Raw genomic sequence first — 111,919 nt, 5'->3', positions numbered from 1 at the left:
TCGCCGATCAGATCTCCGACGCGATCGTCGACCTGTTCCTGTCCAAGGATCCGGAAGCACGCATCGCCTGCGAGACGCTGACCACCACGCAGCTGGTCGTGCTGGCGGGCGAGATCCGCTGCAAGGGCGTGTACGAAAATGGCGAGTGGGTGCCGGGCGCCAAGGAAGAGATCGAGGCAACGGTCCGCAACACGGTGAAGCGCATCGGCTATGAGCAGGAGGGCTTCCACTGGGAGAGCTTCCGCTTCCAGAACAACCTGCACGGTCAGTCGGTGCAGATCGCGCAGGGTGTCGATGCGAGCGCGAGCAAGGACGAAGGCGCCGGCGACCAGGGCATCATGTTCGGCTTCGCCTGCGACGAGACGCCGGATCTCATGCCCGCGACGCTCTACTACAGCCACCGCATCCTGCAGCGCATGGCCGACGACCGTCACTCGGGCGCGGCACCGTTCCTGGAGCCGGACGCCAAGAGCCAGGTCACGCTGCGCTTCGAGGATGGCAAGCCCGTGGCCTGCACCGCGATCGTCGTGTCGACGCAGCATGCCGCCGGCTATGACAAGGGCGAGCAGGAAGCCGAGCTTCACGCTTATGTGAAGAAGGTGGTGGCCGATGTGCTGCCGGCAGAGCTGCTGTCCGACGCCACCGTCTATCACATCAACCCGACGGGCAGCTTCGAGATCGGCGGGCCGGATGGCGACGCTGGCCTTACCGGCCGCAAGATCATTGTCGATACGTACGGCGGCGCGAGCCCGCACGGCGGCGGCGCGTTCAGCGGCAAGGATCCGACCAAGGTCGATCGCTCGGCGGCGTACATCACCCGCTATCTGGCCAAGAACATCGTCGCGGCCGGCCTTGCCAAGCGCTGCACGATCCAGCTCGCCTATGCCATCGGTGTCGCCAAGCCGCTGTCGCTCTATGTCGACACGCATGGCACCGGCACGGTGGGCGACGACAAGATCGAGGCGGCGATCGCGGGCATCGGGAAGCTGGGCGACCTGACGCCGCGCGGCATTCGCACGCACCTCGGCCTCAACAAGCCGATCTATGAGCGCAGCGCGGCCTATGGCCACTTCGGTCGTCAGGCCGAGGGTGACTTTTTCCCGTGGGAGAAGCTGGACCTGGTCGATGATCTGAAGGCGGCACTCGCCTGACGACATGATGAAGGGGCTGCCGGAAACGGCGGCCCCTTTCTTCTAACCGGCGGGATATCGCGGGTCAGCTCGGATGCGCCTCCGCTTCGGCGAGCGCGCCCGCATCTTCCTTGTTCTGCCGCCGGCGCTCGATCGCGCGTTCGCCCGCGTCGATCGCCAGGCCAGCGATCTTGTCGGCGACCCAGCCGATCCCGGCGCCCACCGCGACATCGCTGGGATAATGCGCGCCGCGCGGCAACTGCACCGCCGCGACGAACGCCGCGCCACCGCGCGCCGGCGCGGCATAGGTCGGAGCGGTGCGCGCGATCGCCTCCGCCACGCTGACCGCGCCCGCGGTGTGGCCGGATGGGAAGGAATTGAGCTCGGTATCGTCGCTGCCTCTGCCGGCGCGCGCCTCATGCTCTCCATCCTTCAGCGCGCGGCGCGGGCGCGAGCGGTCGATCGCGCGTTTCAGCACCGTCTTGCCGGCGGTGGCGAGCGCATGGGCGAGCAGCATGCGCGTGCCGGTGCGAGTCACATCGCGCCGGCGCAGCATCAGGCCGACGCCGATCGTCGCGAGCGACAGGGCGACGAGCGGCGGCTGATCGGCGATCTCGCTCGCCTTGCCGGCCAGCGCGACGGGCGGGTGGTCGGCGGCCTTTGCCGCGGCGCCGATTGCGTCATGCTCTGCCTTGGCGAGATCGCGCGCCTTCTTGTGCTTCTTTCCCATAGCGGGCGGAAAACGATGCGCGGGCCGCTTTGCTCCCGCCGCTCAGGACGCTATCGCGCCGGCCGATGAACGATCCCGCTACGATCCGTCGGCTTTATGGGCGCGCCCAGGGCCACAAGCTGCGCAAGGGCCAGGCCGCGCTGGTCGAGGAATTGCTGCCGCGCGTTGCCGTGCCGGAGACGGGGCCGCTCGATGCGATGCGCCTGTTCGGCGACAATCGCCCGCTGCGGCTGGAGATCGGCTTTGGCGCGGGCGAGCATCTGGCCGGGCAGGCCGCGGCGGCGCCGGATACCGGCTTCATCGGCTGCGAGCCGTTCCTGAACGGGGTGGTGGGCGCGCTCGGCCATATCCGCGATAGCGCGCTGGAGAATGTGCGGCTGCACATGGGTGATGCGCTGGACGTCGTTGAGCGACTGCCGGACCAGTCGCTCGACACCGTTTACCTGCTCCATCCCGATCCGTGGCGGAAGGCGCGCCATGCCAAGCGGCGGATGATGAACCACGGGCCGTTGGACCTGATCGCGTCCAAGCTGAAGCCGGGGGCTGAGTTCCGCCTCGGCACCGATGATCCGACCTATTGCCGCTGGTCGATGATGATCATGGCACAGCGGACGGACTTCACCTGGCTGGCGCACCGGCCGGCGGATTTCCTGGAGCGCCCGGCGGACTGGCCCGAGACCCGCTATGAACGCAAGGCCCGGCGGCAGGGCCATGAGGTCTGGTACTTCCGCTACCGCCGCGCGGATTAACGCGAGGCGTGTGCGCTGCTGCCGGCTCCCGCCCCAGGCACATAGGCGTCGATCAGCGCGCCGACGTAATCGGGGTTCTGCGCGGTGAGATGTTCGTGCGGGCGCCCAGGCGCGTAGATGAAGCCGTGCACCGTATAGATCGTGCCGCCTAGGCCGTTCGAATCGCGGTACCAGACCTTCACCCGGCTCCAGTCATTCGCCTCACTGACGTCGAATACGGTGACATCCTGTTCGGCGTGGCCGCGCGTACCGTCGATGCGTGACCAATTGGCGTGGGTCAGCATCAGCACACGATCCTCGACGATCCGGCTGACCACGGCGACATGGCCGAGCGGAAGACGCGACTGACGCGCGAAGGCAATGACCGAGCCGACCTTCGGCTGATCGCCGCGCTTGTACCGACCGTGTGCCTGATTCCACCAGGTCCAGGCATCGCCATAGATCTGGATGCCTGACGCCTGGCGCGCGAAGGGCACGCATTGGCCATTATAGTCCAGCAGCGATCGCGCATGCGCGGGGGAGCCGAGGGCACAAACGAACGCTGCGACGAGAGCGAGGGGGGAGCGCTTCATCACGGGGCAAAAACTAACCGCCGTTTCTATGCGAGAGGTTGCGCAACATGGTTAACCAATGCCTTCCGGCCTCTCGTGCGCGGTGTTGCGAAGGTGTAACGATCACGCATTTTGTTCGCTGTCGCGAGCGCTAGAGGATGAAGGCGTCGCGACTCAGCCAATCGACCCCTTCGATGAGGATGGTGAAGTCCGCGCGGCCATCCCCGTCCACATCGCCCGACAGGATCGCGCCCGCGGCGCTGGAGTCGTAGCGCAGCTCGCCGGCCTGACCCGAAAATGCGTCCGTGCCCAGGAAGCGGAACGGATCGTCGGTCGCCGTGCTGATGTCCGCATCGATCGGCGACAGGCCGATCCGATCACCCTGACGCTGTGAGAAGTCGGCGATCGTGTCCTGGTCGCCCAGAGTGTCGGCGCGGAACAGGAACATGTCCGGCCCGCTGCCGCCAGTGAGGACGTCGTTGCCGCTGCCGCCGTCCAGCGTGTCGCGCCCCGTGCCGCCAAGCAGACGGTCACCCCCCGCGCCGCCGATCAGGAGATCGTCGCCCGAGCCGCCCTCGATCCGGTCGGCACCGTCGCCGCCGTGCAGCGTGTCGTTGCCATTGTCGCCATGAAGGTGGTCGTCACCGGCGCCACCCTGGATCAGGTCATGCCCAGCGCCTCCGTACAGCCGGTCCTGCTCGTCGGAGCCGATCATGCGATTGTCGAGTACATTGCCGTGGACGGTAAGGTCCCCCGCGGTGAGCCGTACGGTCTCTATATGCGCGGCCAGGGTGTAATCGACCGACGTCCAGACCGTGTCGTTGCCGCCGCCGGCGCGCTCGATCACCCGATCGCGCGACGAGGCGACGATATAGGTGTCGTCACCATTCCCGCCGTCCATCCGTGTCTGGCCCGCACCGCCGGTCAGGTGATCGTCTCCATCGCCGCCCAGGAGGATGCTGTCCCCCTTGGCCGCCGCCACTAGTCGATCGGCACCCGGCGTCCCCTCGATCGTGGTGACCGGGCCGGCGGGCGGCCGGGGGCCCGTTAGGTCGAGGAGGTCGGCGAGTCCTTCCGCCAGCACCGGCGATTCGGCCGCCATCGTGACCCAGTCGCCATGGCTGGCGAGCCAGGCGCCGATCAGCCCGGCTCCCTTGTCGAGGGCGGGCAAGGTCGCCTGATTGCCGGCCGGCGGCCATTTGGTGATGCCGTCGATGATATAGACCTGTGCCACATTCCCCACGATTCGATCCACGTCGGACACACGAATCCAGGACGGCTGATCGAGATACCCCGCCACGACATTGTCGGTGAGCGACAGGCCGTCGGCGCGTTCCACATAGATGCCGTTGAACATCCCGCCGAGCACCAGATTGTCGGCGATGGTGACGTCGACATAGGGCCTGGCGCCATTCTCATCGCCCATGAAGATGCCCTGCACGGCCGCACCCGCCCCGCGAAGGATGACATTGTCGGTGATGGTGATCGCGCTGGCGCTGTTCGGCTGGTTCAGCGTCCAGAACTGGATGGCGTCGGGGTGATCGCCGAATGCCGGGCGGAAGTTGGTGAAAAGATTATCGGCGACCACGATGTCCGATACGCCGCCGCCGCGCACCCCGTCCGAGCGCAGGTCGTGGAAGTAGTTGCCGCGCACCGTCACCCCGACGCTGTCGAGCATGTTGATGCCATGCCGCAGGTGAGTGAACTCCGACTGGGTAATCGAGATGTCGATGCTGTCGCGGATGATGAAGGCGTTGGTGTCGTAACCGCGCTCCCCCGGCGGGCCGTGGACGAGAATCTGGTCGAACGCCACCTGCGCGGCCTGCCTCACCTCGAAACCGAACAGCCCGCCCGGCTCATGATCGGCCAGCACTAGATTGCGAAAGGTGATGTTCTCGACCCCGAACGCCTTCAGCCCCGTAAGCTGGGCGGGTCGCGCGGGATCGGCCGAGGTGATGATGACTTCACCGTCAAAGCGCAGATCGCGCAGGGCGACGCGATCGTAGCTGCCGGGGGCCAGCGCGATCACGTCTCCCGCACGTGCCGCGCCCGCGAGGCTCATCAACTCGGCGGCAGTGGATGCCATCAGGGTGGCCATGATGATCCTCTCGTTCATGCGTGCACGGACCCGGCGGGCTACTTTCCAGGCACGTCGCCAAGGCTAAGGGACGCGATCCGACTGCGTCGTGCGGCTTGCCATGCCGTGTATATCCGGCGCCGCCGCTCAGTCAGTGCGGCGAGGCATAAAGCAAATGGCGCGCGGGCATGAATGGAGCCTCTGTTCTGGACCAGTAACCGGGGCAATTGATCCAGAACGGAGCGAGTAGTCCTGCGGAGGTGTTGAGCAACCGCTCCCTGGCTGTACCACGGTCGACACGCGCTGTTCTTCTGTTCGCTTGTCAGGGATGGTGGTCGATCAGGCGGCGCAGAAGCGGATGGCGATCAACGGCAGGATTCATCCGGCCGGGCAGGAGCGGGCGGCATGCAGACGATGCGACGTTGGATCATGGCGACAGCCTTGGCTGGGGCCACGCTGTGCTCGCTGGCGCCGTCGTCGGTGGCGGCTCAGGCGAGGAATGACGCCGCGGCCGGCACGCGGGAGGGGACGACGTCGCCGGTGGGGGCTGCTCCCGCCGCGACGGGCTACCTCCTTGGCACGGGCGACGTGATCGAGACGGCGGTGCTGGGCCGCAGCGACTTTACCGCGCGGGTCCAGGTGCAGGAGGATGGCACGGTCCAGCTGCCCTTCGTGAACAGCGTTCCGGCGGCTGGGCGCAGTGTGCTGGAGCTGCGCGATGATCTGCGCGCCCGGCTGCAGCAGGGCGGTTTTCTGGAGAACCCGGCGGTCAGCGTGATGGTGGCCAGCTACGGCAGCCGATATGTCACGGTGCTGGGGCAGGTGAACCAGCCGGGGGTGGTGCCGATCGACCGCGCCTATCGCCTGACGGAGATAGTCGCGCGGGCCGGCGGGCCCAGCGACAAGGCGGCGGACGCAGTAACGCTGACCCGCCCGGACGGTTCGTCCCGTGCGCTGTCGCTGCGGACGCTCGCGACCAGCGCGGTCAGCGATGATCCGACGGTGGAATCGGGCGACAAGGTGTTCGTCGCCGCGCCTGCCACCTTCTTCATCTACGGGCAGGTCAATGCGCCCGGCAGCTACCCGATCGATCGGCCGCTGACTGTGGAAATGGCGTTGGCGCGGAGCGGCGGCCTTACGCCGCTTGGCTCGGTGCGGCGGGTGAAGCTGGTTCGCGGGGGCAGTGAGACGAAGGTGGCGTTGAGCGAGAATTTGCGTCCCGACGATGTGCTGGTCGTCGGCGAGCGGTTTTTCTGAGGCCCCTATGCGACCGCAACAGATCCTTCGCATGCTTCAGGCGCGCTACTGGTTGATCGTGCTGCTCGCCGTGATCGGTGCGGTGGCCGGGCTGATCGCCGCGCGGCAGATTCCCAAACGCTACGAGGCGCGGTCCCGCGTGGTCGTCGACCTGCTGCGCGCCGACCCGGTGACCGGGCAGGCGCTTCCGCCCAAGACGATGGAGGCCTTTCTGGCCGCGCAGGTCGAATTGATCCGTGACCCCCGGGTTACGCGGCGGGTGGCGGACCAGTTCGGGTGGACGCAATCGCCCGAGCTGCGCGCGAAACATGCCGCGGCGCAAGCCGCGGGGTCCCGGGCGGGGCTGCGCGACTGGCTGGCGGAACAGGCGTCGGCCAGCACCAGTGCCGAGCTGATCCGCGGTAGTCCGATCCTCGAGATCGCCTATGTGTCCGCCGTGCCCGGGACCGCGCGGCGCGGCGCGGACGCGGTGCGCGAGGCGTTTCTGGCAGAGGCGCTCGACAGCAAGCGGCGTGACGCGGCGCAGAACGCCGGCTGGTTCGCGCGGCAGGCGGCGTCGCTCAAGGCGCGCCTGGCCGCTGCCGAGGAGCGCAAGGCCGCGTTCGAGCGGGCGAACAACATCGTGCTGCAGGATGACAATATCGACGCAGAGTCGTCCAAGCTGCGCGCACTGGCCAGCAGCGCCCCGGCGGCGGTCGCAGCCATCGCTACGGGACCTGTGGTGGCGCCGTCGGCCGGGCAATTGGCGCAGGTCGATGCCCAGCTTGCGGCGGCGCGCCAGACGTTGGGCGTGAACCATCCGGAGATGGTGGCGCTCCAGCGGCAACGCGGCGCGCTTGCTGCTGCGGTCGCGCGAGAAATGGGCAGCATGCGTGGCGGGTCGGGATCATCGGGCAATCGTCAGGCGGCGGAGTTCGGCGCCCAGACGCAGAAGGTGCTGGCGCAGCGCGGACTGGTGGATGCGGCACGGCGGCTCGCCGGTGATGTTGTCGTGCTTCGCGAGCAAGTGGCCAAGACGATGCAGCGCGCGGCCGATTTCGAGCTCCAGGCGCAATCGACCGATGCCGGGTTCAGCCGGCTTGGGGCTGCGGCGACCCCCCGCTCGCCGATCAATCCGCCGCGCTGGATGCTGGTGCTGGCCGGCAGCATCGCAGGGATGATCCTGGGCGCAGTTCTGGCGATTGCCGCCGAATTGTTCGCCCGGCGGGTGCGCGGGGCGGAGGATCTGCAGCAGATCGACGGGTTGCCCCTGATCGGGATGCTGGATCTGCCGCGCCCGACGGCGACCGCCGGATGGCGCGGCCTGTTTGCACGGCCGCAGCGCGCATGGTGACCGCCGCCGCCTCGGGCGCTCCCCCCGCTGCTCGCCAAGGCATGAAGGCAGTCACGCACGGCGAAGAGCGCGCGGAGATTTCTCCGGGCGGGGCGCGATAGGGCGGAGCGCCGGAATGACCAAGGGCGATCGTTCGGCTCATCGGCGCGACGCCGAAGGCGATGGGGGAAGAAGCGACATGGACGCTCAAACGATGACGGTGCCGGCAGCCAACGGAATGGACCACCGCCCTTCGGCACAGGCGCTTGCGAGCGAGGCGACTGCGCTGAACGTCGCTGATCACCGAGTGGCGGGACGGGAGGAGGCTGGCGTCCGCGGGGAGGCGGGCGGCGGACAGGACCATGAAGTGGAGGGCGACCGTCCCTTGGCGCAATCGGCCGTCTCCACCTCTGCTTCAGTGCCCGCTGCTGCTGCTACCGCGATGGGCCCGACGGAGGACGGCAGGGCCGATGCCGAGGCCAGGGGGGGCGAGCACGAGAAGGTGTCTGCTGACGATGCTTCGGAGCCGCCAGTCCGGGGCACGTTTGACTACAGCTTTTCCCGACGCATCGCTTGCCTTTCCGAGCCCGCCGGCGTGGCGGCACGGGGATATCGCGCCCTCCAGACGCATCTGCTCGCCGGCCATGTGCGCGATGGACGGCGGGGATTGGCGGTATGTGCGCCCACGCCGGCCTGCGGCTGCACCAGCGTGGCGGTGAACCTCGCGGTGGCCTTTGCCCAGGCCGGGATCAACACGCTGCTGATCGACGCCAATCTGCACCGCCCGGCAGTGCAGGACTTCATCCGCCCGGAGCAGCCCGCACGCGGTCTGGTGCAGATGCTGTCCGTTGGGGCCGAGCAGCGATCCGACGAGATCCGGCGAGAGGTGCGCCCCAACCTGTCGGTGCTCTATGCCGGTGGCGCATCACCGCGCGCGCACGATCTGATCGCCAGCCGCCTTTTCAAGCAGATCATCGATGACTGCATGCGCGCCTATGAGTTCACCATCGTCGACACCCCCGCAACCGACGGCAGCAGCGACGCGCGGCAGATCGCGATGGGCGTTCGCTACGGCCTGATCGTTGCGCGGCGCGACATGACATTGCTCACCGACGTCCATCGCACGGTGGCCGAACTCTCGAGCGATCGCGTGCGACTGGTCGGGAGCTTTCTCGCCGCGTTTTGACCAAGTGCGGGTTCGGGAGCAGCGGCTACCGGATTGGTGACCGTCAGAAGATGCGGCAGACCAGCACCGTACGGTGCGACCAAACGAAGCGACATTGGTCATAGATCAGGAAGCGTCAGAACGATGTTGGCGAGTGGCAAAGCTTAAGCAAGCGGTTGGCTGCCGCACGTAGCAGGGTCAGCACATGTCAGGCCGCGTTGCGCCGATTATGATGATGAGGCGTTAAACTCAACCCTCTATTCGCTGGGCCAAAGAATCAGAAAATCTGGAATCATAAGATTAGGCCTTTCGCACAAGCAAAAGCCACTAGGACAAGAGTCGGAAGGCGGATGCGCCATATCGCGAGAGCTATCAGTGCTTTCCAATGATGACCCGAAGCGGTGAAGAGTCTTACCGTTTCAACCTTCGCGGAGCGGCGGGACCGGCCAGCTATCAGACTATGGTATTGCCACATGCTTCACTTATGCAGCCAATGTGGAGCCCCGACCAAGCGGGGAGTGTATAACAGACTCTACATATAGCCTTGGTGACGCCCCGCGATGACTATGGGTGCGGAACTCGACGAGGCTTCTCAGCGCAGCGATCTACGGCCCTTTGTCATCATTCGCGAAAGCACGGGAGCGATTCGATGACCCCGTTCAATGACTCTGATCGCACGCGCTGGCAGCGATGCGCAGCTGCGATCTGCCAAAAATAGACTGAGCGGCGTGTCGAGCTTCACCTGACCCGAGAGAAGGTCGCCAACGTTCTTTGCTTCCCCAAACGGTGGCTGTCGCAGCCTCTCCCGCAGCTTCGGCGGCTTTGCCAGAATGCAAGCAGAGACATCGCTGCCTCGCGCGCTGTCGTGACGCTCCGTCCGGCTGAAAGCCGAAGGTTTCGGTTAGAGCAGCCGCTCAAAATCGTGACCGCCTCGTGACTTTGATGTCGAGGCATCATGGTGAAGCAGACAAACGGCGCGGTCGACCGCGTTGGCGGCAGGCGTGCCTCAGGACGCGGTTGGGGATCAATTGTGACCAGCACCGAAGCGATCAGCGGGGTTTGGTAATACTGCGGTCAGCAGGCAGGACCGATCACGTCGCTCTGCTTATAGTTCGAGACAACAGATAAACCTGCGCCCGCACATACGTCCGTGGCCAAGACCGTGGCACGAGCCAGAAGGCTCGGCGGAGCGACGGCGTTTTCAGCTCCGATCCCGGTTGAGCGCTCTTATCGGCTGACGAGACAACGCTCCCGCTGCGCAAGTACCCGGCATCTTTCCGTGAAAGCGTCCGATGTGCGGGGCGACGCACGACCCGGCGCAACATTCAGCCGGGCGCAACCAAGGCGACCTCGGGGACACGCCGTCGGAGCGTATCCGCGGAGATGAGCGCGATCGCGTACCAGTGCCCGCTTCCTCAAACGGCGCTTCGAGGAGAAATCGTTCCCAGCCGGGTACTCGTCCATCCGGCAGGCGACGCGAGGTGGGCCTGACCGTTCCTGTCCCGCCCGGTCGTCCGCTCACCGCGGCTTGACGAACTTCAGCGTGAAGCGGTCGCTCTCACCGATCCTGGCGTATTTGGCGCGATCGACGTCCTTCAGCGCGAACGTCGGCGGGAGGGTCCACACACCATTGGGATGATCGTGCGTGTCTTTGGGATTGGCGTTGATCTCGCTTTCGCCGGCCAGCTTGAACCCGGCCCGTTCGGCAAGCTGCACCACCGTCGATCGCTTGATGTAGCCGCTTTTCTTTTCCAGCGCGGTGTCCATCGTTTCGGGTAGGCGGTGGTCAGTGATGCCCAGCACGCCGCCCGGCTTCAGCATCGTGAAGAATGCCTTGAACGTGCGCGCGGCCACTGCGGGATCGTCGTTCATCAGCAGATTGTGCACGTTGCGGAAGGTGAGCACCACGTCGGCGCTACCGGCCGGAACGGTGCTGGTGCCGGTGGCGGGATCGATCGTGGCGACCGTCGCCGGGCCGAACCACGCCTGCTTCGCCGTCAGCATCTTCTGAGCGCTGTCGACGCCGCGCTGGTTGACCAGCGCGACATAGCGGCCCTTGCCCTTGGTCATGGGCGCGAGGATTTCGGTGTACCATCCGCCGCCAGGGCTGAATTCGACGATCGTGTCGGTCGGCTTCACGCCAAAGAAGGCGAGCGTTTCGGCGGGGTGACGATATTGGTCGCGTTGCCGGTTGGCGGCGCTGCGTTGCGCATCATTGACGGCGCTGCTGATGGCGCCTGAGGGTTGCGGTGCGGTGGGCCGTGCCGTCTGGGCGGAAACCGCCGCGGCGCTGGCAAGCAGGACGGTCGCAATGGCGATGGTGCGCATTATCTTTATCTCTCCCGGCAAGACGCTGGTGGGGTGTGGAGGCAAGTGAATGTCAACGCAAGCGATGCTGTACGGGGTGGCGGCATCATGCGCAGCGGCGGCCGCGGGCGCGGCCTGGGGCGATCGGCGCCGGACGCAGCGGCACGATCCCGATGCCGTGGGCGTGATCGACTGGCGAACGGTGCAGCTGATCGCGATCGTCGCCGGGCTGGTGGTGGCTGCATTCGCCGTGCGCAGTTGATGATGCCGCCACCAATGGTCTACCGAAATTAGGTCCATTTCCGACCGGCTGGAGCGGCATCTCCGTTCCGGCGCGGTATGCCACCTCGCGTGTTGGCGGTTGAGGGCAAGTGATGCGGCGATTGGTGGGACGCGCGATCGAAAAGGCGCGTTTATGGCGCTGGCAACGCGATCCGCTGCATAGCCTGGCGCTGCGTCGCTGGTTACGGGAACGCTACGGGGTTGACGTCGGGCTCTACACGTACGGCTGCTTCGATCCGTGGCGGATGCCAGGCCCGCTGGTGATCGGGCGGTACTGTTCGATCGCCAGGACGGTCCATTCGGCGCCGATCAACCATCCCATTGCCGCGATCTCGACCCACCCGGTGCTGTACGAGCGGCAGTTCGGCGTGGTGGACGCCGACCTGCATTATGATTCACCGCAGGTCATCGAGGACGACGTGTGGATCGGCCACAATGCGGTGATCCTGCCTGGATGCCGACGGATCGGCCGGGGCAGCATCATCGGGGCGGGGGCGGTCGTGACCCGCGACGTACCGCGCTATGCGATTGTCGCCGGCAACCCCGCGCGCGTGCTGCGCCAGCGCTTCACGCCGGAGGTTCAGGCCGTGCTGGAGCGAAGCCAATGGTGGCAGATGGATCTGGCGCAGCTGCGTGACTTGGTCCTGCGCAACCCCGAGTTCGTGTTTGATCCGGCGGGGCGCGCACACGTCGCCACGGCGGCGGGGCTGGCGAGCGCCGCATGAGCACGATGATGGAGGTCAGCGTGATCATCCCGCATCATGATGATCTGGCGGGGCTTGATCGCTGCCTGGATGCGTTGTCGCGGCAGACCATGGCGCGCGACCGGTTCGAGATTATCGTGGCCGATAACATGAGCATGTGCGGGGAGGACGCCGTGCGTGCGCTGGTGGCAGGGCGAGCGCGCGTGGTGTTGGCGCGGGAGCGCGGGGCCGGGCCGGCGCGCAACGTCGCCGTCGCGCATTCGCGCGGCGCGGTGCTTGCCTTCACCGATGCGGATTGCGTGCCGGCCCCCGGCTGGCTCGAGGCGGGATTGGCGGCGCTATGGGATCATGACTTTGTCGGCGGGCAGGTCGATGTGCTGATCGACAATGACGGGGAGAAGACCGGGTCGGAGGCGTATGAGGCGGTCTTCGCCTTTCGCAACCGGCGCTATGTCGAGCAGCAGGGTTTCTCCGTCACGGCCAATTTGTTCTGTCGCCGGACGGTCTTCGCCGCTTCTGGTCCGTTTCTCGCCGGCACGTCGGAGGATCGCGACTGGTGCGTCCGGGCGCGGGCGCTGGGATTTCGAATCGGCTACGCTCCGGCAGCGGTGGTGGGGCACCCCGCGCGCGGCGACTGGCCGGCGTTGCTGTGCAAATGGCGCCGGCTCAACGCGGAGATGTTCGCCTTTGCCCGCGAGCGCCGGGGCGGGCGGTTGCGGTGGTTCGTGGCAAGCGCGGCGATGCCGGTGTCGATTCTGGTGCATGGGCTGCGCATCCTGACCAGCCCCGCGCTGACCAACTGGCGGGAGCGTCGGCGTGGTCTCGCGACGCTCGCGCGGCTGCGATTGTGGCGCTGTGCCGATGGCATGTTGCGGCTGGTGGGCGCACGCCCGTGATCGAGGTCGCAGTGTGTATCGTGTCGTTCCGTGATCCGGCGCTGGTCGTACAATGCCTCACGGCACTGGCCCGTTCGACGTTCACCGACTTCGCGGTGGTAATCTGCGAGAATGGCGGGGCAGCGGCGCGGCGTGCGTTGCAGGACCGGTTGCCCGCGACGCTGCCCGGCGGGCAGCCGGTCACGGTCGTCCCCCAGTCCGACAATCTGGGCTATGCCGGCGGGGTGAATGCCTGCATCGCCGCGCGGCGCGACGCCGCGGCCTGGTGGGTGCTCAATCCGGACACGACGCCGGAACCCGGTGCGCTCACCGCACTGGTGACGCGATTGGGGCAGGGGGGTTGCGACGCGGTGGGCGGCGTCCTGTACCACCCGGGCGGCCGGGTGCAGGCCTATGGTGGGCGCTGGTACCCGGTGTTGGCGCGGGCAACCTCGATCGGGGTCGGTGCTTCGATCGATGCGCCGCCCGATGCGGCCCGGGTCGAGCGGGACATGAACTATCTGCTGGGGGCGTGCATGCTGGTCAGCCGTGCCTTTGTGCAGACCGCCGGGCCGATGCGGGACGATTATTTCCTCTACGCTGAAGAGATCGAATGGTGCCTTCGCGCGCAGCAGCAGGGCCTGCGGCTGGGCTTCGCCCCAGGGGCCCGTGTCTGTCATGGACAGGGTGGCACCACCGGCTCCGCCGCGGCCATTCGGCAGCGGCCGCGGCTGCCGATCTTCCTTGATGAGCGCAACAAGCTGCACGTGGTGCGCGATACGACGCCGGCGCATCTGCCGCTCGCGGCGGTGTCGGCGCTGGTACTGGGTGCGGCACGCTTCGCCCGGCGCGGCGCGGTGCGGCAATGGCGCGACGCGCTGGCGGGATGGTGGGCGGGCATCCGCAATCATCGTGGCGCGCCCGAGTGGATCGCCTGACGAGCATCAGTCTCGTCGCGCAGTAGGTCGGACACTTCCCGACCAGCAGTTGATTCAAAACATACCGATCGGTATGAATGGTTGTTGACCGGCACTGGCAGCGTCTCTATACCAACCGGTACACAACAGCTGCTCCCGTATCATCGGCCATGATGCGGGAACGGCGCCGAGGATGCCTGGCGACCGACGCCGGGAAGATCAACTGTTCAGATTGCCACCGCCCGCCCGTCGCTCGCGCGACGGTGCCCGGTCGCGCGCCCAACAGGGCAGAAGGGAAGCATCATGGCCTATCTCGCCTTCAACACTATCGACGCTGCGCTTCCGCTGGCGCCGATCGCCGATCCGATCCCCGCCAGCACTGCGCGGGACGATCGCTATGCCGATGATGCCCGCTTCGGCGCGTTGGAATGGTCTGTCATTGCGTTGGCGCGCAATGATCGGCTGTCATCCTTGCGCGAGCCAGGTCGCTTGTCGGTCGCGCTACGGGCGGTGATGCGGCAGAACAATCCCCGTCTTGCCGACGAGCGGCTTGAGGCGTTGCGGCGGATGGCGGTGCTCGCCTGGCACCAGAGCTTCCAGGTCGCGGCAAGCGAGCTTCGCGCCTTCTTCGACGCCGGCTTCACCCATGGTCAGTATGAAACCATGATGGCGAGCATTGCGGCGGCGCGCACGCAGCGCCGCCGTCGCCGCTGAGTGCATCCGCCGGCGCGCTCGTGCGTTGGCTGCGAGGGTGATCGATGCGAGGAGTATCACGCCGACGGGTCCATCAGTCTTGATGTAGTCGTGGCATGTTCGAAGCTGCGGACGATGCGATGTGGGTCAGTATCGTGACCAGATGAGATATGATCTGCATCAATATAGAAGGTGATCGACGTTGCATCTGATATGCGCGACGACAGGATGCGATCTGCGCTTCTTCTTTAATCTTTCGGGGCTGGTCGGGCAAGTTTTTGATTTCATCGGATTGTGTCGGGAACGGGCCCGCTGTTGCACTCGTTAAGGCCGCATTCCTCAGGAGGATGCAATGGCCGACACGATCGACCCGGCGCGTGCCGACGACGCGCCGCTTTCCACATCGAAACACCGCGGTGCTGCCGTGGAGGCAGCGGGCAATGCGACGCTGCCGCATCCGGCGGACGGCAATGCCGATACGCTGATCGGGCGCACCGTGACGATCCGGCGCCCGCGCGCCGAACTATTCGCCTTCTGGCGAGACTTCACCAACCTTCCCCACGTGCTCGAGAATGTCGAGCGGATTGAGGTGCTGGACGACCGCCGCTCGCACTGGACGGTGACCGCACCGGGCGGGAACACCGTCGAATGGGTGGCGGCAATCACCGACGAAAAGGAGGGCGAGTATATCGCCTGGGCGTCGGAGGAGGGTGCGGACGTGTCCAACAGCGGGCGCATCGATTTCCGCGACGCACAGGGCGATCGCGGCACGATCGTCACCGCGACGATCCTTTATGATCCGCCCGCCGGGCTGATCGGCAAGGTCATCGCCAAGATGTTCCAGCGCGAACCCGCCATCCAGGCGCGGCGCGACCTGCGTCGGTTCAAGCAACTGATGGAAACCGGCGAAATCGCCACCGGCGCGCGCAACCGCCGCCTTCTGGACGAGGGGAAGAACTGATGCGAGCATTGGCCTGGCACGGCAAGCATGACGTGCGCGTCGACACCGTCGACGATCCGGAAATCCTCAACCCGCGTGATGCAATCATCAAGATCACCTCGACGGCGATCTGCGGGTCCGACCTTCACCTATACGACGGCTATATCCCCACGATGCAGTCGGGCGACATCCTGGGCCATGAGTTCATGGGCGAGGTGGTCGAGACCGGCCCGAAATCGACGTTGAAGAAGGGCCAGCGCGTGGTGGTGCCATTCACCATCTCGTGCGGCGCCTGCTACCATTGCAGCAAGCACCAATATTCCGCCTGCGACAACGGCCTGCCCGCCGACAACCAGGATCTGGGGCAGGAGATGTATGGTCAGCCCATGGCGGGCCTGTTCGGCTACAGTCACCTGACCGGCGGCTATTCGGGCGGCCAGGCGGAATATGTCCGCATCCCATTCAGCGACGTCGGCCCCATCGTGGTGCCGGACGGCGTCCCCGATGAGAAGGTGCTGTTCCTGTCGGACATCCTGCCCACCGGCTGGATGGCGGCGGAAAATGCCGAGATCGAACCGGGCGACACGGTGGCCGTGTGGGGCTGCGGGCCGGTCGGCCTGTTCGCGGTACAGTCCGCGTTCCTGATGGGCGCGGCGCGGGTGATCGCGATCGATCACTTTCCCCGCCGGCTGGAACTGGCGAAGAAGTTCGGCGCCGAGACGATCAACTTCGAGGAAACCGCCACTTATGAGGCGCTGATGGAGATGACCGGCGGCATCGGGCCGGATGCGTGCATCGATTCCGTCGGCCTGGAGGCGCACGGCCTGTTCGTCGACAATGTCATCGATCAGATAAAGGCGTCGACCTTCCTCGGCACCGATCGCCCGCACTCGATCCGCCAGGCGATCCTCGCCTGTCGCAAGGGCGGGCGGGTGTCGATGCCGGCGGTCTATGGCGGCTTCGTCGACAAATTCCCGCTCGGCGCGTTCATGGAAAAGGGGCTGACGCTCAAGACCGGTCAGACCCACGTCCAGCATTATATGCCGGGGCTGCTAAACGCGATCATGGAGGAGAAGATCGATACGACCTTCCTGATCAGCCACACGCTGCCGCTGGAAAATGCCCCGGACGGCTACCGCATCTTCCACGACAAGCAGAATGAAGTGACCAAGGTGGTGTTGAAGCCGGGTCTTGAGCGGATCGAAATCGACCTTTGAGGAGAGGTGCCATGGCCAATAAGCTCGCCCTTGTTACCGGCGCCTCGACCGGCATCGGCTTCGAACTTGCCACCATCGCGGCCCGGGAAGGTCATGACCTGATCGTGGTCGCCGATGAGGAACTGATCCATGCCGCCGCGCGCGACTTCGAACAGTTCGGCACCAATGTCGTGGCCGTAGAGGCGGACCTTTCCACGCTGGAAGGCGTGGACGCCGCGCTTGCCGCGGCGGCCGGGCGCCAGATCGACCTGGTCTGCGCCAACGCCGGGATCAGCAAGGGCGGGCCCTTCCTCGACGAAAGTATCGAGGATTGGCGCCATTCGATCGACACCAACGTCACCGGCACCGTCTATCTGCTGCAGAAGAGCCTGCGCGACATGGTGGCGCGCGGATCGGGCAAGATCCTGGTGACGGGATCGATCGCCGGCTACATCCCCGGCAGCTTCAACGCGATCTACAATGCGACCAAGGCGTTCATCGACAATTTCACAGAGGCGCTTCGCAACGAGATCAAGGATGTGGACGGCGTGACGCTCACCACGTTGATGCCCGGGCCGGTGGACACCGAATTCTTCGCCCGCGCCGACATGCTCGACACCTCCGTCGGGCAGAGCGAGAACAAGTCCGATCCTGCCGACGTGGCGAAGGACGGCTGGGACGCGTTGATGGCCGGCAAGGGGCACATCGTGTCGGGCCTGAAGAACAAGATCCAGGTGTTGGGCTCCGGTGTCGTGCCGCAGTCGGTGCTGGCGGAGCGGCATCGTGCGATGGCCGAGCCGGGATCGGGCAAGGAATGATCGCCGGTGGCTAGAGCGCCGCGATCCTGGCCTGGAGACGAGCCACGATCGCGGCCACCAGCGCAGGATCGACCGCCGCCCATCCGCCGAAATCCAGCGCGACCCGCCGCGCCGTGGTGAACGCGGAGAAACTGGACAGCAGCAGCAATGCCTCAAGCCGGTCCTCCTGCGCCGGTTCCGCGCGGCCGCCGATCGCCGCCACCAGCCCGGCGACCAGCGTCAGCCCCGGCTCCCACAGGTCGCGGTATAAAAGGTCATGCGCCATCCCCTTGTGGTTCATCTCGCGCATCATGAACGTAGCCCAGCTGTCGTCCTCCGCAACGTCGAGCAGCATCCCTGCGAGCAGCGACACCACTTCCTGCAACGCCGCGCGCGCTACATCCGGTGGCATGGGCATCCCCGCCTGGATCGCCGAAACACCGGTCAGCATGCGCGCGCGATAGCGCTCCACCACATGTTCGGCACAGGCGCGGTACAGGCCTTCCTTGCCCCCGAAATGGTAGGTGATCGCCGGCAGCGCGACGCCAGTGCTCGCGGCGATCTCGCGCGTGCTCGTCCCCTCGAACCCGTGTTTGCTGAACAGCGCCAGCGCCGCGCCGATCAGGCGCTGCCGCGTCTCCGCGCTGCTGCGATACGGCCCGCGCGGCGCGCGCGGGCGAGGGGGAACGGCGCTGGTCACGCCACCCTCCATACGGCCCACCGGGGTTGCGTGACAGCCCATTGCAGCATATCAAATCCTATCGAACGATCGGAATTGGATATGTCAGTCGGACATCAGGGCTATCAGGTGGATTATGCGAACCCGGTGGGGGAGGCGTCGCTCGTCCCGCCGACGTCGCCGCAATGGCGCGTGTTCAAGAACCCGGTGGCGATCGCGGTCGGCGGGGTGGCGGCGGTGCTGCTGGAGTTCGCCGACGCGCGGATACGCTCGGGCGTGTGGGACCACTCCACCTACGAGGTTGATCCGATCGGCCGGTCCAAGCGGACCGGCGTTGCCGCCATGGCGGGCGTATTCGGGCCGGCGAGCACGGCGCGGCGGATCATCGGCGGCGTCAATCGCATGCACCGCAAGGTGACCGGCGAGACGCCCGGCGGCGAAGCCTATCGCGCGCTTGATCCCGAGTTGCTCGACTGGGTCAGCGCCACCGCGGCCTATGGCTTCCTGGAGGCCTATCATCGCTTCGTCGCACCGCTCAGCGAGGCGGAGCGAAGCGCCTATTACCGCGACGGCGAACCCGTGGTGCGCCTGTACGGCGTGGAGAACCCGCTCACCAGCGACGAGGATTTCTTCGCCATGCTGGATCGCTTGCTGCCCCGGTTCGAGGCGCACCCGATCAACCTAGAATTCCTGGCGATCATCCAGTCGGGGAAGGCCGCGCCGGCCGTGCCGCGCTTCCTTCACCAGGCGCTCGCCCGTGCGGCGGTGTCGCTGCTGCCGCCGGCGGTGCGCCAGCGACTGGAGCTGGGCGCCGAATATGATCTGCGGCGCACCGACCGGTTGATGCTGCTCGCAGCCGGCACTCTCGCAGACCGGGTGCGCGACCCGCGTTCGCCCGCGTGGCAGGCGGCACGGCGGCTCGGCCTGCCGGGCGATTTCGCTTGGCGCTCGCCGAGCGCGCAGGCGCGGATGCTGGGCCACGCCGGGATCGGCACACAGGCCGCGCCCGCCACCTGACACAGGTGTCAGGCGCTGCGCCCGGCGGCGCTGCTAGTAGAACAGGATGAAGACGCCCGAAAAGGGCGCTTGAGCTTTGATCGGGGAGAGGATCGATGACCGCAATGGGCCGTACGCGCCGGGCGATGTATTTGGGCGCCAGCATCTTGGCGGTGATGGCAGGCGCCGCGCAGGCGCAGGACGCGGCGGCGGGCGCGCCCGATGCCACCGCGCCGGCGCAGGAGGAAGCGCCGGCAACGACCAGTCAGCAGACACGGCCAAGTGACGCCGCGCTCGGCGACATCGTCGTTACGGCGCAGCGGCGCGCGGAATCGATCAACCGGGTCGGCATTTCGGTGCAGGCGCTGGAGTCCGAGACGCTGCAGGAATTGCGCGTCCAGAACGTGCGTGACCTGACCGCGGTCGTCCCCAGCTTCACCGTCGCGCAAAGCTACCAGGGCGTGCCCACCTACACGCTGCGCGGCATCGGCTTCAATTCGATCAACCTGTCGGCCCAGTCGACCGTCGGCACCTATGTCGACGAGGTCGCCTATGCCTATCCGATCATGAACACCGGCCCGCTGATCGATATCGAGCGGGTCGAGGTGCTGAAGGGGCCGCAGGGTACGCTCTACGGCCGCAACACCACCGCCGGCCTCATCAACTTCGTCACCGGCAAGCCGAGCGAGGATGCGTCGGGTGCGATGTCGGTCGATGTCGGCAACTACCAGACCTTCAATGTCGGCGGCTATGTCACTGGCCCGATCGCCGAAGGTATCCAGGGCCGCATCGGCTATCGCGTCGATCTCAGCAACGAGGGCTGGCAGATCAGCAACAGCCGCCCCAACGAGCGGCTTGGCCGCGTGAAGCGGTACGGCGTGCGCGGCTCGCTGGCGGCGCAGCCGGGTCCGTTCGAAATCGACGTGTCGGCGACCTACTGGGTCAACAAGTCGGACACCGTCGTGGGTCAGGCGATCGGCTTCACCCCCGCCACGACGCCCGGCAGTGGGGGCGCGGCAAGCAACTTCAACGCGCCGGGCGCGGCCGCCTATATCGCTGCCAACCGCCCGACCAGCGGCAGCCAGGCGGACTGGGCGCCCTATGCCCGCCGCTCCGCCGACATCGGTCGCGGTGCTGGCCTGAAGGGGCCGCTGGCCGAGGACAATTACTTCATCGGGCTGAAGGCGCGCGTCCAGCTCGACATTTCGGACAATGTCCGCGCGGTCTCGCTGACCGGCTATAACGAGTTCGATCGCAAGGCGACGTTCGACTGGTCCGGCATCCCCAACGAGGTGCTGATCCAGGAGGCGGACGGCAACATCAAGAGCTTCGCGCAGGAGCTTCGCGTCGAGGGCGATGGCCCCGGCTTCAACTGGCTGGTCGGGGGCTATTACGCCAAGGACAAGATCAGCGACACCAACCGTACCTTGCTGGGCGAGAACGCCAATTCCGCGCTGCTCCGCTTCGCGACGTCGCAGCTGATCAACTCGCCGATCAACACCTTTGGCTATACGCTGGCCGATGCGGCCACGACGTTCCGCACCTACCGCGACGAAGGCGCGTTCGACACGACGACGTGGAGCATCTTCGCCAATGGCGATTATGCCTTCTCCGATCTCGTGAAGCTCACGCTGGGCGCGCGCTACACCCAGGATCTGCAGAAATTCACCGGATGCTCGCGCGATTTCAACGGCAGCATGCAGACCAACATCAACCTGTTCAACCGCGGCCTCTATCAGCAGCTGTTCAACCCGACGCTGCCGCTCGCGGCGCCGATCGGCCGCAACGAATGCAACACCTTCAATCCGGCGACCAACAGCTTCGGCATCGTCAACTCGCGGCTGGACGAGGACAATTTCGCGTGGCGCGCAGCGCTCGACTTCACGCCCAACGCGACGACCTTGTTCTACGCCTCGATCTCGCGCGGGTATAAGTCGGGCACCTCGCCGATCAACGCGGCCAGCAACGCGGCGCAGAACCTGCCGGCCAAGCAGGAGCGGCTGACCGCCTACGAAATCGGTGCGAAGCTGGGCTTCCTCGATCGCCGCGTGCAGCTGAACGTCGCCGGCTTCTATTACGACTATAAGGACAAGCAGATCAGCGCCTATTTCGCTGATCCGATCTACACCGCGCTCGCCCGGCTGGATAACATCCCGAAGTCGGAGGCTTACGGCATCGAGGGCGAACTGACGGTCCGTCCCGCCCGCCCGCTGACGCTGATGGCGAACGCCTTGTGGCTGAAGACGCGGATCAACGGCTATGTCGGCACCAACGCCGCCGGCCGCCCGCAGGATTTCGACGGTGCGCGCTTCATCTACAGCCCGGAATGGACGCTGTCGGGCACCGCGCTGTTCGACCAGCCGGTCAATGACGACGTCAGCTTCACCGCCAACGCGAACGTACGCTGGCAGTCCCGCCAGACGACGATCTTCGAATTCAATCCGCTGTACGACATCAAGCCGTACGCGGTGGTCAACGCCGGCTTCGGCGTGAAGGCGGCGGACGAAAGCTGGGCGGTGAACGTCTGGGGTCGCAACCTCTTCGACGAATATTACTGGAACGCGGTCGCCAGCAACGCCAACATCGTCGTGCGCTTCCCGGGCCAGGTCCGCACATACGGTGCCACCGCGACCTTCCGGTTCTGAGGCGTGGAGAGAGGAGCGGGAGAGGCATGACGAACTTGCCGCCGACATTCGGTGAGGCACTGGCGCGGCACGCGGCGGAACGGCCGCAGCAGGTGGCGCTTCGGTTCGAGGACCGGGTGACCGATTATGCGACCTTCGATGCCCATGCGTCGCAGATCGCCAACGGTCTACTGGCGATGGGGCTGAAGCACGGTGATCGCGTCGCCTATGTCGGTAAGAACAGCGACTGGGCGGTCGAACTGGCGCTCGGCACTGCCCGCGCTGGCATGGTGCTGGTGCCGATCATCTGGCGGCTGGCCCCCGCTGAAGTGGACGGCATCCTGGGCGATTCCGGTGCGCAGACGCTGTTTGTCGAGCCTGCCTTCGCCCGCGACTTTCCGGCCGCGCAGGTGGTGGTCATGGACGACGGCTTCGCCCGCTGGCGCGACGCGCAGAGCAGCACGCCGCCGCCGGTGACCGTCACCGAGGACGACGTGGTGCTCCAGCTTTACACCTCGGGCACCACCGGCGCGCCCAAGGGGGTGATGCTGAGCCACGCCAATGGCATTCAGCAGCGGCAGAAGCAGATCGACGCGCGGATTGACTGGCTGCTCGCTGATCCGGGTGACACCACGATCATCGCCATGCCGTACGGCCATATCGGCGGCGTCGGCGTCGCGCTTGGCGCCGTCAACAGCGGGCAGGAACTCATCATCCACGCCGAATATGAGGCGGGCGCGGTGATGGACGCGATTGCCGAGCATCGCGTCCGCCGGCTGTTCCTGGTTCCGGCCGCGATCGGCCTGATGCTGCAGCATCCCAAGGCGGCGACGGCCGATTTCTCCTCGATCGAGACCCTGTCCTACGGCGCCAGCCCGATCCCGCTGCCGCTGTTGCAGCAGGCGGTGGAGCGGATCGGCTGCGGCTTCGTCCAGGTCTATGGCATGACGGAGACGTGGGGTTCGATCGTCGCCCTCCCGCCAGAGGATCACCTGCCCGGGCGCGAGCACAAGATGACCGCCGCCGGAAAGGCGCTGCCTGGCGTCGAGCTGAAGATCATCGACGAGGATGGCAACACGCTGCCGCCCGGCGAGATCGGCGAGGTCGCGATCCGCAGCCCAAACAACACGCGCGGCTATTGGAACAAGCCGGAGGAAAGCGCCAAGGCGCTGATCGGCGATGGATGGCTGCGCACCGGCGACGCGGGGATCCTTGATGAAGAGGGCTATCTCTATATCCAGGACCGCATCAAGGACATGATCATCACCGGCGCGGAGAACGTCTATCCCGCGGAGGTGGAAAGCGCGATCTACGGCCATCCCGCCGTGGCGGACGTCGCGGTGATCGGCGTCCCCGACCCCAAATGGGGTGAGGCGGTGAAGGCGATGGTGGTGTTGAAGCCCGGCGCCGAATGCGACGGCGATGCGATCATCACCCATGCCCGCGAGCGGATCGCCGGGTTCAAATGCCCAAAGAGCGTCGAGTTCATCGAGGCGCTGCCGCGCAACCCGTCGGGCAAGATCCTGCGGCGCACGCTGCGCGAGCCTTTCTGGTCCGGCCACGAACGGAGAGTGAATTGACGAGCTTCGCACGCACCGACGAACAGCGGATGCTGGCCGAGACGCTGGACGTTGCCCTTTCCAACGGGGCTGACTGGCAGGCGGCCGTGGTGGACACCGGGCTCGGCCAATTGGGCGTGTCGGCGGACGAGGAGGGGCTTGGCACCGACCTGCGCGATGCGGCGGTCGTTGCGGCTGCCTTCGGGCGCGCGAACGCTGCCTTGCCCTGGGCGGAACATTGGGTTGCGACCCGGTTGGGTGCGCGGGGGGAGAATGGCCCGCGTGCGGATGCCGACGTCGCGGCGCTCGCGCGTGCAAGGGAGCCGCGCGAGCGCCAATGGGCCGAGGACGCGCTGACCGTGCTGCATTGCGCGGAGATCGTCGGCCTGTGCCGAACGATGCTGCGCGACGCCGCGACCTTCTCCAAGGAGCGCCGCCAGTTCGGGGTCGCGATCGCCAGCTTCCAGGCGCTGCGCCATCGCATGGCGGACATGGCGATGATCCTTGAGCAGGCTGAGGCGATCACCGGCGCGGCGATCGCTGCGTTCGATGGCGATGAGACCGGCCGTGCGCGGGCGGTGTCCGCCGCGCGCGTCGTGTGCGACGACGCCGCTCGCCTAATCGGGGAGGGCGCGGTGCAGATCCACGGCGCGATGGGGCTGACCGCGGAGTTGCGGCTTGGCGGCTATTTCCGCCGCGCGCGCACGCTGGCGCAAGGCGACGGCACCGCCCGCCATCACCTGCGACGCTACGCCGCCTGACGAACCCCCTGATCCGGTCTTAACGGGCGTCCGGCCGTCGCGCGGACGTCCACCAGGTCCAGCCGGTTACGCCGCCGCTCGCTGCGCCGAGGCCAGCGAGCCAGTAGCCATCGCGCACGTCGATCACGAAGACGAGCAGCGCGGCAAATGCTGCGCCGGCGACAAGGCCGCCCGCACTATAGGCCAGCGCGCTTTCGCGATCATGGCGGGCCAGCCACGCCGTGAACGGCAGACCGATCAGCAGCGTACCGCCCGCCACGATCGGCGCCGCCACCAGAAGTGGCGCAATCGCCAGCAGCAGCGAGGCCGGAATGTCGGTGGCCTGCTCGACCCGGGTAAGGCCGAGCAGCGCGAAGAAGGTGGAAAAGAGCAGATAGGGCGCCGCCCCGACGAGCGCGCCGGCGAGTACCGATTTGGCAAAAGCCCGTATCATGCCCCATCACAACAGGTGCGCGGCCAAACGGCAACATGCCTCGGCGCGGGCGACAATTTCCGAGGGATGGGCACACCGGTCACCATGTGCGGGTTATCCGGAGGAGGGCTGAAATGCCAGTCGAGGCGCTAGACCATGTTCAACTTGCCATGCCGCCCGGCAGCGAGGATGCGGCACACCGCTCCTACGCCGGATTGCGGGTATTCCGAAGTCCCGAGCCGCCCATCTCGCCGGACGCGGCGGCTGCTGATTCGTCCTCACCTTGAGCCATCAGGGGCAGACGGATCGATGATCCCGTCACCGTTCTCGCCGCCGCCCGCCCCGTGAACTGTGGAAGGCGACGGTTTCCCGCTCAGGCCGCCTGATCCACCACGACTCGCGCGATCAGGTCGCGCTGGATCTCGTTCGATCCGGCGTAGATGCTGGCCGCGCGATTGTTCAGATATTTGGGCATGGCGATTGCGATTGCGTCGGGCGCGTCCTCGAGGTCGCCCTCCCAGTCGGCAGCGATCTCCAGCGCGAGCAGGTCGATCCGCTGCGATGCTTCGGTGCCCAGCACCTTCAGCATCGACGGCCGCACTGCGTCGGCAGGCCCGCCGCCTTCCAGTCCCGCCAGTTCGATGGCGCGCAAGGCATCAACCGCGATCGCCTCGCGGGCCAGCCGCTCGCGATTGCCCTCGTGGCTCAGCCAGCCGGTGGCCTCCGCCGCCTCGCGCACCATGTCGAGGAACGCGGCAAGGCCCGGGGCGTAGCGGCCCGACCGTTCGAAGGTCAGGAGGTGCTTCGCCACGGTCCAGCCGTCATTCTCCTCGCCCAGCCGCCCGCTGACGGGGACGCGCACGTCGTCGAAGAACACCTGGTTGAATTCATGCTCGCCGGCCAGCGTGTGGATCGGCGACACGGTGATGCCCGGCGTGTTCATCTCCAGCAGCAGGAAGGTGATTCCGGTCTGCGGCCGCCCCTCGGTGCTGGTGCGCACCAGGCAGAACATGCGGTTGGCGAAATGCGCATGCGTGGTCCAGATCTTTGAGCCGTTCAGCACGTAATCATCGCCATCCCGCACGGCGCGCAGTTTCAGCGAGGCGAGGTCGGATCCGGAGCCGGGCTCCGAATATCCCTGGCACCAGCGATCCTCGCCCGACAGGATGGGCGGCAGCAGCGTCGCCTTCTGTTCGGGCGACCCGTAGTGCATGATGACCGGCGCCACCATCTTCAGCCCCATCGGTGACAGGCCGGGCGCGTGCGCGCGGGCATATTCCTCCGCCCAGATATAGCGCTGGATCTCGTTCCAGCCGGTCCCGCCATATTCGACCGGCCAGTCGGGCGCGGCCCAGCCCTGCGCGTGAAGGATACGCTGCCACGCGTCGGCGACATCGGGGTGCAGGAACACGCTCGTCCCACGCCGGGCGCCGCGGCGCAACTCGGGCGTCAGCTTCTCGGACAGGAAGGTGCGCACCTCATCACGAAAGGCGCGCGCGTCTGCGCTGTTCAGGCTCTCCATGCCGCCACCGTGCGCGCGGCGCGCCCGCCATGCACCTGACGCTCTTGTCAGGGAGCACGCTTGTCAGGGAGCAGGCTTGTCAGGCGTGCGGGCCGAGGAATCCGTGGCCGGTGGCGATCTGGATCATCCGCGCGCGCGTGGTCGCGCCCAGCTTCTCCGCCGCATTGCGCAGGTGGAAGCGGACGGTGGACACCGACAGCGACAGGATCGTGCCGATCTCGGCATTGGTCTTTCCGGCCGCGGCCCAGCGCACGCATTGCGCCTCGCGCGCGGACAATTGCCCCGGCGGCGTGCGCACGCGCCGCATCGTCAGCTCGGTATGAGCGGCGAGCAGGCGATAGGCGAGCGCGAACAGCGGCTCCGCCCATTCGGCAAAGATCGCCGGCATGTCGACCGGCTGGGTCGCGACCCACAGCACCGTGCCTACCTGGCCTCCGGCCAGATGCACCGGCGCGATCAGCGCGCCCGTAAAGCCGAATTCCTCCGTCACCCGCGAACAATCGATCGCCTCGAGCAGCCCCGTCGCGCGCCACGATCCCAGCCGCCCGTCGGCATACCAGATCGGCTCGGCAAAGATCCGCGCGGCGTGAAGGAAGCTGGATCGCAGCGCCAGGCTGCGGTTGCGCCAATAGGTGTCGTTGGCGCACACCCACGGCATCCGCTCGGCATAGGCGCGGCCGTCGCGATCGGCCATCGGCACCGGATCGCCGAGGTCGCTCTGCGCCGCCACATAGGGGAGGCCGACGCGTGCGCCATAGGCGACTACCTCGGCCGCCAGTGCGTCCACATCCTCCCACGACAAGGCTGCCGATCGATCCGACTGCATCTGTGCTCCCGCTCCCTGCCGCTGCGCTAGCCGCCCGCAATGGTGGCGACAAGGGCAGGTCTTGCGCTCGTCCGCGGATCACGCGATGGAGGGGCGTAACTATAGTTATGGTACGGAGGGGAAAGCCATGAGCCAGGATTATTCCGGCAAGCACGTGTTCGTCGCGGGCGCATCGAGCGGCATCAATCTGGAGATCGCGCACAGCTTCGCGCGGGCCGGCGCAAAGGTGACGGTGCTGAGCCGCAGCGCCGACAAGATCGAGGCTGCCGCGCAGGGCATCCGCGATGCCGGTGGCGAGGCACTCGGCATCGCCTGCGACGTGCGCGACTATGACGGGCTGGAGGCCGCCTATGCGCAGGCGACGGCCAAGTTCGGTGCGATCGACGTGCTGATTTCGGGTGCGGCGGGCAATTTCCTTGCGCCTGCGGTGAAGCTGTCGGCCAATGCCTTCAAGACCGTGGTCGACATCGACCTGCTTGGCACGTTCAACGTGTTCCGCGCCAGCTACGATCACCTGACCAAGCCGGGCGCATCACTGATCGCGATCACCGCGGGGCAGGCGGTGCATCCGTCCGCGTTCCAGATCCACGCCTGCGCCGCCAAGGCCGGCGTCAACATGGTCACCAAGTGCCTGGCGCTGGAATGGGGACCGGCCGGGATCCGCGTCAACGGCATCTCGCCCGGCCCGATCGGCGATACCGAGGGGATGAAGCGTCTTGGCGGTGATCCCGCGCGCGAGGCGCAGATCAAGGGCCGCCTCGCGCTGCGCGATTACGGCACCAAGTCGGATGTGGCCGAGGCGGCGCTGTGGCTGTCCAGCCCGGCGGCAAAATATGTCACCGGCGCGATCCTCAACGTCGACGGCGGCAGCGATCTGGGCGACGCCAGCGCCAACGCACTCGGCTGATCCACCAACGGCACGCCACCCTTGTCTGTGGGTGGCGTGTCGATCAGTCGCGGCGGGCGGAAATGCCCAGGTCCGCTGGGCCAAAGGCGTCGGGCAGCAACTCCGAAAGGCGATAGCTGGTCAGCGCGTCGCCCTCGGCGCCCGCGCAATGCACGCGGATGTCGCGCCCGCCGATCTGCGCCGCCTCGTTGATCACCTGTCGGCAGCGGCCGCACGGGCGCACCACGTCGGCGCCGACGATCGCGCCATCGCGGATCATGCCGCCCACGACGCCGATCGCCACCACATCGGCCAGCCGCCCCTGTGCGTTGACCGTGGCGATCGCCACCGTTTCCGCACAAAGCGACAGGCCGTAGCTGGCGTTCTCGAAATTCGCCCCGCTCACCACCTGGCCGTCGCTCAGCAGCACCGCCGCGCCGACGCCGAAGTTGGAATAGGGCGCATGGGCATTGCGCGCCGCGGCACGGGCTTGGTCGATCAGGGTAGTCGCTTCGTCGTTCATGATGCTGCCACGTTCCAGTTCACGGGACCGTCGATGCCGTCGATCCGCCGTATGTCGCTCGCCCGCCACATGCGCCACGGCCGGGCGGCATAATCGGGCTTGAAGAAGAAACCGCTCGCCCACACCGGGCGGGGGAGGGCGCTCGCCAAGTCATAATCGCGCTCGAACGCGCGCGATACGCGCAGCAGCACGGGCTTGCCGGTATGCGCCTCGATCAGCGCCGCGGCGCTGCGCACATCCTCGATCAGCGTCGCGGCGTCGGGGCGGTTGGCGCAATCCTCGGCAAAGTCGAAATCGATCGCCGCGGGCAGCGCCTCCTCATCACGCGGGACCATGGTGTTGAAGGCATTTGCCTGGTCGATCGCCGGGTCGCACAAGGACCAGCGGTGCACCGCCCCTCGTCGCATCCCGGCGCCGGCGATTCCCTCCCAATTCTCCTCGAACCGCTGGTCGCGCCGCCGCGCCCCATGCGTCGCGGTGGCATAAGCGAAATCGGCTCCGCCCCCGGCGACGACCTTCCACTCCACTGCGCCATTGGCATCGCTCACGTCGACGCCCTGCACCGCATAGTCCGCCACCGCCGGATGCCATTGCACCGCCGCACGCCAGGCAAACAGCGCGCCAACGACAAGCACGCCGACGAGCAGCAGGAAACGCCTCAACCGAAACAAGACAAATCAACCCTTGATGTGAAGCACGCAGATCAGCGTGAACAGCCGGCGCGCGGTATCGAAATCGAGCTCTATCTTGCCCGCCAGTCGATCCTTCAGCAACTCCGCCGCTTCATTGTGAATCCCGCGACGGGCCATATCGATCGTCTCGATCTGCTGCGGCGTGGATTGCCGGATCGCCTGGTAATAGCTGTCGCAGATCGCGAAATAATCGCGGATCGGGCGGCGGAACCGCCCCATGCCCAGGATGTGCGCCTCCAGCGGGCTGCCATCCTCGCGTTTGATCTGCAGGATCAGCCGTCCTTCCTCGACCGACAGTGCCAGTCGGTAGGGCCCGGCATAGCCATCGGGATGCTGTTTCTGCGGGGCGAAGTAATTGCCCTCGATCAGGTCGAAGATCGCAATCCGCCGTTCCTGCTCGATATCGGCCGAACGCCACAGGATCGTGCGCTCGTCCAGTTCGATATCGATGATCCGGGGATCGGCCATCACGACCCGATACTGGCCAACGGCGGGCGCGGCAATGAGGGGTGCGGCAATCTCATCCACAGCTTTCAACGTCCTGCCGGTTCACGCAACGCGCGATCGGGGGTAGATGCGGTCGTCTGATGGCTACTCTGGCATTTCCCCAACCGGCTCCGGCCGAACCCGTTCAGCTGCCCCGCAACGTCGAGGCGGAGGCCGCGCTGCTCGGCGCGATGATGATCGACAATCGGCTGGCCGACGATATCGCCGACCGGCTCGACCCGGCCCATTTCTATGAGCCCGTCCACGGCCGCATCTTCGCCGCGATCAAGACGCTGCGCTCGAACGACATGTTGGCGACCCCGGTCACGCTACGCCCGATGTTCGAGGCGGACGAGGGGATGCGCGAACTTGGCGGCCCGGCCTATCTCGCACAGCTCACCGGCTCGGGCGCGGGCCTGATCGGCGCACGCCAGTTCGCGCAGCAGATCTACGACCTCGCCATGCTCCGCTCGCTGGTGACGGTCGGGCGCACGTTGGTCGAGCGCGCGATGGACACGTCGGAGGAGGTGAACCCGCGCGCCCAGATCGAACTCGCCGAGGAGGAACTGTTCAAGGTCGCCGCCGACGGCACGACCGAGAATGCGATCAAGAGCTTCGCGCAGGCGACCAAGGTCGCGCTGAAGATGGCGGAGACGGCGCTGAACTCCGGCGGCAAGGTCTCGGGTATCACCACCGGGTTCGACACCGTCAACGCCCGCATCGGCGGCATGCACCGGTCGGACTTGATGATCCTCGCCGGCCGTCCGGGCATGGGCAAGACCTCGCTCGCCACCAACATCGCGTTCAACGCCGCGCAGCGCTGGATGATGGACATGAAGGCCGGCATTGCCCCCAGCGAATCGATCGGCGCAAAGGTCGCTTTCTTCAGCCTCGAAATGTCCGCCGATCAGCTGGCGACGCGTATCCTTGCCGAGCAATCGCGCATCACGTCGGAAAAGCTGCGTCGAGGTGACATCAGTCGCGCCGAATTTCACCAGCTCGCCGCGGCGGCGGCTGATCTCGAAAGCCTGCCGCTGTTCATCGACGACACCGGCGGCCTGTCGATCAGCGCGCTTCACACCCGCGTCCGCCGGCTGCAGCGGCGCCACAATAACGAGATTGGCCTCGTCATCGTCGATTACCTTCAGCTGCTCTCGGGCAGCGGCAAGGCGAGCGACGGCAACCGCGTGCAGGAAATTTCGGAAATCAGCCGTGGCCTGAAAACGCTGGCAAAGGATCTGCACGTCCCGGTGCTCGCGCTCTCACAGCTCAGCCGTGCGGTGGAGCAGCGCGAGGACAAGCGCCCGCAGCTGTCCGACCTTCGCGAATCCGGCTCGATCGAGCAGGACGCCGACATGGTCTGGTTCGTGTTCCGCGAGGATTATTACGTCGCCGCCAAGGAGCCCAAGCGCCCGACCGAAGGCGACGCGGCGAAGATCTTCGAGGATCACGCGCAATGGGCCAGCGACATGGAGCGCGTGTATGGCCTTGCCGAGCTGATCATCGCCAAGCAGCGTCACGGCGCGACCGGCAAGGTGACGATGAAGTTCGACCCCAGCGTGACGCGTTTCAGCGACTACGCCGGCTATTGATCGCGCGGCGGGGCCGGGCGGCGACGGTCGCCCGCCCCGCGACGCAAAGGGTCAGAAGGCGGGTTCTTCACCCGGCTTCTCGGGCACGTGGATGCCGCATTCAACCTTGTCCCAGCCGCGCCAGCGGCCGGCGCGCGGATCCTCGCCCGGCTGCACCTTGGACGTGCACGGCTTGCATCCGATCGAAGGATAGCCGTTCGCCTCCAGCGGATGGCGCGGCAGCTCGTGCTCGTCGAAATAGGCCTCCAGCCGCGCGCGGTCCCAGTCGGCCAGCGGGTTCAGCTTCAGCCGCCCGTCGTCCACCTCGAACCGCGGCAGCGCAGCGCGCGTCGCCGACTGGAAGCCCTTGCGCCCCGAGATCCAGGCGTCGAACGGCAGCAGCGCCCGGCGCAGCGGCTCCACCTTGCGCAGGTCGCAGCAGCCGTCGGGATCGTAGGACCAGCGCAGCCCGTTTGCGTCCTTCGCCGCCAGCAGTCGCGGATCGGGGCGAAAGACGCGCAGGTCGGTGAGGCCCAGGCGCTCCGACAGCTCGTCACGATATTCCAGCGTCTCGCCGAACATCTTCTGCGTGTTGGTGAAGATGACCGGCACGTCCTGGTCGACCTGCGCCACCATGTGCAGCAACACGGCCGATTCCGTCCCGAATGACGAAACCGCCGCGATGCGGCCCTTCAGCTCGCCGCCGAGCAGATCGCGCAGCATGTCCTGCGTGGACACGCCGGCAAAGCGCGCCTCCATCGCCGCCGCATCCGCGGCGGTGAAGGCGGGCGCGACATCGATCATGTCGAGGCAACGAGCAGCACTAGCCATGGCGTAGCTTCCAAACGGGCACCGCCGGATCGGCCGCGCGCTGATAGGGATGGTCGTAGCGGTTGAGGCTGCGCTTCAGCGTCTCGGCATCGACCGGCGCTTCGGGCGCGAAGCTGTCGAAGCCGCAGCGGCGCATATGCGGGATCTGGTCGACCAGCACGTCGCCCGCGGCGCGCAGCTCGCCGGTGTAACCCGCCTCGCGCAGGATCCGCGCCGCGGAATAGCCGCGCCCATCGCGAAAGCTGGGGAAGCTCACCTCGACCAGCGCCAGCTGGCCGAGCAGCGGCAGCAGCGCGCGCGCGTCGTCACCCGCTTCCAGCCGCACCGCGCCGGCATTGGTCTGGCCGTCGAGGAAGGAATCCAGCGTGATCGCCGGCTCGTCATGCGCCTCGTCGTCGCGGAAGCGGAGCAGATTATCCATAGATCGCCTCCTTGAACGTCTCGAAGCCAACACGGCGATAGGTGTCGAGGAAGCGTTCGCCCGGCTCGCGCACCTGAACGAAACGGTCGGTCACGCGCTCGATCGCGTCGACCACGCCATCCTCGTCGAAACCGGGTCCGGTAATCTTGGCGAGGCTCACGTCCTCCGCCCCCGATCCGCCGAGCGAGAGCTGGTAGTTTTCCTTGCCCTTCTTATCGACGCCCAGGATGCCGATGTGCCCAGCATGGTGGTGGCCGCAGGCGTTGATGCAGCCCGAGATCTTGAGCTTCAGCTCGCCCAGGTCGCGCTGGCGATCGAGATCGCTGAAGCGCTGCGCGATCTTCTGCGCCAGCGGGATCGACCGCGCATTGGCGAGGCTACAATAATCCAGGCCGGGGCAGGCGATGATGTCGCTGATGAGGTCGAGGTTCGCCTCGGCCAGCCCCGCCTCGGTCAGCTTCTGCCACACCGCATACAGGTCCGCCTTGCGCACATGCGGCAGGACGATGTTCTGCGCATGGGTGACGCGCAGCTCGTCGAACGAGTAACGCTCGCCGAGGTCCGCCATCACGTCGATCTGGTCGGCGGAGGCGTCGCCGGGGATGCCACCGACCGGCTTCAGTGAGACGTTCACGATCGCATAGCCCGGCTGCTTGTGCGGCTTCACATTCTGATCCAGCCAGACGGCGAAATCGGGATCGCTGCGATCCACCTCATCCGACAGGCCGCTTTCGAACGACGGCGGCGCAAAGAAGGCGCTGATCCGCTCCAGCTCCGCCACCGGAGGGTCGATGCCCAGCGTCTTCACATGGGCGAATTCCTCCTCGACCTGGCGGCGATATTCGTCCGGGCCCAGTTCGTGCAGCAGGATCTTGATCCGCGCCTTGTAGATATTGTCGCGCCGGCCGTAGCGATTGTACACGCGCAGGCACGCCTCGAGGTAGCTCAGCAGCTCGTCGGCGGTGACAAAATCGCGGATTTCGTGTGCGATCATCGGGGTGCGGCCCATGCCGCCGCCCACGAAGATCTTGGCGCCCAGCACGCCGTCCTTCTTCAGCAGCTCGATCCCGATATCGTGCAGCCGCATCGCCGCGCGATCCTCGGCCGCGGCGATCACCGCGATCTTGAACTTGCGCGGCAGGTACGTGAATTCCGGGTGGAACGTCGACCATTGCCGCAGCAGCTCGGCCCAGGGGCGCGGGTCGGTCACTTCGTCGGCGGCCGCGCCGGCGAACTGGTCCGAACTGATGTTGCGGATGCAATTGCCGCTGGTCTGGATGGCGTGCATCTCCACCGTTGCCAGCTCGGCGAGGATATCGGGCGCATCCTCCAGCTTGATCCAGTTGAACTGAATGTTCTGGCGCGTCGTGAAATGGCCATAGCCGCGGTCATACTTGCGCGCGACATGCCCCAGCATCCGCATCTGCCGGCTGCTCAGCGTGCCATAGGGCACCGCCACGCGCAGCATATAGGCGTGCAACTGCAGGTACAGGCCGTTCATCAGCCGCAGCGGCTTGAACTGGTCCTCGGTCATCTGACCCGCGAGGCGCCGCTTCACCTGGTCGCGGAATTCCTCCACCCGGGCGTCGACGATCGACTGGTCATACTGGTCATACTGATACATCGTGTCTTCCTGGTCCCCGCCGCTCGCCGGCGGGATCGCGGGTCAAATTACCCAGCTGCCCGCATCGGGATCAGCCGGCTTCAGCGTCAGGTCCGGGCGGACGGTGGGCCCCAGCGCGCGGATGCGGTCCTTGATATGCGCCGGCCGCGGCCCCTCGGGCGTCGCCACCGCGTCGATCACATAGGGCACGTTGACCCGGCGCGCGCCTTCCTCCGCCTTGGCGATCGCCTCGCCGCGATCGCCCACATCGACGGCATCCTCGACATGGCGCGACCAGCCTTCGCCGGTCCACCATGTGACGTCGCCGGTCACCAGATCATTCCCCGTCAGCAATTTCATCCGTTCATGCTCTCCGCAGCACGTGCCCAGGCTACCAATTTGTCCTCCGCATCCGACAGTTCGACCACTTCGCCCACGACGATGATCGCCGGGCTCGCCACTTTCTCCCGCGTCACCATCGCGCCCAGATCCGCCAGCAGCGTCTTCAGCGCGCGGTGGCCGGGGCAGGTGCCCTTTTCCAGCACCGCGACGGGCATGTCCGGCGCGACGCCATCGGCGATCAATTTGTCCGCGATCGCATCCGCGGTGGCGACGCCCATGTAGATCACCAGCGTGCGTCCCTGGCCGGCGAGGCCCGACCAATCCTGTTCGGTCAACCCCTTGCACTGGCCGGCGACGAAGCTGACCGCGCTGGAATGGTCGCGGTGCGTCAGCGGCAGCATCGCCTCCGCCGCGCAGCCGAGCGCAGCCGAGACGCCGGGGATCACTTCGACGGGCAGACCGGCGGCACGCACCGCCTCCACTTCCTCGCCGCCGCGCCCGAAGATGAACGGGTCGCCGCCCTTCAGCCGCACGACCTGGCTGCCGGCGCGCACATGCGCCACGATCAGCGCGTTGATTGCCTCCTGCGGCAATGTGTGGCGCGCGCGCCGCTTCGCCACCGAGATGCGGTGCGCATCGGCCGGCGCAATGTCGAGCACGCGCGGGTCGATCAACCCGTCGTGCACCACCACGTCCGCGGCTTTCAGCGCCTCCACGGCGCGAACGGTCAGCAGGCCCGGATCGCCCGGGCCGGCACCAACAAGGATCACGCGTCCGCGTGCATCAGGATCAAGAAGGCTGGCCATCGTTGCGTGAACATGGTCCTGCCGTGACAGCGCAGCAACCGAGCGATAATTGCCGAGCCCCTAGGTCAGCTATTGCCGCGAGCTGCCCGCCGAGATCAGGCGCAGCCTTCGACATAGGCCAGCACCGGCATCGTCCCGACATGGATCAGGCTGACCTTGCCGTCCTGCCCGATCTCGAACCGCACCGCGGGGTCGCCGCTCGCGGCATTGGGCGCGGTCAGATACTTCGCCGGGCGATCCTCATATTTGTGCGGCTCGGCGCGAAAGCCGCGGAACCATTGCTGCACGGCCTGTTCGCTCGATCCGACGCGGATCCCCTCGACCAGCTTCACGTCGGATCGCTGGCCCACGGTGATTCGGCGCACTTTGCCCTCGGTCACGATCGCATAGACGCCGGGGAAGGCGGGCGAGCTGACCGTGCGGCAGCCCTCATCGATCTGCGCGCCGCGCTCGGCCCAGCCGCTGCCGCGCGGCACCGCCTCGCCAATGCGCAACGCGCCCAACCCCTCGAGGGCCAGCGTCTTGCCCGGCGCTGGGGTTTCGGCGGGTGTCGGCGCCGCAGTCGGGCTGGCGACCGGTGTCGGGCTGCTGAGCGGCGTGGGGGTGGCTGCCGGCACGGTGGCTCCCTCCGTCGCTTCGGTCGTTGCATCGACCGGCGCTGCGCTGTTGGGGCTCTCGGGCTCGGACGAGCAGGCGGCAAGCGCGACCGCCAGGATCAGCGCCGGGGAAAGGTTTCGCATCCGTGCTGAACGGCCGACCAGCCGTCGGGTTGCGCCCGGATCAGGCGTCGCGCAGCCCGATGCCGATCGACGCACGCGCCGCATCCGCCTCGTTCGACACCACCGGATAGGCGCAATAATCGGCCGCATAATAAGCGCTCGGCCGGTGATTGCCCGACCAGCCGATGCCGCCGAACGGCGCGGCGGAGGAGGCGCCGTTGGTCGGCCGGTTCCAGTTGACGATGCCCGCCCGCGCGCCGGACCAGAAACGATCGTACAGCCCCGGTGTCTGGCTGATCAGCGAGGCGGACAGGCCGTAGCGGGTGTTGTTCGCCTCCGCGATCGCTTCGTCGAACGTCTCGGTCCGCACCACCTGAAGGATCGGGCCGAACAATTCCATGTCGGGCCGCTCGCTCGCCTCGGTCATGTCGATCACGCCAGGCAGCAGGAACGGGCGATCGGGCTGCGTGCGCTGGAGATGCCGGATCGGCCGCCCGCCGCGCATCAGCAGCGCGAGGAAACTCTCGCTCAGCTGGTCGGCCACCTCATTGTCGATCACAGGGCCCATGTACGGTGCCGGGTCATCATGCGGCGCGCCGACGATCAGCCGCGAGATCAGCTTGTCGAGCTGCTCCATCAGCGGATCGAACAATTTCTGGTCAACGATCAGCCGCCGCGCCGCGGTGCACCGCTGGCCGGCGGTGGTGAAGGCCGACTGGATGATGATGATCGACGCGGCATACAGGTCGGGGGTGTCCCACACGATGATCGGATTGTTGCCGCCCATCTCCAGCGCCAGGATCTTCTCCGGCTTCTCGGCGAACGCACGGTTGAGCGCCAGGCCGGTGCGCGCCGATCCGGTGAACAGCAACCCGTCGATCCCGTCATGCCCGGCCAATGCGCGGCCCTCTTCCGGCCCGCCAATGACCAACCGGATGCATTCCTCCGGCACGCCTGCCGCGCGATAGCAATCGACCAGGAAGGCGCCCGACGCCGGCGTCTTTTCCGATGGCTTGAACACCACGGCATTGCCCGCGATCAGCGCGGGAACGATGTGGCCGTTGGGCAGATGCGCGGGGAAGTTGTACGGCCCCAGCACCGCCAGCACGCCATGCGGCTTGTGCCGCACCGCCATGCGCGACCCCATCGGCGCGTCCAGCCGGCGCTGCGCCGTCCGGTCGGCATAAGCGGACACCGAGATATCCACCTTGGCCATCACCGTGTCGACCTCGGTGCGCGCCTCCCAAAGCGGCTTGCCCGTCTCGCGCGCGATCACGTCGGCGAACGCCTCGTGCCGCGATCGCACGACATTGGCGAAGCGGCGCAGCGTCTCGATGCGATAGGTCAGCGGGCGAGCCGCCCAGGTGGCCCAGCCCGATCGCGCCGCCGCGACCTCCGCGTCGACGTCTCCCACCGCCGCGCGCCACAATTCGGCGCCGGTCGCTGGTTCGAAGGAGATGATCTCGCTCACGGATGGCCCTTTGACGTCACGTCGCTTGCTTTAGGATAGGAACCGGCGGTGTCACAAGGTCAGCGAAGTGCCTCGCCCATAACCCTGATCGCGGCGACCTTGGCATGGAATGGTGCCCAGTCGTCGCGCTCGGCGATCGGCTGCCAGATGGCTTCCACTTCCTCGATCAGCATCGAACAGGGCTCACCCTGCCAATAGGAATGTGATCGGTCGGCGCGCAGCGGCGCGGCGTCGAGCAGTGCGCGCACCTCCGTCCATGGCTCACCATAAGTGGGCGGCAGCGGTTGGGCGAAGGCGTCGAAGAAGAAACGGTCGATCCCCGTCGCCGTTTCGCGCAACGCGCGCTCGGTGGCCTGCACCAGCGCCCGGTCGGCGTCGCTCCCGCTCGGCCGGCGTCCCATCCGCCACAGGAAAGCATCGACCACCGCGCGCTGATATTCCGGCGCGAACCGCTCCAGCGCGGCGATCAGCGGCTCCGCCTCGGACAGCAGCCGCAGCGACGCGGCAAGCTGCATCACGTCCCAATGGATCGCCTCGGGCTGCCGGCCAAAGGCGTACAGCCCGGCATGGTCGAAATAGGCGGCGGTAAAGCCCGGCTCCCACGTCGGCGCGAACCGCCACGGGCCATAATCGAAGCTTTCGGCCGTGACGTTGATATTGTCCGAATTGAGCACGCCATGGACGAACCCCGCCGCCATGTAGCTCGCCGCCAGCTGCGCCGTGCCGTCGACCACCAGGCTCAGCAGCCTGACCGGATCATCGCTGTCCTCGCCATAAAGGTTGGTCAGGACATAGCGAACCAGCCGGCGCATCGATTCCTCGTCGCGCTCATAGGCGAGCCGCTGGAACGATCCGATGCGCACATGGCCGTGGCTCAGCCGCACCAGCACCGCGGCGCGGGTGGGGGAGGGCTCATCGTTGCGCTCCAGCGCTTCGCCCGTCTCGATCAGCGAAAAGGTCCGCGACGTGCGCACGCCCAGCGCCTCCAGCATTTCGGTCGCCAGCACTTCGCGCACGCCGCCCTTCAGCGTCAGCCTGCCATCGCCGGCGCGGCTCCACGGCGTCTGGCCCGATCCCTTGGTGCCAAGGTCCATCAGCCGCCCGTTGCGGTCGCGCAGCTGGGCAAAGGTGAAGCCGCGCCCGTCGCCCAGATCGGGATTGTACACGCGGAACTGATGGCCGTGATACCGCAAGGCCAGCGGTTGCGGCAGCGTGGCCGGAAGCGGCCGGAAGCGGCCGAAATGTTCCAGCCACGCGCCATCGTCGAGCGTATCGAGGCCGACCTCGGCCGCCGCGCGATCATTGCGGAACCGCAGTGTGGTCTCGGGAAAATCGGCCGCCGCTACCGGATCGTAGAAGGCGTCGCCAAGCGACAGGATCAGCGTCTCTGGTTGATAGGCGTGCGGGGCAGCTTGTGGTTCTGGGGCCATGCGTGGATATGGGGCGCGCGCGACGAAAGGTGCAAGGATGGCCGCCTGGCAGGACATATTTTGGTCATCGGACGACGGGTTGCGGCTTCACGCCCGCGACTATCCCGGTGACGATGCCGCGCTGCCGGTGGTCTGCCTCCCGGGCCTGACGCGCAATGCGCGCGACTATGACGCGCTCGCCCGGCGGATCGCGGGAGAGCGGCGGGTCTTCGCGCTCGACCTGCGCGGCCGCGGCGAAAGCGCCCACGCCAGGGATCCGATGAGCTACGTGCCGACCACCTATGCCCGTGACGTGGCGGCATTTCTGTCGGAACATCGGATCAACCGGTTCATCGCCATCGGGACCGCGCTGGGCGGCATCGTGACCATGTTGCTCGCCGGGCTGGTGCCGGGCCGCATTGCCGGGGCGCTGCTAAACGATGTGGGGCCAGAGATCGAACCGGCCGGGCTCGCGCGCATCCGTGGCTATGTCGGGCGGTCCAGCACCTGGCCGACCTGGATGCACGCCGCGCGCGCCACGCGGGAGGCGAATGCCGATGCCTATCCCGATTTCGGGATCGAGGATTGGCTGGCGATGGCCAAGCGTCTGTACCGGCTGACCAGCAATGGCCGCATCGTGCTCGACTACGACCTGCGCATTGCCGAGCCGTTTCGCGTGCCGGGCAACGAAACGGGCCCTGACATGTGGGGCGCGCTTCATGCGCTGGCGACGGTGCCGGTGCTGATCGTTCGCGGCGGCCGATCGGACGTGCTCAGCGCCAGCGTGGCGGAACGCATGGTCGCCAGCCTGCCGCTCGCTGAACTGGTGACGGTGCCGGGCGTGGGGCACGCGCCGCTGCTCACCGAACCGGCGGTGCAGGGGCCGATCGACCGATGGCTCGCGCGCGCTGCCGTGGAACCCGCAAGCGCCTGAAACGTCGGAACTGCTCCCGCGAACAGGAGCTTTCATGGCCGACATTTCCGATGCGCATACCGCGACGACGCCGATTGCCGGGCGGCGCGTATTGATCACCGGCGGTACCACCGGGATCGGCCGCGCGACCGCGGTGCTGCTGGCGAGCGAGGGCGCAAAAGTGTTCGTCTGCGGCCGCGACGAAACCCATCTCGCCGACGCGCTGAAGCGCATCCGGGAGGTGGGCGAGGGCGACGGCATGAGCATTGACCTCGCCGAGGAAGATAATGTCGCCCGGCTGTTCGATGCCGCAAGCGCCTATCTCGGTGGCGTGGACGTCGCGGTGATCAACGCCGCACGCGGCGCCGAGGGGCTGACCGACATGAGCGAGGCGGAGCTTCGCTACACGATCGGCAGCAATTTCACCGCCTATCTCCTGTCGGCGCAGGCTGCGGCGAAGGCGATGGGCGCGCACGGCGAGGATGCGAAGGGCAGCGGCGACATCGTCCTGATCGGCTCGATGAGCGCCTATGTTCTTGGCAAGGGCTCGACCGTCTATGCCGGGATCAAATACGGTATTCAGGGTTTCGCCATTGCTCTGCGGCGCGAGCTTGGGCGCAAGGGCGTGCGCGTCTCGCTGGTAGAGCCCGGGCTGACCGGCAGCGACATGGTCGGCGGCACGCCCGAGGAACAGGCGGAGCGGATCGCCAAGGAAGAGATGCTGCGCGCGGAGGATATCGCCGTCGGCGTCCATTACCTGCTGACCCAGCCGCGCCGCTCGGTCGTCCAGCAACTGACCATATCTCCCCGGATGCAGGACGAAGAATGACCTTCCCGCTCGACCATCTGGTATTCACCCCGCACGACGTCGACCTGTCGCGCTCCCCGCTCGCCGGGCACATCGACGAGGAAACCTATGTCCTGGGCGCATTCAACCCGGGCATGACGCGGCTGCCCAATGGCAATCTGCTGATGATGGTCCGGGTGGCGGAGGCGCTGCGCACGCCGATCCGCGAGGGTCATGTCCGCGCCATCCGCTGGCACGACGGGCGTTATCACCTCGACAATTGGCCGCTGCAGCTCGTCGACACCGCCGATCCGCGCAAGTTCATGATGCGCGGCGGCGGGTGGAAGGTGATGGCGCTGACCTCGCTGTCCTGGCTGCTTCCGGTCGAGCTCGACGCGAGCGGCCGGCGGGTCGAGGCGGTGCATTACGACCAGGCGATCGCGCCGCGCGCCAGCTACCAGAATTACGGTGTCGAGGATGCGCGCATCAGTCGTGTTGACGGCCGCTATCTGATGACCACCTGCTCGGTCAGCCCCGAGCGTCATTCCACCACGCTCTACACCAGCGATGACGCGCGCGACTGGCAGCTCGAAGGGATTGTCCTCGATCACCAGAACAAGGACATGCTGATTTTCGAAGGGCGGATCGGCGGCAAGTTCTGGTCGCAGACGCGGCCGCTGGGCGACCTTTATTTCGCCTATCCGCCCGACAGCGAATGGCGCGCCGGCCCGTCGATCAACCTCGCCTCCTCGCCCGACGCGCTGCATTGGAAGCCGAGCGACCATCCCGGCATCCGCCCCCATGCCGCGACCGTCGCCACCGCGCGGATGGGCGGCGGCGCGCAGCCGGTGCTGACCGACGACGGCTGGCTCACGCTCTGGCACGGCGTCGAGCCGTCGGGCGTGGTCGGCATCTACCGCACCTATTGGACATTGCTCGACCGTGACGAGCCATGGCGCACCGTCGCCACCCAGCACCAGCCGCTGCTGGAGCCCAACCCGGCGCTGACCGAGCCGCTGAAGGACCTCATGTACCTCGACAATGTGGTCTTCACGACCGGCATCGTCGACGCTGGCGATCATTGGATCGTGGCGAGCGGCGAGGCTGATCTCGCCTGCCGCATCACCCACATTCCCAAGACGGCGATCGCGCCCGGCTGAGGCGCGACCGCCGCGCGTGCTCACGCCACCATCGGCGGCCCGAACACCGACCAGCCGGTCCGGTCGGCGAACATCTCCAGCGCGCGCACGCCCAGCATCGAATTGCCGTTCTGGTCGAGGTTGGGGGACCAGACCGCGATCGCGCCCTGTTCCGGCGCCACCGCCAGGATGCCGCCACCGACGCCGCTCTTGGCGGGCAGGCCGACCCGCATCGCGAAGTCGCCCGAGCCATCATAATGGCCGCACGTCATCATCAGCGCGAGCAGCTTGCGCATCCGCACTGCTACGGCATCGGCATCCTCATCGTCGGGATTGCGCCGGGTATGCGCCAGGAACAGCCCCGTCCGTGCCAGTCCGCGGCAATCGAGCATGATCGCGCATTGCTTGACATAGGCTTCCATCACCTCGTCCGGGTCGCTGTTGAGGTTGCCGTGGTGGCGCATGAAGCTCATCATCGCGCGGTTCAGGTCGCCGCCCTTGTGCTCGGAATCGAGCACGTCCTGGTTCAGCGCCACGTCGTCGACGCACGCATGATGGCGCACGAAATCCACCACCGCGCTGGCCTGTTCGTCGTCGTCCAGCTGCTCGACCAGGATGTCGACCACGGCCAGCGCGCCGGCGTTGATGAAGGGGTTGCGTGGGATGCCGCCGGTCCGCTCCAGGTCGATGATCGAGTTGAACGGGTCGCCCGACGGCTCGCGCCCGACGCGCTTGAACACGTCGTCGCCCAGCGCGCACAGCGCCAGCTCCAGTGCAAAGACCTTGGCAATGCTTTGCAGCGGGAAGGGGGTGTCCGCCGCCCCGCCGGTGATCACTTCCTCGTCCATCGTCACCACGGCCATGCCGAAATTGCCCGGCGCCTTGCCCTCTTCCTTAGCATCCGCCGCGGCCTCGATTTCTACCGCATCAGCCTTGATCTCGCGGGCAATGTCCTGAACGATCTCGTGCAACGCCTGATCCATGTTGTTCTCCGCTTGTCTCAGCGGTCTAACTGGCGGGAGCCGGCATGGGTCCGCGTCGGCAAGAAGGCGCATCGCGGCAATGGCTCAACATTCGCCCTGATCACCGCTAAAGCGACGCGCGATGCCACAGCCGATCAACATCCTGCACCTCCACTCCACCTTTGACCTGGGCGGCAAGGAGGCGCGGGCGGTGCGGCTGATGAACGCCTTTGGCGATCGTGCGCGACACACAATCGTGTCGGGCATGGAGGGGCGCTATGGCGCGCGCGAGCGGATCGCCAAGGGCATCCGTTACGAAATCGCACAGAACCCGCCGCCGCTGCAGGGTAAGCCCTCCGTTGGCCGTTACGATGCGATCGCCCGCTACATGCGCCGCTTCGATCTGGTGCTGACCTACAATTGGGGCGCCATCGACGGCGTCATGGCGCGCCGGGTGTTCGGGCGCGGCGTGCCCCCGGTGGTGCACCATGAGGATGGCTTCAACGAGGATGAGGCCGGCGGGCTGAAGCGGGAACGCAACCTCTACCGCCGGCTCGCGCTGTCGGCCGCGCACGGTCTTGCGGTGCCCTCCACCACGCTGGAGCGGATCGCGCTCGAAACCTGGAAACAGCCGCGCGCGAAAGTTCACCGCATCGTCAACGGCATCGCGACCGAGCTGTATGCCAAGCGCCCCGAGCCAAAGGCGATCCCCGGCTTCGTGCGCAAGCCCAAGGAGGTGGTGATCGGCACCGTCGCTGGCCTTCGCGCGGTGAAGGATCTGCCGGCGCTGGTCCGCGCCGCGGGAGGATTGTCGCACCGCTTCCGGCTGGTGATCGTTGGCGAGGGGCCGGAACGCGCCGCGATCGAACAGGCGGCGCTGGCGATGGGGATCGAGGACGAGCTGGTCCTTCCCGGCTTCCTCGACCGGCCGTATCGTTTCATGGGGCATTTCGACATGCTGGCGCTGTCCTCACGGTCCGAGCAATTTCCCATTGCGGTGGTCGAGGCGATGGCCGCCGGGCTGCCGATCGTCGCCCCGCCGGTCGGCGACGTGCCGTTCATGGTGGCGCCGGAAAACGCGCCCTTCATCACCGATTATCCGGGCGAGGTCAGGCTGCGCGACGCGATGCAGGCGCTGATCGCCGACCCTGAATTGCGACGCACCGTCGGTAACGCCAACCGCCGCAAGGCACAGGCGGAATATGACGAGCGGCAGATGATCGCACGGTACGCCGCGCTGTATGAATCAGCGCTCGGACGGCCGGGCGCACTGACAAGGGCGTAAATTGCTCGCGCCGTGCAACCTTTCTCGCTAGGGCGCCTTATTGGATTTTCGAGAGGTGATTTAAGGCCGTGGCGACTGCCGTGTTTAAGGGGCTCAAGCCCATCGTCTACAATGGCCGTGAGGTTTGGCCGCTGGTGGAAGGCGGCAAGGGTGTTGCGGCTACCAATCATGCGTCGGCCGGCGCATGGGCGGCCGCGGGCGGCATCGGCACGGTCAGCGCCGTCAACGCCGACAGCTACGATCCCGAAGGCAAGATCATTCCGCAGGTCTATCACGCGCTGACGCGCCGTGATCGGCATGAGGAACTGATCGAATACGCCATCGAAGGCGCCGTGCAGCAGGTGCAGCGCGCCTGGGAGATCGCCGGTGGCAAGGGCGCGATCAACATCAATGTCCTGTGGGAAATGGGCGGTGCGCAGCGCGTGCTGCAAGGCGTGCTGGAACGGACCCGCGGCATGGTCGCCGGTGTCACCTGCGGCGCCGGCATGCCGTACAAGCTGAGCGAGATCGCCGCTTCCTACAACGTCAATTACCTGCCGATCGTCTCCTCGGGCCGTGCCTTCCGCGCGCTGTGGAAGCGCGCTTATTCCAAGGTGTCGGAGCTGCTGGCCGCGGTGGTCTATGAGGATCCCTGGCTCGCCGGTGGCCACAATGGCCTCTCCAATGCCGAAGACCCGCTGAAGCCGGAGGATCCCTATCCCCGCGTGAAGGCGCTGCGCGAAACGATGCGCGAGGGTGGCATTCCTGATACCACCCCGATCATCATGGCCGGCGGCGTCTGGTACCTGCGCGACTGGAACGACTGGATCGACAATCCGGAACTCGGCACCATCGCCTTCCAGTATGGCACCCGCCCGCTGCTGACGCAGGAAAGCCCGATTCCGCAGCAGTGGAAGGAACGGCTGATGACGATCGAGGAGGGTGACGTCCTCCTGCATCGCTTCTCGCCGACCGGCTTCTATTCGTCGGCCGTCCGCAATCCTTTCCTGCGTAGCCTTGAGGCGCGCTCGGAACGCCAGATCGCTTTCTCGACGAAGGAGGCTGGAGACCACATCTTCCAGCTGGACGTGGGCGTGAAGGGCAAGAACTTCTGGGTCACCAAGGGTGATCTGCTGCGCGCGCGCGAGTGGTTCGGCCACGGCTTCACCGATGCATTGAAGACGCCGGACAATACGCTCGTGTTCGTGACGCCGCAGGAAAAGGCGGAGATCCGCAAGGATCAGGCGGATTGCATGGGCTGCCTCAGCCAGTGCCTGTTCTCGAGCTGGGCGGATACCGAGACGAACTCGACCGGCCGTCTCGCCGACCCGCGCAGCTTCTGCATCCAGAAGACGCTGCAGGATATCGCGCACGGCGGCGATACGGAGGCGAACCTGATGTTCGCCGGCCATGCAGCCTATAATTTCAAGCGTGATCCCTTCTACTCGAACGGCTTCGTGCCGACGGTGAAGCAGCTGGTCGACCGGATCCTGACGGGCGACTGATCCTGTCTGGCCGGGGTCCGCGCTCCGGCCTTCAACCCCTCCACCGTCATCCTGCCTGGCGCCATTGCGCCAGAAGGATGACGGCCAGGGAGGGCGCATCAATTGTCGATGGTGCCGATCACCGCGCCGGCGGTACCGCCCACCGCCGCGCCCTTTTCCACGCTGCCACCAGTGGCCGCTGCTACGCCAGCGCCACCTGCACCGCCAATTGCCGCGCCGCGCAGCGTCGAGCAGGCCGAGGTAGTCACGGCGGTGGCGCCAAGCATCAACAGAAGAAACGTCTTCTTCATCGCACATTCTCCGATCGAATTAACAACCGGACAATGCGCCCAACATAGGTTGCGTTCCGGCAGGACACGCAACTTTACAGTTCTCGGGTACTCAGACCCAGCCTTCCAGCACCTGGTCGGGCGGCCGATGACCATCGGCCCACATGCGAATATTGGTCATCACCTTTTCGCCGGTGGCCAGCCGCCCTTCGAACGTGGCCGATCCCATATGCGGCGTCATCACGACATTGGGCAGCGCCAGCAACCGCGGGTCGATCGCCGGTTCGTGCTTCCATACGTCCAGCCCCGCGCCCGCCAGCCGGCCCGCCTCCAGCGCGTCGATCAGCGCATCCTCGTCGACGATCCCGCCGCGGCTGGCGTTGATCAGATAGACGTGTGGGCGCAGCAGCGCGATCCGCTCGGCGCTGATCAGGTTTTCGCTGTCGGCGTTGCGCGGCGTGTGGATCGTCAGGATGTCGATATTGGCCAGCATCTCGTCCAGATTGGGATGCCATTGCGCCTGCAATTCGGCCTCCACCACCTTCGGCAGCCGGTGGCGATTGTGATAATGGATCGACAGGCCGAACGCGCGCGCGCGGCGCGCCACCGCCTGGCCGATGCGGCCCATACCGACGATGCCCAGCGCCTTGCCGCCGATGCGATGGCCGAGCATCCCGCCCGGGCTCCAACCCTTCCACTCGCCCGACCGCACCAGCTTCTCGCCCTCGGCCAGCCGGCGGGGGACGGAAACGATCAGCGCCATCGTCATGTCGGCGGTATCTTCGGTCAGCACACCGGGCGTGTTGGTGACGATGATGCCGCGCCGGCGCGCCGCCTTCAGGTCGATATGGTTCACGCCCGCGCCGAAATTGGCGATCAGCTTCAGCCGCTCGCCGGCACCCTCGATCAGTTCTGCGTCGATCGTGTCCACCACCGTCGGCACCAGCACGTCGCAATTGGACATGGCAGCGGCCAGCTCCTCGCGGGTCATCGCCTTGTCACCGCGGTTGTTGACCGTGTCGAACAGGGCCTCCAGCCGGTCCATGGTGATGTCGGGCAATTCGCGCGTCACGATCACGCGGGGATTGGCGCAGCGGCGAGTATCGACCATGGCATTGGATTGGCGAAGCGCGGCGCGGGCGTCAACGATCGGTTGATGCGGCAGCCGTGCGGGCGCTACAGGAACGGCTTGGTCGACGGGGGTGTATCGATGCGGCGATGGACGGCGGGATGGGTGGCGCTTGCCGTGCTGTTCGGGCTGGTGGCCAATGAAGTCGCCGCGCAGGCCAAGGACAGGCCGAAACCACCCTATTTCGCCTCCATTTCGGCCGGGAAGGCCCGGATGCGCTCCGGCCCCGGACGCAGTTATCCGGCGACCTGGCTCTACGTCCGCGCCGACCTGCCGGTCCGCGTCGTCGACGTGTTCAAGGAATGGCGCAAGGTGGAGGATCCCGGCGGTACCCAGGGGTGGATGCTCGGCTCGCTGATCAGCAGCACGCGCACCGCGATGATCAAGGAGTCGATCGCCGAACTGCGTGACCGGCCCGCCTATGGCGCGCGCATCCTGTGGCGCGCCGAACCGGGCGTGATCGGCCGGGTCAGCCAATGCGCGCGCGGCTGGTGCCGCCTCGATATTCGCGGCCAGGCGGGCTTCGTGGAAATCAGCCGCCTCTGGGGCGTGGAACAAGAGGAAGTGCTGCCGTGATCGCTGGCTTTGACATGGACGCCTTTGTCAGCGCGACGCTTGCCGAGGATCTCGGCGGCGGCCGCGACGTCACGTCCGAGGCGGTGATCCCGGCCGACGCCCGGTTTGAGGGGGTGATGGCCACGCGCGACGCGATTGCCGTCGCCGGGCTGCCGATTGCCGCTGCCTTCTTTCGCCGGCTCGATCCTGATGCCTCGGTCGACCTTCTGGCCAGCGATGGCGATCGCGTCGCGGCCGGCACGCCGGTCATGCGGCTGGCCGGCCGCGCGCGGGCGCTGCTGACGGCGGAGCGGTCGGCGCTCAATACCGTCCAGCACCTGTCGGGCATCGCAACCCTGACCGCCGCCTATGCCGATCGTATCCGCGGCACCGGGGCCATCCTGCTCGACACGCGAAAGACCATCCCGGGCCTTCGCCTCCTGGAGAAATATGCCACCCGCATGGGCGGTGCGCAGAACCACCGCATGGGGCTGTGGGATGCGGCGATGATCAAGGACAATCACGTCGCGGTCGCCGGCAGCGTCGAGGAAGCGGTGCGCCGCGCGCGTGACGCGGGCGTCGCCGACATCATCGTCGAGGTCGACCGGGTGGAGCAGATCGAGCCAGCGCTCGCCGCCGGCGCAACGCGGCTGCTGCTCGACAACATGCCGCCGCAGATCCTGCGCGGTGCGGTGACGCTCGTCGGTGGACGGGTGCCGACCGAGGCATCCGGTGGCGTCACACTGGATACGATCCGCGCCATTGCGGAAACCGGCGTCACCTATGTCAGCGTCGGGCGTCTCACCCAGTCCGCGCCTGCCGCGGATATCGGCCTCGACTTCGCTCTCGCCTGAGGAACCTCGCCGTTGATCCGTCCCCTGTCGATCAGGCGCTTTGAGCGCCTGTACCTTTTGGCGCTCGCGCTCGGCCTGCTCAGCACCATGCTCGACTGGCCTCAGCGTGTCGCAAGCTTCGCCAGCAATCCTGCGCTGGCGGAGATGGGCTGGCTGCTGCCGACATCGGTGGTCTTCAACATCACGCTGCGATTGCTGCTGTGGTATTTCACCGCCCGCCAGCCGAGCATCGCGGCCAAATGGTTCGTGGTGGTGCTTGCGGCGATCGCCTTCGTGATCCTGTTGTTCGGCCTGGTCGCGCTGATCGTCGGTGCCACGCCGTCGCTGGCGGCATCACTCGCCGGCCTTGCGTCGGGCGCGCTGTACGTCGTTTCGGCGGCCTATCTGTTTCGCCCCGATGCCAGGCTATGGTTCGGCGAACATGCCGTTGAAGAACAGGAGTTTACCGAATGATTCGTGGCTTTGCTCTGGCGCTGGCGCTGATGCCGGGCGTGGCCGCCGCCCAGGCATATCAATGCTCGGTGCCGGCCGGCACGGACCTGCGGGTGCGTCCCGACCTGCCAAGCAAGAGCGAGCCACAGCGCCTGCTGCCAATCGGAAGTTATACGCTGGCGATCAGCTGGTCGCCGCAGCACTGCCGCACCCCCGATCGCGCCGCCCGCTCCACGTTCCAGTGCGGCAGCGGCAACCGCTTCGGCTTCGTCCTGCACGGCCTCTGGCCCGACGGGTTCGGCAAGGAGTGGCCGCAATATTGCAAGGCGACGCCGCTGATTTCGCAACGCACGGTGCGGGCAAACCTGTGCGCGACCCCGTCGGCGCAGCTGCTGCAGCATGAATGGGCCAAGCACGGCACCTGCATGCCCAGCGAAACGCCCGACAGCTATTTCGGCAAGGCGACCTCGCTCTTCAACGAGGTCCGCTATCCCGACATGAACGCCCTCGCGCGCCAGAGCCTGACCGCCGGCAAGCTCGCCACCGCAATCGCGCGGGTCAATCGCGGCATGCGCGCCGACATGATGCGCGTCACGACCGACCGCATGGGCTGGCTGAACGAGGTCTGGATCTGCATGGACAGGAAGTTCCGCTACACCCGCTGCCCGGCGCACCAGGGCGGCGTGAAGCCGAACGCCCGCGTCCGCATTTGGACCGGCAAGCGCTGAACGATCGCTCGCCCGCCCCGCGACGAACGGGGGCAGGGCGGGCGGATCAGCGCAAGGTCACCGCTTGCGCGTGAGTTCCCGCATCGCATCGTCCAGCCCGGCGAGCGTCAGCGGGTACATGCGGTCGTTCATCAGTTCGCGAATGATCTTCACCGATTGCGAATAGCCCCATTGCGCCTGCGCGACCGGGTTCAGCCAGACGGCGGCCGGGTAAGTAGTCGTCAGGCGGTTCATCCACACCGCGCCCGATTCTTCGTTGAAATGTTCCACCGAGCCGCCCGGATGGGTGATCTCATATGGGCTCATCGAGGCGTCACCGACGAACACCAGCTTGTAGTCGTGCGGGAATTTGTGAAGCACGTCCCACATCGGCGTCCGCTCGGAAAAGCGGCGCTTGTTGTCCTTCCACACCCCTTCGTAAGGGCAGTTGTGGAAGTAGAAGAACTCCAGGTTCTTGAACTCGCTGGTGGCGGCCGAGAACAGTTCCTCGCACAGCTTGACGAACGGGTCCATCGATCCGCCCACGTCGAGGAACAACAGCAATTTCACCGCATTGCGCCGTTCCGCGCGCATGCGAATGTCGAGCCAGCCCTGCCGCGCAGTTCCGTCGATCGTGCCGTCGATGTCCAGTTCGTCCTGCGCGCCCTCACGAGCGAACTTGCGCAGCCGGCGTAGCGCGATCTTGATGTTGCGGGTGCCCAGCTCCTTGGTGTTGTCGAGGTTCTTGAACTCGCGCTGGTCCCACACCTTCAATGCGCGCTTCTGCTTCGATTCGCCGCCGACGCGAACGCCCTCGGGATTGTAGCCGGAGTTTCCGAACGGGCTGGTCCCGCCGGTGCCGATCCACTTGTTGCCGCCCTGGTGGCGCTTCTGCTGTTCCTCGAGCCGCTTCTTCAGCGTCTCCATGATCTCTTCCCAGGAGCCGAGCGACTTGATCGCTTCCATCTCCTCGGGCGTCAGGAACTTCTCGGAGACCGCCTTCAGCCAGTCTTCCGGAATCTGCGCGCCTTCCTGGATGAAGCTGTTCTCGATCCCCTTGAAGACCTTGGCGAACACCTGATCGAACTTGTCGAGCAGGCCCTCGTCCTTCACGTAGACCGCACGAGACAGGTAATAGAAATCCTCCGGCGTGCGGTCGATCACTTCGGCGTCGAGCGCTTCGAGCAGGAGCAGATGCTCCTTCAGACTCGCGGGAATGCCCGCGACGCGCAGCTCATCGAGGAAGTTGAGGAACATCGGCCATCCGCCCCATCATTTAATCTGCTCTTTTGCCGCTGATGACAGACTTGGCGGGATGGCGCCAGCATCGGACGCTGACGAACGCGGGCGCGCACGCTAGAGCGTCGGCCATGAGCCCAGTTGCGTCGCTTCCCCCGCCGCCGCCCCTTCGTGCGAGCGGCCATTGTCTCCTTCTCGATTTCGACGGCACTTTGGTCGATCTGGTGGATCGGCCCGACGCGATCGTGGTCGATACCGGGCTAATTGATCTTCTTCACCAGCTCGCTGGAACCTTTGCCGGCCGTTTCGCCTTAGTCAGTGGACGATCAGTGGCGCAGATCGAGGGGTTCCTGGGTGATGCTGCCGCGGAAATCGCGGTGGTGGGCAGTCATGGCGCCGAACTGCGGCTGGGAGGCCGGAACATCGCGCCGGATCGTCCGCCCGCGCTGGTCGAGGCCGAGCGGGCATTCTCCGCGGCGTTCGCGGGCGAAGAGGGGGTTGTGGTCGAGGTGAAATCGCTGGGCGTTGCCGTTCATTATCGCATGGCACCGGAGCATGGCGTAGCCGCGCGGCGGCTCGCCGAACAATATGCTGATCGGGACGGGCTGGTTTTGCAGACCGGCAAGATGATGGTCGAACTGCGCGTCGGCGGCCACGACAAGGGCACCGGAATAGATGCGCTGCTGCGGCATGAGCCGTTTGCCGGGCACATGCCAGTGTTCGCGGGTGATGACGTGACCGACGAATCCGGCTTGGCGCTCGTCGCCGAGCGCGGCGGTGTCGGCGTGCTGGTCGGCGCTCCGCGTGAGACGGCGGCGCAGTTCCGCCTGGATGATGTGGCCGCCGTGCGCGCCTGGTTGGAGAAGGCGGCATGACCGCGACGATGGATCTGTGGCCGATCGGCAATTGCCAGGTATCCGCGCTGGTGGACCGCGCCGGCCGCTTCGTGTGGGGCTGCACCCCGCGCGTCGATGGCGACCCGGCTTTCTGCTCGCTGCTTGATGACAATCCCAAGGCCGGTGACGATGCGTTCGGCTTTTGGGAGATCGACATCGATCGCTGCCGCACGACGACGCAATCCTATCTGCGCAACACGCCCATTCTGGTCACGCGGCACGAGGATGAGGACGGCAATGCGATCGAGGTGATCGATTTCTGCCCGCGCTTCACCCGTAATGGCAGGCGCTACCGCCCGGTGGCGTTCGCCCGCATTGTGCGGCCCGTCGCGGGCAGCCCGCGCATCCGCGTTCGCTTGCGCCCCGCCGTGACCTGGGGCTCCGTGCGGGCCACGACGACGCGTGGGTCCAACCATATCCGCTACCTGCTGGACGACAGCGTGCTTCGCCTGTCGACCACGGCGCCGGTCGGCTGGATCGAGGATGAGCGGATGTTTCGCGTGGAGCGTCCGCTGCACTTCTTCCTCGGCCCGGACGAAAGCTTTTCCGACGATCTTCACGCCGCGCTCGACAATATGCTCGAGCGAACGATCGAGGAATGGCGGCATTGGGTACGCGGGCTCGCGACGCCCTATGAATGGCAGGAGGCGGTGATCCGCTCCGCCATCACGCTGAAGCTGTGCCAGCATGAGGAAACCGGCGCGATCGTCGCCGCGCTGACCACGTCGATCCCCGAACATGCAGATTCCCAGCGGAACTGGGACTATCGCTACTGCTGGGTCCGCGACGCTTACTATACCGTCCAGGCGCTCAACCGGCTGGGGGCGCTCGATGTGCTCGAAGGGTATCTCGAATATCTGCGCAACATCGTCGACAACGCCAAGGATGGCCACATCCAGCCGCTCTACGGCGTCGGCGGGGAGGCGACCCTGATCGAGTGGGAGGCGCCGGCGCTGTCGGGCTATCGCGGCATGGGGCCGGTGCGCGTCGGCAACCAGGCCTATGAGCAGATCCAGCATGATGCCTATGGCCAGATCGTCCTTTCTAACGCGCAAGCCTTCTTCGATCATCGCCTGTTGCGCGTCGCCGGGCGCGAGGATTTCGAGGCGCTGGAGCCGATCGGCGAGCGTGCCTGGCAGAAGTTCGATCAGCCTGACGCGGGCCTGTGGGAATTGCGCACCAAGAGCCATGTGCACACCTATTCGGCGGCGATGTGCTGGGCGGCATGCGACCGGCTCGCCAATGCCGCAGAGGCGCTGAAGCTCGACGACCGCGCCGATTTCTGGCGCGAGCGGGCAGAGACGATGCGCGCGCGGATCGAGGAAGCGGCCTGGCGCCCCGACACGCAGCGCATGTCGGCGACCTTCGGCGGCGACGACCTCGATGCCAGCCTGCTGCAGCTGCTCGACCTCCGCTTCCTCTCGCCCGACGACCCCCGTTTCCGGACGACGCTGGAGGCGGTGGAGGGAGGCTTGCGCCGCGGATCGTACATGCTGCGCTACGCGACGGAGGATGATTTCGGCCTGCCGCACACCGCGTTCAACGTCTGCACCTTCTGGCTGATCGAGGCGCTTCATTTCACCGGCCGTGACGCGGATGCGCGTGAATTGTTTGAAGAAATGCTGGCGCGGTGCACCCCCGCCGGTCTGTTGTCGGAGGATATCGACCCGAATACCGGTGAATTGTGGGGCAATTATCCCCAGACCTACTCGCTCGTCGGCGTGATCAATTGCGCCGTCCTGCTCAGTAAACCCTGGAGTGCCATACGTTGAGCCGTCTGATCGTCATCTCCAACCGCGTTTCTGCACCAACCCCGCAACAGCCAAGCGCACAAGGAGGATTGGCGGTCGCCCTGACCGCCGCGCTGCGCGAGGCGGACGGCATATGGTTCGGTTGGTCGGGGGAGACGGGCGAGACGGGTGAGCTGAAGTTCGAGACGTTCGATGGGGTGACCTCCGCCACGATCGATCTGCCGGAACAGGACGTGGAGGAATATTACGACGGCTATGCGAACCGCACGCTCTGGCCACTGTTCCACTATCGCCTCGGCCTGACCGAGTTCGAACGCGATTTCCAAGGCGGCTACGAACGGGTGAACCGGCTGTTCGCCGAAGTGATCAGCCCACATATCGAGCCCGATGACCTGATCTGGGTTCACGATTACCACATGATCCCGCTCGGCTGGCTGCTGCGCCAGCAGGGCATCACCAATCGCCTAGGTTTCTTTCTGCACATCCCCTGGCCGCCGACCGACCTGCTGCATGCCCTGCCCGAGCATCGGCGGTTGGTGGAGGCGCTGTTCGCCTATGACCTGGTCGGCTTCCACACGCGCGAATGGCTGGAGACGTTCCACGATTATGTCGTCCGGGAGATGGGCGGCACGATCGAGGATGATGACCGCGTCACCGTCGGCGGCCGCACGATCCGGGCGATCGCCTGTCCGATCGGCATCGACGCGCGCGAATTCATCGCCAGCGCGCAGAGCAATGAGGCGGTGACGACCCAGAACCGCGTCGTCGAAAGCCTGAGCGGCCGTCGCCTGATCGTCGGCGTCGACCGGCTGGATTATTCCAAGGGGCTGGAGGAACGGTTCAACGGTTATCTTCGCTTCCTCGATACCCGCCCCGACGCCCATGCCCAGGTCACGATGCTCCAGATCGCGCCTCCGTCGCGTGCCAGCGTGCAGAGCTATCAGGACATTCGCGCAACACTCGACGCGCTGTCCGGCCGCATCAACGGGGCGCATGCGGAAATCGACTGGGTGCCGTTGCGCTACGTCAACCGCGGGCTGCCGCGCGGCGTGCTCGCGGGTGTCTATCGCGCCGCCAAGATCGGGCTGGTCACCCCGCTTCGCGACGGCATGAACCTTGTCGCGAAGGAGTTTGTGGCGGCGCAGGATCCCGAGGATCCCGGCGTGCTGATCCTGTCCCGCTTCGCTGGCGCCGCGGCGCAGCTTACCGGGGCATTGCTGATCAACCCCTACAGCCCCGACGAGATGGCGGACGCAATCGAGCATGCGCTGAACATGCCGCGTGACGAGCGGATCGCGCGCTGGCGTCCGATGTTCGACAATGTCGTCGACGAGGACGTGATCTGGTGGCGCAAGCGCTTCACCGAGGTGCTGGCGTCGACGGAGCGGGTGGCAGAGGTGGCGCTGGAGCTCTGACCGCGCTTGCGCCGCTTGCACGAAGGGGGCGTGGCAACCCATAGGCGGCGCATGACCTCTCGCGCCAGCGCTGCCCTCGTCCTGATCCTATTGCCCACTGCGGCCCACGCCCAGGCGGGTCCCGACATCGTCGTCACTGGCCGCGGGCTCGACGACCGTCCCGGCGACCGTACCGCAGACGTAGTCACGATCGACGCGCAGCGGATCAGCGCCAATGCCAGCGATCGGCTGGAAAGCGTTCTCGCTGATGTCGCGGGGCTGCAGCAGTTTCGCCGCTCGGACTCGCGCTCGGCCAATCCGACCAGCCAGGGCATTTCGCTGCGCGGGATCGGCGGCAACGCGTCCAGCCGCGCGTTGCTGGTGCTCGATGGCGTGCCGCAGGCAGATCCGTTCGGCGGATGGGTGCCATTTCCGGCCTATGCCACCGATCGGATCGGCCGCATCCGTGTCACCCGCGGCGGGGGGAGCGGCTATTTCGGCCCCGGCGCGCTTGCTGGCACGGTCGAACTGGAAAGCGCTGACCCGCGCGATCGCCCGACGCTGCTCGGCAGCCTTGCCTATGGCAGTCGCGATTCGCTCGATGCACAGGCGTCGGGCACGTTTCTGTCGGGACCGGGCTTTGCCACCGTCTCGGCCGCCTATGCGCGTGGCGACGGCTTCATCCCGGTGGTCGCGGCAGATGGCGGTCCGGCCGACCGGCCCGCGCCTTACGAACAAGCATCGGCGGCGCTGCGCGGGGTCATCCGCGTGGCGCCCGATACCGAGCTTCAGGCCAATGTCAGCGGCTTCACCGATCATCGCGAACGCGGCACCGCCTTCACTGCCAATCGCAGCGAGGGGGCTGACGCCAGCCTGCGCATCGTCGGGCGCGGGGCGTGGGGCTATTCGGCGCTGGCCTATCTCCAGACCCGCTCCTTCGCGTCGCAATTCGCCAGTGTCTCCGCAGGCCGGGTCAGCGCCAGCCAGACGCTCGACCAGTATAACACCCCTGCCACCGGTATCGGCGCGCGGTTCGAGATCGTGCCGCCCGTCGGTGCGGGCCGCGACCTGCGCCTGGGCATCGACGTGCGCGACGTGACCGGGCGCACCCAGGAAAATTACACCTATGTCGGCGGTGCGCCCACGCGGCGGCGCATCGCCGGCGGCAGCAGCAGGACGACCGGCATCTTCGCCGACGGCAGCGTGGAGGCAGGACGCTGGACGCTCACCCTGGGCGGGCGCCTCGATCGCTGGCGCATCGCCGACGGGCAGCTTGACGAATATACGCTGGCGACCGGCGTGCCCTTGACGGCCAGCCGCTTTCCGGAGCGCGACGGCACCGAATGGACCGGTCGCGCCGGTCTCGCCTTCGCGCCGGTGGAGGCCGTCATTTTGCGGGTGAGCGGCTATCGCGGCTGGCGCTTGCCGACGCTCAACGAATTGTACCGCCCGTTCCGGGTCGGCGCCGATGCCACCGCCGCCAACCCGGATCTCGCGCCCGAGCGGCTGAGCGGCGTCGACGGCGGCGTGACGCTGGCGCCCCTGGCCAATCTGACGCTGTCCGCCACCGTGTTCTGGAACCGGCTGGACAATGCCATCGCCAATGTGACCGCGGGGCAGGGGCCGGGCACCTTCCCGGGCGTCGGCTTCGTCAACGGCGCCTATCGCGTGCGGCAGAACCTGGACGCGATCCGCTCCAAGGGGCTTGAGCTGGACGCGCGCTGGCAGGCGGGGCCGGTGTTCGCCATCGCCTCGTGGAGCCATGTCGATCCGCGGGTGGAAGCATCAGGTGCCGCCGCGCCGCTCGACGGCCTGCGCCCGGCGCAGACGCCGCGCGATCAGTTGTCGGGCACGCTCGGCTGGCGTCAGGGCGCTTGGACCGCGTCGGCGACGCTGCGCCACATGTCCGGCCAGTTCGAGGACGATCAGAACGCCCGCGTGCTTGCCCCCGCAACGACGCTCGACGCGTATCTGTCGGTGCCGGTGACGCGAGGGCTTGCGATCGAGGCGCGGGGCGAAAACCTGTTCGATGCGCTGGTCGAAGCGGGCGTCAGCGGCGCCGATGTGATTGAACGTGCGACGCCGCGCACCTTGTGGATCGGCGTGCGCTTCAGCGGCTAGGCGCGCCCGTCACGAAAGGGCGGCTTCGGCGCTGGCGTCCGTTTCGCTGGCGCCCGCGTCGTGCTGCAGTCCGTCGATGGCCGCGTTGATGCACGTCATCAACGCGCGGATCACGTCCGGGCTGGGCTGATCCTGCTCGGTCACGCGTCGCTGGAAAACGCCGGCAGCAATCGTCTGGATCATTTCCGCCACCTGGATGAACCGGCTCGACGACACCGATGCCGGCACAAGCAGGCACAAGGCAGACGTCAGCTCGCTGCGCATCCGCTCCCGCACCGCGCGAACGATTTCGGCAATCCGCTCGTTGCGCGATGCCTCGGCCATGATCTCCGCCACGAGTCGTCCCCCCTCGGGGTTCTCGCACGCAACGAACTGACCGATCCACGCGCGCACCACGGCGGGATCACCCGTGGCGCCCGCGGCGCACAAGCCACGTTCCGACAGAAAGTCTTCCAGATCGCGCGCGACGATCTCCGCCACGATCGCTTCCTTGTTGGCGAAATCGCAGTAGATCTGCCCGACGGCAATTCCCGACGTCTGCGCGATCTGCGCCATGCCCGTGCCGTGGAACCCGGTCGCCGCAAAGGCTTCACGTGCCGCCTGGATCAATTTCTCGCGCCGTGCGTTTGCCCGCCCGATGCGCAAGCCGGGGAGGGCTGCGCCACATTGTTCGATGACCTCTCTCCTCGACTTGACGCGTTTTCCAGTTCGCAGTAGCAGCAAACGTGAGTGAACGATCACTCACTTTATTTCAGAGAACGATATGGCATTCAAGAGGGTCGCGCTATCAGCCCTGCTGCTGGCGTCGGTGTCCGCCTGTGGTGGGCAGAACGATCAGGGTCAGCAGCAACAGCAGGCGGGACCCCCTCAGGTATCGGTCATCACCGTCCAGCCGCAGGCTGTGACGCTGACAACGACCTTGCCGGGCCGCACGGCCGCGTTTGAAACCTCCGAAGTGCGCCCGCAGGTTAATGGCCTGATCGTTGAGCGCCTGTTCACGGAGGGCGATTCGGTTCGTCGCGGCCAGCCGCTCTTCCGCATCGATCAGCAGCCCTATCTCGCCGCGGTCGCCAGCGCGCGGGCGTCGCTCGCGCGAGCCCGCGCCGCCATCGCCTCCAGCGCGGCGCTGCAGCGTCGCTATGGCGAACTGGTGAAGATCAACGCGATCTCGCGCCAGGAATATGACAATGCGATCACGTCTGCACAGCAGGCGCAGGCCGACGTCGCGGCGCAGCAGGCGGCCTTGCGCTCCGCACAGATCGATCTTGAGCGCACCACGGTCCGCGCGCCGATCTCCGGCCGGATCGGTCGCGCGCAGTCGACCACCGGCGCGTTGGTGACCTCGGGCCAGACCAATCCGTTGACCACCATCCAGCGCCTCGATCCGATCTATGTCGATGTGCCGCAATCGAGCGCCGACCTCCTGCGCCTGCGTCAGTCGATCGCGGCTGGCGAGCTGTCCCGCGGCGGCGGCGCCGCGCGCGTTCGCTTGCGGCTCGAGGATGGCTCGCTTTACCCGATCGAGGGCAAGCTGCAGTTTACCGACGTCACCGTCGATCCGACCACCGGAACGCAGACGATCCGAGCGATCTTCCAGAACCCGCGCGGCCTGCTGCTGCCGGGCATGTACGTCCGCGCCGAACTGGTCGAGGGGACGGAGCGCAACGGCATCCTGGTGCCGCAGCGCGCCGTGCAGCGCAACGAAAGCGGCCAGGCCACTGCGATGGTGGTCGGACGGGACAACAAGGTCGAACCGCGGATCCTCACCACCGATCGCACGATTGGCGAGGACTGGCTGGTAACCGCCGGGCTGAAGCCTGGGGATCGTGTCATCGTGGAAGGTGGCGGCGGCATGCTGCGTCCGGGCATGCCCGTCTCGCCCAAGCCGTGGAACCCGAATGCGGCGCCCGCTGGCACGGGTGCCCCTGGCGCGCCCGGTCAGCCGCAAGGCAAGGGGCAACCACAAGGGCAGCCGCAGGGGCAGGGGCAGGGGCAGGGACAACCGGCCCAGGCTGGCCAACCCCAGGCGCAGCCCAACGGCCAGGCTCAGGCGAAGTAACCCTACATGGCACGCTATTTCATCGATCGACCCATCTTCGCATGGGTGATCGCGATCGTCCTGATGCTGGCTGGCGTCATCGCCATCCGCAGCCTTCCCGTCGCGCAGTTCCCGGAGATCGCGCCACCCACGGTGTCGATTACCGCGACCTATCCGGGCGCGGATGCGACCACGCTGGAACGCACGACCACGCAGATTATCGAGCAGCAGCTGCGCGGCATCGATAACCTGCGCTATTTTTCGTCCTCGTCCTCCTCATCGGGCGTGCTCACGATCACGCTGACGTTCGAACAGGGCACCGATCCTGACATCGCGCAGGTGCAGGTTCAGAACAAATTGCAGGCGGCGACCCCGCTGCTGCCTCAGGAAGTGCAGCAACAGGGCATTCAGGTTCAGAAGTCCGCCGCCAGCTTCCTCGTCATCGTCGGCCTGTATTCGGAAGACGGCTCGCACTCGATCACTGACCTGTCGGACATGGTCGTGTCGCGGCTGCAGGACCCGGTCAGCCGCGTGAACGGCGTGGGCGAGCTTCAGATCTTCGGCTCGCAATATGCGATGCGCATCTGGATCGATCCGCTGAAGCTGAACAACTATCAGCTCACCATCGCCGATGTGACCAATGCCGTGCGGGCGCAGAATGCCCAGGTCTCGGCCGGCCAGATCGGTGCTCAGCCCGCTCCCAAGGAGCAGATGCTGAACGCGACCGTCTCGGTCCAGTCACGCCTCCAGACGCCGGAGCAATTCGGTCAGATCCGCCTGAAGACGACGGAAAATGGCGCGGTTGTTCGGTTGGCCGACGTGGCTCGGGTTGAGCTTGGCGCCGAGAATTACGGCTTCGATACCAAGTTCAACGGCAAGCCCGCCTCGGGCTTCGGCGTCCGTCTTGCCGCGGGTGCCAACGCGCTCGACACCGTCGACGCGGTGAAGGCCGAAGTGGAATCGATCGCCAAGGGTTTCCCGGCCGACGTCAAGGTCGTCTACCCGTTCGATACCACGCCGTTCGTCCGCCTGTCGGTGGAACAGGTCATCCACACGCTGGTCGAGGCAGTGGTCCTCGTCTTCCTGGTGATGTTCCTGTTCCTGCAGAACTGGCGCGCCACGCTGATCCCGACGATCGCGGTGCCGGTCGTGCTGCTCGGCACGTTCGCGATCATGCAGGTGGCGGGCTTCACCATCAATACGCTGACCTTGTTCGGCATGGTGCTGGCCATCGGGCTATTGGTCGACGACGCCATCGTCGTGGTCGAGAACGTCGAGCGTCTGATCGTCGACGAGGGGCTCAGCCCGAAGGACGCCGCGCGCAAGTCGATGGACGAAATCTCGGGCGCGCTGATCGGCATCGGCATGGTGCTGTCGGCGGTGTTCCTGCCGATGGCGTTCTTCGGCGGTTCCACGGGCGTCATCTATCGCCAGTTCTCGATCACCATCGTCTCGGCGATGATCCTATCGGTGCTGGTCGCGTTGATCCTGACACCGGCACTGTGCGCCACCATCCTGAAGCCGCACGATCCGACCAAGCACGAAGGCAACGGGATCTTCGCCCGCTTCTTCCGCTGGTTCAACCGCACCTTCGAGAAGGGGACGGTCAAGTACGAGCGGGGCGTGAAGAAGACCGCGCGCAGCTGGAAGCGGTCGATGCTCGTCTATCTGCTGATCGTCGGTGGCATGGTGCTGCTGTTCGCCCGGCTGCCCAGCGCCTTCTTGCCCGATGAGGATCAGGGCACGGTCATCGCGCTGGTGCAGGGGCCCGCGGGCGCCACGACCGCGCGCACCGACAAGGGTCTCGACCTCGTTCGGAATTATTTCCTCGAGCAGCCGGGTGTGCAGTCCGTCTTCACCATCAACGGCTTCAGCTTCGCAGGGCAGGGGCAGAATGCGGGTCTCGCCTTCATCAGCCTGAAGCCGTGGGATGAACGGCCGGGGATCGACAACAAGGCGCAGACCATCGCCGCCAAGTCCATGGGTGTATTCTCGAAGTACGAGGACGGCATGATCTTCGCGCTGGTGCCGCCCGCGGTGCAGGAGCTGGGCAATGCCACCGGCTTCGACCTCCAGCTCGTCGACACGGGTGGGATCGGCCATGAAAAGCTGACTCAGCTGCGCAACATGGTGCTGGGCATGGCGATGCAGGACAAGCTGATCGCACAGGTTCGCCCGCTCAGCCTGGAGGACGCGCCCCAGCTGAAGGTCGATATCGATCAGGACAAGGCGCGCGCGCTGGGGCTCGATCTGGCGACGGTCAATTCGACGCTGGCGACGGCGTGGGGCGGCTCCTACGTCAACGACTTCATCGACCGCGGCCGCGTGAAGCGCGTCTACGTCCAGGCGGACACGCCCTATCGCGTCCGGCCGGAGGATATTGCCGACTTCTACGTCCGCAACGACCAGGGCCAGATGGTGCCGTTCACCTCCTTCTCGACGGTGAGCTGGACCAACGCGCCGGTGTCGCTGACTCGCTACAATGGCCAGCCCGCGATGCAGTTGCAGGGTTCGCCGGCGCCGGGCGTCAGCACCGGTGCCGCGATGGAGGCAATGGAGGAAATTCAGGCCAAGCTCCCACCCGGCACCGCGCTGGAGTGGACCGGGCTGTCGTTCGAGGAACGGCTGTCTGGTGGCCAGGCACCGGCACTCTATGCCTTGTCGCTGCTGATCGTCTTCCTGTGCCTCGCGGCATTGTACGAAAGCTGGTCGGTGCCGATCGCGGTGATGCTGGTGGTCCCCTTGGGCGTGATCGGTGCGCTCCTGGCGGCGACGCTGACCGGGCTGAACAACGACATCTACCTTCAGGTCGGCCTCATCACCACGATTGGTGTGGCGGCGAAAAACGCGATCCTGATCGTGGAGTTCGCGGAGGAACGTATCGCGGAAGGGATGAAGCCGTTCGACGCGGCGGTGGAGGCTGCGCGACTACGCCTGCGTCCGATCCTGATGACCAGCCTGGCCTTCATCTTCGGCGTGCTGCCGCTGGCGATCTCGACCGGCGCGGGTGCCGGTGGTCAGAATGCAATTGGCCGGTCGGTGGTGGGCGGCATGTTCTCCGCGACGGTGCTGGCGATCTTCCTGGTTCCGACCTTCTTCGTGGTCGTCTCGCGGCTGTTCGGCCACGGCAAGGACGATGAGGGGGATCAGAACGTCAACAACTACGAACCGTTGCGTGACGACGGGGACGATGGCGACGCAGGGCGCGATCGTGGCCCGACGCCGCAGGGAGCATGATCCAGATGAAGTCCCGTTCCCTCCTGGCGGCGCTCGCCGTCGCCACCACCCTGTCGGGCTGCAACCTCGCGCCCAAATATGTCCGCCCGGTCGGCGCCGCCCCGGAAACCCTGCCGCAAGGCGGGATCTATCCACGCGCCGCGACCGATGCGCCGGACATCACCCAGGTGGGCTGGCGCGATTTCTTCCTCGATCCGCGGCTTCGGCAAGTGATCGATACCGGCCTTGCCAACAATCGTGACCTGCGGATTGCCGCCGGCAACGTGTTGCAGGCGCGGGCGCAATATCGCGTCCAGCGTGCCAGCCAGGTGCCGAACACCACCATTTCCGGTTCGGGCACCTACACCAACAACGTCTTCGGCGCGGCCGGCGGCGGGCTCGGCGCTGGCGGAATGGCCGGCGGCGGCACGGGCACTGGCACGGGCACTGGCACCGGGTCTGGCACCGGCACCGGCGGTGTTGGCGGCGGCACGGGTGTTGGCGCCGGGGCAGGGGCTGGCGCGGTTGGCGGCGGGATCGGCTCGGCCTCGTCGAACCTTGAGTTCTACTCGGTCAACGCCGGCTTCTCGCAGTTCGAGCTCGATCTCTTCGGTCGCGTCCGCAACCTCTCGCGCGCCGCGCTGGAGCAATATTTCGCTTCCGAAGAGGCGCAGCGCACCGCGCGGATCAGCCTCATCGCCGAAATCGCCAATGCCTGGCTGACCATGGCGGCGGACCAGGAACAGCTGCGCATCAGCCGCGAGACGCTGAAGGCGTTCGAACAATCGCTGGAGCTCACCCGCGCGCAGTTCCGTATCGGCGTCGCGTCCGAGCTGGAGGCGCGGCAGGCGGAGACCAATTACCAGGCCGCGCGCAATGACATTGCGGCGCTGCAGACTCAGGTTGCCCGCGATCAGAATGCGCTGAACCTCCTCGTCGGCGCCACCGTGCCCGCGGACCAGCTGCCGACCGAACTCGGCAACGCACCGGTGACCCGCGATGCGCTGCCCGGCAATCTGTCCTCGGAAGTGCTGCTGCGCCGTCCTGACGTGCTCCAGGCGGAGCATCAGCTGATTGCCGAGAACGCCAACATTGGCGCGGCGCGCGCGGCATTCTTCCCGCGTATCTCGCTCACCGCGACGATCGGGACGATCTCTACCGCGCTGTCGGGTTTGTTCGGCGGCGGCAGCTTCACCTACAATGCCGCGCCGTCGGTCGCACTGCCGCTGTTCGACGGCGGTCGCAACGCCGCCAATCTCGACTATGCCAAGGCGTCGCAGCAGGTGGCGGTCGCCACCTACGAACGCGCAATCCAGACCGCGTTCCGCGAAGTGTCCGATGCGCTCGCGCAGCGCGGCACGATCGAGGAGCAGGTCGCCGCGCAGACGGCGCGGGCGGAGGCAGCCTCGGTGGCGGCCCGCCTGTCCGACGCGCGCTACCGGGCAGGCGTGGATTCCTTCCTCGTGGCGCTCGACGCACAGCGCACCGCTTATGCTGCACAACAGCAATTGGTGACGACGCGTCTGGCGCGCGGAAGCAATCTTGTGGAACTCTACCGGTCGCTGGGTGGTGGATTAAACTAACCGCCTTGCCTCTCGGAACGTTTTTGTTACTCTCCCGTACTTAGGAAGAGGAGAGAGCCAATGACGCCACAAGAGCGCGCGGGCGAAGAATCCCTGGTGATCCTGCAAAGCCTGCTTTGCTTGCTCCGGGAGAAAAACGTGCTGACCCGCGCGGATATCGAAACGCTGACCGATCGGGTGGCGATGCGCGCGAGCCAGGCAGAGCGCGATCCGATCCCCTGTTGCGCCGAGGCCGCGCGCAGCGCCGCGCAGGAGATGGCGAAGATCGCCAGCTATATCGGCCCGCATTACGGCGGGAAGCACCGACGCAGCTGACCTGCGACACGCTAGGCGCTTGCCCGCGAACCGAATCGCGGGCAGCGCGTTGGCATGTCGATGAAGCTTTTCCACGTAAGCGATGTGCACTTCGGTGCTGAGGATCCCGCTGCGCTCGACTGGTTCGCGCAATGCGTTGCCGACGAGTCGCCCGATGCGGTGATCATGACGGGCGACCTGACCATGCGCGCCCGCACCCGCGAATTCGACGCCGGTGGAAAGTGGCTGATGTCGCTCGGCGTCCCGGTGACGATCGAGGTCGGCAACCATGATTTGCCCTATTATTGGGATCCGTTGCGCCGGCTGTTCAGTCCGTACAAGCGCTATGGTGCGGCGGAACGCATGATCGAAAAGACCCTCGACCTGCCCGGCATCACGATCGTGCCGCTCAAGACGACGGCCCGCGCGCAATTGCGGCTCAACTGGTCAAAGGGGCATGTCAGCCGCGACGCGCTGAACAATACGCTGGACCTGATCGCCGCGGCGCCGCGAGGCAACCTCATCTTCGTCGCTGGTCACCATCCCCTGATCGAAGGAGGGACGCGCGGCACCGCCAAGACACGCAATGGTGACGAGGCACTGAAGGCGCTGGCGGAGGCCGGCACCCATGCCGTCCTGTCGGGCCATGTGCATGATCCCTTCGACAAGCCAGTGACATTTGGCGACTGGACGGTACGGATGATCGGCGCGGGAACATTGTCAAAACGGCTGCGCTCGTCACCGCCGGCGTTCAACGAGATCAGGATCGCCGATGGCCGGTTTGAGACCCTGGCCCGGACCCTCTCGCCAGAACCCAAGCACCCGATCAGCGTCACCGCCAAAAGCGGCGCCCTGCGCTAGAGGGCGGCCCACCGCCGGGCAGCGGCCATGAAAAAGGCCGCCGGCGCCATCTCAGCGCCAGCGGCCCTTTGATCATCTGCGGAGGGGCTTGGCCCCCCGAGTGGATCAGTTCGCGGTCAGCACCGACACCGCACCGCCCTGCGGCGCGCGGAAAGCGACCGGCGTGCCGCCGACGTTGCCACGGACCTTCTCGCCCTCGACGACCAGGCGGAAACGGTCACCGCCGACGCGACGGCCGGTGATCACGGTCGCGCCTTCGCGGCCTTCGCTGGTCTTGTAGACGTAGGTCTGATTTTCGTGCTGGAAGCTCTTCTCGTCCTGCGCCTGCGCAGCAAACGGCGCCATTGCAGTGAGGAAAGCGGCGGTCATGATGAGCTTGCGCATGGTAGGATTCCTCGGTTTGAAACCAAATCTTTTCGCAAGTGCACAATATATGCTGCGCCGCACCAACCAAAGCGCAAAAGTCGAAAATACAGTTGCAGCGGATGCAATCGCTGGCGGATTTGTCGCGCTCGTCGCATTGGTCTATCGCGCGCGTCTTCACGAACACGATTGGTTGCCATGACGCTCTATTCCCGTTTCGCCGCTTACGTTGACGCTGCCCTCGATGCGCTCGAGGCAGCTGGCGACCTGCCGTCGGGGATCGAGCGCCGCGCGGTGACGGTGGAGCCGCCGCGTGACCCCGCCCATGGTGATCTCGCCACCAATGCGGCGATGGTGCTGGCCAAGGCGGCAAAGACGAACCCGCGCGCACTGGCTGAGAAGATCGGCGCTGCATTGCAGCAGCTCGATGAGGTTGCCGCGGTCGAGATCGCCGGCCCCGGCTTCATCAACCTCCGACTGGTCGATGACAGCTGGCGGGCGGAACTTGCCGCGATCCATGATCGTGGCGCTGACTATGGTCGTTCCACCGCCGGGCAAGGCACGACCGTCAACATCGAATATGTCTCGGCGAACCCGACCGGCCCGATGCACATGGGCCACTGCCGCGGCGCCGTGGTAGGGGACGCCCTGGCGTCGCTGTTGGAGTTTGCCGGCAACCGCGTGATCCGCGAATATTATGTCAACGATGCCGGCGGCCAGGTCGACGTGCTCGCCCGTTCCGCACACCTGCGTTACCGTGAGGCGCTGGGCGAGGATGTTGGCGCGATTCCCGAAGGCCTTTACCCTGGCGACTATCTGGTCCCCGTGGGCCAGCAGCTCGCCCAGGAATTCGGTGATCGCTACGCGACTGCGCCCGCGGCTGACTGGCTGCCCCTGTTCCGCACCCGCGCGGTCGACGCCATGCTGGTGCTGATCAAGGCCGATCTGGCGCTGCTCGGGATCCACCACGACGTATTCTCGTCGGAGGCTGAGCTTCAGGCGCAAGGCAAGCCTGAGGCGGCCGAGGCGTGGCTGCGCGCCCGCGACCTCGTCTACGACGGCACGCTGGAAGCGCCCAAGGGAGAGACACCTGAGGATTGGGAGCCGGTCGAGCTGCCGCTGTTCCGCTCCACGCTGTTCGGCGACGATCAGGACCGCCCGATCAAGAAGTCGAACGGCCAGTGGACCTATTTCGGCGCCGACCTCGCCTATCACTTCCAAAAGGCGCAGACGGCGGATGCGCTGATCGACATCTGGGGCGCGGACCACGCCGGTACCGTGAAGCGCATCCAGGCAGCGGTCGCGGCGCTGACCGAGGGGCGCACCCGCTTCGACGTGAAGCTGGTGCAGATGGTGCGCCTGCTGCGCGGCGGCGAGCCGGTGAAGATGTCCAAGCGCGCCGGCAACTTCGTCACGCTGGCGGACGTGGTGCGCGAAGTCGGCAAGGACGTCGTCCGCTTCACCATGCTGACTCGCCGCTCCGACGCGCAGATGGACTTTGACTTTGCCAAGGTGGTGGAGGCGTCGAAGGATAATCCTGTCTTCTATGTCCAATACGCCCATGCGCGCGTCGCCTCGCTGCGGCGTCGTGCAGCCGAAGCGGGGCTCGACCTGTCCCATCCCGACGTGTCCCGGCTTGATACGGAGGAACTGGCGCTGGTGCAGCTGGCGGCGCAATTCCCGCGCGCGGTGGAAACGGCCGCTGCGGCACGTGAGCCGCATCGAATTGCCTTCTACCTGTATGACTTGGCAGCGGCATTTCACGCGCTATGGAATGTCGGCAACGATCGGCCCGACCGCCGCTTCCTGCTGCCCGACGACCCGGCGATGACGGCGGCGCGTCTGTTCTTGGCGGAAGGCGTCGGACAAATTATCCGCAACGGTCTCTCCATCATGGGCGTGGAGGCAGTCTCGGAGATGTGATTCATGGCGACCGAGGAATTCGATCTCAGGGATGAAGACCGGCTTCCGTGGCTTGAGACGGTGGAGCCGGACGAGCCGGAAGGGCCGGGCGTGCTGCGCGTCCTGCTGTTGGTCGCCGTCGGCCTCGTGCTTCTCGCCGCCATCGTCTTTGCCGTATTCAGCTTCCAGACCCGCGCGCCGGACGGCCAGGGTGAACTGATCGCCGCGCAGCCGGGCGACTATAAGGTGAAGCCGGATGATCCCGGCGGGCTGAAGGTCGACGGGGAAGGGGATTCGGCGATCGCCGCCAGCGCGGGGGCAAGCGCCACCGCCGCGATCGATCTGAAGGCCGTGCCAGAGGCGCCGATCGCCGGCCGCCGCGCCGACGCGCCGGCACCGGCCACCGACGGCAGCGCACGCACCGTCGCTGAGGTTCCCGGCTCGGGCGGACGGCTGGTCGCCGCCGCACCGATGGCCGCACCGAAGAAGCAGATCCCGGGTGCCAACTCGGGCGGGTCGCTGGTCCAGCTCGGCGCCTTCCCGAGCGAGGCGGCGGCGAACACCGCGTGGAGCGCGGTGGCCAAGCGCTTCTCCTATGTCGCGACCCTGGGCAAAACCGTCCAGCCCGCCGAGGTCAACGGCCGCAAGGTCTATCGCCTGAAGGTGAATGCCGGCAGCGCGGACGCCGCGAGTGATCTGTGTGGCCGCCTGACCGTCGCCGGCGAGAAGTGCTTCGTCACCAGCTGACGCGGCGGGACGCTCGCGCGCTGGGGTGGAAACCCCCGGCGGACCCGCTAATACCGGGCCATGAAGCCAGTGATCTTTGGCCTGTCCGGGCCGACGCTTACCTCCGACGAACGCGCATTCTTCGCCGAGGCGCGTCCGGCGGGGTACATCCTGTTCAAGCGCAATTGCCTCGATCGTCAGCAGCTCCGCGCGTTGACCGACGAGCTGCGTACGCTGGAGGGTCGCTCGGACGTCGCGATCCTGGTCGATCAGGAGGGCGGTCGCGTCGCCCGCCTCGGTCCACCAGAATGGCCCGCCTTTCCGGCCGGTCCCGATTTCGATCGCCTGTATGACATCGCGCCTATGTCCGCGATCGAGGCAGCGCGCGCCAATGCGCAGGCGCTCGGGCTGATGATGGCGGAGGTCGGGATTACCGTCGATTGCCACCCGATCCTCGACGTGATCGGCCCCGGCACCACCGAGGCAATCTCGATCCGCGCTTTCGGCAGCGAGCCAAAGCGTGTCGCCGCGCTCGGCCGCGCGACGCTCGAAGGGCTGGCGGCCGGCGGCGTCGTCGGCGTGGTCAAGCACATGCCGGGCCACGGCCGGGCCAAGGTAGATTCGCACCATCTGCTCCCCACCGTCACGGCGACCGCGGCGGAGCTGGAGGATGATCTCGCGCCGTTCCGCGCGCTGGCCCATGCGCCGATGGGCATGACCAGTCACATCGTGTTCGAGGCGTGGGATGCTGAGCGCCCCGCCACCATGTCTCCGACCATCATCAACGATGTGATCCGCGGCAAGATCGGCTTTGATGGCCTGCTGATGACCGATGATATCGACATGAAGGCACTGTCCGGCACGCCGGCGGACAAGGCATCGGGGGCGATCGCCGCTGGCTGCGACATCGTGCTCGACTGCTGGGCGCGGCTCGATGAAATGGTCGCGATTGCCGATCGGCTGGACGATATCGCCCAGCCATCGCGCGACCGGCTCGTCCGAGCGATGGCGACGCTGCGGCCAGCCGAGGGCGTGTTCGCGGATTTGGTCGCCAAGCGCGACAAATTGCTCGCGATCGGCGCGTGAGTGGGGAGCAGCTGACGCTTGATCTCGACGGGTGGGAAGGCCCGCTCGACCTGCTGCTCAATCTTGCCCGCTCGCAGAAAGTCGACCTGAAGCAGATTTCGATCCTCTCGCTGGTCGAACAATATTTGGCTTATGTCGAACGCGCCCGCACGCTGCAGCTGGAACTGGCCGCCGACTATCTCGTCATGGCGGCGTGGCTGGCCTATCTCAAATCGGCGCTCCTCTTGCCGCGCGACCCTGAGGTGGAGCCCGACCCCGAGGAACTGGCGCTGCGGCTGCAATTGCGGCTCGAGCGGCTCGCCGCCATGCGGGAGGCGGGGGCGCGGCTGATGGCGCGTGATCGGCTGGGCCGCGACGTGTTCCGCCGCCCCGCGCCCGACGGGCTTCGCACGATCCGCAAGGCGCGCTGGTCCGCGGAAATCTACGATCTCATCTCGGCCTATGGCCGGATCAGCGCGCGCACCCGCCCGGTCATGCATGTCGTGCAGGATCGACAGGTGATGACGCTAGAGGCGGCGATCGCGCGCATTTCTGCCCTGCTCGGCACGGCGATCGACTGGTCGATGTTGCACCGCTTCCTGCCCGACGGCGCGGACGGTGCCTTTCGCCGCTCCGCGCTCGCCTCCAGCTTTCTCGCCGCGCTTGAACTGGCGCGGCAGGGCAGGGTGGAACTGCGGCAGGACGGCACCTTTGCGCCATTGTACCTGAGGCTGCCCGCGTGACCCCGCCCAATGACGTGGTGCGGGCAGTGGAGGCGGTTCTGTTCGCGGCAGCTGATCCGATGACGATCGATTCGATCCGCGCCTATGTCGGGGGCGGCGACGTGCGCGCCGCGGTGGAGCAACTGGCCCGCGACTATGCCGGGCGCGGCATCAATCTTGTGCAGCGCGGCGACGCCTGGCATTTCCAGACCGCGGCCGACATGGCGCATGTGCTGCGCCGTGACCGGGAGGAAGTTCGCCGCCTCAGCCGCGCCGGGATCGAGACGCTGGCCATCATCGCCTATCACGAACCGGTGACCCGCGCCGAGATCGAGGCGATTCGCGGCGTCCAGATCTCCAAGGGCACGCTTGACGTGTTGATGGAGGCGGGCTGGGTCCGCCCGGCTGGCCGGCGCGAGGTGCCGGGCCGGCCGCTCACCTTCGTCACGACACCGGCGTTCCTCTCGCATTTCGGCCTGCAATCGCGCCGCGACTTGCCCGGGATCGAGGATCTGCGCGCCGCCGGCCTGCTCGATCCGGTCGATCTGGCCGTCGAACAACTCGCGGTGGAAAAGAACGACGATGAGCACTAGATGGTCGGGACTTCAGGAGAATCCCCATGGGTAGCTTCAGCCTCCCGCACATCCTTATTCTCGCGATCGTTGCCATCCTTCTGCTGGGTGGCGGCCGCTTCTCGAGCATGATGGGTGACGTCGCCAAGGGCGTTAAGAACTTCAAGAAGGGCATGTCGGAAGAAGACGAGGAAGCGTCTGCGAAGCCCGCGCAGCGGATCGAGGCGCAGCAGACGGCGCGTCCCGCCTCGGAGACGATCGTCGAGGAAGACAAGGTCGCGCGCTGATCTGATCCGCGTCGCCATCGTCCGCCATGCTCGACTTCAACATTTCCGAAATGGCCGTCGTGGCCGTGGTGGCGTTGCTCGTCATCGGCCCGAAGGACCTGCCCAAGGCGCTTCGGGTGCTCGGCTATTGGGTCGGCAAGGCGCGTGGCGTTGCCCGCCAGTTCCGCGCTGGCTTTGACGAGATGGTGCGCGAGGCCGAGCTCGCCGAGATGGAAAAGAAGTGGAAGGCGGAAAATGAGCGGATCATGCGCGAGCATCCGATGCTTGCGCCGGAAGAGCCCGCCGCCGAGCAGCTGCCTGCTGCCCAGGAGCCGAAGGCGACCGCACCAAGTGGTGATGTCGCCCCGCAGGACGCGTCCCAGCCCGATGAACCAGTGATGGTCGAACAGCCTGTGCTGCGCCCGGCGAACGAGACGGCCCTTCCTGACGCCAATGGCAAGGCCCCGTCATGAACCCGGCCGACGAACTCGATGACACGCGCGCCCCGCTGCTCGACCATCTGATCGAGCTGCGCCGCCGTCTTTTATATTGCATCGGCGCGCTGCTGCTGGCCTTTGCTGTCTGCTATTATTTCGCGGAGGCGATCTTCGCCTTCCTGGTGCAGCCGCTCCTCGCGGCCGGCCAGAAGCGGCTGATCTACACCCAGATTTTCGAGGCCTTCTTCGTCCAGATCAAGGTGGCCTTCTTCGCCGCGATGATGGTGTCGTTCCCGGTGATCGCCAACCAATTGTGGCAGTTCGTTGCCCCGGGCCTCTACCGCAATGAGCGGCGTGCGCTGCTGCCCTTCCTGCTCGCGACGCCGATCCTGTTCCTCGCTGGCGCCGCGATGGCCTATTATATTGCCGTTCCCGTGGCGCTGCACTTCCTGCTCGGCTTCCAAGGGGAGATCGGCGGGGTAAGCCAGGACGCATTGCCGTCGATCGGCAATTACCTGTCCTTCATCATGCAGTTCCTGTTCGGCTTCGGCCTGTCGTTCCTGCTGCCGGTGCTGCTGATGCTGCTCGAACGCGGTGGCGTGGTGACTCGCCAGCAGCTTGTGTCGGCACGCCGCTACGCGATCGTCGCCGCCTTCGCGATTGCCGCGGTGCTGACCCCGCCCGACGTCGGGTCGCAGCTGCTCCTCGCGATCCCGCTGTGCATCCTCTACGAACTCGCGCTGATCGGCATCTGGTTTACCGAGCGCCGCCGCGCGCGAGAGAAAACGGCCGCCGCCGCCAGCGAATAAAAGAAGGGCGGCGTCGAGTGTCTCCTCGACGCCGCCCGTCTCCTGACAATGAAGCCGTGGTTACTTGGCGTCGTCCGCCGTCTTGGCGACGGTGTTGCCCGCCGACGATACGTCGCGCCCGACACCTTCGACCGTGTTGCACGCCGAAACCATCAGGGCGCCAGCCACCACAACCATTCCGAACAACTTTTTCATCAAGCCCTCCTGCGCGCAGTCATTTCGCATTCGGGAAAATGCGTGGTGAGGAACTTCGTTCCTTCGCGCCAACGATCTCAAGGAAATGAAATAAGGCCCGAAAGCGTCACCGGGGGGGGGGGAGGGTTGACGCTTCCGGGCCTATGTCGCGGATAGCGAGAGCGGGGGGGCATAAAGTCGCTATCCGAAGTGTAGAACGTCGATCGGCGGCGGGGGTTCCTAGGCTTTCGGGCCAATCGTGGAAAAAAGTTGAGCCGCGGCGCTGCCGCCGGCCCAGCCTCAATCCCGGCCGAGCACCGCGATCGAAATTTCGTACGCGCCAGCCAGTGGATCGTGGTGAAGCGGCGCGCGCAGCTGGCGCGACAGGCCTTCGATCACGCGCCCGAAGCGGGTGGCGAGGCCGTCGCGAAGTTCCGGGCTCTCGATCAGCGCCCGCGACGAGACGCGCAGCGTCGCGCGATCCGGCGTCGCCGCTTCCTTGACCGACACGCGCAATTGCGCCGCGGGATCGCAGGTGACGGCCAGTTCGATCAACTCGGTGGCGAGGAAGGCCACCGCGACTGCGACGTCCTGCGTCACCAGATAGGGATCGATGTCGAGCTGAATGCGCAGCTGTGTGCCCTCGGCCGCCGTCGCGCGGATGTTGGACGCCAGCTCGCCCAGCATCGGCCGCAGCGAGAGCCCGCGATTTTCCTCCATCTCGGCGTAATGGTTGCGATGCACCACCGCGAGCGCATCGACCCGGCGTTGAATCGACGCATAGGCCTGCGACGCCTCGGGCGACTTCGCGCCACGCGCGTGAAAGTTGATGAGGGAGGAAATCACCTGGAGGTTGTTCTTCACCCGGTGATGCACTTCGCGCGTCAGCTTCGTCTGGCGCACCAGCCCTTCGGCAAGTCCCGCCTCGTGGATCGCCACGGTCTTGGTCAGCGCGCGGAACGTATCGCCCAATTCGCGCAATTCCTGCGCCGGCAGCGCGCGGATTACTTGCGAATCGGTTTCTTCGCCCGGCGTGAAGGCCGCGACGCGCGCGCGCAGCTGGCGCATCGGCCTTATCAGCAGGCGATCGACGACGAACCAGGCGATGCCCGCGGCCGCCGCCCACATGACCAGCGGCAGCAGCAGCGCGATGACCAGCGGCGAAGTGATCGGCGCGGTGCGCACCTCCATCGCCAGCTTCAGGTCGCCGATGCCAAGGTCGGTTAGGTTATTCTCGCGCCGCTCGAATGCGTTCTCGCGCGCCAGCGATTGCAGCACCAGCTCGTTCGCACCGTGGATCAGGGTTGCGGCATAGGCCGGCGTGAACCCGCTCGGGCGGCTCAGCTCCGCCAGGAAGTCGGTCGGGAAGTATGCCGCTGCGGTGACCTGCCCGGAACGACCGACCACCCCGAGCAGCAGACCGCGCTGGGGCAGGATCTGCGCTGCCACGGCCGCGTCGCGGGCGGTTCGCGCCACCTCCAGCGCCCCGGGAAAGCTGCTGCCACACAGCAGCCGACCCTTGGGGCCGAACACCGCGAATCGCGCGCCGTTGAATGCCTGTTGCGCGAAAACGCCCTGGACGCGCGCGCAGCTGGGTGTGTCGCCGGGGTCCGCCTCCAGCGCATCCACCGCGGCACGCAGCGCGGTCATGTCGCCGATCAGCTCGATCGCGATCGCGCGGCTGCTCTCGGCCGCCGCGACGCGCAGGCCCGCGCGTGCCTCGGTATCGGCAATCTGGGTGATGCGCAGCGTCGCAAACACTGCGATGATCGCGAGCGGCAGCAGCGCGATCGACAGGATCACCAGAAGCTTCGCGCCCGTGGGCCAGCGCATCATGAACGTCGGCGTCGTCGCGCCAACGCGCGAATCGTCCGCCGTCGTTGCCATGTCTGTGCTTAGTCTAGCTTGCCCAGGAGGGAAACGAACTCGTCCGGGACCGGCTCGTCGATCGTCTTCTGATAGATTGATCGCAGCGCCGCACCCATGTCCCGGTCCTTGGACTGCACCGCAGTGCTGCCCTTCTTCTTGACCGGCTTTTTTGGCGCTTCCTTGTCCGAAACCAACGCTTACCCCCCGAAACACCTGTCTGGCATGCTGTGACGATTCCTTGGCCGCTTACGGGCCTTGGCACCAGCCTGTTCATCAAGGCTCGCGTCATGGAAACAAAATACCGGTTCGTTGGTTCCACCGCTCGACGACGAATTGCGTCGTTGGGCGCCGCGCGCCTGCGGGGGTTTGTCGAAGTTGATCAATCCGGGTTTGGCGCGCAAAGCCGAAACCCTAATCTATTGGGAGTCGTTCCGCCTCATGTCGCTTGGACAACAGCTCGCCCCACATCTGCCCTTCCTGCGTCGTTATGGGCGGGCGCTCACCGGCAGCCAGTCGCACGGCGACAAATATGTCCGCGCCACGCTCGAAGCGATCGTCGCCGCTCCCGAGGAATTTCCGCGCGACGTCGATCCGCGCCTTGGCCTGTACCGTACGTTCCAGGCGATCTGGGGATCGACCAACGACGATCAGCAGGCTGATCCGGGGGATGTGGACGATCAGGAGGCGGTGGCCCGCGCGCGCCTCGCGCGGATGACGCCGCTGTCGCGCCAGGCGCTGCTCCTCACCGCGATGGAGGGGTTCACGGTCGAGGACACGGCCTATCTCATCAACGTCTCGCCCAGCGAGGTCGAATCGCTCGTCGCCGACGCGCTATCGGAGATCGAGAATCAGACTCGCGCCCGCGTCCTCATCATCGAGGACGAACCGATCATCGCAATGGATATCGAGACGATCGTGCGCGATCTCGGCCATGAAGTGACCGGTGTCGCCGTGACCCGTGACGAAGCGGTTGCGCTCGCGATGGACGATCGTCCCGGCCTCGTGCTCGCCGACATCCAGCTCGCCGACGATTCGTCGGGCATCGATGCGGTGAAGGACATCCTGGGTGAATTCCAGGTGCCGGTGATCTTCATCACCGCCTTCCCGGAACGATTGCTGACCGGTGAGCGCCCGGAGCCGACCTTCCTCATCACCAAGCCGTTCCAGCGGTCGACGGTGAAGGCCGCGATCAGCCAGGCGCTGTTCTTCGATCAATCGACCGCGCCGGTTTCGTAAAAACGATACGGACCCAAAACGGTGCAGGATCGTTAAAGCTGTATGGCTGACGAAAATCACAAGGTCGAGCTGAGCACTGACGAGGCTCGCGCTGGCACTACGCCGCACATGACCCGATATATCCTGCCCGTTTCGCTGGTGCTGGTGATCGCGATATTCGCGTTTCTGCTGTTCACGCGGTTGTAGACGCGATCACCATGTTGACCGGACGGGTGGCAAACGACGCCGGTACTATCTATCTTACGGAGAGGATGCCGGTTCATTCCGGTGCGGGGACCGAACGACATATTATGACCGAAGCTGAACCGCGTGATGATGCCGCGGCCGATGGAGCATCGGTCGAGCACGTTTCGCTATCCGATCCGGAATTCAAGAAGCAGCTTGCTCAGGTAATCCCGCATTTGCGCGCCTTCGGGCGCTCGCTGTCGGGCAACCGCGATCTCGCCGACGATCTGGTGCAGGAAACGCTGTTGAAGGCATGGGCCGCGCGCAAGCGGTTCCAGGCTGGCACCAATATGCGCGCCTGGACCTTCATCATCCTGCGCAACCTGTATCTCTCGCAGATGCGGCGCGCGCGCTTCAAGGGTGAGTGGGACGATCTCGTGGCTGATCGCCTGCTGGCGGCACCCGCCAGCCAGGACAAGCATGTCGAGCTTGCCGACATGCAGCGCGCGCTGCTTCATCTGCCGCAGCCACAGCGCGAGGCGCTGATCCTCGTCGGTGCGGGCGGCTTCGCCTATGAAGAGGCGGCGGAGATCTGCGGCGTGGCGGTCGGCACGATCAAGAGCCGCGTGGCGCGCGGCCGTGTCGCGCTGGAGGCGCTCATGAGCGGTAGCGACATGACGTCGCGGACCGATCACATGATCCCCAGCCTGAAACCGACGCTCGACGAGATCATGGACGAGGTGGACGAGCTCAGCCGCGATCGCTGATCGTGAGCGGGCTTGCCACCGGCCCTGTCAGGGCGCGGCTGCTAGACCTGCCTTTCGGACCTAGTTTCTTGGAACGCCATAAAGCGCCTCTACCAGTGTCTTGAGGTCGTCAGGGGTGCTGCGCGCATCATTGAATGCGAAACGCAGCGATTCGCCGATAGCGTCGGTAGCCCGCGGATACCGGACATAGTAACCGTCACTGCCTCCTTCGCGATGATGATGTTCATGTGTCGTCATGCGCGATAGAACGGATCAGGAGACGCGTTGGTTTCATGGTCCAGGCTACGGATTTCCCCTTGTCAAGCGAAAAAAATGTCGAGCTGCTGGTCGCGGACGCGGTCGGCCGGGCGCACGGATTCTCGCCATTTCTCGCGAACTTGCTCGACCGCGGCGACCATTTTTCCGCGGCATCGCTCGACCGGCCGGTCACGCTCGACCCCGATGTGCCGATAGGCCGGGCGCTGCGTCTTGCCCGTCGTCAGTTGGCGCTTCAGGTCGCGATCGGCGACTTGTCCGGCATCTTCGATCTGACCGCCGTCACGCACCGACTGACCGATTTTGCCGATTTCGCACTCGACCAGGCGATCCGCGCTGCGATCGCGGAGCGCAGCCCAGGGGCGGGGCCGGAGGGCTTTGTTGCGCTTGCGCTTGGCAAGCAGGGCAGCCGCGAGCTGAACTATTCGTCGGACATCGACCCCATCTTCCTGTTCGATCCCCGGACGCTGCCGACGCGCCGCAACGAGGAGCCGGTCGACGCGGCCGTGCGCATCGGCCGGCGCGTGATCGAGCTGCTCCAGGCCCGCGACGCTGACGGCTATGTCCTGCGCGTCGACATGCGGCTCCGTCCGACGCCCGAGGTCACGCCCATCGCGCTGCCGATCGACGCCGCGATCACTTACTATGAATCGCAGGCACTGCCCTGGGAGCGGGCAGCCTTCATCCGCGCACGCCCCGCCGCCGGCGATATCGCCTTGGGCGAGCAGTTTCTCGACGCGATCCGCCCCTTCATCTGGCGCCGCAGCCTCGATTTCGGCGCGGTGGGGGAGATATTGGAGATCACCCGGCGGATTCGGGATCACCACTCGCAGGGGCAGACCTTCGGCCCGGGCTATGACCTGAAGCGGGGGCGAGGCGGGATCCGCGAGATCGAGTTCTTTGCGCAGATCCACCAGCTCATCCACGGCGGGCGCGATCCCGCGCTGCGTACCGGCGATACCCGCGGGGCGCTCGCCGCACTGGCCGCCGCTGGCCGGATCGCCCGGGATGACGCACAGGCGCTCTGTGACGCCTATGTCGCGCTGCGCACGGCGGAGCACCGCGTCCAGATGATCGATGATCGCCAGACGCATGCGCTTCCGACCGGCGACGCGTTGGAGCGCGTGGCACGGCTGGACGGGCGCCCCGACGGCGCGGCTTTGCTCGCCCATCTCGAACCGCACGTCACGCGCGTTGGCGCCATCTTCGGGCAGCTCGCGCCTACCACCGGGGACAATTTGTCCGCCAACAGCGATGCCCTTTCCGCCCAGCTTGTCGCGGCGGGCTTCGCAGATCCCGACGTTGCGGCAACCCGGATCGCGGCATGGCGTGCCGCGCGCTATCCCGCGCTGCGCAGTGCCGCCGCGCAGGCCGCGCTTGAGGCCGTATTGCCCGGCCTCGTCGCGGCGCTGGGGGAGGCACCCGCGCCCGAGGCCGCGCTCAACCGCCTCGACCGGCTGTTCGAACGCTTGCCCAGCGCGGTGAACATCTTCCGCCTGCTGGAGGCGCGGCCCGCGCTCATCGCCCTCCTTGTCCGGTTGCTCAGCCACACGCCCACCCTCGCCGATGAACTCGCGCGCCGGCCTGACCTGCTCGACGGGCTGATCGACGCCTCCGCCTTCGATCCTGTGCCTGACGTGCCCGCCATCGCCGCGATGATGCGCAGCAATGAACGGCGCGCGGATTTCCAGGCCAAGCTCGATCACGTCCGCCGCATCGTCAACGAACACCGCTTCGCCCTGGGCGCGCAGATCATCTCCGCGGTGGCCGATCCGCTCGACGTCGCGGCAGGCTATTCGCGCGTGGCAGAGGCCGCGATCGAGGTGCTGGCGAGCGAGACGGTGGCGGAATTCGCGCAGGCGCATGGCCGGGTACCGGACAGCGAATTCGTCATCCTCGCGCTCGGGCGGCTCGGGGGAGGGGCGCTGACCCATGCCTCCGACCTCGACCTAATCTACCTGTTCACTGGTGATTTCGCGGCGGAGTCCGACGGCCCCAAGCCGTTGGGCGCGACGCTTTATTATAATCGCCTTGCGCAGCGCGTTTCCGCCGCGCTCTCCGTTCCTACCGCCGCGGGCCCGCTCTACGAAATCGACACGCGCCTGCGCCCTTCGGGGACACAGGGCCCGCTGGTGGTGAATGTCGATTCCTTCGCCCGCTACCAGCGCGAGAGCGCCTGGACGTGGGAGCATATGGCGCTCACCCGCGCCCGGCCGGTGTTCGGCTCGGCAAAGGCGCGCGCCGAATTGCAGGCGATCATCGACGGCGTGCTCAACGGCGACAGGCCGCAGCGGGACGTCGTGGCCGATGCCATCACGATGCGGGCCGAGATGGCGGCGCACAAGCCGCCCGCCGGGCCGCTCGACGCCAAGCTGCTGCCCGGCGGGCTGGTCGATCTGGAATTCACCGTCCATGTCGCGCAGCTGACCCGGCGGGAGGGCTTCGACACCAATCTCGGCCGCGCGATCGATCTGCTCGGGCTCGGTGTAGACCTCCACCACGCGCACGATCTGCTCACCCGCCTCATCGTCACGCTTCGCCTGGTCGCGCCGGATGCGGCCGAGCCACCCTCGGAAGCAACGCGCGCCTTGGTCGCGCGGGTGCTCCATCTCGATGATTGGGACGCGGTGCTCGCCGGCTTTGACACCGCCCGGCAGCAGGTTACGGCGGCGTGGAAAGGATTGACCGATGGACACACTGCCGGACGTGACGCTGACCGCGATTGATGGTCAGCCGCTCCGCCTGAAGGATCAGCCGCTGCCGCTGGTCGTCTATTTCTATCCCAAGGACGATACTGCCGGCTGCACGCGCGAGGCGCAGGATTTTTCCGCCATGGTCGGGGAGTTTGCGTCCGCAGGCGTCGTCGTGATCGGCGTGTCCAAGGATCCGCCCGCCAAGCATGAGAAGTTCGTCGCGAAATACGATCTCGCCGTGGCGCTCGCCAGCGATGAGGATGGCTCCGCCTGCGAGGCGTTCGGCACCTGGGTGGAAAAATCCATGTACGGCCGCCGCTACATGGGCATCGAGCGCGCAACGTTCCTGTTCGGCCGCGACGGCCAGCTCGCCCGCGCCTGGCGCAAGGTGAAAGTCCCCGGACATGCGGCGGAGGTGCTGGCCGCGGCGCGCGCCCTGTGACAACGCTCGCCGCCGCCGCGCGCGACGTGCTCAACGCGGCGGATCCCGCCACCAAGGTGAAGGCCGCGCGTCAGGCGGCCCGCGCGTGGCGGGCAGGGCGGCTCGCCCACAGCTTCGACGTCGCCATGCCCGATGCGCCGGCACGGCCCGACCAGCCCGAATTGCTGCCCCCCGGCCGGATGCCGAAACGGGGGAAGGGCGGGTCGGAACGGGGCCGCATCGCGCTGCTTCACGCGCTGGCGCATATCGAATACGTCGCGATCGACTTGGCGTTCGACATGGCCGGGCGTTTTGGCGCGGCTCTCCCGCGGGAATTCGTGGACGACTGGATTGGCGTCGGCGCGGACGAGGCGATGCACTTCGCACTGCTCGATCGCCGGCTGCGCGCGATGGGCAGCCATTATGGCGCGCTCCCGGCCCATGCCGGGCTGTGGGAGGCAGCGGATGCGACCGCCGATGACGTACTCGCCCGGCTCGCCGTCGTCCCGATGGCGCTGGAGGCGCGCGGGCTCGACGTGACGCCGGCCACCGTTGACCGCTTCCACGCCGCCGGCGATGCGGCCAGCGCGCGCATCCTCCACCGCATCTACACCGATGAAATCCGGCACGTTTCGGTCGGTACGCGGTGGTTCGAGGAGCGGTGCGCGGCGGCCGGTTTGCACCCCGCGACCCACTGGAAATCCCTCATTGGAGGCCGTTTTCGGGGCGTCGTGAAAGGTCCGTTCAACGACTCAGCGCGCGAGTCTGCCGGCCTGACGCGGGATTACTACGGCGCTATTGCTTAACTGCTCAAAAGAAGGGCAGTTGACGGTGTCCGGTGAGCGGGGGGCCGCAATCCAGACCAGTTTTTTGAACATGCGTCGTGCGTGGGCTCGTCCTGGTCGCGCGCGCTTCAACAATCTTGCTCGGGGTTCGATGTCCAAGATTTCTTCCGCGCCGGCCAACCGCATCGCTGCTGGCGCCCGCCTGCTCTTCTCCCCACGCAACGTGATCTTCCATGATGGCCGCGCTGTGCGCCGGATCCGCCTGGGCCGCCTTTCGCAGGGCGCGCTGGCCGGGACCGCCGCGGTCGTGGTCGCCTTCGCGGGCTACGGCGCCGCCGCTGCCGCCGGTCAGGCCGGCGCCGCTGCGCCGCAGGCCGAGCGGATCGAGACGATGGAGCGCAAGCTCGTCCACATGCACCAGCGCGTGGCGAATGTCCGCAAGGCTGCGGAGGCGCGTGCTGCTCAGCTCGAAAACCGCCAGGCACTGCTCGCTGCCGCGCTGACTGGCGTGGGTGACGAAAAGAAGCTGGCGCTTGCCACGCTGAAGATCGATCCGGCGGGTGACCGCCTGGCCGCCTATGCGGTCGCTCCCTTCGCCAAGATCGAGCGTCGCCAGGAGATCCTGGCCGAACTCGCGCTCGATCACCTCAACGACCGTTATCAGTCGGCAGCGGAGGCGCTGCGTGAGCGCGGCTTGCGGCCGGAGCGTGTCGCCAAGGGCGGCAAGAACACCGGCATGGGCGGCCCGCTGATCCCGGCCGCCAGCGCCGAGGCGACGGCTGATCTGAACGCCGATGCGCAATTCCGCTCGCTGTTCATGACCTGGAAGAAGCTCGACACGCTGGAGCAGGGGGTTATCTCGATCCCGTCGGTCCAGCCGGTCCAGCACCTCACCTTCACCAGCAATTTCGGCGTGCGCAGCGATCCGTTCCGCGGCACCGCCGCGATGCATGCTGGTGTCGATATCCCCGGTCCGACCGGCACGCCGATCTATGCGACCGCCGATGGCGTCGTGAACCATGCCGCGCGTCAGGGCGGCTATGGCAACATGATCGAGCTGAATCACGGCAAGGGCATTACCACCCGCTACGGCCACCTGTCGAAGATCCTCATCAGCAACAATGCGCGCGTGCGCCGCGGTCAGATGATCGGCCTGATGGGCTCCACCGGCCGTTCGACCGGCCCGCACCTCCATTATGAAGTGCGTATTGACGGCCGCGCCGTGAACCCGATCCCCTTCCTGACCACGGCGGATTATCTGCTCGCGGCGCAGGATCGCTCGGTCGGCCAAATTCCGGTGTCGACCAGCGGCCCGGCGGCACAGGACGGCCTGGGTCACTGATCCGGTTGCGGGCGCGCCGCGGCGATCCTATTTCGCTCTCATGGCAACGCTCGCACCCGATATCGCCTTGACGCCCTCCGCTGCCGCCCGTGTGGCGGCGATTGCGGAAAAGCAGCAAAAGCCTGCCATCCTGCGCCTCTCGGTGGAGGGGGGCGGCTGTTCCGGGTTCCAATATCGTTTCGGGCTGGCCGACGCGCCGGAGCCGGGTGATCAGGTCGCCGAGACGGATGGCGTCAAGCTCGTCGTGGACGAAATTAGCCTCGATCTCGTGCGCGGTGCCTCGGTCGACTTCGTCGAATCGCTCGGCGGCGCGGCGTTCAAGGTCGACAATCCGATTGCAGCATCAGGATGCGGTTGCGGCACCAGCTTCTCGGTGTAAGCCGTCCTCGTGAAAGTCGTCAGCTACAACGTCAACGGCATCAAGGCGCGCCTGCCGCGCCTGCTGGAATATCTCGCCGAGCAGCAGCCGGACATCGTCTGCCTGCAGGAGCTCAAGACCGCTGACGATACCTTCCCGATCGATGACATCCGCGCCGCCGGTTATGGCGCGGTGTGGCACGGGCAAAAGGGGTTCAACGGCGTCGCCGTGCTCGCTCGCGGCACTGACCCGGTCGAGCGCCAGCGGGGCCTGGATGGTGAGCCCGACGATGATCACAGCCGCTATCTGGAATGCGATGTGGACGGCCTGACCGTCGCGTCCATCTATCTGCCCAATGGCAATCCGCAGCCGGGGCCGAAGTTCGACTATAAGCTGCGCTGGATGGACCGGCTCGCCGCCCGTGCGCTCGCTTTGCTTGCCGCTGAAATTCCGACCGTGCTCGCGGGCGATTACAACGTCATCCCCAATGACGATGATACCTTCTCCACCCGCGCCATGGCCGATGATGCGCTGATGCAGCCGGAAAGCCGCGCCGCCTATCGCGCGCTGCTCGCGCAAGGATGGACCGATTCGCTGCGCGTGCGTCATCCCGCCGGCGGCGTGTGGACCTTCTGGGATTATCAGGCGGGCGCGTGGCGCCGCGACGCGGGCTTCCGCATCGATCACCTGCTGCTGTCACCCGCCGTCGCCGATCGGCTGGTCGAGGCCGGCGTCGACAAGGACTATCGTGGCCGGGACAAGGCCAGCGATCACGCGCCCACCTGGGTTCGCCTGCGCGACTGAGCCCCGGGGCGGCGGGCGGCGGCCACGGCGGTCCGCTGGCTTCTCAATCGTTCACTGTCGGACAGGGGGCGCCCGTGCGTCCGTCAGCGCACATCGCTTGGATGGTAAAACGCGCCGCCACTTGGCGCACGGCGCTCATCATCGGCAACATGCACATTGATGCTTTTGCTAAGTCATTGAAATGGCGTCCGTGAGGCAATTGGCACGGTCAATGCAAAGTCTCAGGTGACAGCGCGAAAGGGGCGCTGTTCGGAACCTGAGAGGATACGCCATGACCATCACCGCCATCGCCACCGCCGCCCTCATGCTGGGCGCCGCCCCCGAACCCGCGCCGCGCCCGGCACCTGCGCCGGCACCTGCGCCGACCATCCCCGCCGATCAATATGGCGCGCGCTCGTTCGACCCCGAAACCGACCAGCGCCGCGTCTGCGTGATCGACACGCTCAGTGGTCCGGGCATCGCCCGTCGCTACTGCCAGACGCGCGCGACCTGGGTCGCACAGGGCACTGACCCGCTCGCGCGCCGTTAAGTGCCGCTTACCGGGCTCGCGCACGGCCGGTCTGGCCGCTGCGCGAGACCCTGCGGTTTACCGGCGCTCACAGCGCCTTTTCGTACACCTGATAGACCTTGTTGACGTGGCTCTCGATCGTCTCGGCGATCGACCGCATCCCCTGGTTGTCGTCGAGGATCCAGCCGATCTCGCCGCGCGAGGCACCATAATCCTGCACCGCCGCGCGACGGATATATTCGATCATCATGAACGCCAATTGGCTCGCCATGCGTGACGATTGCAGGCTCTTCACCACCCCCATCAGCGGCACGCGCATCGTACGCACCTGCGGCTTGCGCAGCCACAGCAGCAGCTTCGCCCAGCCGAACGGCAGCAGCGACCCGCCCAGGCCCTTCAGCGGTTCGTTCAGGTCGGGGAGGGTGATCATGAAGGCGACCGGCACGCCATCCACCTCGGCGATGCGGATCAGGTCATTGAAGACGATCGGCTTCAGCTTCACGCCAACGTCGCGGATTTCGGGCGGAGTGAGGGGAACGAACCCCCAATTGTCGCTCCACGCATCGTTCAGGATGCCCAGGATGATCGCCGCTTCCTCGTCGAACCGCGACTTGTCGACCGGGCGCACGTTGATGCGCGGGTTCTTCTCGCCCGATTTGATGATCCGCTGGACGATCGGCGGGAATTCCTGCGTGATATCCAGCTCATAGGTCATCATTTGCTTGACCGGGGCATAGCCGGCCGCCTCGATCCACCCGCGATATTCCGGCTTGGCATGGCCCATCATCACGGACGGCGGATGGTCGTAGCCGGTAATCAGCAGCCCCGGTTCTTCCCAGATCGATTGCGAGATCGGCCCCAGCACGCGGGTCATGCCCTGTTCGCGCAGCCACTGCTCGGCGCGTTCGATCAGCGCGCGGAACACGCCGTCGTCCTCCGCCTCCATCAGCCCCCATTGCCCGGTGCCGGGGCCAAAGCCCTGCGCGGCCGGCATGTCCAGCGCCAGAAGGTCGATATGCGCGGAGATACGCCCCACCACGCGCCCGTCGCGCTCGGCCAGGAACAGCTGCGCCTTGGCGTGGCTGTACCATCCGTTCTTCTCGGGATCGAGCAGCCCCAGCGCCTCGCGCTTCAGCGGCGGAACCCAGTTCGGATCATCCTTGTACAGGCGGAACGGCAGGTCGATGAACGTTTTGCGGTCGCGCTTGCCCGTCACGGGGCGGATGGTGAGAGAGCCGGTCATGACGCTGCGTGTAATCGCCCGAAGCGATCATGGCGAGCGGCCTTTCCGCGCGGCGCGCACCTGTTCCAGCCACCGTATCGCCACTATCTTGGGCCAATGGACACCCCCATGACGACCACGACTCTGTCCCGAGCAGCAGCCACCCCGACCGCGCGTGTGCGCATCGCCGATGACCGTGCGATGCTGAAGGCGGCGGCTGAACTGACGCGGGATCTGAACGCGCCGCGGCCCGCCGTCTATTGGGCTGACTTCCTCGGTTCGGTGGCGATCGGCTATGCCGGTCTCGCCGTGGCGATCGCCGCGACCCCGCTGTGGCTGACGATCGTCGCCGGCGTGGTGGCGATGTTCGCGCTTTATCGCGGGATGAGCTTCATCCATGAACTCACCCATGTGAAGCATGCGTCGCTGCCGCATTTCCGGCTGGGCTATAACATCTTCATCGGCGTGCCGATGCTGGTGCCCTCGTTCATGTATGAGGGCGTCCACAATCTTCACCACGCGCGCACCCGCTACGGTACCAGCGACGATCCCGAATACCTGCCGCTCGCGCTGATGAAGCCGTGGTCGCTGCCGGTGTTCGTGCTGGTCGCCGCGCTGGCGCCGTTCGCGCTGATTTTCCGCTACGGCGTGCTGTCGCCGCTGTCGCTGCTGTCGCCGTCGCTGCGCCGCATCGTGGTGGAGCGTTTCTCGGCGCTGGCGATCAACCCGCAATTCCGCCGCCGCCTGCCGGAGGGGGATTTCCGTCGCCAGTGGATCGCGATCGAGACCGCATGCGCCGTCTGGGCGATGTCGCTGATCGCCCTGGTTGCCACCGGCACGCTGCCGCTGCGCGCCTTTGCCATCATGATGGCGGTCGCCTCGGGCGTCGCGGTCATCAATCAGCTGCGGACCTTGGTCGCGCACCTGTGGGAGAATGAGGGCGAGGTGATGACCGTCACCGCCCAGTATCTCGACTCGGTTAACGTGCCGCCGCCGGCCACGCTGCCCGCGCTCTGGGCGCCGGTTGGCCTGCGCTACCACGCGCTGCACCATCTGCTGCCGGGTGTCCCCTATCACGCGCTGGGCGAGGCTCATCGCCGGCTGAGCGCCGTGCTCGATCGCGAATCGCCCTATTACAAGGCCAATTACGTCGGCATGCCGGGCCTCCTCGCCAAGATCGCGCGCAGCACGATGCTGCCGCGCTGATATCGGCCGGGGGCGGTCACCGCCGCCCCGGCCATCGATCCATAAGTTCGCATCTGGCTCCCGCTACAGTCGGGAGCATTCCGGCCGCCGCCGGCTTATTCCTCGGTGCGCAGCAGCACCGCTTCGCCGATCAGCAGGAACAGCAGGAACGGCGCCCAGGCGGCGAGGAAGGGCGGGTAGGCGCCCAGATTGCCCATCGCCAGCGCGAAATTGTCCGCCACGAAATAGGCGAAGCCCAGCGCCATGCCGATTACGGCGCGGACGAACAATTTGCCGGACCGTGCGATGCCGAACGCGGCCACCGCGCCCAGCAGCGGCATCAGCACCGACGACAGCGGCCCGGAGAGTTTGTGCCACAGCGATCCCTCGAGCGCCGCGGTCGGCCGCCCGGCCGCGGCCAGGTCGTCGATCGCCTCGTTCAGCGCGCGGAAGGACAGTCCGTCGGCATTCACCGACGACAGGGTGAACTGGTCCGGCGTCACGCCGCGCGCGATCACGATCGTGCCGACATCGCGCTGCTGGCCGGTCGCCACGTCAAAGCGTTTGGCCGGTCCGATCGCCCATCCATCGCCGCTGCGCCGCCCGGTGGGCGCGGTGATGATCGTGCGCAGCTTGCCGCCGTCACGTTCGTACAGCGTCACGCCGCCCAGCCGCGCGGCATCGCCCCGGCCACGGATCTGGTCCACCTCGATCAGGTCGTCGCCGGTCCTGACCCAGACGTTGGAGCGGTCACCCCGGTCGATCGGCAGCGTGCCGTAATTCACCTTCTGCCACTGGCTCAGCGTCGCCGTCGCGCGCGACACCACCCGGTCGTTGAACACGAAGCTGATCGCGGCGATCGCCATGCTTGCGGTGATCAGCGGCGCCAGCACCTGATGCGCCGACATGCCCGACGATTTCAGCGCCACGATCTCGCTGTTCTGGTTCATCGTGATCAGCGTCAGGATCGTGCCGAGCAGGACGGAGAAGGGCAGGAAGCGCGCGATGATCTGCGGCACGCGCAGCGACATATACTGCCACACCTGCGCGTCGGTATTGCCCGGAACGGCCAGGATCTTGCCGGATTCCCCAAGCAAGTCGAGCGCCTGGAGCACCAGCACCAGCCCGGCAAGAATGCCGAACGTGCGGACCAGGAACATCCGGCCCATGTACAGCGCCACCGTCTTGGACGGGAAGAAAGACGTCATGCCCGTGCCTCTCGCGCACGGCGGCCGGGCAGGCGACGCGTGATCGCTTTCAGGGTCTTGCTGGCCACCCGTTCCAGCGCGCCGATCGGCTGTCCGCCCGGAACATAGGCCAGCGTGTAATACATCCAGATGATCAGCGCCGCGAAGATCGCGAACGGCGTCCACAGCGCGATGAACGGGTCGACGCGGCCAAGCTCGCCGATCGACGCCGCATATTGGTTCACCTTGTGATAGGCGACGACCATCACGATCGACAGGAACACGCCCAGCGCCGATGTCGATCGCTTCGGTGGCACGCCCAGCGCCACCGCCAGCAGCGGCAGCAGGAACATCATCAGCACCTCCGCGAGCCGGAAATACAATTCCGCCTGGCTGGAATCGCGCGCCTCCTCGCTCCCGCTCGTCGTGCCGATCTTCACCAGCTCAGGCAGCGTATATTCCAGGTTACGGCCGCCGCGCGCGCGGAACTGCTCGAACTTGGGCAAGTCGATCGGCAGGTCATGCGCGCTGAAGGTCAGCACGCGCGGGCTCGGAAAATCGGGCCGGTTGTGGATCAGCGTGCCGTTGGTCAGCCGGAAGATGATCGTGTTGGGATCGTCGGTGGCGAAGAACTGGCCGCGCTCCGCGGTCACGCCGATCCAGTCACCCTTGGGTGTCTGCGCATGGACGAAGATGCCGGAAAGCTCGCGGCCCTTGTCGCGGCTGCGCTCGATCCGCATCGTCATGCGATCGCCCAGATGGGTGAATTCGCCGACCTTGATCGACGCCCCCAGCGCCCCGGTGCGCAGCTCGAACCGCAGCCCTTCGTAGGCATAACGCGCGCGGGGCTGGATGAAGCCGACGATCGCCAGATTGACCAGCGCCAGCCCCACCGCATACATGTAAGGCACGCGCAGCAATCGCCCGTAACTCATTCCAACACCGCGCATAACGTCCAGCTCGGACGAGGTGGCGAGGCGCCGGAAGGCGAGCAGAACGCCCAGCATCAACCCGATCGGAATGCCAAGGCCAAGATATTCCGGCAGCAGGTTGGCCAGCAATTGCCACACCACGCTGACGGGCCCGCCTTCGGTGGCGACAAAGTCGAACAGGCGCAGCATGCGATCGAGGAGCAGCAGCATCGCCGCAATGACGAGCGTCGAGAACAGCGGCAGCGCGATCAGCCGGGCCATGTAGCGGTCGATCGATTTCATGAGGCGCGGCTAAGGGGCTCGATCTTGCGGATGGGTGCGCCGGTATAGGCGAGAAGGTAACGAGCGCCAGCCCTTTTCGGTCCAGCGCCGCGACGCTTTCCTCTCGCTTTGCCTTATTCCGCCGCCATCCGGTCAGGCGCGGCGGCCGGGCTGCGCGCAAAGGCATCGGCCAGCGCGCGCGCCAGCGCGGCGAGGGTGAAGGGCTTGCGCAGCACATGATGGCCGTTGAACATCGCCGCGTCGCTCGCCTCGCCGGCAAAGCCGGTGACGAAGAGCACGGCGGTACGCGCGTGGCGTTCGGGCAGCGCCTCGATCATTTCCGGGCCGGTCTGCACCGGCATCAGCACATCGCTCATGATGAGGTCGACGGGCGCGTGCTCGTCGAGCAGGGCGGGGGCGCGCAGCGGATCGTCGCATGCGATCACGCGATGGCCCAGTTCCTCCAGCGCGCCGACGGTGGCGCGCAGCACGCGCTGGTCATCCTCCACCACCAGGATGGTCAGCTCTTCCGGCGCCGCGGTGGCGATGGCGGCTTCCTCGTCGGCGCGTTCCGGCGCTTCCGCCTCGCTGTCGTGCGGCAGCCGCATGATCACGCTCGTCCCGACGCCAGGCGTGGAATCGATCGCCACTTCGCCGTCCAGCTGGCGCGCAAAGGAGAAGATCTGGCTCAGTCCCAGTCCCGTGCCCTTGCCGACCGGCTTGGTGGTGAAGAACGGCTCGAACACGCGCTCGACGATGTCCGGGGTCATGCCGCATCCGTCGTCGCGCACCGTGATGGTGACGAAGGTGCCGTTGGTTGAACGCTCCACCCCCGACGTGATGCTGACCCGCCCGCGCCCGTCCATCGCATCGCGCGCATTGACCGCGAGGTTCAGGATGCAATTCTCGAACTGCACCCGATCGGCGCGGACATAGGCGTCCTCGCCATGGCAGGCGATCTCGACCTGGATCGCATCGCCGAGCGTGCGGTCGAGCAGGTCGCGCATCCCGTTGAGCAAGGCGCCGACATGGATGCGTTCCGGCGCGATCGCCCCCTCGCGGGCAAAGGCGAGCAGCCGGCGGGTCAGCTCCGCCGCACGGACGGCCCCCTCGCGCGCGCTTTCGACATGGCGCGCGGCGTCCGCCCCGCCATTGGCAATCGCGCGCTGCGCCAGTTCAAGCCCGCCGATCACAACCGCCAGCATGTTGTTGAAATCATGCGCGATCCCGCCGGTCAGCTGGCCGATCGCATCCATTTTCTGCGCCTGCCGCAACCGCGCTTCCTGCGCGCGCAATTCCTCCGTCGCCTCCGCCACCGCCAGCGCCAGTTCGTCGGCGCGCGCGCGCGCGGCTTCGGCCTCCGCCCGGGCGAGTGCGCGATCGGTCGACGCGCGCATCGTCAGCCAGCCGAGGATGATCGCCCCGATCAGCAGCAGCACGCCAAACGCCGACAGCACGAACGCAGCGCGGGTCGACCGTTCGACCAGCGCCATCGTCGCTTCGGTGCGGGTGATCAGCAGCGTGCGCTCGCTGGCGATCACTTCGTCCAGCAGCCGGTTGATCTCGGTCAGCGCCGACGCCTGCCGCGCTTCGTAATAACGCGACAGCGCTTGCTGGTTCTTGCCGTAATTCGTCGCCAGCGCCGTCATCGACAATTGCTCGCCGCGCTCGTTGAACGCTGCCTGCAACCGGCCGATCAGCGGGCGCTGCGCCATATTGTCGCGCGTCAGCGACGACAGCCGCTGCAACTGGTCGCCCGCGCGGCGCCAATCTTCGAAATACAGCCGCCCCAGCTGCTTGTCGCCTGAGATGACGTAGCGCCCCAGCGCCGCTTCGGACCGTGCGATCGTGCCCGACAGCGTCCGCGCCAGGATCATCACGTCATAGCTGTGCGACTGGAGCGAGGAGGCGCGATTGCGCTGGTTGTTGGCCTCGCCCAGCGTCAGGATCAGCGCGACCAGCACGCCGACGCCGGCCACCCCCATCACGACAAAGGTGATGAGGCGCCAGGCCGAAGCCACGCTTTTGAAAGCCGATCCTATGCCCGCGGCAGCCACGGCCTCACGGTCTATCAAAGCTGCACGTCTGGCGGAAGCGATGCGATGGCGATCAGGCGATCACGCCGGTCGCCCGCCCAGCGGCCTCGAACATCGCGACCACCTTGGCCATCTGCTCGGGCGTATGCTCTGCGCAGACCGAGCAGCGCAGCAGGAACATGCCGGCCGGTGTCGCGGGCGGACGCGCGACATTGACGTAGAGGCCGGCCTCCAGCAGCCCGTGCCACATCCGCACCGCCTGTTCCTGGTCGTCCAGGATCACCGCGACGATCGCCGATTCCGGCTCGTCGGTGGGCAGGCGGAAACCAAGCTGCTTCAGCCCGCCATGCAACTGGCGCGTATTGGCCCACAGCCGCTCGCGCTTGTCCTTGGCGTGCATCAGCTTGCGGATCGACGCAGTTGCGGACGCGACTACCGCGGGCGGCAGGCTGGCGGTGAAGATATAGGGGCGACAGACGAAGCGCAGGATCTCGAACTTCGGGTGGTTCGACACGCAGAAGCCGCCGACCGTGCCGACCGACTTGGAAAAGGTGCCGATCACGAAATCGACCTCGTCCTGCAGCCCCTGGTCCTCATAGACGCCGCGGCCGTTGGGGCCGAAGAAGCCCATCGAATGCGCCTCGTCGACCAGCACCATCGCGCCATGCTTCTTGGCGACGGCGACCATCTCCTTCAGCGGTGCGATGTCGCCCAGCATTGAATAGACGCCTTCAAGGACGACCAGCTTGCCCGGCTCCTTGGGCAGGCGACCCAGCCGCTTGTCGAGATCCTCGACCGAATTGTGGCGGAAACGCACGACCTCCGCATTGCCCATCGCGCACCCGTCATAGATCGACGCATGGCTGTCGGCGTCCAGGATGATGTACTCGCCCTTGGCCGCAATGGCAGAGATGACGCCGAGGTTCGCCTGGTAACCCGTTGAAAAGACGATCGCGCCCGACATCCCGTAGAAGTCGCGCAGCGCCTGCTCGACTTCCATATGGTCGTGGAACGTGCCGTTCAGCGCGCGGCTGCCGTTGGTGCCGCTGCCGAACTTGTCGAACGCGTCCTTGCCCGCGGCGATGACGTCAGGATCGAACGTCATGCCCATGTAATTGTAAGTGCCCAGCAGGATCGTCTCGCGGCCCTTGATGACCGCGACGGTGGGGCTCTTCACCTCCTCCATGACGATGCCGAACGGATCGCGCACGCCGCTGTCGAGCAGCGCCTGGCGCTCGGCGATCAGCGGCGCGAACTTGTCGAACAGGTCGCGTTCCGGAGCCACGGTGGCAGGCTCGACGGGCAGGGCTTCAGCCTGGAGGCCGGTTTCGGTCATGTGTTCAATTCCCAACCGTTCACATCGGGTCGTGTCCATTCACCGGGCGCACCGCACCCGGCCACGTTCCTGGTCATCCGTCGCGAAGAACAAGCGTCGCGAGGGACGGGTCGTTCAGTTCTTCAGCTTGGCCACGGCATCGGCAAGCTGACCCACCGTTTCGATTTCCGCCTGCATGTTCATCGTGATGATGATGTCGAATTCGTCCTCGATCGCGGCGACGAAATCCATCACGGTCAGCGAATCCCATTCGAGATCGCCCTGGAACGTTGTTGCCTCGGTCACCGTCACGCCCTTCTTGTTGAAGGGTTCGATCTGGGCCTTGACGGTGTCGAAGATGCTGTCGCGCTCGCTCATGCCGGGTCCTTAGCTGCAAGCGGGCGAGGTGCCAATCGAATGCGGCGGAAGCGTGGTCATCCTGCGATGGCGTACGCCCGCGCGGTCTGCGCCATGCCCTGATCCAGCGGGATCTGCGGCGCCCACAGGCTCGCGGGCGGACGATGATCGGCGCGCGCGGTCCAGTCGGGGTGGCTCAGATACTCGACCCGGTCGAGCGTCAGCTTCGCCCCGCCACCGCGTAACTTGCGGTCCATCCGCGCCGCGACCCGCATCAGCGGCTTGGGCAAATGCATCGGCATCACCCGCCGCCCGACCGCGCGCCCGATCGCCGCCGCCAGATCGGCATGGGTCAGCGTCTCGCCATCGTCGACTTCGTACAATTCATGCGCCCCCGGCCGCTCGGCGAGCAGCACCAGCAAACGCGCAAGGTCCTCGACATGGATCAGCGACACGCGCCCCGGCGGCGGCAGGAAGGCAAGGCCAAGCCGCGCCAGCCGGAACATGTCGCGCATCTCGGTATCGCCGGGGCCATAGACGCCGGTCGGGCGAACGATCGTCCAGTCGCTGGCGCTCTCGGCGACGATCGTCTCCGCCTCGCGCTTCGACCAGCCGTACATCGACAGCTGCGGTTCGCGCGCCGACAGCGACGACACATGCACCAGCCGCCGCGTGCCCGTTGCGCTGACGACCGCGCGCGTGCCCTCGATATTGCCGGCGACGAAGCCCGCCTTGTCAGGTGCATTGACCACCCCGGCGATATGGATGACCGCATCGGCGCCCTCGACCAGCGCGGCGAGGCTCGCGGCATCGTCGAGCGCCCCCGCCACCCAGGTGACGCCGTCGCGCGCCGCCTGCGGCCGTCGCGTCAGCGCACGAACTTGATGCCCCGCCGCCAGCGCCGCATCGATCGTCGCCCGGCCAACAAAGCCGGTCCCGCCGGTCAGCGCCAGGATCACAGCAGCGCCATATGGTTGCGGTGGATCAGCGCGGCACGCGGCGCATAGCCGAGCAGCGCCTCCTGCTCCTCGCTGCGCCGTCCCAGCAGGCGCTGCATCTCGCCCGCATCATATTCCGCCAGCCCGCGCGCGATCGGCCCGTCGGGCCCCGCGATCGTCACCACGTCGCCCCGCGCGAAATCGCCCGACACTGCGATCGCCCCCGCTGCCAGCAGGCTGCGCCCACCGGCAAGCGCCTGCGCCGCGCCGGCATCCACGGTCACCACGCCCTTCGCCGTCAGCCGCCCCGCCAGCCACGCCTTGCGCGCCCGCGCGCGTTTCTCTGGCAGGAAGATCGTGTGCCGCGCGTTGGTCGACAGCGGCCGCTCGATCCGCCCCGATGCGATCGCCAGCGCGACTCCCGCGCCGGTCGCGATCCGCGCCGCGGCGATCTTCGACACCATCCCGCCCGATCCCATGCCGGATGCCGAGCCATCGTCCGCCATCCCCGCGATCCGCGCGTCGATCTGCGCCACTTCCGCAATATGCACCGCGCCGGGCTGCGCCGGGTTGCGATCATACAGGCCGTCGATATCGGACAGCAGCACCACGCCGTCCGCCCCCGCCGCCTGCGCCACCCGCGCCGCCAGCCGGTCATTGTCGCCAAAGCGGATCTCGGCCGTCGCCACGCTGTCATTCTCGTTGATGACCGGCACGGTACCCAACTGCAGTAGCCGCCCCAGCGTCGCTGCGGCATTCAGGTAGCGGCGGCGATCCTCCAGATCGTCCAGCGTTACCAGCATCTGCGCCGCGGTCAGCCCGTTGGCGGCGAGCACCTCGGCCCAGGTCTGGCTGAGCGCGATCTGCCCTGTGGCCGCCGCCGCCTGCGCATCCTCCAGGCTCGCCCGCCCGCCACGCGGCAGGCCCAGCCGGCGCGCGCCCAGCGCAATCGCGCCCGAGGAGACGATCGCCACCTGCTGCCCCGCGTCGGCGCGCGCTGCGACATCGGCGGCAATCCCCGCCAGCCAGTCGCGCCGCACCGCGCCCGACGGATCGACGAGCAGCGCCGAGCCGATCTTCACCACGAGGCGCGGGCAGGAGGCGGGCGGAAACAACATGGCTCGATCCGTTATCGCGCGGCGCGCCAATGGGGAAGGGCAACGGGCCAGGCGGGGGAGAGGGGCAACCCCCGCCGCCGCCTCAGCCCTGCAACCGCAGCGCCACGTCGTTCATGAACCGCACATCGTCCCCCGCCGCCAGCGTCGGCGCTTCGGAGGCCAGCGCGCCGAGCAGGTCGGTCAGCGCATCGATCTCGCTCTTGGCGTAATTGCCCAGCACATGGCCGGTCACGCGGTCCTTGTGCCCCGGATGACCGATGCCGATCCGCACGCGGCGAAACTCCGGCCCCAGATGCTGGTCAATCGAGCGCAGGCCATTGTGCCCCGCCAGCCCGCCGCCCATCCGCACCTTCACCTTCATCGGCGCCAGGTCCAGCTCGTCGTGAAACACCGTCAGCGCCTCGACGCCCAGCTTGTAGAAACGCAGCGCCTCGGCAACGCTGCGGCCGCTTTCGTTCATGAAGGTCGCGGGCTTCAGCAGCAGCAGCTTCTCGTTGCCCAGCCGGCCTTCACGCACCCAGCCCTGGAACTTCTTCGCCGTCGGGCCGAAATCATGCACCTCGGCGATCGCATCGACCGCCATGAAGCCGACATTGTGCCGCTGCATCGCATATTGCGGGCCCGGATTGCCCAGGCCGACCCATAGCTGCATCACCAATCCCATCGTCTCACTGGCGTCTCAGCGCCGTATCACGTGGCGCCCAAACGAAAACGGGCGGGGGGCGTTGCCGCCACCCGCCCGCGAACCGTGCCGCCCCGGGCGGCACAGGACGATATTACTCGCCCGCAGCTTCCTCGGTCGCCTCGGTCGACGTGTCGCCCTCGGACGACTTCAGCGCCGACGGTGCAACCACCGTCGCGATGGTGAAGTCGCGGTCGTCGATCGCCGACGTCGTGCCCTTGGGCAGCGTCACGGCCGAAATGTGGAGCGAATCGCCCACTTCCAGGCCCTTCAGCGAGATCGTGACTTCCGACGGGATGTCGCTCGCGTCGCACACCAGCTCCAGCTCGTGACGAACGACGTTCAGCACGCCGCCCTTCTTGAGGCCCGGGGCTTCTTCCTCGTCGACGAACACCACCGGCACCGCAACGGTGACGGTCGTGTGCGCGCTGATGCGCAGGAAGTCGACGTGAACCGGACGGTCGGTGACCGGGTGGAAGTGCACGTCCTTGGGCAGGGTGCGCTCACCGTTGATCATCACGACGGTGTTCATGAAGTGGCCAGTGCCCAGTGCCTTCACAAGCGCCTTTTCCTCGAGATGGATCGAGGTCGGTTCCTTGTTCTGGCCGTAGATCACGGCGGGTACGCGGCCGTCACGACGCAGCGCCCGGGAGGCTCCCTTGCCAACCCGGTCACGCGTCTCGGCTGCGAGCGTCAGCTGGTCGCTCATCAATATTCTCCGAAACTCATGTATGTCCTTCCGCGCCACGCCTCCAGGGATGACCATGGCCGGAAGCGGGCGCGCATAGCGGGGAGGGGCGCGAAAGGCAATCCTCGCGGCCGAACCTGCGCCCGCCGGTCTGCCGGGCTCAATACTTAACCCGCACCGCCTTCAGTCTGTACTTGCCCAGCTGCGCCTGAACGCTGTCGGGCCCGGCGAGGTGCCCCGCGCCGACCGCGATGAAGACGCGGCCGGGCGTGCGCATCCGCTCCGCGATCCACGCCGCCCATTTGGCGTTGCGATCGACCAGCAGCGCCTTGTTCACCTCCGGCGAATCCTTCAGGCTGTCGTTCATCGTCTTGGCCAGGCCGTCGGGATTGCCCTTGGCCCAATCGGACACCATCCGGTCCATCGTCTCGCCGGCCTTGGGCAGCTCCTCCACCGTCGACGTCAGCAGCTCGAGCTGCGCCTTCTGCGACAGCGAATCGAAAATCGACATCTGGCCCTCGAACGTCTCCAGCCCGATGACCTGCTTCTTCTGCGCCTTGGCCGCCTTGGTCAGCACGCCTTCGGGCCCGTTGCTGGCGTCATAGCCCAGCTTCTGCACCGGCAGCGCCGACAGGCTGATCGCGGCGAACCACGGCTGCATCCGCTCGAACGTCGCGCGCGGCAGCTTGTTGTCTTCCAGCGCCTTGATGAACGGCTGGCGCTTGTCCTCCGGCAGCTTCTCGATCAGCGACTGGCCGGACGGGTCGAACGCCTTGGACACGACGACACGCTCCTGCGTCTCCTTGTCCGGCTCCACCATCTCCAGCACCAGCGTGCCCGACCGGTCGAACGCTTTCTTCACCGCCTCGTCGAACCATGACAGGCCCGGCTTCAGGACGTGGATCGTCCCGAACAGGTAGATCGTCGTATCCTTGTCCTGCACCACCCACAGCGCGGGGTCCGCATCCTGCGCCACGACGGGTGCCGGCTGGGCGCAAGCGGGCAGGGTGAAGGCGAGGCCGACGGACGCAAACAATGAGGTGAAGGGTCGAAGCACGGGTCTGGGCAACCTTCCTGATCGTGGCGGCCCCAGCCTAGCGGGGGCCTTGCCTGTTGGCGAGCCATCCGCCATTGCCCGGCGCGCGATGAACGCCACCTCAACAGACGCGCCGTTAAGCTTCCAGGACATGATCCTGCGCCTCCACTCCTACTGGGGGGCGCGGGGCTGCGCCATTCTGCAACCCTATGACATGCGCATGGGCGCGGGCACCTTTCACCCGGCCACGACGCTGCGCGCGCTCGGCCCGGAGCCGTGGAACGCCGCCTTCGTCCAGCCCAGCCGCCGCCCCACCGACGGCCGCTATGGCGAGAACCCGAACCGGCTGCAGCATTATTACCAATATCAGGTGATCCTGAAGCCCAGCCCGCCCGATCTGCAGGAGCTGTATCTCGGCAGCCTCGCGGCGATCGGCATCGATTTCACCCGCCACGACATCCGCTTCGTCGAGGATGACTGGGAAAGCCCGACGCTGGGCGCCTGGGGCCTCGGCTGGGAAGTGTGGTGCGACGGGATGGAGGTGACCCAGTTCACCTATTTCCAGCAGATGGGCGGCTTCGACTGCAAGCCTGTCGCGGGCGAGCTCACCTACGGGCTCGAACGGCTGGCGATGTACATCCAGAACGTCGACAATGTGTACGACCTGCGCTTCAACGACGCCGGCGTCTCCTACGGGGACGTGTTCCTCGAGAACGAGCGGCAGATGTCGACCTGGAATTTCGAGGTCGCCGATACCGACACGTTGTTCGACCTGTTCCGCAAGGCCGCGGCCGAGTGCGAGAATTGCCTCGCCGCGAAGCTGCCGATCCCGGCCTATGAGCAGGCGATCGAGGCAAGCCACATCTTCAACCTGCTGAACGCGCGCGGCGTCATCTCCGTCGCCGAGCGTCAGGCCTATATCGGCCGCGTCCGCGATCTCGCGAAGGGTGCCTGCACGGCGTATATGGAAAAGAATGCCGAAGGCTGGAAAGCCCGCTTCCCGAACTGGAGCGCGGCATGACCGATTTTCTGCTCGAACTGCGCTCGGAGGAAATCCCGGCGCGGATGCAGGACAAGGCGCGCGAGGATCTCGCCCGCCTCTTCACCGCCGAACTCGCCAAGGCGGGGCTGAAAGCGGCCGAACTCGTCACCTACGCGACGCCGCGCCGCCTCGCGCTGATCGCGCGCGACCTGCCGGCTGAGACTGCGGCGGTGAGCGAGGAGCTGAAGGGCCCGCCCGCCGACGCGCCCGACGCTGCCGTCGAGGGCTTCCTGCGCAAGGCCGGCCTGACCCGCGACGCGCTTCAGACCCGTGAGGTGAAGGGTCGCGCCACCCTGTTCGCGGTGATCGACAAGCCCGGCCGCGCCACCGCCGACGTGCTCGCAGAAGCGATTCCGGCGATCATCCGCGCCTTCCCTTGGCCCAAGTCGATGCGCTGGGGCGATGCCTCGATCTCCACCGAAAGCCCGCGCTGGGTTCGCCCGTTGCAGGGCATCGTCGCGCTGTTCGGCGACGATGTGGTGCCGTGCACGATCGCCGGCGTCGAAAGCGGTGCGGCCACTGTCGGCCACCGCTTCCACCACCCGGGCATCATCACCATCGGCAGCGCGGCCGATTATGTCGAGAAGCTGCGCGCCTGCCATGTCATCGTCGACCAGAACGAACGCCGCGCGACGATCGCGCTCGGCGCGAAGCTCGCCGCGAACATGGCCGGCCTCACGCTGATCGAGGATGAGGGGCTGGTCAGCGAGAACGCCGGCCTGACCGAATGGCCAGTGCCGCTGCTCGGCCGCTTCGACGCGGCGTTCCTCGACGTGCCGCCAGAGGTGATTCAGCTCACCGCGCGCGTGAACCAGAAGTATTTCGTCTGCCGCGACGCCGGCGGCGCGCTCGCCAACGCCTTCGTCTGCACCGCGAACATCGATGCGGCGGACGGCGGCGAGCGGATCGTGGAGGGCAACCGCAAGGTGCTCGCCGCGCGCCTCGCCGACGCGCGCTTCTTCTACGAGACCGATCTCAAGGTGCCGCTCGCCGATCAGGCGAAGAAGCTGGAAAAGATCGTCTTCCACGAAAAGCTCGGCACCGTCGCCGACAAGGTCGACCGCGTCGCGAAGCTCGCCCGCTGGCTGTCCGAGGAAGGCATCGTCAAGGGCGCGAACCCCGACCTCGCCGAGCGCGCCGCGCGCCTCGCGAAGGCCGACCTCGTCACCGGCATGGTCGGCGAATTCCCCGAGCTTCAGGGCCTGATGGGCGGCTATTACGCCGCCGCGCAGGGCGAACCCGCCGAAGTCGCCGAAGCGATCCGCGATCACTATAAGCCGGTCGGGCAGGGCGACGACGTCCCCACCGCGCCGGTAACGGTTGCCGTGTCACTGGCGGACAAGCTCGACAGCATCACCCAGTTCTTCGGCGCCGACCTGAAGCCCAGCGGCTCCAAGGATCCGTTCGCGCTTCGCCGCTCCGCCTTGGGCATCCTCGCGCTGATCCTCGACAACGGCCTCCGCTTCCCGCTGTCACGCATCGTCAGCGGCGACGTGCTCGATTTCTTCGCCGACCGCCTCAAGGTTCAGCAGCGCGAAGCCGGCGTTCGCCACGATCTGATCGACGCGGTGTTCGCGCTCGGCGGGGAGGACGATCTCGTCCGCCTGCTCGCGCGGGTGAAGGCGTTGCAGTCGTTCGTCGGGACCGAGGATGGCGCAAACCTCCTCGCTGGCTACAAGCGCGCGGCCAATATCCTGAAGAAGGAAGATTATCTGGCCGACGCCGCGCCATCCGCGGCCGATTATGACCGGGAACCGGCCGAAGCTGCTCTGGTCGCCGCGCTGGATGCGGCCGAACCTGCCTCGGCCGATGCAATCGCCAACGAGGATTTCGAGGCGGCGATGGCTGCGCTCGCGACTCTGCGCGCGCCGATTGACGCATTCTTCGACCAAGTGATCGTAAACGATGCCGATTCCGGAAAACGTGCCGGCCGTCTGGCGTTGTTGGCGCGGGTCCGCGCGGCGGTTCACGCGGTCGCTGACTTCTCCCGCATCGAAGGGTGAGGGGGTAAACGGTTACATCTGTTTGGGTGCCGCTTTGTACTTGCAATCCGGCGTCCGGGCGTGTGTTGCGACGCACATAACGAGTTTCAGGAGGCGATAACCCATGGCGACCGCGGTCAAGACCCAGGCGGATGAACGGTACGTCTACCGCTTCGGTGGCGGCGTTTCCGACGGTGGTAGCGGGGACAAGAACCTCTTGGGCGGCAAGGGCGCGAACCTCGCCGAAATGGCCTCCATCGGCCTCCCGGTCCCTCCTGGCTTCACCATCAGCACCGCCATGTGCACCCGCTATTATGAGGAAGGCGAAACCTTTCCCGACAGCGTGCGCGCCGAAGTGGCCCAGGGCATCGCCCATATCGAGGCGATCACCGGCAAGACGTTCGGCGACGCCACCGACCCGCTGCTGGTCTCGGTCCGCTCCGGCGCCCGCGTCTCGATGCCGGGCATGATGGACACCGTCCTCAACCTCGGCCTCAACGACCAGACCGTCGAGGGGCTCGCCAGCGCCAGCGGCGATGAGCGTTTCGCCTGGGACAGCTATCGCCGCTTCATCCAGATGTATTCGGACGTCGTGCTCGGCCTCGATCACGGCGCGTTCGAAGAGGCGCTGGAAATCGCCAAGGAAGACAAGGGCTTCACCCTCGATACCGAGCTGTCGGCGGCTGACCTCAAGGCGCTGGTCGCCGAGTTCAAGGGCCTGGTCGAGCAGCAGCAGGGCAAGCCGTTCCCGCAGGACGTGCATGACCAGCTGTGGGGCGCGATCGGCGCCGTGTTCGGCTCCTGGCAGTCGGACCGCGCCAAGGTCTATCGCCGCCTCAACGACATTCCCGGCAGCTGGGGCACCGCCGTCAACGTGCAGGCGATGGTGTTCGGCAACATGGGCGACACGTCGGCGACCGGCGTCGCCTTCACGCGTGACCCCTCGACCGGCCACAATGCCTATTACGGCGAATTCCTGATCAATGCGCAGGGCGAGGACGTCGTCGCCGGCATCCGCACCCCGCAATATCTGACCAAGGCCGCGCGTGAAGAGGCGGGCGCCAAGCCGCTTAGCATGGAAGAGGCGCTCCCCGCCGCCTACACCGAGCTTGCCGCCGTGTTCGACCAGCTGGAGCGGCATTACCGCGACATGCAGGACATCGAATTCACGGTGCAGCAGGGCAAGCTCTGGATGCTCCAGACCCGCTCGGGCAAGCGCACCGCGAAGGCGGCGCTGAAGATCGCGGTCGACATGGCCGCCGAAGGCCTCATCACCCGCGAGGAAGCGATCGCGCGCGTCGATCCGCAGGCGCTCGATCAGCTGCTACACCCGACGCTTGATCCTGAGGCGGCACGCGACGTGCTGACCAAGGGGTTGCCGGCCTCGCCGGGCGCGGCGAGCGGTGCGGCGGTGTTCACCGCCGACGCGGCCGAAAAGTGGGCCGCCGACGGCAAGGCCGTGATCCTCGTGCGCACCGAAACCTCCCCCGAGGACATTCACGGCATGCACGCGGCAAAGGGCATCCTCACCGCGCGTGGTGGCATGACCAGCCACGCGGCCGTGGTGGCGCGCGGCATGGGCCGCCCCTGCGTTTCCGGCGCCGGTGCGCTCTCGATCGACGCCAAGGCGAAGATCGCGCGCGTCGGCGGCCGTGAGGTGAAGGAGGGCGACCTCCTCACCATCGACGGCGCGACGGGCGAAGTGATGGCGGGTGAAGTCGCCACCATCCAGCCGGAACTGGCGGGCGATTTCGGCACGCTGATGGAATGGGCCGACGCGGTCCGCCGCCTGAAGGTGCGCGCCAACGCCGAAACGCCGCTCGACTGCCGCACCGCGCGCGATTTCGGCGCCGAGGGTGTGGGCCTGTGCCGCACCGAGCATATGTTCTTCGAGGCGGATCGCGTCACCGCGGTGCGCCAGATGATCCTCGCCGAGGACGAGGCCGGCCGCCGTGCCGCGCTCGAAAAGCTCCTGCCCGAACAGCGCAGCGACTTTGCCGAGATCTTCGAGGTCATGGCCGGGCTCCCCGTCACGGTGCGCCTGCTCGATCCCCCGCTGCACGAATTCCTGCCGCACGAAGAGGCGGAGTTCAGCGAGGTCGCCAAGGCGGCCGGGGTTGACGTCGACGTGCTCAAGCGTCGCGCAGCAGAGCTGCACGAATTCAACCCGATGCTCGGCCACCGCGGCTGCCGCCTCGGCGTGACCTATCCCGAAATCTACGAGATGCAGGCCCGCGCGATCTTCGAGGCGGCGCTCGACGTCGCGGACAAGTCGGGCGAGGCGCCGATCCCGGAGATCATGATCCCGCTGGTCGCCACCAAGCGCGAGCTGGAGCTGATGAAGGCCGTCGTCGATCGCACTGCCAAGGCGGTGTTCGAGGAGCGCGGCAAGACCGTCGAATATCTGGTCGGCACCATGATCGAGCTGCCGCGCGCTGCGCTGCGTGCGGGTGAGATCGCCGAGGCGGGCGAGTTCTTCTCCTTCGGCACCAACGATCTGACGCAGACCACGCTCGGCGTCAGCCGCGACGACGCCGGCCGCTTCCTCGGCTCCTACGTCGAACAGGGCATCTACCCGAAGGACCCGTTCGTCAGCATCGACGTCGAGGGTGTCGGCGAATTGATCAGCCTGGCAGCGGAGCGTGGCCGCGCGACCAAGCCGAACCTGAAGCTCGGCATTTGCGGTGAGCATGGTGGTGATCCGGCATCGATCGCCTTCTGCGAAAGCGTCGGGCTCGATTACGTGTCGGCCTCGCCCTATCGCGTGCCGATCGCCCGCCTCGCCGCGGCGCAGGCGGCGCTGAAGAGCGGCCGCAAGGCGTAAGGTGCCAACGGAGCGATCGGGCCGGATGAACCGGTCCGATGCGCTCCGCTGTCCACATAAAAAGAGGCCTTGCCGCAAATCCTCGCGGCGAGGCCTCTTTTACGTCCAGCTCAGCAGCGGCAGATCACGCCGCGCTCAGCTGCTCGTCGTGGCGCGATTGTTCCAGTCGAACCAGCGCGCCCGCGTCGTGCCGGCGGGGCGCGCCGCCGATTGCGCCACCGTGCGGTTCGGCGCGACAGGCTCGCGGACGTGCGTCTCGGTGACCACGGGTGCGCTGGGCGCAACCGGTGCGCCCGGCGTTGCCGCCGCGAGGCGCGCATTCTCGCGCTCCAGTTCCTTGATCCGCGCGTCCCGCTCCGCCAGGCGGCTGTCGAAATCCTTGCGGTTGCGGCTGTGGACGTCGCGCTCATCGGCATAACGCTGCTTCCACTTGCGCCCGCCGGGATGACTGGCGAGACCGAACAGCCAGCCAGCGATCAACGCGACGGCAAGCGCCAGCCACTGCGTGGGGGTGCTGAAGAGCATGACGAACCTCCTGTTACGCAGGTTCAACGATGCCGCGGATCGTGCGTTCCCGCCTGTTATATGTTGCCGTTGACGAAGGAGTCGCTGATCGAGCAGGCGGCCGGCCCCAGGATGACGATGAACAGCACCGGCAGGATGAAGAGGATCAACGGCACCGTCATGATCGCCGGCAGCCGCGCCGCCTTTTCCTCCGCGCGCATCATGCGCTCGTTGCGGAATTCGGCGGAGAGGACGCGCAGCGCGCTGGCCAGCGGCGTGCCGTACTTCTCGGTCTGGACCATTGTGGTGACGATGCCCTTCACCTCGTCCAGCGCCACGCGATGGGCGAAGTTCTCGAACGCCGCACGCCGGTCGGTGAGGAAGCCGAGCTCGATCGCGGTCAGGGCAAATTCGTCGCCGAGCTCCGGATAGGCCTTGCCCAGTTCCTTCGCCACGCGGTGAAAGGCCGCGTCCACCGTCAGGCCCGCTTCGGCGCAGATCACCAGCAGGTCGAGCGCGTCGGGCAAGCCCTTGCGGATCGCGTCCGACCGCTTGGTGATCTTATTCTTCAGGTAAAGGTCAGGCGCCTTGTAGCTGAGGATGAAGGTGCAGGCGACAAGGCCGTAGCGCTTCAGCGGGCTCCAGTCGCCGAACGTGTCGGTGCCATAGACGACGAAGACCATGAAGCCGCCCAGGACGATCGGCAGGACAAGGCGGCCAAAGATGACGCCGACTGCCCATTCCTTCTTGCGGATGCCCGCCTGCAGCAGCTTGGTCTGCGCTTCCTTGACCTGGCTGTCCTGCAGGACCTTCAGCGATTCCAGGATGTCGCGGATCTTGTCGGCGCTCTCGCTTTTCTGGACCAGCTTCGCCCGGCGCTTGCTGGTCGAGGCGGTGATGCCGGCCTTCAACTGCTCGCGCCGGTCGTTCAGCGCCTTGACGCGCTTCGCCATCGGATCGCGGACGCTGAGCGCGGCATAGATTGCGACGAGGACGGCGCCGGCTGCGATCGCCGCCAGGATGGTCGCGACCCACAGGACGTCGACACCGAGCAGCGTTGGGGTCTGCGTGGGTTCCATATCAGATCTCGAAGCTGACCATCTTGGCCATGATGAAGGCGCCGATCGACATCCAGATCATCCCCCCGACCCCGGCGACGATCAGTCGCTGGTCGACGAAGAAGTTCTGCATGTACGCGCTGTTCACGAACCAGATCAGGATGAACACGATGAACGGAAGGGCGCCGATGATCATCGCCGACGCCTTCGATTCCGACGACATGGCCTTGATCTTCAGCTTCATCTGCGCGCGCTGACGCAGCACGGTCGCCAGGTTCTGCAGCGTTTCGGCGAGGTTGCCGCCGGTCTCCCGCTGGATCGCGATGGTGATGACGAAGAACTGGAATTCCTTGGTGCCCAGCCGGTCTGCCGTTTCCTGCAGCGCGACGTCCATCGAACGGCCGATCTTCATCTTGTCGGCGACGGCGCGGAACTCTTCCCCGACGGGGCCCTCCACCTCGCTACCCACGACCGCCATCGTCTCGGTGATCGGCAGTCCTGAGCGCAGGCCGCGCACCAGAAGCTCGATCGCATCCGGGAACTTGGCGTTGAACGCCTTCACACGCTTATTGATGACATAGCCGACCGCGAAGTGCGGGATGCCAGCGCCCATGCCGAGGCCCAGAAAGAGCGCCAGCAGCAGCGGAAAGCCCAGAAGCAGCAGGAGCAGCAGCGTTCCCACGAAGATGCCCAGCGTCGTCGCGCCATATTGGCCGACGGTCCATGGCTTGCCGGTCATCGCCAGGCGCTTCTGCAACTCCTCGGGCCGGGGCAGGAAGCGCATCGCTGCCTGGTCGGTTCTGGTCGCGGTTCGCCCGGTGATCCGCCGCATCTGCACTTCGACGGCGGTGTTCGCGTTGGGCGAGTGGCGGTCGCGGACCGCGGACAGCCGCCGGTCGCCGGCGCGCTGCGTCGACGGTCCGCTCAAGGCGAAGAACAACAGGCCCAATGTGGTGAGCGCGCCGATCGCGAGAAGGATCACCGGTAACAGGGGCATGTCTTGGTCCGTTCTCCTGGCAACAGCAGGGCAGGCCCCTCTTCAGGGTGCCCGCGCAGGATCATTTCTTGGCGGCTCGCTTGGGCACCAGACCCTTGAGGTCGGCAAACTTGCCCATCAGCGACGTCCCCGCGCGACGTGGCGCCTTGGCCTTGGCCGGCGCACTATCGTCGGAAATGAAGCACAGGCGCGTCACCAGATCGACGATCGGCGCGACCGTCTTGGAGGCCTTGCCCACCTCGTACAGCGGCTTGCCCAGCTTCGCGGCCTGCGCGGCCAGCTTCTGGTCGAACGGCACCACGAAGTCGATCTTGCGCTCGATCGAGGTTTCGAAATCCTTGCGGCTGATCTCCAGCTGCTGGCCGGGATGCACCTTGTTGGCCAGCACCAGCACCTGGGCGTCCGGCGCATTGGATTTCAGCCACGATAGCAGGCGAATGCTGTCGCGCGCCGCAGCCAGCGTCAGCTCGCTCACCAGGACAATCGTCTGCGCATCCTTCACCAGATGCGGGTAGTTCACCAGCATCGATCGCGGCAGGTCGACGACCGTGCATTCGAACGCGGCACGCATCTCATCCTGCAATTGATGGAATGCGCCGCCATCGGTCATGATCGGGGAATTAATCGGCGCCTCGGCCGACAGCACGGCCAGCTTGTCCGACGCGCGCACCATCGCGCGTTCGATGAACAGCCCGTCGATGCGGCTCGGATTCTCGATGGCGTCGGTCAGCCCGCGGCCGGGTTCCAGATCGAGCGCGAGGGCACCGGTGCCGAAATGCACGTCGAGATCGAGCAGCGCGGTGGAGCGGCGCTCCTTCTGGCTCATCAACCAGGCCAGCGAGGTCGCGATGGTCGACGCGCCGGCCCCGCCACGCGTGCCAATGACCGCGACCGAGCAATGCGGGTGCTCCGCCGCCGCGTCGATTACCTTGGGCGCGTTCAGCAGCGCCTGCGCCTGCGAAAACGCCTCGCGCAGCACGTCGCCGCTCAGCGGCTTCAGCAGATAATCCTGGATGCCGCTCGCGACGAGATCGCGGTACAGGCGGACGTCATTGACCTGCCCCGCCGCGATCACGATCGTCCCCGGCTCGCAGACCTCGGCAAGCGAATTGATGTCGTTCAGCGGATCGCCCGATTCCGCCAGGTCGACGAACAGGATGTGCGGCGACGCGGTGACCGACAGGGATTGCACCGCATTGCGCAGGCCGCCCTTGTGCACCTTCTCCGCCGACCAGCCGAGTTCGCTGACGATCGGCCGCAGCGTGTTGGCCGTCCCCTCGTCGCAGACATAGGCGACGAAATCTTCGCGAGCGGCGGCGCCCGCCGGCTTCCATGGCGCGTTCATTTCGCTTGGCCTCCCGTGCTTTCGCTGCGAACCGCGGTGCCACCGCCGCCGGTCGGCTCGGCCTTGCGGAAGCGGTCGATCGCCTTGGTCGCGACCGCCGGATCGGACAGCCCGCGCGTGGTTTCTCCGCGCACCAGATCAGTCGGGTTCGCGACCATCGCGGCCAGATTGGAATTCACTGCGCAGCCGTGGTTGGACCCGGTGTGCCCCTCGAAATCGGGCTGGTACATCCGGCTGTGGTCCGGACAGCCCGGCACAGAGGCGCGCGCGCGGCTGACGACGACGCGCGCCGTCCCGGCCGCGATCGGCGCAGCGGTGACCGGCGCCTCGTCCGCGATGAGCAGGCCAAATCGGGCTGCGGCCGCGGCCACATCCGCGCGGGTCGCCGGATCGCGTGCCGGATCATCGACCGATATCCGGTCGCCGTAGCCGACCTTGAGCGAGCCCATCCAGGCGCCAAGCCGTTGCGCCTCGCCGGGCGCCAGCCCCTCGGGGCCCGCCCCGACGTCAAAGGCATAGTCGGCGCGCGAGACGACCGGCTGGTGAACCGATTCCAGGCCGCGGTTGGCCGTGCCGCCGCACGCGCTGAGCAGCAGCGCGGGGGCAAGGCAGGGGAGAATAGTGCGCGAGAGCATGATGCTGTTCCTGACCATGATCATCAATTGAACGAGAAGCCGGGGGCAGGGGCGGCGCCCTTGCTCTTGCGGTCCTTCTTGCCCTTGTCGCCGGCGACCGCCTTGGGCTCGGGTCCGGCGCCGGGCAGCATCGGCGGTGCTGCGGGCGTGATCGGCGTCACCGCGCCGATTGCGGGTGCGACCGGCGGGCCGGCCTCCAGCGACGGCTTGGGCCGCTCGCCGCCCGTCGTACCGGCCGACAATTGCCCCAGCAGCACGCGCTCCACATCGGTGGGGGATTTGTACCCGTCGGTCGGCAGCTTGATGTCGTTGCCGTTGACCGGCTGCACCAGATACGGCGTGATGACGATCACCAGCTCGGTCTCGTTGCGCTGGAAACCGTTGGAACGGAACAGCGCGCCAAGGATCGGAATGTCACCGACGCCCGGGGTCTTTTCGATCGAATTGTTGTGGTTGTTCTGCAGCAGCCCCGCGATCATGAAGCTCTGGCCGGATCCGAGTTCGACCGTCGTTTCGGTACGCCGCGTGGTCAGGCCGGGCACCTGGGCGCCGCCCACGGTCACGGCGTTGGAATAATCGAGCTGCGAAACCTCCGGCCGAACCCGCAGAGAGATGCGGCCGTCCGACAGCACCGTCGGCGTGTACGCCAGGCTGACGCCATATTGCTTATATTCGACGCCCACGCCGCCCAGTCCCTGCGCGATCGGGATCGGGATCTCACCCCCGGCAAGGAAGGTGCCCGTCTCACCGGAAAGCGCGGTCAGATTGGGATTGGCGAGGCTCGTCACCTGGCCGATCCGTTCGCCCAGATCGAGCGCGCCGACCAGGTCGAGACCAAGAAGCCGGGTCAGATAGCCGATGGTGGTGCGCTCCCGGCCCGGCGTGATCGTCGTCCCGGGGCGCTGCACGATCTGGCGGGTGATCGGGTCGATCGTATAGCCCTGAACACTCTGGCCGACGCCGAGTGGCAGGTTGGGATCGGTCGTCACGTAGCTTGCCGGCGGACGGCCGCTGCCGATGCCGAACTTGAACCCGCCGGAGCCGTCGATCGTCGACAGGTTGCTGCCGATGTTCTTGACGAAGCTGCGGCTCACTTCGGCGAAGCGCACCTGCAGGTTGACCTGCAGCGGCGTCGCGGTGCGCAGGCGGCTGACGACCCGCACCTCCTCGCCGACGAATGCTTGGACCAGGCGTTCTGCCTCGGCGCCATCCTCGGGATTGGCGACGGTGCCGGTCAGCAGGATGATGCCGTTCATCGTCGTGGCGGTCACGGCCGCCTCCGGCATCGCGAGCGACAGCATCTGGCTGAGCGAGTCGAAATTGTTGCCGACGCGAACCGTGCTTGCATACACCACCGCGCCGCCCTTCGCCGTGGCCGAGATCGTCGTCTCACCCGGCTTCTTGGCGAACACATAGAGCTGCGTGGGCGAGCGGACCTGGACGTCGGCAATCTCCGGATTGGCGACGAACAGGTCGCTCATCGGTCGCGACAGGGTGATCAGCTGGCCGCGATTGGTGGCGATCTGCAGGACGGAGGACGGCCCCCGTGCGGCGGCATTCTGCGCCGGGGCCGCGGCAGGCGTTCCCCCGATGGCGACCACGCCAAGCGCGGCGGCGACCGGCCACTTCATGGCTGATGAGCGGAAACGCATCTCAGTTCTTCCCCCCGACCGGCACTTCGGTCACATTGTTGCCGCGGGCGATGCGGACCACCGGGCCCGACACGCGCGCTGGCGCTCCCGGATAGGTGGCGGGCGGTGACCCCGCTATCGGCCCTGCGGTGCTTACTATCGCCGCCGGCTGTTCGGTCCGGCCCGGCACTGTGCGGCGCTGGAAGCGCGACACGTCGGCGCCGACCGCATAGGTGGGATTGCCCGTCTGCGGCGCGCTGGCGAGTTGCAGCATCATTGCGCGCTCGGCCTTGGCGTCGGAGCCATCCGGCACCTTCACGTCGCCCGAGGCGATTGCCTGTTCCAGCTCGGCGGCATTGTCGGCGATCGATCGCAGCGACAGCGACAGCGAGCCGAGCGTCTGCGCCACGGCGATTTCCTCCGCGATCTTGGGCGTCGCCTCGATCGTCACGGTGGAGAAGGTCTGCACGACGGTATTGCCGGCCTCGTCCTTTTCCTGGCTCGTACGCTGATCGGTGGCCAGCACGCGCAGGTTGCGCATGATCGTCTCGGCCGCCTTCAGCGGCGGGCCGTCGCCACCACCCTCGACCTCCTGCGTCAGCAGCAGGTCGATCCGGTCGCCCGGAAAGACGAAGCCAGCGACGGAGGATTGCGTCGATACCGGCACGGTGACGGCGCGCATGCCAGGCCCCAGCGCCGCCGCCAGGAAGCCGCGATCTCCCGGCTTCACCAGCGCGCCCTGGGTCACCGGCTGGCCTGCCGTGATCGGGTTGCGCACCACGGTGCCGATCACCGCCTTCATGTCGAACTCGGCGCCTTCCTGGAAATAGGCGCCCTCGACCAGTTCGGCCGGCCACGGCTGGAACTTGACCGCGCCCGGATCGATGATCGTGCCCACCGGCAGCGCGCGGGTGGCGACCAGCACCTTGGGGCCCTGCGGCACCATCGCCGGATCGCCGGGAACGGCGGAGGCCTGCGGCGCGCTCGAGCCCATGATCAGCGTGCGCGCCATGAAAGCCGTCACCGCCGCAACGATGAGTGCCCCCACCAGCAATATAAGCTTGCGACTATCCATTGATCATCGTGCCTTTCGCATCAGCGCTGGCCAGTTCTGTCCATGCTGTGGCATCATAAGGTAAAGTGGTTAAGAAGCGGTTCGCGCAGGATCATCAGTCCGGCTATTGCGATCGCCACGCCATAAGGGACTTCGGGATTGCCCGCGGTCTTGCGAATTCTGTGGTCGAGCAGCATCACGACTGTGATGAGGCCGCCGACGATCGACATGACCAGCAGGATCTGGATCAGCGCCGGTACCGGCACCCAGAGCGCCAGCGCGGCGATCATCTTCACGTCGCCGCCGCCCATCCACCCGAAGTGAAAGGCGACGCAGAAGGCGGCGAGCACGATCAGCGCGACGCCGACCTGGATCGCCATGTCGGGCCACGGCGCCATGCCGATCGACACCCACCACAGCGGCGCGAGCAAGGCGATCGCCGCGTTCTTCCAATTGGCGATCTCGCGCACACGCGCGTCTTCGATGCCGGCCGAAACCAGCAGCAGCGCGAGTCCCAGCGGCAGCGCCCAGGAAAGAAATTCCCACCCCATGGAAAAGGGCCACTAGACGGAATGGCTTGCGAAACCGTAACCAAGCCGCTTCATCATGAACACGCATCCCCCGATCCGCCGGGCGATACCGGACGACGCGACGGTGTCTTACTGGCGCGCGCCCGACGGCTGGCCGCTGCGGCGCTTTGACTGGCCCGGCAGCGGGCGCGGCGCCATCCTGTTCCAGACCGGTCGCGGCGACGTGTTCGAGAAATATCTGGAATCGTTCGATCACTGGCATCGTGCCGGCTGGTCGGTCACCGCGCTGGACTGGCGCGGGCAGGGCGGGTCGGGGCGCCTGTCACCCAACCCCCATGTCGGGCATGTCGAGGATTTCGCGCCGCTGGTGGACGATCTCGCCGCCTTCTGGCGCAGTTGGGACGCGCCCGGCCCGCGCATCGTCATGGGCCATTCGATGGGCGGCCACCTGGTGCTCGGCGCCCTCCTCGACCGGGTGATCGATCCGGCGGCGGCGGTATTGATCGCCTCGATGCTGGGCCTTCGCTCGCCGTTCCCGGCACATGTCGCGGCCTGGGTGGCGCGCGCGATGTGCAGGATCGGCAACCCCGCGCGCGCGGCATGGAAGGCCAATGAACGGCCCGGCAGCCGCTTCGGCCGACAGCAATTGCTCACCGCCGACGCGGATCGCTATGCCGATGAGCAATGGTGGTACCAGCAGGTGCCGGAGCTTCAGCTCGGCCCGCCAAGCTGGCGCTGGCTGGCCCGCGCCTTTGCCTCCACCCTGGCGCAGCAGAATGATCCGCGGCTGAAGACGCTGACCCTGCCGATCCTGATGCTGGTCGCCGAGCAGGACCGGCTGGTTGACCCGCGCGCCGCGCTGCGTGTGGCCGACAGATTGCCCAACGTGACGGTGCAGCGCTTCGGCGCCGAATCGGCGCACGAAATCCTTCGCGAGGCCGATCCCGTGCGTAACCGCGCGCTAGCAGCGATTGATGCCTTCCTCGCCGGGCAGCGCGGATGATGTACGACATCGCGATCGTCGGTGCCGGCATGGCCGGCGCCTCGCTCGCGGCCGAGATCGGCGACCGCGCGCGCGTGCTGCTGCTCGAGGCGGAGGAGGTGCCCGGCTACCACGCAACCGGCCGCTCCGCCGCCTTCTGGTCCGAAACCTATGGCGGCACCGGCATCCAGCCGCTGACGACGGCGTCTGGCGACGCGCTGCGCAGCGGAGGCTTCCTTGAGCCGCTCGGCTCGCTGCACATCGGGCGCGCAACCGATGCGCCCGCGGCCGATGCGTTCCTGACCGAATTTGCCAACAGCGGGGTGGCGCTGACGCCGGTCGACCCGCGCGATCACGTCGCGGGTCTGCGGGACGGCTGGACGATCGGCATCATGGAGCCGAGCTGCGCCTATATCGACGTGGCTGCCCTGCATGCCGCCATGCTCGCCCGCGCCCGGCAGGCCGGAGCAAGCCTGGTGCTACGCGCGCCGCTCACCGGTGCGACGTGGACGGCCCGGGGGTGGCAGCTGGAAACCCCCGGCGGCCGGTATCAGGCGGCGCTGCTGGTGAACGCCGCCGGCGCCTGGGCCGATGCGGTCGCTGCAACGGCAGGCGCGGCGCCGCTCGGCATCCAGCCTTATCGCCGCACCATGGTGCAACTGGCGACCCAGCCTGCGCCGCCCGCCGGCATCCCCCACATCGTCCATGTTGGCGGTGATTTCTATTTCAAGCCGGAGGCTGGTGGCCGCCTGTGGCTCAGCCCGCATGACGAGACGCCGGCGACGCCCGGCGACGCGCAGCCGGAGGAGCTCGACGTCGCCATTGCGATCGACCGGTTCGAACAGGCGGTCGACTGGCGCGTCGTCCAGGTGGAGCGCAAATGGGCGGGCCTGCGCAGCTTCGCGCCGGACCGTCTCCCGGTCTATGGCTTCGATCCCGTCATGCCCGGCTTCTTCTGGTTCGGCGGGCAGGGCGGGTTCGGCATCCAGACCGCCCCCGCCGCGGCATCGATCGGCGCATCGCTCCTGCTGGGAGCGCGCCCGACGCTCGGCATCGATGTGGACCGCTACGCCCCCGCGCGCTTCCGCAAGGACTAGCCCCGGCCCGCGCGCCGATCAGCCGCGCTTGTGTCGCATCTCCCATAAGATGCGAACAGTAACATTCCAAAATCAATGACCTAACTCATTTTCTAATCCTCATAAGCTGTCGATGCGTGACCCCCATAAGTTGGCGATGCACGGCCTTCGATGCCCCAAAAGATGGCGGCGGTCTCTTGTTATGGGTTATAGGACGACTTCTAGCCCAGCGGAAGATCGACGAGGAAGTACGAGCCTGTGGATCGGCGTGGAAAAGGGACCCCGGTAGCGGGGTGATCGGCGTCGAAAAGGGACCCCTCATCCCGTTGGTCT

At 66.7% G+C, this 111,919-nt stretch carries 109 protein-coding genes (1 of these 109 cut by a window edge); 62 read left to right on the top strand and 47 right to left on the bottom strand.

The window, feature by feature from the left end:
* Nucleotides 1-1,151, top strand: the 3' portion of a protein-coding gene (gene metK, locus ACH0BU_RS11750) for a methionine adenosyltransferase (RefSeq protein ID WP_296218426.1). The gene continues 58 nt to the left of window position 1, outside the view; the window shows 1,151 of its 1,209 coding nt (coding positions 59-1,209); its start codon lies off the left edge, out of view; its stop codon occupies nt 1,149-1,151.
* 64 nt (nt 1,152-1,215) lie between these two features.
* Here the strand turns inward: metK and ACH0BU_RS11745 are convergent, their stop codons facing one another.
* The gene (locus tag ACH0BU_RS11745) at nt 1,216-1,860 is read right to left on the bottom strand and encodes a phosphatase PAP2 family protein (protein ID WP_296218424.1); all 645 of its coding nucleotides are present in this window, start codon (nt 1,858-1,860) and stop codon (nt 1,216-1,218) included.
* Between the two features lie 65 nt (nt 1,861-1,925).
* Here ACH0BU_RS11745 and trmB point away from each other — a divergent pair, with 65 nt between their 5' ends.
* Nucleotides 1,926-2,609 (top strand): tRNA (guanine(46)-N(7))-methyltransferase TrmB, encoded by a 684-nt coding sequence (gene trmB / locus ACH0BU_RS11740; protein WP_046411057.1) that lies wholly within the window; start codon nt 1,926-1,928, stop codon nt 2,607-2,609.
* On the opposite strand, the gene ACH0BU_RS11735 is transcribed toward trmB, so the two are convergent.
* Nucleotides 2,606-3,181: a CHAP domain-containing protein gene (locus ACH0BU_RS11735; protein WP_296218419.1), complete on the bottom strand. Its 576-nt coding sequence runs from the start codon at nt 3,179-3,181 to the stop codon at nt 2,606-2,608. The genes trmB and ACH0BU_RS11735 overlap by 4 nt on opposite strands.
* Nucleotides 3,182-3,311: 130 nt before the next feature.
* Nucleotides 3,312-5,258: a right-handed parallel beta-helix repeat-containing protein gene (locus ACH0BU_RS11730; protein WP_296218417.1), complete on the bottom strand. Its 1,947-nt coding sequence runs from the start codon at nt 5,256-5,258 to the stop codon at nt 3,312-3,314.
* A gap of 384 nt (nt 5,259-5,642) precedes the next feature.
* Between ACH0BU_RS11730 and ACH0BU_RS11725 the strand changes: the two genes are divergently transcribed.
* The 3 genes from ACH0BU_RS11725 (at nt 5,643) to ACH0BU_RS11715 (ending at nt 8,992) form a co-directional block, all read left to right on the top strand.
* A complete protein-coding gene (locus ACH0BU_RS11725) occupies nt 5,643-6,494 on the top strand; it encodes an SLBB domain-containing protein (protein WP_500264035.1) in 852 nt (283 codons plus the stop codon).
* Between the two features lie 31 nt (nt 6,495-6,525).
* Nucleotides 6,526-7,827: a GumC family protein gene (locus ACH0BU_RS11720; RefSeq protein WP_296218414.1), complete on the top strand. Its 1,302-nt coding sequence runs from the start codon at nt 6,526-6,528 to the stop codon at nt 7,825-7,827.
* Between the two features lie 178 nt (nt 7,828-8,005).
* Nucleotides 8,006-8,992 carry a CpsD/CapB family tyrosine-protein kinase gene (locus ACH0BU_RS11715; protein WP_125945814.1) on the top strand — a complete coding sequence of 329 codons (987 nt, stop codon included), beginning with the start codon at nt 8,006-8,008 and terminating at the stop codon, nt 8,990-8,992.
* A 1,497-nt stretch (nt 8,993-10,489) separates the two neighbouring features.
* Here the strand turns inward: ACH0BU_RS11715 and ACH0BU_RS11710 are convergent.
* The gene (locus ACH0BU_RS11710) at nt 10,490-11,299 is read right to left on the bottom strand and encodes a class I SAM-dependent methyltransferase (protein WP_296218411.1); all 810 of its coding nucleotides are present in this window, start codon (nt 11,297-11,299) and stop codon (nt 10,490-10,492) included.
* 49 nt (nt 11,300-11,348) lie between these two features.
* On the opposite strand from ACH0BU_RS11710, the gene ACH0BU_RS11705 reads away from it, so the two are divergent.
* The 8 genes from ACH0BU_RS11705 (at nt 11,349) to ACH0BU_RS11670 (ending at nt 17,703) form a co-directional block, all read left to right on the top strand.
* Complete coding sequence (locus tag ACH0BU_RS11705) at nt 11,349-11,540, top strand: hypothetical protein (RefSeq protein ID WP_125945812.1); 192 nt, start codon at nt 11,349-11,351, stop codon at nt 11,538-11,540.
* 112 nt (nt 11,541-11,652) lie between these two features.
* Nucleotides 11,653-12,285: a CatB-related O-acetyltransferase gene (locus tag ACH0BU_RS11700; RefSeq protein ID WP_500264034.1), complete on the top strand. Its 633-nt coding sequence runs from the start codon at nt 11,653-11,655 to the stop codon at nt 12,283-12,285.
* Nucleotides 12,282-13,160 carry a glycosyltransferase family 2 protein gene (locus tag ACH0BU_RS11695; protein ID WP_241212635.1) on the top strand — a complete coding sequence of 293 codons (879 nt, stop codon included), beginning with the start codon at nt 12,282-12,284 and terminating at the stop codon, nt 13,158-13,160. Before ACH0BU_RS11700 ends, ACH0BU_RS11695 begins: the two co-directional genes overlap by 4 nt.
* Nucleotides 13,157-14,077, top strand: a complete 921-nt coding sequence (locus ACH0BU_RS11690) for a glycosyltransferase family 2 protein (protein WP_241212634.1) — start codon at nt 13,157-13,159, stop codon at nt 14,075-14,077. The genes ACH0BU_RS11695 and ACH0BU_RS11690 overlap by 4 nt, the downstream gene beginning before the upstream one ends.
* 282 nt (nt 14,078-14,359) lie before the next feature.
* Complete coding sequence (locus ACH0BU_RS11685) at nt 14,360-14,770, top strand: hypothetical protein (protein WP_046411046.1); 411 nt, start codon at nt 14,360-14,362, stop codon at nt 14,768-14,770.
* A gap of 331 nt (nt 14,771-15,101) precedes the next feature.
* Nucleotides 15,102-15,710, top strand: a complete 609-nt coding sequence (locus ACH0BU_RS11680; RefSeq protein WP_296218401.1) for an SRPBCC family protein — start codon at nt 15,102-15,104, stop codon at nt 15,708-15,710.
* A complete protein-coding gene (locus ACH0BU_RS11675; protein ID WP_046411042.1) occupies nt 15,710-16,906 on the top strand; it encodes a zinc-dependent alcohol dehydrogenase in 1,197 nt (398 codons plus the stop codon). The genes ACH0BU_RS11680 and ACH0BU_RS11675 overlap by 1 nt, the downstream gene beginning before the upstream one ends.
* Nucleotides 16,907-16,917: 11 nt before the next feature.
* Nucleotides 16,918-17,703, top strand: a complete 786-nt coding sequence (locus ACH0BU_RS11670; RefSeq protein ID WP_046411040.1) for an SDR family NAD(P)-dependent oxidoreductase — start codon at nt 16,918-16,920, stop codon at nt 17,701-17,703.
* Between the two features lie 10 nt (nt 17,704-17,713).
* On the opposite strand, the gene ACH0BU_RS11665 is transcribed toward ACH0BU_RS11670, so the two are convergent.
* Nucleotides 17,714-18,382, bottom strand: a complete 669-nt coding sequence (locus ACH0BU_RS11665; protein WP_296218398.1) for a CerR family C-terminal domain-containing protein — start codon at nt 18,380-18,382, stop codon at nt 17,714-17,716.
* Nucleotides 18,383-18,463: 81 nt separating this feature from the next.
* Between ACH0BU_RS11665 and ACH0BU_RS11660 the strand changes: the two genes are divergently transcribed.
* The 4 genes from ACH0BU_RS11660 to ACH0BU_RS11645 all read left to right on the top strand — a co-directional run bounded on the left by ACH0BU_RS11660 (nt 18,464) and on the right by ACH0BU_RS11645 (nt 24,301).
* Complete coding sequence (locus tag ACH0BU_RS11660; protein ID WP_296218396.1) at nt 18,464-19,378, top strand: oxygenase MpaB family protein; 915 nt, start codon at nt 18,464-18,466, stop codon at nt 19,376-19,378.
* A 95-nt stretch (nt 19,379-19,473) separates the two neighbouring features.
* The gene (locus ACH0BU_RS11655) at nt 19,474-22,002 is read left to right on the top strand and encodes a TonB-dependent receptor (protein WP_296218395.1); all 2,529 of its coding nucleotides are present in this window, start codon (nt 19,474-19,476) and stop codon (nt 22,000-22,002) included.
* 26 nt (nt 22,003-22,028) lie between these two features.
* A complete protein-coding gene (locus ACH0BU_RS11650; RefSeq protein ID WP_296218393.1) occupies nt 22,029-23,561 on the top strand; it encodes a fatty acid--CoA ligase in 1,533 nt (510 codons plus the stop codon).
* Complete coding sequence (locus ACH0BU_RS11645) at nt 23,558-24,301, top strand: acyl-CoA dehydrogenase family protein (RefSeq protein ID WP_296218391.1); 744 nt, start codon at nt 23,558-23,560, stop codon at nt 24,299-24,301. The genes ACH0BU_RS11650 and ACH0BU_RS11645 overlap by 4 nt, the downstream gene beginning before the upstream one ends.
* A 19-nt stretch (nt 24,302-24,320) precedes the next feature.
* On the opposite strand, the gene ACH0BU_RS11640 is transcribed toward ACH0BU_RS11645, so the two are convergent.
* The 3 genes from ACH0BU_RS11640 to ACH0BU_RS11630 all read right to left on the bottom strand — a co-directional run bounded on the left by ACH0BU_RS11640 (nt 24,321) and on the right by ACH0BU_RS11630 (nt 27,061).
* The gene (locus tag ACH0BU_RS11640) at nt 24,321-24,734 is read right to left on the bottom strand and encodes a hypothetical protein (protein ID WP_296218389.1); all 414 of its coding nucleotides are present in this window, start codon (nt 24,732-24,734) and stop codon (nt 24,321-24,323) included.
* 352 nt (nt 24,735-25,086) lie between these two features.
* Nucleotides 25,087-26,235, bottom strand: a complete 1,149-nt coding sequence (locus ACH0BU_RS11635; RefSeq protein ID WP_296218387.1) for an acyl-CoA dehydrogenase family protein — start codon at nt 26,233-26,235, stop codon at nt 25,087-25,089.
* Nucleotides 26,236-26,314: 79 nt separating this feature from the next.
* The gene (locus ACH0BU_RS11630; protein WP_046411027.1) at nt 26,315-27,061 is read right to left on the bottom strand and encodes a helix-turn-helix transcriptional regulator; all 747 of its coding nucleotides are present in this window, start codon (nt 27,059-27,061) and stop codon (nt 26,315-26,317) included.
* 127 nt (nt 27,062-27,188) lie between these two features.
* Here ACH0BU_RS11630 and ACH0BU_RS11625 point away from each other — a divergent pair, with 127 nt between their 5' ends.
* Entirely contained in the window at nt 27,189-27,968 is a 780-nt protein-coding gene (locus ACH0BU_RS11625; RefSeq protein ID WP_046411025.1) for an SDR family oxidoreductase, read from the top strand.
* A 43-nt stretch (nt 27,969-28,011) separates the two neighbouring features.
* Here the strand turns inward: ACH0BU_RS11625 and ACH0BU_RS11620 are convergent, their stop codons facing one another.
* Genes ACH0BU_RS11620 through ACH0BU_RS11610 form a run of 3 tightly spaced genes read right to left on the bottom strand, consistent with a single transcriptional unit; the run spans nt 28,012 to nt 29,630 of the window.
* Nucleotides 28,012-28,470 (bottom strand): cytidine deaminase, encoded by a 459-nt coding sequence (locus tag ACH0BU_RS11620; protein ID WP_125945799.1) that lies wholly within the window; start codon nt 28,468-28,470, stop codon nt 28,012-28,014.
* Nucleotides 28,467-29,132 (bottom strand): GH25 family lysozyme, encoded by a 666-nt coding sequence (locus ACH0BU_RS11615; RefSeq protein ID WP_314470221.1) that lies wholly within the window; start codon nt 29,130-29,132, stop codon nt 28,467-28,469. Before ACH0BU_RS11615 ends, ACH0BU_RS11620 begins: the two co-directional genes overlap by 4 nt.
* Before the next feature lie 15 nt (nt 29,133-29,147).
* The gene (locus tag ACH0BU_RS11610) at nt 29,148-29,630 is read right to left on the bottom strand and encodes a UPF0262 family protein (RefSeq protein ID WP_046411846.1); all 483 of its coding nucleotides are present in this window, start codon (nt 29,628-29,630) and stop codon (nt 29,148-29,150) included.
* Between the two features lie 119 nt (nt 29,631-29,749).
* Between ACH0BU_RS11610 and ACH0BU_RS11605 the strand changes: the two genes are divergently transcribed.
* Nucleotides 29,750-31,240: a replicative DNA helicase gene (locus ACH0BU_RS11605; RefSeq protein ID WP_046411019.1), complete on the top strand. Its 1,491-nt coding sequence runs from the start codon at nt 29,750-29,752 to the stop codon at nt 31,238-31,240.
* Between the two features lie 51 nt (nt 31,241-31,291).
* On the opposite strand, the gene ACH0BU_RS11600 is transcribed toward ACH0BU_RS11605, so the two are convergent.
* The 8 genes from ACH0BU_RS11600 to ACH0BU_RS11565 all read right to left on the bottom strand — a co-directional run bounded on the left by ACH0BU_RS11600 (nt 31,292) and on the right by ACH0BU_RS11565 (nt 38,842).
* Nucleotides 31,292-32,050 (bottom strand): phosphoadenylyl-sulfate reductase, encoded by a 759-nt coding sequence (locus tag ACH0BU_RS11600; protein WP_136451491.1) that lies wholly within the window; start codon nt 32,048-32,050, stop codon nt 31,292-31,294.
* Entirely contained in the window at nt 32,043-32,471 is a 429-nt protein-coding gene (locus ACH0BU_RS11595) for a DUF934 domain-containing protein (RefSeq protein ID WP_046411016.1), read from the bottom strand. Before ACH0BU_RS11595 ends, ACH0BU_RS11600 begins: the two co-directional genes overlap by 8 nt.
* On the bottom strand, nt 32,464-34,095 hold the full coding sequence (locus ACH0BU_RS11590) for a nitrite/sulfite reductase (protein ID WP_046411014.1): 1,632 nt from the start codon (nt 34,093-34,095) through the stop codon (nt 32,464-32,466). Before ACH0BU_RS11590 ends, ACH0BU_RS11595 begins: the two co-directional genes overlap by 8 nt.
* A 42-nt stretch (nt 34,096-34,137) precedes the next feature.
* Nucleotides 34,138-34,434, bottom strand: coding sequence for a DUF2849 domain-containing protein (locus ACH0BU_RS11585; RefSeq protein ID WP_046411012.1), 297 nt, complete (start codon nt 34,432-34,434; stop codon nt 34,138-34,140).
* On the bottom strand, nt 34,431-35,222 hold the full coding sequence (gene cobA / locus ACH0BU_RS11580) for a uroporphyrinogen-III C-methyltransferase (protein ID WP_314470229.1): 792 nt from the start codon (nt 35,220-35,222) through the stop codon (nt 34,431-34,433). Before cobA ends, ACH0BU_RS11585 begins: the two co-directional genes overlap by 4 nt.
* A 95-nt stretch (nt 35,223-35,317) precedes the next feature.
* Complete coding sequence (locus tag ACH0BU_RS11575) at nt 35,318-35,962, bottom strand: hypothetical protein (RefSeq protein ID WP_500264033.1); 645 nt, start codon at nt 35,960-35,962, stop codon at nt 35,318-35,320.
* A 40-nt stretch (nt 35,963-36,002) separates the two neighbouring features.
* Nucleotides 36,003-37,412: a succinylglutamate-semialdehyde dehydrogenase gene (astD, locus tag ACH0BU_RS11570; RefSeq protein WP_296222827.1), complete on the bottom strand. Its 1,410-nt coding sequence runs from the start codon at nt 37,410-37,412 to the stop codon at nt 36,003-36,005.
* A gap of 59 nt (nt 37,413-37,471) precedes the next feature.
* Nucleotides 37,472-38,842 carry a protein adenylyltransferase SelO family protein gene (locus ACH0BU_RS11565; protein ID WP_314470234.1) on the bottom strand — a complete coding sequence of 457 codons (1,371 nt, stop codon included), beginning with the start codon at nt 38,840-38,842 and terminating at the stop codon, nt 37,472-37,474.
* 37 nt (nt 38,843-38,879) lie between these two features.
* Between ACH0BU_RS11565 and ACH0BU_RS11560 the strand changes: the two genes are divergently transcribed.
* From ACH0BU_RS11560 to ACH0BU_RS11550, 3 genes are read left to right on the top strand one after another with little or no spacing between them, the layout of a single operon-like run.
* Complete coding sequence (locus ACH0BU_RS11560) at nt 38,880-39,755, top strand: alpha/beta fold hydrolase (RefSeq protein WP_046411005.1); 876 nt, start codon at nt 38,880-38,882, stop codon at nt 39,753-39,755.
* 34 nt (nt 39,756-39,789) lie between these two features.
* Nucleotides 39,790-40,563, top strand: coding sequence for an SDR family oxidoreductase (locus tag ACH0BU_RS11555; RefSeq protein WP_296219212.1), 774 nt, complete (start codon nt 39,790-39,792; stop codon nt 40,561-40,563).
* Nucleotides 40,560-41,681: a glycoside hydrolase family 130 protein gene (locus tag ACH0BU_RS11550; protein ID WP_296219210.1), complete on the top strand. Its 1,122-nt coding sequence runs from the start codon at nt 40,560-40,562 to the stop codon at nt 41,679-41,681. The genes ACH0BU_RS11555 and ACH0BU_RS11550 overlap by 4 nt, the downstream gene beginning before the upstream one ends.
* A gap of 20 nt (nt 41,682-41,701) precedes the next feature.
* Here the strand turns inward: ACH0BU_RS11550 and glsA are convergent, their stop codons facing one another.
* Nucleotides 41,702-42,643, bottom strand: a complete 942-nt coding sequence (glsA, locus tag ACH0BU_RS11545; protein ID WP_296219208.1) for a glutaminase A — start codon at nt 42,641-42,643, stop codon at nt 41,702-41,704.
* Nucleotides 42,644-42,764: 121 nt separating this feature from the next.
* On the opposite strand from glsA, the gene ACH0BU_RS11540 reads away from it, so the two are divergent.
* The gene (locus ACH0BU_RS11540) at nt 42,765-43,907 is read left to right on the top strand and encodes a glycosyltransferase (protein ID WP_296219207.1); all 1,143 of its coding nucleotides are present in this window, start codon (nt 42,765-42,767) and stop codon (nt 43,905-43,907) included.
* Nucleotides 43,908-43,987: 80 nt separating this feature from the next.
* The gene (locus ACH0BU_RS11535; RefSeq protein WP_046411841.1) at nt 43,988-45,391 is read left to right on the top strand and encodes an NAD(P)H-dependent flavin oxidoreductase; all 1,404 of its coding nucleotides are present in this window, start codon (nt 43,988-43,990) and stop codon (nt 45,389-45,391) included.
* A 98-nt stretch (nt 45,392-45,489) separates the two neighbouring features.
* Here the strand turns inward: ACH0BU_RS11535 and ACH0BU_RS11530 are convergent, their stop codons facing one another.
* Both ACH0BU_RS11530 and ACH0BU_RS11525 read right to left on the bottom strand, forming a co-directional pair.
* Entirely contained in the window at nt 45,490-45,681 is a 192-nt protein-coding gene (locus ACH0BU_RS11530; RefSeq protein WP_046410997.1) for a YMGG-like glycine zipper-containing protein, read from the bottom strand.
* Nucleotides 45,682-45,772: 91 nt separating this feature from the next.
* Nucleotides 45,773-46,771, bottom strand: coding sequence for an NAD(P)-dependent oxidoreductase (locus tag ACH0BU_RS11525; protein WP_314470242.1), 999 nt, complete (start codon nt 46,769-46,771; stop codon nt 45,773-45,775).
* Nucleotides 46,772-46,870: 99 nt separating this feature from the next.
* On the opposite strand from ACH0BU_RS11525, the gene ACH0BU_RS11520 reads away from it, so the two are divergent.
* Genes ACH0BU_RS11520 through ACH0BU_RS11505 form a run of 4 tightly spaced genes read left to right on the top strand, consistent with a single transcriptional unit; the run spans nt 46,871 to nt 49,358 of the window.
* A complete protein-coding gene (locus ACH0BU_RS11520; protein WP_046411840.1) occupies nt 46,871-47,365 on the top strand; it encodes an SH3 domain-containing protein in 495 nt (164 codons plus the stop codon).
* Nucleotides 47,366-47,379: 14 nt separating this feature from the next.
* Nucleotides 47,380-48,198 (top strand): carboxylating nicotinate-nucleotide diphosphorylase, encoded by an 819-nt coding sequence (gene nadC, locus ACH0BU_RS11515; RefSeq protein ID WP_296219216.1) that lies wholly within the window; start codon nt 47,380-47,382, stop codon nt 48,196-48,198.
* 12 nt (nt 48,199-48,210) lie between these two features.
* Nucleotides 48,211-48,651, top strand: a complete 441-nt coding sequence (locus ACH0BU_RS11510; RefSeq protein ID WP_125945788.1) for a hypothetical protein — start codon at nt 48,211-48,213, stop codon at nt 48,649-48,651.
* The gene (locus tag ACH0BU_RS11505) at nt 48,648-49,358 is read left to right on the top strand and encodes a ribonuclease T2 family protein (RefSeq protein WP_296219199.1); all 711 of its coding nucleotides are present in this window, start codon (nt 48,648-48,650) and stop codon (nt 49,356-49,358) included. The genes ACH0BU_RS11510 and ACH0BU_RS11505 overlap by 4 nt, the downstream gene beginning before the upstream one ends.
* 57 nt (nt 49,359-49,415) lie before the next feature.
* Here ACH0BU_RS11505 and ACH0BU_RS11500 read toward each other — a convergent pair whose 3' ends face one another.
* Complete coding sequence (locus tag ACH0BU_RS11500) at nt 49,416-50,594, bottom strand: vWA domain-containing protein (protein WP_046410989.1); 1,179 nt, start codon at nt 50,592-50,594, stop codon at nt 49,416-49,418.
* Between the two features lie 113 nt (nt 50,595-50,707).
* Between ACH0BU_RS11500 and otsB the strand changes: the two genes are divergently transcribed.
* From otsB to ACH0BU_RS11480, 4 genes are read left to right on the top strand one after another with little or no spacing between them, the layout of a single operon-like run.
* Entirely contained in the window at nt 50,708-51,451 is a 744-nt protein-coding gene (gene otsB, locus ACH0BU_RS11495; protein ID WP_046410987.1) for a trehalose-phosphatase, read from the top strand.
* A complete protein-coding gene (locus tag ACH0BU_RS11490; protein WP_046410985.1) occupies nt 51,448-53,244 on the top strand; it encodes a glycoside hydrolase family 15 protein in 1,797 nt (598 codons plus the stop codon). The genes otsB and ACH0BU_RS11490 overlap by 4 nt, the downstream gene beginning before the upstream one ends.
* Entirely contained in the window at nt 53,241-54,638 is a 1,398-nt protein-coding gene (locus tag ACH0BU_RS11485) for an alpha,alpha-trehalose-phosphate synthase (UDP-forming) (protein ID WP_314470248.1), read from the top strand. Before ACH0BU_RS11490 ends, ACH0BU_RS11485 begins: the two co-directional genes overlap by 4 nt.
* Before the next feature lie 51 nt (nt 54,639-54,689).
* Nucleotides 54,690-56,738 carry a TonB-dependent receptor gene (locus tag ACH0BU_RS11480; protein WP_296219193.1) on the top strand — a complete coding sequence of 683 codons (2,049 nt, stop codon included), beginning with the start codon at nt 54,690-54,692 and terminating at the stop codon, nt 56,736-56,738.
* Nucleotides 56,739-56,747: 9 nt separating this feature from the next.
* On the opposite strand, the gene ACH0BU_RS11475 is transcribed toward ACH0BU_RS11480, so the two are convergent.
* A complete protein-coding gene (locus tag ACH0BU_RS11475; protein ID WP_500264032.1) occupies nt 56,748-57,347 on the bottom strand; it encodes a TetR/AcrR family transcriptional regulator in 600 nt (199 codons plus the stop codon).
* A 154-nt stretch (nt 57,348-57,501) separates the two neighbouring features.
* On the opposite strand from ACH0BU_RS11475, the gene ACH0BU_RS11470 reads away from it, so the two are divergent.
* The 5 genes from ACH0BU_RS11470 to ACH0BU_RS11450 are packed head-to-tail and all read left to right on the top strand — an operon-like array spanning nt 57,502 to nt 64,730.
* Nucleotides 57,502-58,797: an efflux RND transporter periplasmic adaptor subunit gene (locus ACH0BU_RS11470; protein ID WP_164518928.1), complete on the top strand. Its 1,296-nt coding sequence runs from the start codon at nt 57,502-57,504 to the stop codon at nt 58,795-58,797.
* A gap of 6 nt (nt 58,798-58,803) precedes the next feature.
* Entirely contained in the window at nt 58,804-62,013 is a 3,210-nt protein-coding gene (locus ACH0BU_RS11465; protein WP_046410979.1) for an efflux RND transporter permease subunit, read from the top strand.
* Nucleotides 62,014-62,018: 5 nt separating this feature from the next.
* A complete protein-coding gene (locus tag ACH0BU_RS11460; RefSeq protein ID WP_500264031.1) occupies nt 62,019-63,575 on the top strand; it encodes an efflux transporter outer membrane subunit in 1,557 nt (518 codons plus the stop codon).
* Between the two features lie 60 nt (nt 63,576-63,635).
* Nucleotides 63,636-63,890, top strand: coding sequence for a hypothetical protein (locus tag ACH0BU_RS11455; protein ID WP_046410975.1), 255 nt, complete (start codon nt 63,636-63,638; stop codon nt 63,888-63,890).
* A gap of 60 nt (nt 63,891-63,950) precedes the next feature.
* A complete protein-coding gene (locus ACH0BU_RS11450) occupies nt 63,951-64,730 on the top strand; it encodes a metallophosphoesterase family protein (RefSeq protein ID WP_296221783.1) in 780 nt (259 codons plus the stop codon).
* A 105-nt stretch (nt 64,731-64,835) separates the two neighbouring features.
* On the opposite strand, the gene ACH0BU_RS11445 is transcribed toward ACH0BU_RS11450, so the two are convergent.
* Nucleotides 64,836-65,114, bottom strand: a complete 279-nt coding sequence (locus tag ACH0BU_RS11445) for a hypothetical protein (RefSeq protein WP_052742609.1) — start codon at nt 65,112-65,114, stop codon at nt 64,836-64,838.
* Here ACH0BU_RS11445 and ACH0BU_RS11440 point away from each other — a divergent pair.
* The 9 genes from ACH0BU_RS11440 to tatC are packed head-to-tail and all read left to right on the top strand — an operon-like array spanning nt 65,113 to nt 71,592.
* Nucleotides 65,113-65,295: a hypothetical protein gene (locus ACH0BU_RS11440; protein ID WP_296221775.1), complete on the top strand. Its 183-nt coding sequence runs from the start codon at nt 65,113-65,115 to the stop codon at nt 65,293-65,295. The genes ACH0BU_RS11445 and ACH0BU_RS11440 overlap by 2 nt on opposite strands.
* The gene (argS, locus tag ACH0BU_RS11435) at nt 65,292-67,016 is read left to right on the top strand and encodes an arginine--tRNA ligase (protein ID WP_296221772.1); all 1,725 of its coding nucleotides are present in this window, start codon (nt 65,292-65,294) and stop codon (nt 67,014-67,016) included. Before ACH0BU_RS11440 ends, argS begins: the two co-directional genes overlap by 4 nt.
* Before the next feature lie 3 nt (nt 67,017-67,019).
* Entirely contained in the window at nt 67,020-67,742 is a 723-nt protein-coding gene (locus tag ACH0BU_RS11430) for an SPOR domain-containing protein (protein WP_046410971.1), read from the top strand.
* Nucleotides 67,743-67,802: 60 nt separating this feature from the next.
* Nucleotides 67,803-68,807 carry a beta-N-acetylhexosaminidase gene (nagZ, locus tag ACH0BU_RS11425; RefSeq protein ID WP_314470259.1) on the top strand — a complete coding sequence of 335 codons (1,005 nt, stop codon included), beginning with the start codon at nt 67,803-67,805 and terminating at the stop codon, nt 68,805-68,807.
* Nucleotides 68,804-69,529, top strand: coding sequence for a segregation and condensation protein A (locus ACH0BU_RS11420; RefSeq protein WP_296221767.1), 726 nt, complete (start codon nt 68,804-68,806; stop codon nt 69,527-69,529). Before nagZ ends, ACH0BU_RS11420 begins: the two co-directional genes overlap by 4 nt.
* A complete protein-coding gene (gene scpB / locus ACH0BU_RS11415; protein ID WP_314470262.1) occupies nt 69,526-70,101 on the top strand; it encodes an SMC-Scp complex subunit ScpB in 576 nt (191 codons plus the stop codon). The genes ACH0BU_RS11420 and scpB overlap by 4 nt, the downstream gene beginning before the upstream one ends.
* 26 nt (nt 70,102-70,127) lie before the next feature.
* Nucleotides 70,128-70,367, top strand: coding sequence for a Sec-independent protein translocase subunit TatA (locus ACH0BU_RS11410; RefSeq protein WP_046410967.1), 240 nt, complete (start codon nt 70,128-70,130; stop codon nt 70,365-70,367).
* A 26-nt stretch (nt 70,368-70,393) separates the two neighbouring features.
* The gene (gene tatB / locus ACH0BU_RS11405; protein ID WP_296219773.1) at nt 70,394-70,819 is read left to right on the top strand and encodes a Sec-independent protein translocase protein TatB; all 426 of its coding nucleotides are present in this window, start codon (nt 70,394-70,396) and stop codon (nt 70,817-70,819) included.
* Nucleotides 70,816-71,592: a twin-arginine translocase subunit TatC gene (gene tatC / locus ACH0BU_RS11400; protein ID WP_046410964.1), complete on the top strand. Its 777-nt coding sequence runs from the start codon at nt 70,816-70,818 to the stop codon at nt 71,590-71,592. Before tatB ends, tatC begins: the two co-directional genes overlap by 4 nt.
* Before the next feature lie 60 nt (nt 71,593-71,652).
* On the opposite strand, the gene ACH0BU_RS11395 is transcribed toward tatC, so the two are convergent.
* From ACH0BU_RS11395 to ACH0BU_RS11385, 3 genes are all read right to left on the bottom strand, one after another.
* On the bottom strand, nt 71,653-71,787 hold the full coding sequence (locus tag ACH0BU_RS11395) for an entericidin A/B family lipoprotein (RefSeq protein WP_046411830.1): 135 nt from the start codon (nt 71,785-71,787) through the stop codon (nt 71,653-71,655).
* 279 nt (nt 71,788-72,066) lie between these two features.
* Nucleotides 72,067-73,653 (bottom strand): sensor histidine kinase, encoded by a 1,587-nt coding sequence (locus ACH0BU_RS11390; protein WP_136451509.1) that lies wholly within the window; start codon nt 73,651-73,653, stop codon nt 72,067-72,069.
* 8 nt (nt 73,654-73,661) lie between these two features.
* Nucleotides 73,662-73,829, bottom strand: a complete 168-nt coding sequence (locus ACH0BU_RS11385) for a NepR family anti-sigma factor (protein WP_231622004.1) — start codon at nt 73,827-73,829, stop codon at nt 73,662-73,664.
* A gap of 244 nt (nt 73,830-74,073) precedes the next feature.
* Between ACH0BU_RS11385 and ACH0BU_RS11380 the strand changes: the two genes are divergently transcribed.
* From ACH0BU_RS11380 to ACH0BU_RS11335, 10 genes are all read left to right on the top strand, one after another.
* Nucleotides 74,074-74,871: a response regulator gene (locus tag ACH0BU_RS11380; protein ID WP_046411827.1), complete on the top strand. Its 798-nt coding sequence runs from the start codon at nt 74,074-74,076 to the stop codon at nt 74,869-74,871.
* Between the two features lie 42 nt (nt 74,872-74,913).
* The gene (locus ACH0BU_RS11375) at nt 74,914-75,057 is read left to right on the top strand and encodes a hypothetical protein (RefSeq protein ID WP_046410963.1); all 144 of its coding nucleotides are present in this window, start codon (nt 74,914-74,916) and stop codon (nt 75,055-75,057) included.
* Nucleotides 75,058-75,161: 104 nt separating this feature from the next.
* Complete coding sequence (locus ACH0BU_RS11370; RefSeq protein WP_046410961.1) at nt 75,162-75,803, top strand: sigma-70 family RNA polymerase sigma factor; 642 nt, start codon at nt 75,162-75,164, stop codon at nt 75,801-75,803.
* 296 nt (nt 75,804-76,099) lie between these two features.
* Nucleotides 76,100-78,784 (top strand): bifunctional [glutamine synthetase] adenylyltransferase/[glutamine synthetase]-adenylyl-L-tyrosine phosphorylase, encoded by a 2,685-nt coding sequence (locus ACH0BU_RS11365; RefSeq protein ID WP_296219764.1) that lies wholly within the window; start codon nt 76,100-76,102, stop codon nt 78,782-78,784.
* Nucleotides 78,747-79,193 carry a peroxiredoxin gene (locus ACH0BU_RS11360; RefSeq protein ID WP_296219762.1) on the top strand — a complete coding sequence of 149 codons (447 nt, stop codon included), beginning with the start codon at nt 78,747-78,749 and terminating at the stop codon, nt 79,191-79,193. The genes ACH0BU_RS11365 and ACH0BU_RS11360 overlap by 38 nt, the downstream gene beginning before the upstream one ends.
* Nucleotides 79,190-79,978, top strand: a complete 789-nt coding sequence (locus ACH0BU_RS11355) for a DUF455 family protein (protein ID WP_314470272.1) — start codon at nt 79,190-79,192, stop codon at nt 79,976-79,978. Before ACH0BU_RS11360 ends, ACH0BU_RS11355 begins: the two co-directional genes overlap by 4 nt.
* A 130-nt stretch (nt 79,979-80,108) precedes the next feature.
* Nucleotides 80,109-81,299 carry a M23 family metallopeptidase gene (locus tag ACH0BU_RS11350; protein WP_052742607.1) on the top strand — a complete coding sequence of 397 codons (1,191 nt, stop codon included), beginning with the start codon at nt 80,109-80,111 and terminating at the stop codon, nt 81,297-81,299.
* A gap of 40 nt (nt 81,300-81,339) precedes the next feature.
* Nucleotides 81,340-81,678 (top strand): HesB/IscA family protein, encoded by a 339-nt coding sequence (locus tag ACH0BU_RS11345; RefSeq protein ID WP_046410956.1) that lies wholly within the window; start codon nt 81,340-81,342, stop codon nt 81,676-81,678.
* A gap of 9 nt (nt 81,679-81,687) precedes the next feature.
* Nucleotides 81,688-82,461 (top strand): exodeoxyribonuclease III, encoded by a 774-nt coding sequence (xth, locus tag ACH0BU_RS11340; RefSeq protein ID WP_296219756.1) that lies wholly within the window; start codon nt 81,688-81,690, stop codon nt 82,459-82,461.
* A gap of 271 nt (nt 82,462-82,732) precedes the next feature.
* Nucleotides 82,733-82,990 carry a hypothetical protein gene (locus tag ACH0BU_RS11335; protein ID WP_046410952.1) on the top strand — a complete coding sequence of 86 codons (258 nt, stop codon included), beginning with the start codon at nt 82,733-82,735 and terminating at the stop codon, nt 82,988-82,990.
* A 67-nt stretch (nt 82,991-83,057) separates the two neighbouring features.
* Here ACH0BU_RS11335 and ACH0BU_RS11330 read toward each other — a convergent pair whose 3' ends face one another.
* The gene (locus ACH0BU_RS11330; RefSeq protein ID WP_296219752.1) at nt 83,058-84,212 is read right to left on the bottom strand and encodes a GNAT family N-acetyltransferase; all 1,155 of its coding nucleotides are present in this window, start codon (nt 84,210-84,212) and stop codon (nt 83,058-83,060) included.
* A 108-nt stretch (nt 84,213-84,320) separates the two neighbouring features.
* On the opposite strand from ACH0BU_RS11330, the gene ACH0BU_RS11325 reads away from it, so the two are divergent.
* Nucleotides 84,321-85,397: a fatty acid desaturase family protein gene (locus ACH0BU_RS11325; protein WP_296219751.1), complete on the top strand. Its 1,077-nt coding sequence runs from the start codon at nt 84,321-84,323 to the stop codon at nt 85,395-85,397.
* 95 nt (nt 85,398-85,492) lie between these two features.
* Here the strand turns inward: ACH0BU_RS11325 and lptG are convergent, their stop codons facing one another.
* From lptG to ACH0BU_RS11275, 10 genes are all read right to left on the bottom strand, one after another.
* Nucleotides 85,493-86,584, bottom strand: a complete 1,092-nt coding sequence (gene lptG / locus ACH0BU_RS11320; RefSeq protein ID WP_296219749.1) for an LPS export ABC transporter permease LptG — start codon at nt 86,582-86,584, stop codon at nt 85,493-85,495.
* Nucleotides 86,581-87,777 (bottom strand): LPS export ABC transporter permease LptF, encoded by a 1,197-nt coding sequence (gene lptF, locus ACH0BU_RS11315; protein ID WP_197075567.1) that lies wholly within the window; start codon nt 87,775-87,777, stop codon nt 86,581-86,583. Before lptF ends, lptG begins: the two co-directional genes overlap by 4 nt.
* Before the next feature lie 113 nt (nt 87,778-87,890).
* The gene (locus ACH0BU_RS11310; RefSeq protein WP_314470281.1) at nt 87,891-89,777 is read right to left on the bottom strand and encodes an ATP-binding protein; all 1,887 of its coding nucleotides are present in this window, start codon (nt 89,775-89,777) and stop codon (nt 87,891-87,893) included.
* A gap of 88 nt (nt 89,778-89,865) precedes the next feature.
* Nucleotides 89,866-91,128, bottom strand: coding sequence for a serine palmitoyltransferase (gene spt, locus ACH0BU_RS11305; RefSeq protein ID WP_145119358.1), 1,263 nt, complete (start codon nt 91,126-91,128; stop codon nt 89,866-89,868).
* A 114-nt stretch (nt 91,129-91,242) separates the two neighbouring features.
* The gene (locus ACH0BU_RS11300) at nt 91,243-91,485 is read right to left on the bottom strand and encodes an acyl carrier protein (protein WP_145119356.1); all 243 of its coding nucleotides are present in this window, start codon (nt 91,483-91,485) and stop codon (nt 91,243-91,245) included.
* Between the two features lie 56 nt (nt 91,486-91,541).
* Nucleotides 91,542-92,423 (bottom strand): NAD-dependent epimerase/dehydratase family protein, encoded by an 882-nt coding sequence (locus ACH0BU_RS11295; protein WP_296222943.1) that lies wholly within the window; start codon nt 92,421-92,423, stop codon nt 91,542-91,544.
* The gene (gene proB / locus ACH0BU_RS11290) at nt 92,420-93,520 is read right to left on the bottom strand and encodes a glutamate 5-kinase (RefSeq protein ID WP_314470287.1); all 1,101 of its coding nucleotides are present in this window, start codon (nt 93,518-93,520) and stop codon (nt 92,420-92,422) included. Before proB ends, ACH0BU_RS11295 begins: the two co-directional genes overlap by 4 nt.
* Nucleotides 93,521-93,602: 82 nt before the next feature.
* The gene (gene pth / locus ACH0BU_RS11285; RefSeq protein ID WP_314470289.1) at nt 93,603-94,172 is read right to left on the bottom strand and encodes an aminoacyl-tRNA hydrolase; all 570 of its coding nucleotides are present in this window, start codon (nt 94,170-94,172) and stop codon (nt 93,603-93,605) included.
* 124 nt (nt 94,173-94,296) lie between these two features.
* Complete coding sequence (locus ACH0BU_RS11280; RefSeq protein WP_046410939.1) at nt 94,297-94,911, bottom strand: 50S ribosomal protein L25/general stress protein Ctc; 615 nt, start codon at nt 94,909-94,911, stop codon at nt 94,297-94,299.
* A 139-nt stretch (nt 94,912-95,050) separates the two neighbouring features.
* Nucleotides 95,051-95,947 carry a TraB/GumN family protein gene (locus ACH0BU_RS11275; protein WP_296222882.1) on the bottom strand — a complete coding sequence of 299 codons (897 nt, stop codon included), beginning with the start codon at nt 95,945-95,947 and terminating at the stop codon, nt 95,051-95,053.
* 130 nt (nt 95,948-96,077) lie between these two features.
* On the opposite strand from ACH0BU_RS11275, the gene ACH0BU_RS11270 reads away from it, so the two are divergent.
* From ACH0BU_RS11270 to ppdK, 3 genes are all read left to right on the top strand, one after another.
* The gene (locus tag ACH0BU_RS11270; RefSeq protein ID WP_046410936.1) at nt 96,078-96,947 is read left to right on the top strand and encodes a glycine--tRNA ligase subunit alpha; all 870 of its coding nucleotides are present in this window, start codon (nt 96,078-96,080) and stop codon (nt 96,945-96,947) included.
* The gene (gene glyS, locus ACH0BU_RS11265) at nt 96,944-98,971 is read left to right on the top strand and encodes a glycine--tRNA ligase subunit beta (RefSeq protein ID WP_314470293.1); all 2,028 of its coding nucleotides are present in this window, start codon (nt 96,944-96,946) and stop codon (nt 98,969-98,971) included. Before ACH0BU_RS11270 ends, glyS begins: the two co-directional genes overlap by 4 nt.
* 103 nt (nt 98,972-99,074) lie before the next feature.
* Nucleotides 99,075-101,774, top strand: coding sequence for a pyruvate, phosphate dikinase (ppdK, locus tag ACH0BU_RS11260; RefSeq protein ID WP_296221790.1), 2,700 nt, complete (start codon nt 99,075-99,077; stop codon nt 101,772-101,774).
* Between the two features lie 135 nt (nt 101,775-101,909).
* Here the strand turns inward: ppdK and ACH0BU_RS11255 are convergent, their stop codons facing one another.
* From ACH0BU_RS11255 to ACH0BU_RS11220, 8 genes are all read right to left on the bottom strand, one after another.
* The gene (locus ACH0BU_RS11255; RefSeq protein WP_046410931.1) at nt 101,910-102,299 is read right to left on the bottom strand and encodes a hypothetical protein; all 390 of its coding nucleotides are present in this window, start codon (nt 102,297-102,299) and stop codon (nt 101,910-101,912) included.
* A 56-nt stretch (nt 102,300-102,355) separates the two neighbouring features.
* Nucleotides 102,356-103,357, bottom strand: a complete 1,002-nt coding sequence (locus ACH0BU_RS11250) for a type II secretion system F family protein (protein WP_046410929.1) — start codon at nt 103,355-103,357, stop codon at nt 102,356-102,358.
* Nucleotide 103,358: 1 nt separating this feature from the next.
* Nucleotides 103,359-104,333 carry a type II secretion system F family protein gene (locus ACH0BU_RS11245; RefSeq protein WP_046410928.1) on the bottom strand — a complete coding sequence of 325 codons (975 nt, stop codon included), beginning with the start codon at nt 104,331-104,333 and terminating at the stop codon, nt 103,359-103,361.
* Between the two features lie 61 nt (nt 104,334-104,394).
* Nucleotides 104,395-105,678: a pilus assembly protein CpaE gene (locus ACH0BU_RS11240; RefSeq protein WP_314470297.1), complete on the bottom strand. Its 1,284-nt coding sequence runs from the start codon at nt 105,676-105,678 to the stop codon at nt 104,395-104,397.
* Nucleotides 105,675-106,313, bottom strand: a complete 639-nt coding sequence (locus ACH0BU_RS11235) for a CpaD family pilus assembly lipoprotein (RefSeq protein ID WP_082103256.1) — start codon at nt 106,311-106,313, stop codon at nt 105,675-105,677. Before ACH0BU_RS11235 ends, ACH0BU_RS11240 begins: the two co-directional genes overlap by 4 nt.
* Before the next feature lie 23 nt (nt 106,314-106,336).
* The gene (locus ACH0BU_RS11230; protein ID WP_314470300.1) at nt 106,337-107,944 is read right to left on the bottom strand and encodes a secretin GspD/PilQ domain-containing protein; all 1,608 of its coding nucleotides are present in this window, start codon (nt 107,942-107,944) and stop codon (nt 106,337-106,339) included.
* Between the two features lie 22 nt (nt 107,945-107,966).
* Nucleotides 107,967-109,019: a Flp pilus assembly protein CpaB gene (gene cpaB / locus ACH0BU_RS11225; protein WP_125945754.1), complete on the bottom strand. Its 1,053-nt coding sequence runs from the start codon at nt 109,017-109,019 to the stop codon at nt 107,967-107,969.
* A gap of 53 nt (nt 109,020-109,072) precedes the next feature.
* Nucleotides 109,073-109,549 (bottom strand): A24 family peptidase, encoded by a 477-nt coding sequence (locus ACH0BU_RS11220; protein WP_296221583.1) that lies wholly within the window; start codon nt 109,547-109,549, stop codon nt 109,073-109,075.
* Nucleotides 109,550-109,604: 55 nt separating this feature from the next.
* Here ACH0BU_RS11220 and ACH0BU_RS11215 point away from each other — a divergent pair, with 55 nt between their 5' ends.
* Both ACH0BU_RS11215 and ACH0BU_RS11210 read left to right on the top strand, forming a co-directional pair.
* Entirely contained in the window at nt 109,605-110,531 is a 927-nt protein-coding gene (locus ACH0BU_RS11215) for an alpha/beta fold hydrolase (protein WP_296221585.1), read from the top strand.
* On the top strand, nt 110,528-111,607 hold the full coding sequence (locus ACH0BU_RS11210; RefSeq protein ID WP_296221587.1) for an NAD(P)/FAD-dependent oxidoreductase: 1,080 nt from the start codon (nt 110,528-110,530) through the stop codon (nt 111,605-111,607). The genes ACH0BU_RS11215 and ACH0BU_RS11210 overlap by 4 nt, the downstream gene beginning before the upstream one ends.
* Nucleotides 111,608-111,919: the final 312 nt, after the last annotated feature.

It is taken from the genome of Sphingomonas olei, assembly GCF_045369765.1.
Lineage (GTDB): Bacteria > Pseudomonadota > Alphaproteobacteria > Sphingomonadales > Sphingomonadaceae > Sphingomonas > Sphingomonas panaciterrae.
The sequence above is the reverse complement of the archived record's forward strand: the minus strand, read 5'-3'. Positions and strand labels throughout refer to the sequence as shown.

Bases quoted from the DNA above. Each gene is read 5' to 3' on its own strand.
- glyS (WP_314470293.1), top strand. From the start codon at position 96,944: ATGACCGATTTTCTGCTCGAACTGCGCTCGGAGGAAATCCCGGCGCGG.
- trmB (WP_046411057.1), top strand. From the start codon at position 1,926: ATGAACGATCCCGCTACGATCCGTCGGCTTTATGGGCGCGCCCAGGGC.
- ACH0BU_RS11460 (WP_500264031.1), top strand. From the start codon at position 62,019: ATGAAGTCCCGTTCCCTCCTGGCGGCGCTCGCCGTCGCCACCACCCTG.
- ACH0BU_RS11350 (WP_052742607.1), top strand. From the start codon at position 80,109: ATGTCCAAGATTTCTTCCGCGCCGGCCAACCGCATCGCTGCTGGCGCC.
- ACH0BU_RS11500 (WP_046410989.1), bottom strand. From the start codon at position 50,594: ATGTTCCTCAACTTCCTCGATGAGCTGCGCGTCGCGGGCATTCCCGCG.
- ACH0BU_RS11330 (WP_296219752.1), bottom strand. From the start codon at position 84,212: ATGACCGGCTCTCTCACCATCCGCCCCGTGACGGGCAAGCGCGACCGC.
- ACH0BU_RS11650 (WP_296218393.1), top strand. From the start codon at position 22,029: ATGACGAACTTGCCGCCGACATTCGGTGAGGCACTGGCGCGGCACGCG.
- nadC (WP_296219216.1), top strand. From the start codon at position 47,380: ATGGACGCCTTTGTCAGCGCGACGCTTGCCGAGGATCTCGGCGGCGGC.
- ACH0BU_RS11215 (WP_296221585.1), top strand. From the start codon at position 109,605: ATGAACACGCATCCCCCGATCCGCCGGGCGATACCGGACGACGCGACG.
- ACH0BU_RS11240 (WP_314470297.1), bottom strand. From the start codon at position 105,678: ATGAACGCGCCATGGAAGCCGGCGGGCGCCGCCGCTCGCGAAGATTTC.
- ACH0BU_RS11430 (WP_046410971.1), top strand. From the start codon at position 67,020: ATGGCGACCGAGGAATTCGATCTCAGGGATGAAGACCGGCTTCCGTGG.
- ACH0BU_RS11720 (WP_296218414.1), top strand. From the start codon at position 6,526: ATGCTTCAGGCGCGCTACTGGTTGATCGTGCTGCTCGCCGTGATCGGT.
- ACH0BU_RS11325 (WP_296219751.1), top strand. From the start codon at position 84,321: ATGACGACCACGACTCTGTCCCGAGCAGCAGCCACCCCGACCGCGCGT.
- cobA (WP_314470229.1), bottom strand. From the start codon at position 35,222: ATGGCCAGCCTTCTTGATCCTGATGCACGCGGACGCGTGATCCTTGTT.
- ACH0BU_RS11695 (WP_241212635.1), top strand. From the start codon at position 12,282: ATGAGCACGATGATGGAGGTCAGCGTGATCATCCCGCATCATGATGAT.
- ACH0BU_RS11670 (WP_046411040.1), top strand. From the start codon at position 16,918: ATGGCCAATAAGCTCGCCCTTGTTACCGGCGCCTCGACCGGCATCGGC.
- ACH0BU_RS11465 (WP_046410979.1), top strand. From the start codon at position 58,804: ATGGCACGCTATTTCATCGATCGACCCATCTTCGCATGGGTGATCGCG.
- ACH0BU_RS11345 (WP_046410956.1), top strand. From the start codon at position 81,340: ATGGCAACGCTCGCACCCGATATCGCCTTGACGCCCTCCGCTGCCGCC.
- ACH0BU_RS11630 (WP_046411027.1), bottom strand. From the start codon at position 27,061: ATGCAGTCGGATCGATCGGCAGCCTTGTCGTGGGAGGATGTGGACGCA.
- ACH0BU_RS11255 (WP_046410931.1), bottom strand. From the start codon at position 102,299: ATGCTCTTCAGCACCCCCACGCAGTGGCTGGCGCTTGCCGTCGCGTTG.
- ACH0BU_RS11410 (WP_046410967.1), top strand. From the start codon at position 70,128: ATGGGTAGCTTCAGCCTCCCGCACATCCTTATTCTCGCGATCGTTGCC.
- ACH0BU_RS11370 (WP_046410961.1), top strand. From the start codon at position 75,162: ATGACCGAAGCTGAACCGCGTGATGATGCCGCGGCCGATGGAGCATCG.
- ACH0BU_RS11590 (WP_046411014.1), bottom strand. From the start codon at position 34,095: ATGTATCAGTATGACCAGTATGACCAGTCGATCGTCGACGCCCGGGTG.
- nagZ (WP_314470259.1), top strand. From the start codon at position 67,803: ATGAAGCCAGTGATCTTTGGCCTGTCCGGGCCGACGCTTACCTCCGAC.
- ACH0BU_RS11730 (WP_296218417.1), bottom strand. From the start codon at position 5,258: ATGGCCACCCTGATGGCATCCACTGCCGCCGAGTTGATGAGCCTCGCG.
- ACH0BU_RS11635 (WP_296218387.1), bottom strand. From the start codon at position 26,235: ATGGAGAGCCTGAACAGCGCAGACGCGCGCGCCTTTCGTGATGAGGTG.
- ACH0BU_RS11575 (WP_500264033.1), bottom strand. From the start codon at position 35,962: ATGCGAAACCTTTCCCCGGCGCTGATCCTGGCGGTCGCGCTTGCCGCC.
- ACH0BU_RS11725 (WP_500264035.1), top strand. From the start codon at position 5,643: ATGCAGACGATGCGACGTTGGATCATGGCGACAGCCTTGGCTGGGGCC.
- ACH0BU_RS11560 (WP_046411005.1), top strand. From the start codon at position 38,880: ATGGCCGCCTGGCAGGACATATTTTGGTCATCGGACGACGGGTTGCGG.
- proB (WP_314470287.1), bottom strand. From the start codon at position 93,520: ATGTTGTTTCCGCCCGCCTCCTGCCCGCGCCTCGTGGTGAAGATCGGC.
- ACH0BU_RS11490 (WP_046410985.1), top strand. From the start codon at position 51,448: ATGACCGCGACGATGGATCTGTGGCCGATCGGCAATTGCCAGGTATCC.
- ACH0BU_RS11445 (WP_052742609.1), bottom strand. From the start codon at position 65,114: ATGCGCAAGCTCATCATGACCGCCGCTTTCCTCACTGCAATGGCGCCG.
- ppdK (WP_296221790.1), top strand. From the start codon at position 99,075: ATGGCGACCGCGGTCAAGACCCAGGCGGATGAACGGTACGTCTACCGC.
- ACH0BU_RS11335 (WP_046410952.1), top strand. From the start codon at position 82,733: ATGACCATCACCGCCATCGCCACCGCCGCCCTCATGCTGGGCGCCGCC.
- lptF (WP_197075567.1), bottom strand. From the start codon at position 87,777: ATGAAATCGATCGACCGCTACATGGCCCGGCTGATCGCGCTGCCGCTG.
- ACH0BU_RS11585 (WP_046411012.1), bottom strand. From the start codon at position 34,434: ATGAAATTGCTGACGGGGAATGATCTGGTGACCGGCGACGTCACATGG.
- ACH0BU_RS11250 (WP_046410929.1), bottom strand. From the start codon at position 103,357: ATGGAACCCACGCAGACCCCAACGCTGCTCGGTGTCGACGTCCTGTGG.
- ACH0BU_RS11395 (WP_046411830.1), bottom strand. From the start codon at position 71,787: ATGAAAAAGTTGTTCGGAATGGTTGTGGTGGCTGGCGCCCTGATGGTT.
- ACH0BU_RS11715 (WP_125945814.1), top strand. From the start codon at position 8,006: ATGGACGCTCAAACGATGACGGTGCCGGCAGCCAACGGAATGGACCAC.
- tatC (WP_046410964.1), top strand. From the start codon at position 70,816: ATGAACCCGGCCGACGAACTCGATGACACGCGCGCCCCGCTGCTCGAC.
- otsB (WP_046410987.1), top strand. From the start codon at position 50,708: ATGAGCCCAGTTGCGTCGCTTCCCCCGCCGCCGCCCCTTCGTGCGAGC.
- spt (WP_145119358.1), bottom strand. From the start codon at position 91,128: ATGACCGAAACCGGCCTCCAGGCTGAAGCCCTGCCCGTCGAGCCTGCC.
- tatB (WP_296219773.1), top strand. From the start codon at position 70,394: ATGCTCGACTTCAACATTTCCGAAATGGCCGTCGTGGCCGTGGTGGCG.
- ACH0BU_RS11550 (WP_296219210.1), top strand. From the start codon at position 40,560: ATGACCTTCCCGCTCGACCATCTGGTATTCACCCCGCACGACGTCGAC.
- ACH0BU_RS11230 (WP_314470300.1), bottom strand. From the start codon at position 107,944: ATGAAGTGGCCGGTCGCCGCCGCGCTTGGCGTGGTCGCCATCGGGGGA.
- ACH0BU_RS11450 (WP_296221783.1), top strand. From the start codon at position 63,951: ATGAAGCTTTTCCACGTAAGCGATGTGCACTTCGGTGCTGAGGATCCC.
- ACH0BU_RS11625 (WP_046411025.1), top strand. From the start codon at position 27,189: ATGAGCCAGGATTATTCCGGCAAGCACGTGTTCGTCGCGGGCGCATCG.
- ACH0BU_RS11735 (WP_296218419.1), bottom strand. From the start codon at position 3,181: ATGAAGCGCTCCCCCCTCGCTCTCGTCGCAGCGTTCGTTTGTGCCCTC.
- ACH0BU_RS11375 (WP_046410963.1), top strand. From the start codon at position 74,914: ATGGCTGACGAAAATCACAAGGTCGAGCTGAGCACTGACGAGGCTCGC.
- ACH0BU_RS11520 (WP_046411840.1), top strand. From the start codon at position 46,871: ATGCGGCGATGGACGGCGGGATGGGTGGCGCTTGCCGTGCTGTTCGGG.
- lptG (WP_296219749.1), bottom strand. From the start codon at position 86,584: ATGACGTCTTTCTTCCCGTCCAAGACGGTGGCGCTGTACATGGGCCGG.
- ACH0BU_RS11620 (WP_125945799.1), bottom strand. From the start codon at position 28,470: ATGAACGACGAAGCGACTACCCTGATCGACCAAGCCCGTGCCGCGGCG.
- ACH0BU_RS11220 (WP_296221583.1), bottom strand. From the start codon at position 109,549: ATGGGGTGGGAATTTCTTTCCTGGGCGCTGCCGCTGGGACTCGCGCTG.
- ACH0BU_RS11525 (WP_314470242.1), bottom strand. From the start codon at position 46,771: ATGGTCGATACTCGCCGCTGCGCCAATCCCCGCGTGATCGTGACGCGC.
- ACH0BU_RS11380 (WP_046411827.1), top strand. From the start codon at position 74,074: ATGTCGCTTGGACAACAGCTCGCCCCACATCTGCCCTTCCTGCGTCGT.
- ACH0BU_RS11360 (WP_296219762.1), top strand. From the start codon at position 78,747: ATGGACACACTGCCGGACGTGACGCTGACCGCGATTGATGGTCAGCCG.
- ACH0BU_RS11610 (WP_046411846.1), bottom strand. From the start codon at position 29,630: ATGGCCGATCCCCGGATCATCGATATCGAACTGGACGAGCGCACGATC.
- ACH0BU_RS11705 (WP_125945812.1), top strand. From the start codon at position 11,349: ATGTCAACGCAAGCGATGCTGTACGGGGTGGCGGCATCATGCGCAGCG.
- ACH0BU_RS11655 (WP_296218395.1), top strand. From the start codon at position 19,474: ATGACCGCAATGGGCCGTACGCGCCGGGCGATGTATTTGGGCGCCAGC.
- ACH0BU_RS11505 (WP_296219199.1), top strand. From the start codon at position 48,648: ATGATTCGTGGCTTTGCTCTGGCGCTGGCGCTGATGCCGGGCGTGGCC.
- ACH0BU_RS11470 (WP_164518928.1), top strand. From the start codon at position 57,502: ATGGCATTCAAGAGGGTCGCGCTATCAGCCCTGCTGCTGGCGTCGGTG.
- pth (WP_314470289.1), bottom strand. From the start codon at position 94,172: ATGCAGCTATGGGTCGGCCTGGGCAATCCGGGCCCGCAATATGCGATG.
- ACH0BU_RS11455 (WP_046410975.1), top strand. From the start codon at position 63,636: ATGACGCCACAAGAGCGCGCGGGCGAAGAATCCCTGGTGATCCTGCAA.
- ACH0BU_RS11480 (WP_296219193.1), top strand. From the start codon at position 54,690: ATGACCTCTCGCGCCAGCGCTGCCCTCGTCCTGATCCTATTGCCCACT.
- ACH0BU_RS11595 (WP_046411016.1), bottom strand. From the start codon at position 32,471: ATGGATAATCTGCTCCGCTTCCGCGACGACGAGGCGCATGACGAGCCG.
- ACH0BU_RS11680 (WP_296218401.1), top strand. From the start codon at position 15,102: ATGGCCGACACGATCGACCCGGCGCGTGCCGACGACGCGCCGCTTTCC.
- ACH0BU_RS11710 (WP_296218411.1), bottom strand. From the start codon at position 11,299: ATGCGCACCATCGCCATTGCGACCGTCCTGCTTGCCAGCGCCGCGGCG.
- ACH0BU_RS11675 (WP_046411042.1), top strand. From the start codon at position 15,710: ATGCGAGCATTGGCCTGGCACGGCAAGCATGACGTGCGCGTCGACACC.
- ACH0BU_RS11685 (WP_046411046.1), top strand. From the start codon at position 14,360: ATGGCCTATCTCGCCTTCAACACTATCGACGCTGCGCTTCCGCTGGCG.
- ACH0BU_RS11210 (WP_296221587.1), top strand. From the start codon at position 110,528: ATGATGTACGACATCGCGATCGTCGGTGCCGGCATGGCCGGCGCCTCG.
- ACH0BU_RS11640 (WP_296218389.1), bottom strand. From the start codon at position 24,734: ATGATACGGGCTTTTGCCAAATCGGTACTCGCCGGCGCGCTCGTCGGG.
- ACH0BU_RS11700 (WP_500264034.1), top strand. From the start codon at position 11,653: ATGCGGCGATTGGTGGGACGCGCGATCGAAAAGGCGCGTTTATGGCGC.
- ACH0BU_RS11270 (WP_046410936.1), top strand. From the start codon at position 96,078: ATGATCCTGCGCCTCCACTCCTACTGGGGGGCGCGGGGCTGCGCCATT.
- ACH0BU_RS11300 (WP_145119356.1), bottom strand. From the start codon at position 91,485: ATGAGCGAGCGCGACAGCATCTTCGACACCGTCAAGGCCCAGATCGAA.
- ACH0BU_RS11745 (WP_296218424.1), bottom strand. From the start codon at position 1,860: ATGGGAAAGAAGCACAAGAAGGCGCGCGATCTCGCCAAGGCAGAGCAT.
- ACH0BU_RS11540 (WP_296219207.1), top strand. From the start codon at position 42,765: ATGCCACAGCCGATCAACATCCTGCACCTCCACTCCACCTTTGACCTG.
- ACH0BU_RS11555 (WP_296219212.1), top strand. From the start codon at position 39,790: ATGGCCGACATTTCCGATGCGCATACCGCGACGACGCCGATTGCCGGG.
- ACH0BU_RS11600 (WP_136451491.1), bottom strand. From the start codon at position 32,050: ATGGCTAGTGCTGCTCGTTGCCTCGACATGATCGATGTCGCGCCCGCC.
- ACH0BU_RS11440 (WP_296221775.1), top strand. From the start codon at position 65,113: ATGGTAGGATTCCTCGGTTTGAAACCAAATCTTTTCGCAAGTGCACAA.
- ACH0BU_RS11280 (WP_046410939.1), bottom strand. From the start codon at position 94,911: ATGAGCGACCAGCTGACGCTCGCAGCCGAGACGCGTGACCGGGTTGGC.
- argS (WP_296221772.1), top strand. From the start codon at position 65,292: ATGACGCTCTATTCCCGTTTCGCCGCTTACGTTGACGCTGCCCTCGAT.
- ACH0BU_RS11245 (WP_046410928.1), bottom strand. From the start codon at position 104,333: ATGCCCCTGTTACCGGTGATCCTTCTCGCGATCGGCGCGCTCACCACA.
- ACH0BU_RS11390 (WP_136451509.1), bottom strand. From the start codon at position 73,653: ATGGCAACGACGGCGGACGATTCGCGCGTTGGCGCGACGACGCCGACG.
- ACH0BU_RS11235 (WP_082103256.1), bottom strand. From the start codon at position 106,313: ATGCTCTCGCGCACTATTCTCCCCTGCCTTGCCCCCGCGCTGCTGCTC.
- glsA (WP_296219208.1), bottom strand. From the start codon at position 42,643: ATGGATCAGGCGTTGCACGAGATCGTTCAGGACATTGCCCGCGAGATC.
- ACH0BU_RS11660 (WP_296218396.1), top strand. From the start codon at position 18,464: ATGTCAGTCGGACATCAGGGCTATCAGGTGGATTATGCGAACCCGGTG.
- ACH0BU_RS11530 (WP_046410997.1), bottom strand. From the start codon at position 45,681: ATGAAGAAGACGTTTCTTCTGTTGATGCTTGGCGCCACCGCCGTGACT.
- cpaB (WP_125945754.1), bottom strand. From the start codon at position 109,019: ATGGATAGTCGCAAGCTTATATTGCTGGTGGGGGCACTCATCGTTGCG.
- ACH0BU_RS11605 (WP_046411019.1), top strand. From the start codon at position 29,750: ATGGCTACTCTGGCATTTCCCCAACCGGCTCCGGCCGAACCCGTTCAG.
- ACH0BU_RS11565 (WP_314470234.1), bottom strand. From the start codon at position 38,842: ATGGCCCCAGAACCACAAGCTGCCCCGCACGCCTATCAACCAGAGACG.